This window comes from Flammeovirga agarivorans (genome assembly GCF_012641475.1).
Classification (GTDB): domain Bacteria; phylum Bacteroidota; class Bacteroidia; order Cytophagales; family Flammeovirgaceae; genus Flammeovirga; species Flammeovirga agarivorans.
In genome coordinates, this window is the sequence record NZ_JABAIL010000003.1 from 902,016 (window position 1) to 1,017,358 (window position 115,343).

Below are 115,343 nucleotides of genomic sequence, written 5' to 3' on the forward strand. Positions count from 1 at the left end.
TCTTTTACTGCCTGTAGTTGGTTTAATTGATTCAAGAAGAGCTCAAGACATTATGGATAATACATTGGATCAGATTTCCAATCATAATGCACAGAGCTTTATTTTAGATATTTCGGGTGTTGCAGTGGTGGATACAGCTGTTGCTAATCACTTAATTAAAATTACTAAGGCAACTCGTTTAATGGGGTGTGAATGTATTATTTCTGGTTTATCGCCAGCAGTAGCACAGACTATTGTTGAGTTGGGTATTGATGTTGGAACTATAAAAACGACATCAAACCTTAAAGCAGCCATTCAGATTGCATTCAATAAGTTGAATATGAAAATTGTAAAGCAATAATATGGATCAGTGGGTGAAATCTAGTATCCCTCTTCAAATGCATAGAGGTTGTATCATCGCTTCCTTTCAATTAGATCTGGATGAAAAAAACTTAAAGTTATTCCGGCAGGAACTGTTGAGCTCAATTGTTGAACATAATAACTTAAAAGGAATCATCTTCGATTTATCTGGATTGGAAATTATAGACCTTGTAGATTTTCAAGGGATTAAAAGCATTATTTCAATGATCAAATTAACTGGTTTTGAAACGGTTATTTCTGGCTTAAAACCTGCTGTAGTTTCATCATTGATTTTAATGGATGCAGATGTTGATGATCTCAATGCAGCACTTAATTTAGATGAAGCTTATGTTATCTTGGACAATATTAATCGTCTGAAATTATGACTATTAGTATCCAATCCGAAAATGACATACATTATGCACAACATGAGGTGATTAGCTTTGCTAAATCATTAGGCTTTGCTACTTTAGATTGTACCAAAATCTCTATCATTATTTCTGAGTTAGCACAAAATATTCTGAAATATGTGGGTAAAGGTTTTGTACGTTTTTCCAAAAGAAGAATGCTACATCGAGAAGGAATTCTTATTGAAGCTATTGACAAAGGAAAGGGTATATCCAATGTAAATGTGGCATTAAAAGACAGTTTTTCTACTGGCGGAACTCTTGGTCTAGGGCTTCCAGGAATTAAACGTATTGCAGATATTTTAGAAATAGAATCTTCAGAAGAAGACGGAACTCATATAAAAGTAACATATTGGATAAAGAAATAACTATAGAAGTGGGCGCCTACTCCCTTCCGATTGTTGGGGAAAAGGCAAATGGAGATTGTGTGTTCCATCATACCACTCCTGATTTTACTTTTTTATGTGTAATTGATGGCATTGGCCATGGTTATAGAGCTTCTGTTATATCAAAGAAACTTTGTGAGTATATAAAAACTCATCTCCAAAGAGATATTCAATCGTTAATTGCTAATGCCCACGAATATATGTTGGGAGAAGAAGGTGCTGTAATTGGTATTGGCATTATTGAAAATCAAGAACTTACTTATGGATCATTAGGCAATATCTCATGTAGAGTAATTAATGAAGAAGGCAACTCTACATTGTTAACTACAGATGGTCTATTGGGAGTAAGGAAACGAACGATTAAAATTGATAAAAAGACTTTATCCAAAGGAGATCTAATATTGATACATAGTGATGGTGTAAACGGAAGTTTATCTTATCAAGAAAATATAAATTACCATCTTTTTTCAAGTGAAATTCTATCGAAGAAAATCATTAAACAATGGGGATCCTTGTATGATGATGCCTCTGTGATTTGTGTAAAAGTGAAGTGATATGAAGAATAGTTTTGAAACAAAAATTATTGGCAAAGAGCGGGAAGTGATTCACTTGAGAAAAAAGGTGTATCAGATGTCTCGAATACTGGGAAATGACCATGTACATGCTGTAAAAATTGCAACAATTATCTCCTCTTACCTAAGATCTTTACTGAATAACCACGATTTACTTATGCTAAAGAGTAGTTATTCGATGAACAATAATCATGGTAGAGCTTTTCATATAGAAATTACAGATCCTTCTACTCCGATTACTACGATGCCTCCTCCTATTGATGTGCATTTCTTTAGAATTGCCATGAATTCAGGAAAGATTATTATGAACATCGTTCGAGAGTTTCCACTTGGGGCATTAAATAGCATAGCAGAAATTTTTAATGAGAAATCTAGAGATGAACTTTTAGATGAACTAAAAGTAAAAAATCAGGATCTAGAAATGTCTTATCATAACCTCAAAAAAGCAAAGGATGATAATGCAAGGATGGAAAGTGAACTATCTGTAGGACGTAATATTCAGATGAGCATGCTACCTAAGAATTTCTTGAAAAACGACTATGTCTCTTTATTCGCTGATCTAATTCCAGCTCGAGAAGTGGGTGGCGATTTTTATGATTTTCAGCTGATTAATGGCAATTATTTGTATATCGTTGTTGGTGATGTTTCTGATAAGGGAGTTCCTGCTGCTTTACTAATGGCGATGACTAAATCGTTATTAAAGAGTGCTGCCATAACCGAATTATCAACCGCTAAGATTATTACACATGTGAATAATCAGATAGTCTCGGAGAACAAAAATAATATGTTTGTTACGATTTTCTTAGGTATGTTGGATCTGAAAAGTGGTGAGTTAACATACACCAATGCAGGACATAATCCATCAATTGTTATTAAAGAAAATGGTATTACAAAATTAACAGAACGACATGGCCCTATTGTGGGTGCAATCAGAGGATTATCATATAAAGAGAAAACTATACAATTGTCTCCTAATGATGTTATCTTTGCATATACCGACGGGGTGACAGAAGCTAGAAATGGCCATAAAGAATTTTATACAGACGAAAAGCTCGATGAGTTTTGTAGAAATGTAGAGATTGATTCTGTAAAAGGATTAGTTGAAAAAACAATCGAGTCTGTACGAGAATTTGAAGATGGTCATGAACAAGCGGATGATATTACGGTAATGTGTGTGAAATATAAGGACACAATGCCTCCCACCTTCGAAAAGAGGATTGGAAAATCTTTAAACGATAAGATACTTATCACCAATGAACTGAATCAGTTTATTGAGCAAAATAATATACCTGAAATTGTTGGGCAAAAAGTCCAAATCATTTTAGATGAATTATTAAGTAATATGGTGAAATATGCCTTTGATAAAGTCAGGCAACCCGATATAAAAATTAAAATTATCCAGGAAGATAACCAGCTTAGGATAAAAATAAGTGACAATGGAATAGAGTTCAATCCATTTATACTGGAAACTCCAAATACTCAATTGCCACTTGAAGAAAGAGAACAAGGCGGACTTGGTGTTCATATCGTTAAGAGTTTAGCGAATGAATATGTTTATGAACGTTCTCAGGACAGAAACGAAATAACATTGATAAAAACATTTACAGACTGATGGATATTACTCAAGAAAAAATTAAAGATATGGAGGTGTTAACACCTCAAGGATTTATTGATGCAAGTAACTCCCCTATCCTTGAAGAAAAGATTGTAAAAATGATCAATGATGAAGGAAAGGATAAAATTATTCTGGATCTTAAAAACGTGTCGTATATGAGTAGCTCAGGTTTACGAGTATTTCTTTCGGCATCAAAAAATATGCAAGCCAAAGACGGTATCTTTAGAGTGTGTAATGCCAATGATGTTGTCTCTGAAATTCTTACAGTTTCAGGATTTGATATGATTGTTGATATTAGAAAAACAATTGAAGAAGCACTAGAAGGCTAAAAAATTACAGAAAAAAATAAAATCCTCATCAATACAAGTTATTCGTTTGTTTGATGAGGATTTTTTTATCTCCCTAATTATCGAATAAGATAATTGAAGAGTTTTCTTCCCTATTTTCTAAGTATATTTTATCGTCAAAGGTAGAGTCTATATCCATAAGCATTTGAACATCTGGCGTGATATAGTTTTCATTGATATCGAGAACTCTAGTATTAATAACATTGTAATAATAGATAGCGACTAAAGAGACCCAAAAAGCGATAACAGAATACATTGAAAGTATAAACTTCCGTTTTCGATTCATAAAGCAAGCTAAAGTTTAATGTTTGAGTTTGGTAAGGTAAAAGATAAAGTATTTTGAAGTATTAATCTACTATATGTTGCTAGTTAAAAGATAGTTCTTTCCTCTTTCATAACCCATTTCCATTAGTTTTTGCCACACAAAAAGGGTCATAAAACTATCAGACAACGAGTCATGCGCGTTGTCGATTAGAACTTTATCTTCAATTGACTGTAAATCACTAAAGTGATTAAATGCGGTGGCTAATCGTTGCCAGCGATAATCATTGTACTTATCATGCCATTCTTTTATCACTTCAGTAGAAAATACTTTCATGGCACAGTAAACCCCTTTTGCGTACGATAAATCGACGAAAGAAAGGTCAAAATCTGCATTATATAGAATGACATTTTTCCCTTCAACAATTTCATTGATCAGGTCTTGCATACCAAAGTCATAGATCGGTGCATCTTCTACCATTTCAGGTGTTATATGATTCACCTCCATGGCTTCTGGCCAAGATTTACGGTATTTTGGTTTGATATAAGTATTCAATAAAACCTCCTTTTGGTCATTAATAATACTTATCTGAAGGGCCTCATCGACACCTGCATCAAGCCCGGTGGTTTCAGTATCCAGCACCAAAAAGTCTGAAGTGATTTGTCTATCCATTTAAAAAAATAGCCTGATTGTATTAGATAATTACAACACAAGATATTAAAAAATGATGAAATGGAAAGGGAAATTATTCGAGAATCTTCTGAGTTTTAAGTTTCTTCTCTAGTTCTGCATTTTTTCCTTTAGTTCTTTCACCTCTTTATTGATCTCTATAACATATAAAGTGAGTTCTTCGATTTTTTGAAGTAGCTTAGTATTCATTTCTCCGAGTTGAATTCCATTTTCTGAAAATTTCCTCCATTCGTATTGTTAATACGATAATGTCACTACGAACTTGTTTACGGCATAAGTTTGTAACTTAGTTCAAAAAATAAAGTTGTCTGTTATTGAACTCAAATACTCATATTGGATAGTGCTAAATGACACTTCGAACATTGGAGGAGGTAGATGAAAATGAAAAGGGTGGTTTATGTTAAAATATTATTAATTATCAGAATAGTAATTAATATATCTATTTGAAGAATATTGAGTAATAGTAGTATCACTATCATATCTTTTTACTTCACGGAAAGTCCAATTACCAACAGAATCATATTTATAATTTGAAAACAAATATTTCAAATTATCTCCATTTATTATTTTAATTAAATCTGATTTGTTATAAATATAATGTAAAGAATCAATCCTATCTGAATCAATATATTTATTAACTCTAAGTTTTAATAATCCATTATTAATAATGTATTTAGAGATCATGTATAAACTATCTGAAGAATAATAACAAAAATTTAAATTATTGATATTGAACTTATTGGCAATAAAACCATTAAATTTCCCATTAACTTTATATCCATACATATAATTGCCATTTTCTGAAAATATTCCCTCCTCTGTTTGATCAAATTCATCATTAAGGTAAATGTCACAAGATGAAACTTGCTTATTTTTCATATAATGACTTATAGTAGTGAAACTATATTTTTTGTTTTTTGTAATGTTTACTTCTTTAATAAATTTAATATTACTACGTAAATTGGGGTCTATGTAATTATACTCTTCTTTTCTTGATCTAGAACACGAGAAAAAAAATAGTAAGATTATTAAAGTGATTTTTATATTCATTTCTTTATCAATTTAATTTTCTTTCAAATCTTGTTGTATCACCGTTAGTGTAACAAGTCTACTTACTCTATTCGTAGTGTTACGCGATAGTGTCATTACGAATTTGTTTATGGCCTAAGTTTGTAACTTATATCAAAAAATAAAGTTGTCTTGTTATTGAACCCAAAAATTCTTTTTGGTCATGATTTGTAATCTTGCTCTTTTGATATATCTACTCTATAATCTACTAAAGATTACAATTGAGCTATTATTCCTATTTGCAATACAATATCTTATCATAGTTGTTTTTGAAGTTCAGCTTGTTGTTGCTTTAATTGATAGAACAAATGTAGGTTTCTACATGTAAAATCTCCGCTGTGAAAATAATAACAAGAAGAGAGTGTATCTCATTATTTGTTGTTTGCTTTTTAGCATTGAGTTATAAGTCAAAGACTTAGTTAATTAGTAAGTTTGGAGTGACATTGTTTTTAATACTCTGAACAGTAGTATATAAATTCATTTATTGTTTTAAATCACAAATTGGTATCAAAACTCTTAAGAAAAAATTTTTCACATATTTCTCTTTAAACAAAATTTCAGAATATATATCTCCATCCATATCAATTATTTCTTGGTGGTAATCTTCTATTCTCATAAGGACCAATTTGAATTGTTTGGTCTCTAATTTCTGTATCATAATTTTATTATTTAACCTTATAATTGGATTAAAATCATCATAAAATTCACAGAAAGTACTTTCAATATAGTAACCATCCAAATAAATATATTTATCCATTAGTATATCTGAGTATGAATATTTCTTTAAATTATTAACACTATCAACTATACAAACTAAATTTGCTTCCCTCTTCTTATGAATGAATACTTTATATGGATTAATTAATTCAACTGTATCCACTGAATAATATTTTATGTTTTTTTGAGCAAAGCCATAAAAAGTACAACTCATGAAAATGATTAATAATATTATATTTTTCATATTATTCGTTCTTTTTTACTTTACCTACTTTAAGTCTGTTTACAACATTTCGGTCAACTGATATAAGACCATTAGTAGGAATAAAATATGCAGCTCTTCTCTCCGCATTAGATTTAACAACATCTGAATTAGTTCACTAAATGGTTTACCACTAAGAAGAGAGTGTATCTCATTTTTTTGATGTTTACTTTTTGTCATCTTGTTATAAATAAACTTATTTGATGAATAAGTTTATTTATAACATAAGTGTTTTACACTCGGAACAGTGAGGAGAACACACTTATTGATAATACTCTTTTATATTTTCCTTAATTTTATTTGATAGTTCTACCGGGTCAGAAAACAAATATTTTAAAGAATATCTTTTAGGTAGAATAAATAGAACACTTCTTTCATTGAATTGAATTTTATAAATGAATAAAAAGAAAGGAGACACATCACAAAAATCATTATACGAATATGTTTTCTTTAAAAATAACCTCTTAACCACAATACCTTTAGGTTTTAAATGAATCTCATAGAACTGAAAATTAACAAAATTCATTAAAAACAAACCTCCTACATAACAAGAAAGAAATATCACACCTTCAAGACTAGGATTCTTAATAGCAAAAAAAAATGGAATAACTAAAAAAAATGACATAATTAAAAAAATAATTTGGCTTAAAACCGAGCAATAACTTAAACTTAAATACTTCATAATCAATCAAATGTAATTCTATAACCTAATTCAATATTTATTTCTGGTACTATAACGAGCTCAACTTTAGTACCTGTAGTCCCTCCTACTGTTAAAGTAGTTTTATCAGCTTCATTCTCTACTTTACCAAAAGCTGCAATCCCAGCTCCAATATTGACGGGACCTTCTGCTTTAGTATCAGCAGTCACTATTCAGAACCTGAAGAAACTTCTATACCGTGTCCAACACTTCCTCCATGTGAAAGTTTTACTTTTCCATCTTTTAGAAGGTAATTTTTTTCTGACTTAAATTTGATGTCACACCTCTATTCGTAGTGTTAAACGATAGTGTCACTACGAATTTGTTTACGGCATAAGTTTGTAACTTAGTTCAAAAAATAAAGTTGTCTAGTTATTGAACTCAAAGGCTCTTTTTGTCCATGATTGAAATCTTGGTCTTTTTAATATACCTATTCTATAATCTACTAAAGATTCCAACTGAGGTAGCTCTCCCATTTGCAATAAACTCTCTTCTAACCGTTGTTTTTGAAGTTCAGCTTGTTGCTGTTTTAAATGATAGAAAGAGCGTAGGTTTCTACATGTAAAATCTCCGCTGTGAAAATAATAACAAGAAAAGAGTGTATCTCATTTTTAGTTGTTTGCTTTTTGACGTTTTGTTTTAAATTAAAGACTTAATCATTGGTAAGTGCGAAATAACACTGAGTTTAACATTCTGAACAGTGCAGAGTTTGTTCCAAATTTATAATCAAACTAGTGATTAACATTCTGACTAAAAGGGGAATTTAAAAAAACTGTATCTGCATATAATATATTAAATTCAGCATCATCCCTTTTTATTGTAATAAATGAATTATTTTTTTCCTTCAAAATATAGTCATTTTCTTTTAATTCATTGTAAAATTTCATACCACCATTGGTATTGTAAATTATTATTTCTTTTCGACTATCAAATACTATCTTCCGCAATATTGACCTATTAGGTATTGTTTCCTTACTCAAAACACGACCTTCAAAAGTTTCTTTATATCGTTTTATTGCAAGACTTTGATCAAAATTTTTATCATTTTCATTAAAAAAAATATGAAATATTATGAACAAACATATAATACCACTTAAAAAATAAGATATTCTATTCATTGTAAAATTGTGTAGTTCCAAATTTGTAAACTGCATATTAAAAGGAAGAGTAAACCTTTATTTTGGAGTGACACTGCATTTAACACTCAGAGCAGTGGATTTTTTTTAAAAAAACTTCTTTCACTAAATATAGTTAAAGGGTTTATTTACTAGCGCTTATCTTAATATAAGAAGTCAAATAAATAAATAATGATATAACACAATTTTTTTCTTCTTGTAAACTCAAAGTTTTATAAAAAAAAAAGAGTATTAATGTTATAAATAAGTACATGGGTAAAAACCCTTTAGGGAAAGAAAGATTCAAATAAAAACTATTAAAATTAATTACTTTAAAATTATTAAAAATAACTCCTTTTTTAATACCATTGAGAAATATCAACCTAAATAAATTTAAAAAAATTATAAAGACGCTGAGATAAAATATAACTGTTTCAGGTAAAAACATTATTATTCTATTGAATAGTATTATTATCAATATTGATATATATAATATTTCAAATTTGGATTTCATAGTTACATATAATTTGTTGATTTTGTTACCTTAGTATATAACGTTAATCTTTCATTAAACTGTGATTTCAATAAGACTTTTGATCCTGAAAAATCAATGATATTTTAATATAGTTTGCAGTAGCTTCTACTCCTCTTATTCCAATCAAAACACTTTGAATCATTGGTAGTAAAGCCCCTTTACCTACACAAAAATTAAATAAGAAGAGAGTGTATTTCATATTTTTGATGTTTGCTTTTTTGACGTCATGTTATAAGTCAAAGACTTAATCAATTAGTATATCCGTGTGACACAACGTTTAATACTCTGAACAGTGAGGGATTACAGTGAAGTTAGATCAAAAAAATAAACTTGTTGACTTTTGTTCAATTTCTAAACCTGTTAGATTGTGTTTTATTATTTCATCTTTAAGGTAATTGCTAATGAACATCTCAGTAAAATGGAAATAATCGTAATCAAATTTAGACGATAATTTGATCTTCTTTGGAAAAATGGCTAATTGACCATAAGAATCATGATAATACTTATCTGAGAGTATAAGTTCATTTGATTTGCTTATTAATTCTTTTTTATTAACAAAATAACATTCATCTATTGTATGAATTGAATTAAGAGACTTCAAATACCCCAGGTAGAATTCTGATTTCTCATATTCTATAGAATTCAACATTAAACCATAAATATCTTTAAAATTGATAATTACAAATTCCTCATGTGAACTTTTTATTTTTACTTTTTCTACTGAATGAGGTGATAAATTCATTTGTTTAAATGAATAATAACATCTATTTGATATTAATAATTTATTCTTTCTAAAATTTGAAGCCAATATAAAATCAGTTAATGGACATAGTTCATTAACTTCTATAGAGTTTATTTTTTCTAGTTTCCTTATTTTTTTAGGAATTTTTCTAAACTTATCTTGAATAGAATAATAATTCATAGTTTTATTCATTATATAAAGTTCTAAAAACTGAATTTAAATTTTGAAATGGTTCATCTGCAATATCTTTATCTAAAACTTCGGATTTAATAATGTTTTTTAGACGTTTTGCGGAATTTTCAAGAATATCATAATTGTATTGGTTATACCAATAATGACTTCCATGAATACCATAGCCACCATTATTCGTAAATCTTTCCAAAAGAATAGTAAAGCTATCATTATTATAACCCACAGATTTAGCAATTTGATATAACTCTTTAACATCATCAGGAGCATTAGAGTCTGCTCTTGTAATAGCTTCAACATTCAGATGATGCTCTTGATACCCATTATGATTACGTCCTTCGAGACCTCTTTCTCTCAAAGAGTAAGCCATTTCTGCTGAAACATCATCTAATTTTGCAGCCGTAGTCAAAAAACAATACTTCCACCAATAATCGACAACGCTTTTCCTCTTGTTAGCTCACCATCTTCAAACTTTTGAATAACTCGAAACACTCCTCCTTTCATATAAACTCCTCCAAGTTGTGCTACTTTATAAGCATACTCTTTATCAGTTATTGGACTATTTAAAAAATCTGCAATTGGATTCCCTTTATTACTTTTCCTGTTATATGTTTGTATCTTGACATTATTACTGCCATACATATTCTGCATTTCTTCAATGCTCATCCCGTACACATCTTTCCCATCAGGATCGATAAAATATATTGGATTATCTAATGCATAAGTAAATGGTGATATATTTAAATAGTTTTCTGCATGAGGATCAATAGTGAACCATCTTCCTAAGCTAGCTTCGTAATCAATAAATCCAACCTCCTCCTGTTATTCTTTCCTATTATAGTGAAACTTATTGATCAGACTTATCCTCCTTCTCAACCACCACCATATTCATACCAAATGGTGGCGATTATTCAGTAGATTCAATGACAATTTACCAAGTTTACTGGTTTATCATTTTTTAGTTCTTACATAAAAAAGTGCTTTGCATTTTATACAAAGCACTTTCAAATATTATTTCACTACCGATTGGTTCTGATGTAATTCAGCCAATACCTTTTCATTAAGTATATAAGGTATTGTATAAATTGGTTTATCTTCGGTCGTTTTAAAATTCGAGAACAACGTATACTGACTTTCTTTACGCTGAAGTAGAATTGGGTCAGTAATAGTATTATTTGTCATTAGTTCCTGATTCATAATCCAAGCATAAGGAGTAATTCCTGCTCTTTCTAAATCACTTTGTAGACTTTGTGCTTCTCGAATTGGAGTGGTTTCTGGTAACGTTACAAGAATCACCTTAGTCAATGATTTATTCTGGATCATCTTGTAAGGCGTCGATAACTTAGAAACATCAATATTACTATGTTTTACAACTTCATTATGGTAAGCACCAGTTGTATCAAGCAATAATAATGTATGTCCTGTTGGTGCAGTATCCATCACAACATATTGGCGTTTTGCACCCATTATTGCTTTAGAAAATGCATGAAAAACGGCTACTTCTTCAGTACATGGAGAGTTAAGGTCTTCTCGGATTAACTTTTTCTGTTCTTCCGTTTTACCCTCTCCTTTTTGAAGCATTACTTTTTCAATATAAGCCTCTGTTTCCACCTTTGGATCTATTCTTTCAACCGTTAAAGTATCAGGTAACTTATCGATTTGTGAAGTAAAGTCTGTGAGGTGTGCTGCAGGATCTGTAGTAGTGAGTAAGACCTTATGCCCTCTTTCTGCTAACATTAGAGCGATCGCACTTGCAGATACTGTTTTACCTACACCACCTTTACCCATAGTCATAATTAGTCCTTTCCCATCTTTTTCAAGATCGTTGATAAGTTCTTCTAAATGATGGTTTTCAAGATCAGTAGTTGTAATTGTATTACTCGAATTGGTAGCGATAGAAGCTCTTTTCTCTACAGAAAATACTGAACGTAATTTTTCCAAACCTAATACATTATAGGATAATAATGGAAAAGTAAAATGCGCTAACTTTTGTAAAGTAGGTGGTAACTGTGCGATCGAAGCGTTTGCTTTTTCTTGTAGCTGATTGGCAAAAGCATCGGTCGAAGCAACCGCCTCAAAAACACCATTGATATATAATAATTGATTTTCAAGTTGGAGTTCCATTAACTCTTCTGAGGTCCTATTGGCTTCTTTTAGTGAAGTCACTTCAGGTCTTGCAACTAGGATAAAGGTTGTTTGTTCTTTGTCCTTTAAAGTTTCTACAACTTGTTTATATCTTAAATGATTTGTTTTTAGAGAAGAAGATGGACCTATACAAGAAGCTCCTTCACTATGATCCAAGAAAGAACTCCAGGCTTCTGGTAATTCTAATAATCTTAATGTGTGCCCTGTTGGTGCGGTATCAAAAACGATATGATCATAGTTCTCAGGGTTAGCCTCACTTGAAATAAACCTTGTAAATTCATCGAACGAGGCAATTTCTACAGTACAAGCACCAGACAGTTGTTCACGTACTTTTGCTTTATACTCTGCTGTGGCAAGCATGCCCAATGAAGAAACTGCTCTATTTTTATATTCTTCACCTGCTGATTCAGGATCGATATTAATAGCAGAAAGTTGTTCTAATTCAGGGTGTTTTAGAATTCGTTCTCCTACATTCATTTCCAAAACATCTGAGAGATTAGATGCTGGATCTGTGCTAATCAATAAAACTTTTTTTCCTTCATCTGCTAACTTCACAGCGGTTGCTGATGCTAGAGATGTTTTCCCTACTCCACCTTTACCGGTAAAGAAAAGAAATTTTGTATATGAGTTCATATCGTATAAAATTTAATCAAAAAAGCCTGATACTATGTTGTTAGTTCAGGCTTTTTGATGGTTATTTTTCTGAAGTATAGTATTTTTTTCTAAACCAGAAAGCGAGGTTCACCAATCCAATAAGTGCTGGTACTTCTACTAATGGACCAATCACACCTGTAAACGCCTGACCTGAATTAATACCGAATACACCAATAGCTACAGCAATTGCCAATTCAAAGTTATTGCCTGTTGCAGTAAATGCAATAGAAACATCTTTTTGATAATCTGCACCAAAATATCTACCTAAATACATACTTACAACAAACATCAATGTAAAATAGATCACTAATGGAATCGCAATTCTTACTACGTCCATTGGTATCTCAACAATCATCTGACCTTTTAAGCTAAACATCAAGACAATAGTTGACAACAATGCTACTAATGTAATTGGTGAAATTCTTGGTACGAATTCGTTTTCATACCAATCTTTACCTTTTACTTTCACAAGGATTTTTCTGCTTAAGAAACCTGCTATAAATGGAATACCTAAGTATATAAATACAGATTCAGCAATTTGTCCCATCGTGATATCTACATCTAACCCTGTATAACCAAATAATGGAGGCAATACAGTAATAAAGATATAAGCATATACACTGTAGAATAAAACTTGGAAAATACTGTTAAGTGCAATTAAACCTGCAGCATATTCACTAGATCCATCAGCAAGGTCGTTCCAAACCACAACCATAGCGATACATCTAGCAAGACCAATCAGGATTAAACCTGTCATATATTCAGGATAATCATGAAGGAAAATAAGAGCCAAAGCAAACATTAATACCGGACCAACGATCCAGTTTAGTACTAATGAAAGAGATAAAACTTTTACGTTTTTAAATACCTTTCCCATTTCCTCATATTTCACTTTTGCAAGTGGAGGGTACATCATTAAGATAAGACCAACAGCCAGAGGAATGTTTGTCGTACCTACAGACATATCGTTAATACTATCTGCTACATTTGGAAAGAAGTAACCTACTCCTACCCCGATTGCCATTGCAAGGAAAATCCAAAGTGTTAAGTAAGTATCTAAAAAAGATAACTTCTTTGGTTGTTTTTGAGGACATAAAGGGTCCTGATCTAATACCTTTTCCATGTTATATATGAATTAAACAGTGTTCCTTAAACTAATGAAAATGCGTATAATAATTCTCTAGCTACTTGACGACATCTCTCATCATATTTTTCTTCTTGTTGAGGTGTTCCATCAAATGCTTTTGGATCTTCGAATGGTAATGATATCCTTTTTGCTCCTGGAATAACTGGGCAATTTTGATCTGCATGTGTACATGTCATTACAGCACCAAAATTTGATTGTGGGTTAAAAGGATGATCAAATGTTTTAGAAAAAGCAATAACTGCAGGTTGATTTTCATCAAACTTAATTGCATAAACAGGATTCTTCTCTTCAGATAATTTTATAATATCCAAACCAGCTCTTTCCAATGCATTACCAGCAGATGGGAACATTGCTGTAGCCTCAGTACCGCCAGAATATGCAAAAACATTTGTAATGCCATAATAATGAGCAGCCACCTGTGTCCATACTTGCGATAAATGACTTCTTCTAGAATTATGCGTACAGATTAAAATTAAGTTGGCTACTCCATTAGTTGCTAAACTTTCTTTTACATATTCTGTAATTACTTCTAATTGTGCTTTTCTTTCTTCTGAGATTTGATCAAATTCTTGAATTGCTGATGAAATGTAATCGTTGATTTTTGACATAATTAGTTGAGATATTTTTTAATTAACAACACTTTTTTGGAGATAATAAATCAGAAGTTGCTGCAAAGAAGCTCTTCACTTTTTCCCAAGTTTCTTCATCGACACAGTAACTGATGTTATTCCCAGAAATTGTCCCTCTAACCAATCCTACTCTTTTTAATTCAGACAAGTGTCTTGAAATTGTAGACTGTGCTAGCGGTAATTCATCCACCAAATCACTATTAATACATTGTGGTGAATTTGCCAGGTGCATCATAATACTTAATCTTGCCGGGTGTCCTAATACTTTTAGAATATCCGCCATTGAGGTAATTTCCTCTGAAAATCCTTGTGTTTTTGTTATTCCCATATCGCAATATTACGATATAGCGATGTGAAAGTAAAAATTATTTAAAATTATTTATGAAAAAAATAGATTAGAAAATAAAATAGCGTGGTGTTTTTCTGTCTATTTATAATAATTAGTTATGGAGTATTCGATTATTAATGAATCATCATTGAATTGATAGTCGTTTATACTATTACAATAATAGATAAATAATAAAATATTATAGATATGAAATTCTTAACATCAGAAAAATTAGTTATCTGCGGAGCTGCAGGAATGATCGGGTCAAATATGTTACAAACTGCAATGATGTTAAGGTTAACTCCTAATATTGTGCTTTATGATCCTTACATTAAAGGTTTAGAAGGGACTTATGAAGAAATGTTGCATTGTGGTTTTGATGGTTTCAATTTACAATATACAGACGATATTAGTGTTGCTTTTCGAGATGCTGATTATATAGTCTCTTCAGGAGGTGCTGCAAGAAAAGCAGGAATGACTAGAGAGGATTTATTAAAAGGCAATGCAGAAATCGCCGCAAAGTTAGGTCGTGATATTAGAAATTACGCACCTGATGTTAAACATGTAGTTGTTGTATTTAATCCAGCAGATATTACTGGTCTAGTGACGCTACTTTATTCTGGTTTACAACCTCATCAGGTAAGTACATTGGCGGCTTTAGATTCAACACGATTACGGTCAGAGTTAGCAAAGTATTTTAAATTGCCTTTGGATAAGGTGAAAAATACCAATACTTATGGCGGACATGGTGAGCAAATGGCTGTGTTTTCTTCTTCAACAACCATTGATAATTTACCATTAAATAAAATAATTGGTACTGATGTATTTCCAGAAGAGGATTGGCATGCTTTACAACAAAGAGTTATTCAGGGAGGAAAAAATATTATTGAGTTAAGAGGAAGATCTTCATTTCAAAGTCCAGCTTATTTATCCATTAAAATGATGGAAGCCATTATGGGTGGTGAAGCATTTCCTTGGCCAGTTGGAGCCTATTCTAATATTCTAGGCTACCAAAACATTATGATGGCAATGGATACTCAGTTGTCAAAAGAAGGTGTAAAAGTTCATTTGCCTAAAGGAATTAGTAATGAGTTGGAAGTGCTAAAAAGAAGTTACAAACATCTCTGTAGTTTGAGAGACGAAGTGATAAACATGGGTATTATTCCTCCAATAAATCAATGGAGTGAATTGAACCCACACATCTTATAGAAGCATAATCTAAATTAAAACAAAAGTCCACCTCATATGAAGTGGACTTTTCTCTATTCATTCAATTAATTTACATACTAGGGCAATAAGACCGTATCAATTATATGGATTACTCCATTTGAGGCCTCAACATTCGCCGTACTTACAGTCGCATTACCTATCATAACAGTATTGTTATCTGAGATACTTACTGTTAGTGTTGTTCCTGCTAGTGTAGTTACCATCTGACCATCAGAAAGGGCAGTTGATAATACTTTAGAAGATACAACATGGTGCTTTAAAACGTTTGCCAATTCTTCGGTAGTAAGTGTGGATACATCTACATTACTGAAAGCGTCATCAGTTGGTGCAAATACCGTATATTCCATATCACCATCCATATTAAAAGTTGAAGCTAAATCTGTCGCTTCTAATGCTCCTAATAAACTAGTAAAACTACCTGCTCTCATAGCAACATCATAAATAGTGTTTGGTAGAAGTACTTCATCGACCACGTGAATTACACCATTTGAAGCTACTAAATCAGCCTGTACAACATTGACTCTACCAACTTGTACACCCTCACTTTTGCTGATCTCTAGCTTAGTACCTGCTAAAGTAGTTACCATCTGACCATTTTCTAATGAACCTGAAAGGTTAGTATTTTCTACTACGTGATGTGCTAAAATTCTTGCGATATATTCTGTAGATAGACCCGTTAAGTCTACCATTTCGAAAGCATCATCTGTTGGAGCAAAAACTGTGTAATCAGTTGTTCCATCCATATCTACTAAAGAAGTTAGTTCAGTAGCATCCAAAGCACCTAATAGTGATGAAAAACTACCAGCTTCTTTAGCAAGGTCATAAATAGTTGTTGGTTTTAATACTCCATCAATTACGTGGATTACACCATTAATTGTTTTGATATCAGCTGCCGTTACATTTGCCTCATCAATCATTACACCTGATGCTGAAACAGCAACATTTAAATCTGTACTAATTAGTGTGGGCACTTCCATTCCATCTGATAATGATCTAGATAATGTTGTACCTTCTGCTACATGGTGCATTAATAATCTCTGAAGATCCATTTTTTCTACTTCAGATAATGAAACCTTTGCAGCAGTAAATGCATCGTTTGTTGGTGCAAATACTGTATAATCTGCATCAGCATTTGAGAAAGTAGCCACTAATTCTGCTTGTGATAAAGCAGATACTAAAGTTGTGAAACTAGGATTACTGATAGCCACCTGAGCGATAGTTAACGCTTCTGTAGTTACCATCACATCCGAGATAACATGGATTACACCATTACTTGCTTCTACATCAACAGCGGTAACTTGAGCACCACCAACAGTGACAACACCATCAGTGATATCGACTTCTAGCATTGTACCTGCTAGTGTTTCAACCATTTGTCCATCAGAAAGATCTGATGAAAAAACACTCCCTTGTACTACGTGGTGCTTCAAGAGCTTATCTAGAGCTTCATCTGATAAATCATCAAATGAAGAAATACCATTTTCAGCGGCAAGTAATTTATTAAATGCATCGTTAGTTGGAGCAAATACTGTGTAGTCTCCTCCTAAGTCTGCGAAAACTGACACTAACTGTGCATCTGTAAGTGCAGAAGTTAATGTAGAAAAATCATCAGTTGATGATGCTATTCCTGCAATAGTTTGTGCTTCTTCAACAGCAGGAAGATTTGTTGGATTGTCATTGTCGTCATCTGAACAAGACGTGAATAGACCGAACAGGCCTATTGTCAGCATGATTTTAAAAAGATTAATAGTTCTCATTCAATTACAGTTTTTATTGGTTGAAAATTCAGTCTGTTGAAGGATTTGTGAGATTTAATTGTTTAAACAATTTTTGTCTAAACCTAATTGAGGATGAGGGTTATATTAGAATAGTTATATTTTTGACTTTGAATTTAAATGTAATTTTGACATATAAACTTCTTAAAGTGAAAGTTGAAAAAAAATGAAAAAAAAATATTTTTGTTTATTCTTTTCGTTTCAATAGTTAAACAAAATGGTGTTTTTCGTTGATTTCTTAACATTTGGACCACCAACCATTTCAATATTTCCACTGTCTATTAATGATGTAAACCAGATATTATGAAAAAACACCTACTAAAAAATTATCTTTTTCTCATTATAGTATTATTTGGATCAGTCGGTTGTCAGGACAATGATGAGTTTCAAAAAGAACTTGTTCAGATATATGAAATAGAGACAGATCATATTATTGAAGAAGACACTACGGAGTACTTAGGATTAAATGCCTCGTTTAGTTATATAGATTTTGCTTATCTAAGAGTAGATATTAAACCTACGGATGAAGCTACTCAGCATTGGAATTCAACTTTTATTTATGATGATCTTACAGAATATGAATTTCATGGTCAATACAGTATTCCAAAGGATGCTTCTGGCGAATATGAAATAATTTTGTATTTATCAGATAAGAATGGATATCAGACCCAATTATCACAAACATTTCGTCTAGAGGAACATTAGACTATTTCGATTGGAATAAATGTTCCTAACAAATGCTTAGTTTGTACCCATGCTCTGATAACTTTATTATATTGTCCTTTCCAAAAAAATAAAAAAGAAGAATGGATTTAAAAAAATACATTAGAGACGTACAAGATTTTCCAAAACCAGGAATTGGTTTTAAAGATATTACAACTTTACTTATTGCTCCTGAGGCAGTAAAAGAAGCACTTCAACAGTTTGTAGCATTAGCTAAAGGCAAAGGGATTACTAAAGTAGTTTCAATGGAATCTAGAGGTTTCTTTTTTGGCCCAATGATCGCCAATGAAATTAACGCTGGATTTGTACCCGTTCGTAAACCGGGAAAACTTCCATACAAGACCGTTAAACAGGAGTATGCATTAGAATACGGGACAGACACTTTAGAAATGCATTTAGGAGCGATAGAAAAGGGAGATAAAGTCTTAATCCATGATGATGTATTAGCTACAGGAGGAACGGCAGAAGCAGTAGTTAAAATGGTGGAAAGCCAAGGAGCTGAAGTTGTCCAATTAGATTTTCTCATTGACCTAACCTTCCTCAACGGAAAAGATAAATTAAAAGGGCATCACATAAATGCTCTTATTGAATATTAAATAAAATAGGCTATCTTATAAGGTAGTCTATTTTTTTACTCTCTTAAATTCTATATGGCCAATTTATTTCTCTCAAGTACCGATACATCTCAGCTTAATACAGCAGCTTATTATATTGATCTTGGTTTTGAAATCATTAAAGAAAAGGATAGAATCTGGGCAGTTTCAAAAGAAGTTCAGATTGCTTTAAGCTCTATTCCTACAGATCGTAAAGGTATTTTATACTTTAATTCAGAAGCAATCGATTTGATTAAAAAGAACAATGTGTTCTATAATGAAAGTGAGAATGGAGAAATTACAGTGATGACTCCTGCTGGAATATTAATGACTATTGTAAATCAAGAACCACCCAAATTGATATCAGAGAAAACTAGTATACTTGGTAACTATATGGGTATTAGTATTGAAACTATCAATATGAATGCTTCTGTTGGGTTCTGGGAAAATTTAGGTTTTACGATAGGAATGGGAAATGTGGACCAAGGATGGGTAAGCATGACCAACAACAATGGAGATATTATTAGCTTAATGAAATACGGAATGTGTCCCCATCAATTCTTTAATCCATCAATGACATTTTTCAATGGTAAAGAAAAGAACCCCATCGTTATCAATAATATTCGAGAAAGCAATACTCCTATTGCTGAGGAAATCACTCATTTCAATGAGGAAGGTATTGTAGATAATATTGTACTTAAAGATCCATCAGGTGTAGGTTGTTTTGTCTTTAACGATTAAATATTTTATCTAAAAGGTGAGGTACCTCTAAGTGTTTATGTACATCACTTTTTAGGTAGTTTGAAGTAGTTCTTGGAGAAGCTACCATATTTAAACTGATACAGAAGAAACCTATTATTATAATTAACCCTATCCAAAAGGCTTTAAAGTGATTGATCATGATTAATAATGTTTTAAATACATAATCGAAATCTCCCCTCTTTCAGTTATACATATTTTGTTTATCGAGTTTATTAAAAAGATTATTAATAATTAATAGTTGCAACTTGCAACCTTAATTTATTAAAATTATAGCATCATTGGTGTATGATGCTATAATTTGGTTTAGAAGAAAAGTCTCAAAACCATCATGCGGATTTTATATTGAAGTACTTTATTTTTCTTCAACTGAGAAGCAAAAATAAGTAAGGCCGCAATACATGGAAGTGTAAATAAGTTGAGTAAAATTTGTTGCATTTAAAAAAATTAGGTTTTCAGTGTTAGAGTCCTGAGGCTCATTATCTAGATACTAATTTAGTATCCTGATTATAATAAATATATTTTGTCATAAAGCTTGAGATGCTTTTACGATAAATATCTTTATGTGCTTTGAAATGATTTTGCTGTTGTACAGTACAGTTTGCATTAATCGTTTCAAATTTACGATCTGCAATCATAGTACTTACTTCCAAATACTCTTGGCTATTTATTGCATATGCTTGCTTAGCATTCATCAATAAAGTATTAAAATTAGAAAAATCAGTATGGATGACGTTAAACTGATTGTTGTCTAATGAAAGAATACTTTTTAATTCTTCTGTTTCTTTCTCTGTGATCTCTTTCGCATTGATAGCTACCCTTTGCTCTCTCTCAAGAACATTTTCTCTTTTCTGTAAAAACAAGATAAGAAGTTGGTTTTTCTTGTCAAGGTCTGCTGATCCTAATGCAAGAAGATCCTTTTCATATTTTGTTCTCAAAGTAGAAATTTCTTGCTTTTGAACAGTTGTTAAGGTAGAGATTTGATTTAATTGATTTACATAAGAACTTACATCTTCAGCAACGCTCTGACCAAACACAGTTGTTAGTTGGAAACAAAAAGCTAGAGCGAAAGATAATACATAAGATTTCATAGGAGTATTTGATTAGTTTAATTATACAGTAATAGACTTGTTATTAAAAAATTTATTGAACACACTTTAATCGACTGAAACCAAAGTAGCTTATATCGATATATTCACATTTTTTCTTTAAATAATTATAGTAATACAAAATTACTAAAAATTTCTATTACTTGCAATTACACATAACAATATACACAGACTCATTTGTGGTCACATAACACTTTTGGTTAACGGATTAATTATAGGTTTCATAGATAAGACACCATTCAAAAAAAGATATAATCACCTTTAACGATATTTATTGTGATCCTAAAAAAACAAAAAGGCCCTCAAATTTCTTGAGAGCCTTATTACTTAGTTGATTATAATGTCTTTGTATCTATTTTTAATATCTACGTATTCTTTTCTTTGTTGAATATATTCTTCTGCTGATCTTGGTCTTGGATTCCAATTTGGGTCTGGAATCTCAGGATAGATCTCCGATGCATAGTCTTTTCCTTCATAAAAGTAGTCATCAAAAGTACAGCCTTCCATTTCAGAAAAGGGAGCTAAGAAAATATATCCGTCAAAGAAATCTTGCAATTTAAAGGAATCATGACAACTGCTATAAAAACTATGATCACTGAACTCTCCAACGGTTCCCGTAAGATCAAAGCCTACTGGTTTATAATTATTTTGCTTCATTAAAGCTTCAATTTTTCCATCGGCTGGAGATATTAATTTATAATCACTTGCTTCAGTTCCATAAAACCCTTGGTGTAGTAAGATAGTACAAATATCATCTTCTAAAAGATCATATAATCGATTCCCGAGGAATACACTTTGGCAGGGACAATCTTTCTTTAAGGTAACAGGCAACTTCTTATTGAGAAACTTGGTAAAAGCATGTGGTGTTCCCACTAATAATAATGCTTTTTCTTTAGGCTCCACAATTTCTCTTTTTACTAACTCATATCGGAAAGAATCAATTTCTCCTCTATAGAAAACATCTCCCATACATTCTTTGTCATCCATATTGAACTTAGTCCAATCGAAATGGTAACTTAAATTGACAATCCGAAATTTTCTCTGATCAGGCTGTAAGGTTTGATTGAATTCCCAAGCACTTTTATAAATATCTCTATAATCTTTATACGCCCAACCCACATTGTAGAAATACATCATTTCCTTAGCTAGTGCATCATGATATTCTGGAGCAGCAAGTAAAGAGTCCAATAGATCTTGAACTTCAAAAGCGCCAAACTCCATCCCTATCTGATAAATACCATTTTCATATAAGGTGGGAATCATATTTCTTACAAAATCAAGATTTTGTTTTATTCCATGATCTTCTCCTAATAAAACTATAGAATGGTCTTCAAATTTATCAATAACATAATCCTCTGGTGATGGGCTACTTTTAATCTCTTCTATAGGTTTATTTTTTATTGAGCAAGAAACGTTGATAATTAATGTTAGTAGTAGAATAGAACATCGTTTTAACATATCATTTTTAATTTAATTCCATATCAATATACAAATCCTATCTCTTTTAATACCAACTTTTTTGTTACTTATTGCCTTAACAAAATAAACTCTTAATAGTATTATAAATTATTAATAATTAGTACTATAATTTAAGATTTCCCAACTATAATTCTATTGAAAAGTATAGGATGATAAATATGATTTTACCAATATAATAATTGGGGTTTTTACTGAGTATTAAATGTTATATGACGTGATTTAAAATTAGGTGTATTAATAAAATTAAAATGTATTTACTTCTATTGTTACATTTGTGATAGATAAATTAAACACAATGAAGAATTCAAAAGAAGTAGAAAATACGTTTGGGCATCGCTTAAGAGTAAGAGTTTGCGGTATACTTATAGAGAACAATAAAATTCTCATGGCAGTTCACAAAGGGATTGGTCCTAGAGGAATTTTTTGGGCTCCTCCAGGTGGTGGACTAGAATATGGTGAAACAGTTCAGGATGCTCTGAAGCGAGAATTTTTAGAGGAAACTGGATTAGACATTACCATTAAAAAACATCTTTTTACTCATGAGTTCTTTGATTTGCCCTTACATGGTATAGAATTATTTTTTCTCGTTGAAAAAACGGGAGGTACTTTAAAATTGGGTTATGACCCTGAAATGGAGCAACAAGTACTTGAAAATATGGTTTTTATTGATTTTGATGAGCTCCAAGAAAAGCACCAAGATGAAAAGCATCATTTATTCCGTCATTGTAATTCGTTAAAAGACCTTATCAAAATGGAAGGATTTTACAGCAATTTGACAGAAAATTTGTAAACTTGTAAGTTAGAATCAAACAGGTATTAAGAACCTGTATAACTTCTAAAACAATAATGGCGAAAGTTAGCATTTTACAAAGTCAATTACTTGACATCACAATTAGTAGATTAAGTCAGCAACTTATTGAGAATCATGGAGATTTCTCAAATACAGTGATCATTGGACTTCAACAAGGCGGAATTATTCTTTCTGAGCGTATCAAAAAACGTATCATGGAGTTAGAGAATATTGAGGTGCCTTGTGGTCAGTTGGATATTACTTTCCATAGAGATGATTACCGTAGAAGAGAAAATATTCTTACACCTAGTAAGACGGAGATTCCTTTCTTAATTGAAAATATGAATGTAATCTTAATTGATGATGTGATTTTCACAGGACGTTCTATCCGATCAGCATTAGATGCAATGATGGCATTTGGTCGTCCTAAGAAAGTTGAGTTATTGTGTTTGATTGACCGTAAATACAGCAGAGATTTACCTATCGAACCTACTTACGTGGGTAAGGTAGTTAACTCAATTCAATCTCAATATATCACAGCAGAATGGAAAGAGGAAGGCCATGCGGAGGATACGCTTTGGCTTATTAATCAATAAATTATTTAACGGCTTTCGTTTTGATCGCCGTTTTTTTATGAGAAAAAATACTGATAGAATTTAAGATATAATGTTAAGTACGAAACACCTTCTCGGAATCAAAGACCTGACCAAAGAAGATTTGGAACTAATTTTTCAAACTGCTGATCAATTTAAAGAAGTAATCAACAGACCTATTAAGAAAGTTCCTTCGTTGAGAGATATTACTATTGCGAATATCTTTTTTGAAAACTCAACACGTACAAAATTATCATTTGAACTGGCTGAAAAGCGTTTATCTGCCGATGTTATCAATTTCTCATCGAGTGGAAGTTCAGTAAAAAAGGGTGAAACACTTCTAGATACTGTCAATAATATCCTATCAATGAAAGTGGATATTATAGTGATGCGTCACTCTAGCCCTGGTGCCCCTCACTTCTTATCTAAGCATATTGATGCCACAATCCTTAATGCAGGTGATGGTACTCATGAGCATCCTACTCAGGCTATTCTTGATACTTATTCAATTCGAGAAAGACTAGGAACAGTAGAAGGCAAAAAAGTGGTTATCGTTGGTGATATTCTACATTCTAGAGTGGCTTTATCTAATATCTTCGCTCTGCAAAAATTAGGTGCTGAAGTAATGGTCTGTGGACCTCATACTCTTATTCCTAAATATATTGACCAACTTGGAGTAAGAGTAGAACATGACCTAAGAAAAGCATTAGAATGGTGCGACGTTGCCAATATGCTGAGAATTCAGATGGAACGTCAATTGGTGAAAAACTTCCCTTCTATCCGCGAGTATTCGCAACACTTTGGTCTAAATAAAGAATTGTTGGATTCTCTAGACAAAGAAATCGTAGTAATGCATCCGGGTCCAATCAATAGAGGTGTAGAAATCACTTCAGATGTTGCTGATTGTGAAAACGCGATTATACTTGATCAAGTTGAAAATGGAGTAGCAACAAGAATGGCTGCACTATATCTATTAGCTGGAAAAAAATAGTAGCTAATAAAAAAATAATCTTAAGCGTAATCTAATTGAATTAGGTTACGCTTTTTTATTTCTTCAAAAAACATCACTTTAATTCTTAGATATTCATCAATTACAGAATTTATTTCTACTTTTACGCTTACTAAACAATTCTTCATTAGTGCGATTATAAAATTAACATTGCTATTACCTCTCATCTCTTCATGAGAAACTGAAAGATTACAATGTTTACCCGAACCAAAAATTACAAAATTGATTATCATGTCTAATAGTACTAAAACCGTTATTACCTGCGGTCTATTAACGGACGATGAACATTTTAGGTGTCAAATTGAGCAACTTTTTAATGAAACTGATATTCTTTCGCTTTTGGAAGTACATCAGTCACCATTAGAAGCAGATATGTCTAAAACAATTAAGACATTAGATGTATTATTTATTGATGTAGACCTCCCCTATATCTCTGGTTTTGATTGGTTTGAAAGCCTTCGAACAGAACAGTTATGCGTTTTCATTTCGGATGATGCAAGTCATGCTGTCAAAGCATTTGATTATAACTCTATCGATTTTTTTCTGAAACCTCTCACCATGAAAAAATTCTATAAGAGTGTTTTAAAAATTAGGGAACGATACAGAGCGACTTATTTTTCAAAATCACAAAGAAAGCAACGTACTTCTTTATTTATTCGAAGTGATAACCGTATCTATAAGATCAACTATGATGATATTCTATATATAGAATCCCAAAACAACTATATACAGATTGTGACACAAGACAATAAATATTCTACGTTGATGAAATTGAAAGATGTTCAGCAAGTTTTGCCAAAATCTGATTTCATCAAAATTCAGAAGTCTTTTATCATAAATATGAATTATGTTACTGCAATAGAAGGTAATTCTGTGATTATCAATAATGTACTTATCAACATTAGTAGATCATTAAAAAAAGATGTTATTGATTCTTTTACGCAGGGCCATTTAATGTAAATCGGTAACTATTGAAACTTTGAAAAACAGATTATTGCGCATTTCACCATCATGTAGATGCATCTCACCAAAATTAATTCAATAAAAAAGAGTGTTCAAAGATATTTGAGTCATCGAAAGCAAAGTATTACTCAAATTAAAATGTCAATATTATGAACACGCTATCAAGATTTATTATCGTATCTATTTTCTCTTTATTTGCTGTATCATGTGCATCCGAAGGCAATATCATTCCAGAATTAAATCCTGCAAACAATGCAAGCGATGCACCTGCTGCTTTGTTAGATGTGGAAGCTTTTTTACAAATCAATATGCAACCGGTTGAAGGTGGCTGTGAAGAGCCATTGTCGGTCAATCTTTTAAACTCAAACGGTTTAGATTTTATGACAACTGTAAGTCCAATTGATGGTGTTTATCACTTGTCTTACGATGAAGAATTATCGTATGGTCCTTACTCTGTAAAATTCTATCACCCTCAAACAGGGGAAGTAGTAGGTTCTACATCATTTTATATCACTAGTGAAGACCTTGACCAAGAGAATTATATTAAAGATTTCACTTATGACGCTTGCCCCCAATAGGCAGGAATAAGGAATGAAATTTGTATTCAAAAGAAAGAAGATTTAAACACATGAACTTATCACGCACCTACTTCATATCTATTCTCGGATATTTCATGGCCTTCTTTCTTTTGTATATTTTCGAAGACTATTTTTCTCTTCAATTTCAATGGTTAGGCCTAAAGCATTTTGTATTACTTGATTTTGCGTCTGCTTTGTTAAAGTGTGGACTCACAATCCTTGGTATGAAACTGTGCTTCTATTTTATTGAAATAAAGAAAATTACTTTAGGAATCGTCTCTATTCTCCTCTGCTTTATCATTATACTCTATCTCAATACGGAGCTTATGTGGTTCTTTAAATGGAACTATTATATTTCTTCCAATTTTAGATCAACGATCTCAGTAGAAGACTTTTCCGAAGTGTTTTTCCCTTTTGGTATTGGAGCAGGTATAGAAATAGTATTCGAGTATTTAAAACAACTAAAGATTAGGCAGGCCCTAATCCTTGAAAAGACAAAAGCTGAACTAAATTTCTTGAAAGGACAACTAAGCCCCCATTTTTTATTTAATACTATAAATACTATTTTTTGGTTGATTGTAAAAGATCCAAAAAATGCTCAGGATTTATTGCTAACATTAAGTGATATGTTAAGATATCAGCTCTATGAATGTGAACAGGACTTTGTTCCATTAAAGAAGGAAGTTGATTATCTTAATCATTTAATAAAGATTCAAAATTTCAGAAAGAGAGAAAATGTTAAGGTAGATGTTATCATCAATTTTGAAAACGATAACTATCAAATTCCACCTCTCTTATTTCTGCCTCTCGTTGAAAATGCTTTGAAATATGTTTCTCAAAGGGAAGATGAAGAGAATTTTATTTATGTCAATTTGCAACAAAATGGAAATTCTTGTGTCTTTAAAATAAGAAACTCCACAGATGATAGTGTAATACAGCTATCTGATGACAAAAAATATAGCGGAATTGGTCTCTCTAATATTAAAAAGCGTCTGAACTTATTGTACGGAGACAATTTTGAATTCTCTACTTATCAACTCAACAATATCTATCATGCCAGTGTCAAAATCTAACTTAAAATGCTTAATCATTGATGATGAAGAACTAGCTCGAGAAGGTCTAGCAAGTTATGTCGAACAAGTTCCTTTTTTAGATTTAAAAGGGACCGTGAGTTCAGCTATGAAAGCACAAGAAATCATTGATGAACAACAGATAGATTTATGTTTCTGTGATATTAACATGCCCTACTTATCGGGTATTGATTGGGTAAAGTCTTTGAATAACCCTCCAATGGTAGTATTTACTACAGCATATTCTGAATATGCAATTCAAAGCTATGAGGTAAATACTTTAGATTATTTACTTAAGCCCATATCGTTTGATCGATTCTACAAAAGTTGTATTAAAGCAAGAGACTCATTTTCCGCAAATGAAAAAGAGGATCATTTTCTTTTTATCAAAGTAGAACAACAAATCAAGAAAATTTGGTGTAAAGAGATTCAATATATAGAGTCCAAAAACAACTATATCAATATTGTCACTTCTGATAGTGAACACCTCACTCATCTTACTTTAAAAGAGATCCAAGATAAATTGCCTTCTACCTTTATAAAGGTTCAGAAATCGTTTATTGTAAATATGGATGCAGTAGAAGCCATTGAAGGAAATTGTGTTATTGTAAAAAATCAAATGATAAGTATGAGTCGTTCTCAGAAACAGGAAATTACTGATCAACTAACACAAGGGAATTTAATTATTAAAGGATTGAAGTAATGAGGTATTTCCTTTTTTCCATAGTGTCTCTTTTTCTTTTTTCATGTAACTATGGGAATGAAGAAACAATGTCTAATCGAGGCGGAGAAATTTTAGGGTATGAATTAAAAGATGATTCAGTCTATTTTATCCTAAAAGAATCTGAGATCATGAACTTTATTGATCTTAAAAATACCGATTTCTTTGAGACAGCTCATGCTCCAAACTTTCATGAAGACTCGTCTTATTTCCATAAGGCAAAGGATATCAAAATAAAGAAAGTAAATGTATTAGGTGCTTTCAATGATTATTCTTTAACAGATGAACTAATATTTAATGGAGATTATTGGGTTATTCCTAAAGCTAAAAACCATATTCAACCTGTAGGTGGAGACTTTTTATTTATTATCAATGAAAGGTATGCAGTCACTCTTCCTTTTTTCTTTGGTAAAAATATTCATACACCTAGATTTACAAACCCTCATAACTGGGATTTTTCCTTGTTGAGAATGTACCTTGTTTGGCAACTATATATTCTAGATTCAGAATATGAAATGGCATATCAACTTAAAGATGATTCAATTCAGTTTATTTTTGATCCAAATATCTATGCTTTAGTCAATGACGGTTATGGTATACAAGAAAATTACCATCCAGATATGATTGATTATGTAGAAGTTGCAGGGAGCTTTAATGCTTGGTCTCAATATTTTAAAATGAATAAAGTCGGAGATAAATACTATAAGTCTTTGGCTTTGAAAGATGTAAATACTTGGGGAGAATTTAAGTTTATTATAAATGGTAGAGTTTGGGTAAACCCTCCTTTCTATGCAAGTAATAAATTAGGACATTTTACGGGTACAAGAGAATATAATTTCACTTATAAAATCCCTAACATTGATAATATTCAAGGGTATACAATTCAAGGTAATGAAATTGTATTTTCTTGGCATTTAAACGATTCTGACCTACTGACTTTTTGGGAGCGAACTTATTCCAATCGATTTGAAATTAAGAATATGTACTTGTATGCTTCTTTTTTAGAAACGCCTGGTCAAAAAGTATTGATGGAAGATTTGGGAGATCGCCATTATGAAATCCGTTTTCCGCTTTCAGAAATACCTAAGAATAAGCAAATTCAATTTAATTATCATGCAAACGGGATGTTATTGCTTACTCCTCCCTATTATGCTTCTAATGTTGTACAAACGGATATATGGGATGATAATCAATGGGTGAACTTCGAATTTAGTTTATAAAAAATATGCAGTAAGCAAGCGCCTACTGCATATCTAGCATTGAATCTACATTTTAGAATATTTAATTATTTGTATCACAACTGTCCGTTATTTCAGGAGAACTTTTGAACTCTTGTTCCATCCTTCCCCAATTATTTTGATGATATAAAGCCCTTTTGATAAAGACTGAATATTCACCTCAGTATTATTTATCGAAGCATTGCCTAAATTGACTTCTTGGATCAATTTACCTTGGGCATCTAAAATATTTATACCTAATACATTTTGCTCCGAAGCAATATGAATTCGTTCTGTTGCCGGATTCGGGTAAACCTTTATCGCAGCCTCCAATTCACTCTCTAATGAGTTAATGGTATATCCTGAGATATTAATTTCTTTTGTTCCTTTCACTGTCGAGCCATCTTCAGTTGAAGTCGCAGTAACAATCACTTGACCATCGGTAATTGCAGTTACCAAGCCATTAGCATCAATAGTAGCTATATCTGTATTATCTACTGACCAAGTCACCGTTTGAACATCAGCGTTAATAGGGAATATTGAAGCTATCATTTGAGAAGTACCTCCTTTTTCAGTAATGTCATCTCCGCTTACCGTAATACTTACTACTGGAAAATAACATTCACTACAAGCATTAAAACATACGGTTGGTAATACGATGTCTGATGTTTCTACGGTAATACTTCTATTTTTTGTGTCCTCAACTTCACAGCCCGTATCTGTCATATCCTCAGTGTTCTCCCAATTTTGCCCTATAGTAAATTGGTATTCATAAGTCATACCTTGAAGTAGCTCTAACGTCACTTCCCAGATTCCATCACCATCTTCATCACTCATAGCATCAAAAGAATTTGGATCCCAATCATTGCTAGGCCAAGACCCTGCAATAAATACACCTTCGTCTGAAGGTTTTTCTTTTGAAAGGTTGACACTAAAAGTAACTTGAACCGTATTCACTGATGGTTCATTCTCACTTTCATCACAAGAGTTAAAAATTACTGTTGTTAAAGTAAGTTCTTCTTCCATTACAGCCACTGTCCTCTTTTTTGATTCACTCAAACATTCACCTTCAAAATCCTCTCCTTCTTCATTTGCCATAAAAGAATATTCATAGATAGCGTTTGCTCTAAGGTATACCGCTTTTGAAAAAATATTATTGCCAAGATCATTCATAATAATTGCATCATTAGACCATTCACCTTGAAGAGAAACTGCCTCTTTTGCTTCTAGATCGCTAACATCTACCATAAAAGAAACCTTTATCCATTCGGGTACTTCTGAAGTACATGAATTATACCTGACAGCGTCTAAAATAACGGCATCTTCTGTCTCATCTAAAGTGATATACCTATTATTGGTTCCTTCTTTTTCACAACCTGATTTCAGCATATCCTCAATATCTGACCAATCATCACCTAAAGTGAACTTATACTCATGGGTAGTATTTCCTTCTAAAGTGACAGTGACTTCCCAGATTCCATCCTCATCTTCGTCACTCATCATGGTGAAATTTTCAGGTTCCCATGAGTTCCAACTAGCAGCGATGTACATCCCTTTGGAAAGGTCTTCAAATTCTGATGCATCTACCTTGAATGTCACCTCTTTTTGCACTTTTTCCTTAGGTGTCGATGTACAAGAGTTAAAAGCTACAATTGGAATTGTCATCGTTGGTGTTTCTGAACCATCATTTACAATTTCAACATATCTATTTTTTACACCTTCACCTGCACATTCTTCACCTGAAAGGTCTTCGTCATTCCAATTACTTCCATTATTAAATCTATAGAATTGATCACCCGGAAGTAAATTTACGGTTGCCGTATAGATGCCATCTTCATTCTCATCAGACATTTCTATCCAATCTTTAGGTTCCCATTTTCCATTTAATTCAACAATAAAAACTTTTTCATCTACAAGTTCTTCGGAAGACATATCAACTTGGAAAGTAGTGCTTATATATACCAACTCTTCATTACATTTTCCAAATGCCACAGTAGGTACTACTAAATGATCTTCTAAAACCTCTACCGTTCTGTTTTTTCCTTCTGGGCAAATATCTCTAGCATCTTCCCAATTGCCATTGATAAAATTGTAACTGTGGGTAGAGTTTTTATCCAAGGCAACTTGAGTCTCCCAGACATTGTCCTCATCTAAGTCATAAAGTTTTATTTCATTGTGATTCCATGAGTTGTTCAACCCAGTCATGTAAACACCATCATCTCCTACTTCTTCTTCAGACATATCGACAGAAAAAGTAACCATTACTTGATCATCACATGCGCCAAATGTGGCAGTAGGTACTGAAATATCATCATTATAAATCTTGAGCTTTCTATTTTTTCCTTCTGAACAGTTTTCTCTAGCATCTTCCCAATTGCCATTGATAAAATTATAACTATGTTCAGAACCAATTTCTAAATATTGCTCTCTAGTATATATTTGGTCATTATCATCATCTACTAATTCTAGGTCATTATGATTCCATGATCCATATAAACCTGTCATAAAAACACCATCATCCCCAACAGTCTCATTGCTCATGTCCACACTAAACGTTACTTTAACGTATTTCGGTGTTGAACAAATATTGAATGTTTCTGTTGGTAAAATGACGGCATCAGTTGAATTAATAGATAGTTTTCGATTGTTGTTATCAGAGCAGCCGTTCCCTGTCATATCCTCTTCTAATTCCCAGTTTCCGATCACAAATTTATAATCGTGATTTCCTTCGGCTACATCTATTGTAATTTCATAAATATTAGTATTGCTTTCATTAGCTGTCATCTGTTGAAGTCCCCATCCTGAGAAGCCTCCTGCGATATAGACGTCTTTACCGTCCAAGCTTTCATTAGATACATCTACACTAAAAGTCACATCTGTAGAGAAAGCAGTAAAATTGATACATAATAAAAAAAGTAATAATTGATATTTCATTCCTTTAGTATTAAGAGTTAAAACAAGAGAAGTTAGAGGGAAGGTATTGGTTTCGAGTAGTTAGAGATATCCAATACCCTCCTTTTTTATTTTAGCAATAGTTTTATAAATTTTTCATTTTAGTCTGTGGACAAAAAGTTGTCGATCTTCTTTGCCTCTAAATGGTGTCCATCAGTCTAAGAGAAAATGATTTTATGCCTTTTTATTTCCATCATATACCATCGTACCAACACTTTGTGCAGGGATAGAAATAATATATGTTTCTTCAGAACCAGTAATTCTTAAATTGAATTTTTTCTGTGCATCAGAATTATTCATTAGTAAGACTACATATTTATTGTTCGGAGTAACAAAGGCAACATTCGGAAGATCTCCCATGTTATTCGATTTTATTCTAAAAGAACCTGACGGAATAAATTTTGAAGCATGACCAACAGTGTAATAAGCGACGTTTCTATCCACAGTATTACCATCAATTGTTAAAGCACCAAGGCACTCTGTACAACCTCCATCTGTATGCGGTTCTAAACTTGAGTTGGCTGCTAGGTTCCATTCCAATACCGTTTTACTCCAGTTTCTTGGAGCACCAATAAACATGTTTTCAAAATGCCACATTAAAGCACCTCCGAAGTCTTCATTTCCTCCAACCCATTGTTCTGTAAAGTAAATTCCTTTAGAAGGGTCCGCTGTCTTCACTGATGAAAGTGCTGAGATATCACCTCCATATAAATGGAAAGCGGAACCACTGATATATTGATTTGCTTCTGAGTTGATGATATTGATTGGGTAATCAGGTCTGTCTGCATTATGATCATATGTTATGATTTTAGTTTCTAAACCTGCTTCTTGGAATTTTGGTCCTAAATGACTTGCAATAAAATTGGCCATTTCATCTGATTCCATAAGTAAACTTGGAACATTACCCGGATGTAATGGTTCGTTTTGGATTGTAATAGCATCAATTGTAATACCTTCATTCTTATATGCCTCTAGGTATTTTACAAAATAGTCAGCATATACAGCATAATGTGATGCTAATAGTGACCCTCCTTTATATTCATTATTAGATTTCATCCATGTCGGAGGTGACCAAGGTGTCGCTAGAATCTTAATTGAAGGATTGATTGCTACAATTTCTTTAAGTACTGGAATAAGGTTTTCTTGATCTTTAGCTATAGTGAAATTGGATAGAGTTTCATCTTCCACTTCAGAGTAAGAAAAAGGAGCAACATCTAAATCAGATGCTCCAATACTTACTCTTAGATAATTCACACCAATTTGCCCATCTTCTCTTCCGAATAATTCCTCAAGTAAAGCCGATTTATTGGCTGCAGACATATTGTTGATATGTAAGGCACTTCCTCCTGTTAAGGTATACCCAAAACCATCCATTTCTTGGTAAACTTGATTCTGATCGATTCTTAATGTTTGAAACGAATCATCATACCCAGAAGCAACCATATCCTCTTGTAGACGGAGACCTTGATTTTTTTGACCTCTGACGTCTTCAGTAGAAGTAACATAAAGTTCGATATGATCTACTTCTACTACCGGAGGTGGAGGGACAGGTGTACCATTATTCTTTTCATCAGTACACCCATTATTCATCCAAGATGAACACAGCAAAAACACAACACCAAATAATGTATTCATTTTATTTTCTTTCATAATATCTTTGTTAAGGAGGGAAATGCTCCCCTCCAATAATTTTTTTATTGCGTTACAGAATAATTAGCTGTTCGATAATCATTTGAAATCTCGAGACTAATATTGTAAGTACCGTCAGTTGATATAAACTTGAAGTTGTTGATGTTTACAGACTCGTCCGCAAAAGCTTTGTTCGTGGCCGTACCTGTTGTAGCCGTTGCATCATCGGTAGATCCGGCAGCATCAGAAGCTCCAAATTCAACATCCCAAGGAGAATTAAATTTCGAATCGTTTCCTCCAGTTAATTCTACATTACTTAAGGTAAAAGTATACGGATGCTCATAGGTCATTTGTACCTCAATTCGATCATCCCATTCTAACCAGTGGAATAACTTAATATTATAGTATTGCCATGATAGAGATGGAGTACCAAAATCTAGTGTTAACTGATAAGCTTGGTCTCTTGCTACAGTAATTTCTCCTTCCCCTTCTTTTAATGAAGAACTATCGAATACATTATCTCCTGTAGGATCTTCGGTCGCACCAATTTCTCCTTGTAAAATATAGGATGTCCCAGACCCATCAGATGATGAATTTAAAGTATAAGTAAGTTCAGCCTGTAGAGCTAAATAAGATGGTGAAGTAAATGTGTTGCCATCTTTGTTGAATTCGATTGCTTCAGATCCATCTGAAGGCAATAAGAACAATGTTTCTGGTGCTACAAGTGGAGGTAATTCAGACTCTACTTTTTCAAATGAATAAGTATATGCTGTTCCTAAGAAATCTACAGAAACTATATAATCACCTACATTAGGGTTTTGTAAATCTTCTTTATCAAGTCCTTCATTATCAGCAAATGCCTCATAAATTAGATTTGTGGTTCCAGGTCTCTGTTTATACACTCTACCCCAATCTCCATCAATTCTCATAATAAAACTTCCTGATGCTTTTAAGTTTACAGTATCCTGAAATAATCCATTCCCCTGATACGTTAGCGGAACATCTCCACCCCATTCACCTTCAATAGGAGTTCCTACAATACTGAAGAAATTGATTTTTTCAGTGGCTACTGTATTTGTTTTAAAATCAGCTTTAATTATAAATACACCACTTTCTGTAGCAGTGATTTGTGAACCACATAATTTTAATTCCCCATTTTCCGTTCCGTAACGCAATGCTGGATCCTCAATACCACTCACAAATTGATATGTTTCATCTTTGATTAATGAAGTCACAGTTTCAAAATGTGTCATCTCTCCATTTCCATCCACAAATCCTTTCATTGGGATAGCATTTTCTTGATCTTCACCTACTTCAGTAGCTGTACCATATATAAATAATTGTTGTGGTAGCTCATTCTCAGAAAATCTTTTAATATTAATTTCCTGTGATGAAAAAGCGACTCTAGACAATGATGTTGCTTTCACTCCCCATTTAGTGTTTGCCATTTCATTCTTAGGGTAACAAGCCTGTGCCAATGCTAAGTCGATTTCTTTATGAGAAATACTAGCCGTTACACTTTTACCATTGTTATGTGATGCCACTTCAATTAAAGGATTATCATAAGAAGTGGCCGTATCTCTAACTAATACAACCGAATATGTAATGATATAATCCGCCGTATTTATTGAGGGTTCCCATTCAAAATCAAGGTTTTCATTAGGAAATACTTCATTCAGTTCAACAATTTCATCAGTAGAAGGAATGATGAGCTTTGGCTCGCTAAGGTCCCAATCACCTTCTGGTTGCATATTTGATTTTGTTGTACAACTTATTCCCCATAATCCAATGAGAAACAATACAATATATTTTATATTTCTTTTCATCTTTTTGGAAGTCTTGTCTCTTATAATGGATTTTGATCTAATGCAGGGTTCCTATCCAATTCTTGTTGAGGGATTGGTAATAAGATTTTAGCGTCAGTCATATCATAATTGACGGCTCTTCCTGTTCTCAAATCAATTTCAACAAGATTGTTCATAGTGGAAACAGCCTTATTCTGACGCACTAAATCATCCCAGCGGTGTCCTTCTTGGGCCAATTCCAACCTTCTCTCATTGAGAATTTTTTCTCTTAATTCCTCTTGTGATAAGCCCGAAAGGTTGGCGAGATTTACTCTTGCTCTGATTTTGTTTATCTCTACTATTGCTAAAGAAGTATTTCCTATTTCATTTAGTGCCTCTGCTTTAAGTAAAACTATATCTCCAAAGCGTAATAGATAAGGTCTATCGGTCGAAGCCCAACCCATTGCCTTTTTCCATTTGTATGAGAATGGGATGGTTGAGCCAGTAGCATTTCCCCAATATTCATCTACCCAATCAACACTTTCAAACAGTACAGAAGCTCCTTTTCTTACATTGTCACCTTCAGTGTCATAAGCGGCAATTAAGTTTTGAGATGGTGTCACAAACTTTCTCCAAGTATCTCCAGAAATTGAAGGCGGTAGTAACAATTGAGGACCAAAATTTCCTTCATCCGTACCTAAGTATTGTACTTCCAAAATGGATTCGTCATTGTTATAATGCTCTCCATCGAATAAATGATTATAATCAGACAAAAGCATGTAGCCGGCAGTAGAATTTTCTACTTTTTGAATAGCTTCTAACGCATTATCCCACTCCTTGTGTTGAGCATATACTTTTGCTAATAATGCATTGGCAGCTCCCGCTGTCGCTCTCGCTTTGTTCGTTGAGCCTCCAAGATCATTACCATTTTCATCTGTATAATAATCAGGTAATAGCGAAGCCGATAAATTTAAATCTGTAACAATCTGTGCATAAACTTCATCTACCGTATTTCTTGGTACTCTTACATCATTAGGGTCTGTAGATTTTGTAGGAGATAATATTAAAGGAACACCTCCATGCAATTTTACTAATGTGAAATAATGGTATGCTCTTAAAAATAAAGCTTCACCTTTGATTTGATCTTTTCGAACTTCCGATAATGCCGGATCTTCTATAAGTTCTATTTTTTCGATGACAGTATTTGCTTTTAAAATACCATTATAGATTTCAGACCAATTTCTAAATACTCTAGAGTTGATTGGTGTAATCGTTAACAAATCTGCTTCAAATACTTCTGGATTATCTCCTCCAGCATATGCATTATCAGATCTCACATCACTAAATACTACATGGTCCCACACATAATATTCTGATGATTGAAAAGTTTCATAAGCACCTACTAAAGCACTTTCCATCTGAGAAGCTTTACCATATGCGTTATCTGATGTCTCTTCTGAAATAGGTTGCAAGTCAAGGAATTTATCACAAGACATTGTTCCTAATGTTATAATCGCTCCCGCTATAATATTTTTATATTTCATACTTTGTAGATCAAAAAATTAGAAAGAAATGTTTGCTCCGAAAATGATACTTCTTGTTTGAGGGTAAGTACCATAATCTATTCCTAATACTGTATTTGAATTTCCGCCTTGATTTACCTCAGGATCATAGCCAGAGTAGTTGGTTAAAGTCCAAAGGTTTTCACCTGTTGCATACACTCTAAATGATCCCACTCTAATTTTTTCCAGAAGGTTTGAAGGAAGGTCATAACCGATTGTAAGTGCTTTTAGTCTTAAGTAAGAAGCATCTTCTACAAAACGGGTTGAGATTCTAGAGTTATCTGTATTACCTTGGCTTGATTTAGGAATATCAGTTACATCTCCCGGTCTTTTCCATCTTCTCAATACTGCAGTAGTTTGTGATTTAGCATCTGTCATTCCCTCAGTATCAATCCTTGTTGCATTTAGCATTTCATTCCCTTGAGACCCTTGAAAGAAGATGTTTAATGTAATTCCTTTCCAACTTAAGGTATTTGTAAAACCGTAAATAAAATCTGGGTTTGCGTTTCCTATGATTGTTCTATCATCAGGTGATGGTGAAAATGTAGACTCTCCATTACTTCCCATGTAATATGCATTACCTGTTTGTGGATCAACTCCTAAAAATTCATATCCATAAATTACCCCTAAAGATTGCCCTTCTTTAATTTGAATGGCCTCACCTCTACCAGCAATACTACCCGTATAAATTTCCTGTCCCACTAAATTCGTCACTTCATTTCGGTTAAATGAGATATTAAAGTTTGTCGACCATCTTACTTCTTTATCTACATTTATTGTATTTAAATTAAATTCGATACCCTTGTTCTCCAAGGCCCCAATGTTTTGGATAGCATTATCGTAACCTGTTGATCTTGGTAGTGGAGCATTTAATAATAAATCGCTTGTTCTTTTAATATAAGCATCTACGGTTAGCTCTATTCTATCTTGTACCAAGCCTACATCAAGACCAATATTGGTTTGTTCTGATTCTTCCCATTTCAACTTCTGGTTCTCAATTGATGCAGGGTAAGAACCTGGTTGAGTGGCACCACCAATAGGATAGTTAGCACCCGATCCAACTTTACCCATATAAGCATAAGTTCCAATATTATCGTTACCTACAATACCATACCCGGCTCTAAGTTTCAGATCTGAGATGATTTCTACACTTTCTAAAAATGCTTCTTCTGAAATTCTCCAACCAGCAGAGAACGAAGGGAATATACCCCACCTATTTTGTGGACCAAATGCACTAGACCCATCCATTCGTATATTGGCAGTTAATAGGTATTTGTTATTGAATGCATAGTTTACTCTACCAATAAAAGAGGAATTGGCTTTTTCTGCTTCTGTAGCTGTAGCTGCAGCAATCTCTGAACCTCCATTGGGTGTTGAAATTGCATCTGAAGCAAAATTTCTTCTTTCAATAGTACTGCTTTGCCAATGGTATTTTTGAACGACAGCACCTACTAATCCTTGAATTTTATGTTTACCTAATGTCTTGTCGTAGGATAATGTATTATCAAAAATATAATAAGAGTTGTTATTCTGACTTACTATCGATTGACCGTTTAATGCTCGCCCATAAGAAGTTCTATAAGGATCAAGAAAATAATCGTATTTATCTGTATTGTTATCAATACCAATATTAGTCTTGAACTTAAAATCTCTCAAAAAGCTTATTTCTGCATATAGGTTACCTAAGAAACGCTTATTATTGAATCCTCTTTGGGAACCATCGGTACTCGCAATAGGGTTTTCCCAGTCTTGAAAAGGATTCGAAGTAAATGTCCCATCATCATTGTAGATTCCAATAACCGCAGGTGTTGTAAGTGCTCCTAATAATACACCACCCTGATTTACAGCTTGATTATCCTTAACATCAACATCATTGTAATCTACATATGATAAGCGAGTTCCTAATTTTAACCAGTCATTTACTTCCTGATCGATATTCACTTTAAAGTTAGCTCTATTCATCTCAGAGCTTCTTACTGCACCTTGTGTCCCTGTAAAACCTCCCGAGATATAATAGTTTGTCTTATCAGATTTCCCTGAAATAGCCAATTGGTAATTTTGTGTATATCCTGTTTGGAATACTTCATTCTGCCAATCTGTATTATTCTGATAATTTTCCCAATCGGTATTATATCCCATCTCGGTCATTAAATCTCTGTATTGTTCGCCATTTAATACCTCTTGAGTTCTCCATACTTCATTAATACCACCATATATGTCTAATGATACTGTAGGCTTTGTTGAAGTACCTTTTTTAGTAGTAATCAATACAACACCATTCGCTCCTTGTGCTCCGTAAATAGCCGCAGCTGAGGCATCTTTTAATACCGAAATACTTTCTATATCAGAAGGACTTAATGATCTTGTATCTGCGGTTGGTACCCCATCAACAACGTACAAGGGTTCCGAACCCGCGTTGATAGAGTTCGTACCTCTAATCCGCATAGATATACCCTGAGAAGGTTTACCAGAAGAAGCCTGAACTTGTACACCGGCTACTTTACCTTGAATTAAAGATCCTACTTGAGTATTCAGTCTTGATTCTAAATCTTCACTACCTACTACACTCACTGATCCTGTAACGTCTTTCTTGTCTTGAGATCCATAACCAATCACGACTAATTCTTCTAGTTTGATCATGTCTTCTGCTAAAGAAATATCAATGGTCGATCTGGCACCAACAGTTACTTCTTCTGTCACCATACCCACATAGCTAAAAACTAAGATGTCAGAACTATTGTTAATCTCAATTTTATAATGTCCATCAAAATCCGATGTAGTACCAACAAGTGTGTTCTTTAATAAGATAGTCACTCCTGGAATCGGATCTCCAGATTGATCTGTTACAATCCCACTTATTGTTGATGTCTGTGCATATATATTTGTTGATAGAAGTAAAAGAAGGAATAGTAATGAAATACAACTCCGTTTTACAACAGAATCATAAAGAGTATTATGTCTAGTCATTATAGTACAAACTTAATGTCATATAAATAGATGCTCGAATAAAAATTGAAGGGTAATTATTTTTTCAGCTGGACCTTCAGCGAGCTAACAATACAAAGTTGGCAGTTTAAAAGTGTACTACCTACACATAGTAGTAAAAATGTAGATTCATATAGACACTATAAATCTAATATACAGATAGTTAACTAAATTAATAGCTATGAAAAATATAGATGATAAATAGGCTTAATTTTCTATATTTTTATTAAACTCTCCAATTTTCATAACATAATCGTCAAACTTTTCTCTATCTACAGAAGCCTTATTTTTGATCTTTACCCTATAGTTATAAATCGTCGTTACAGAGTTGCCTAACAACTTCGCAATCTTATTACTGTCGTTAATCCCTAACCTTACCAAGGCAAAAATTCTTAATTCGGTAGTTAAGCTATTTTTATTTTTAGTAACGATGGGCTGATCTTTATCAAGTAGTTTATTAAAAGACTCTACGAAGCTAGGGTAGATATGAAGGAAAGTTTCATCGAAGTTTTTATAGAATAGTTTCATTTCCATTTTACGGACATCACTATTCTTAATTTCAGTTAGTAATTCTCCATACTTTCTTTTAATCAACATCTTTTGGGTATGTAAACTTTGATGTTCAAGTTTGTCTATATAGTCACTACATATCTTTAAAAACTCTCCGATATAGACCTCTTTTACCATATTTGTAGTCGACAGATCAGTATGAAGTTGATTGAGCTGTTCATTCGCATCAACTAATTCTTTATTAGAATCTCTAAGCTTATTATTTGTAGTAATAGTAATATTCCTTGCCTCTCTAATGGATTTAACTTGTCGATAAATAAAGAACAAACCTATAACTAGAACTATAGTCATTATTGTAATAATAATGTTGAAGTGTTGTAATCTGCTTTTTTGTTCTCTCAACTGTACTTCATAGGATTTTGATATGACAGGAAGAATATTTGCGATTTGAATAGCCCTTAACTTTGAATTATAGAACAAAGCATCTTCATAGGAGATATTGATGTATTTGTAAGCTCTTTCAATATCGTTTTCATGATATAATAAAAAGGCCAATGTTGCTAATGAAGCATTATCTTTTACTGCAGCTTTTAAGTCTGATATTGCTGAAAGTATCAAATACTTTTTTTGAAAGTTTATTTTTTCTTCAATTTCATAAACTAAGGAACGTTCAAAAGCTACTGTTGCATATAATTTATGTCCCAATTCAGTCCTTGCTAATCTTTTCGAATTGATGGATAACGCTAATTGAAGATCTCTATTATCTAAAGCCCTCGTCTCTCTTATATGTAAAAACTCTTCAGAGTTTTCAGGAACATGCATTAATATAGAATCACAATAATTAGTATAAGCTTCTTTATAACCTTCTTTGATTTTTTTTGTCGGTGAATAAAAATACAATTGATTGTACAAGTCCTTACGAATCACATAATATTTATGTAACAGATGTGTAGACAGCTTTTTAGGATTTAATTTATCGAGTATTTCCGAAGACTCTTGATAAATACCCGCAATCACAAGTACCTGAGCAAGATTCAACTGACTTTCATGAATTAATTCGGGTTCGTTCAATTCTTGTGCAAATTTGATCGCTTCATAGGCGAAATGTAATGCTCCATAAAATTCAAAAACTAGATATTGATTATAAATTTCAGTGGCAAGAAAATACTTATTTCTTGTAGAAGTTGAGTCCGTTTCAAGAACTACTCTGAATTGATCTATCTTTCTATTCTTCTCTATGGAATAAGATTCTCTTTCAGCAATGGTCTGATCCAATAATGAATACAAAGAGTCTAATTGTACATCTTCAAGTGGTGCTGCAATAAAGTCGAAACTGATAAATAGGGATAGTAGTAGTAAAAAATTCCTTTTCATACGCTGGTAAGTTGAAAATCAAATGTCAAAAAATAAGTCGTAGTATTATGATATGCTTATAAAAGGCATTATAGTATCCTCTATTTTAATTAAATATTATGGAATTTGAAAATAATTGATAGAAGAACATTATACATTATGAAATAAACATTAGATCACAGTAATAATTACAATATTCTAAGAAAAGAAAAAAACACCTCAAAGGAAACCTAAGAGGTGTTCGTACTAAAATAGAAAAATTATTCTTACCTAAATTTATTCAGTGATCTTTAACTTCCTATAAAGAAGAGAGAGCAATCCTATTGCAGAAATAGATCCGATTAAAATCAACATTTTAACTTGCGGAAATATCATATTCATATCAGCATTAAAATGAAGTATCTTACGTAAAGCTTCAAGAAAATGCGTTAATGGAATTCCTTTAGAAATATTTTGTATCCATACTGGCATAGCATTTAAAGGCCATGTAAAACCAGATAGAATAAAACTTGGAGTGGAAATCACCATCAATACTTCTGTTGCCTTCAGTTGAGATGGTAAAATCCAGCTGACCAAGCCACCCAAACATGTTAGGGCAAACATAAATACAGCAGTTAATATCAATAAAACACCATAATCAGACGGCTCTGGTAATTTAAAGAGTGGGAACATCAATAATTGAAGTCCACCCCACAAAACCACACCGGTGATCCAATAAGGAAGTGCTTTACCGAAAAATATAGTGAAAGGGTTTTTCGTAATAGATGCAACTTTACCAAAAGTATTTTCCTCATGTTCTTTACTATAGCTAAGTGCCATTCCCAATAAGAAAACCTGTTGCATCACAGCACCTATAATACCTGGCCAAATAAAAGTCAGGTAATTCGATGTCGCATTAAAATATCTTGTATCATCTATAGCAAAGGCTTCCCATTGTTCTTTCGCCGTTGCTAATGGAATTCCCTGTTTGTTGAGTCCAACAATTTCGATTCCTGCATTGAGTGTTCCCAATACCGTACGAATACCGATATTTGCATAATTACCAGTAATCATATTCGCACCATTCACCTCAACTTGGATATGAGGGTGTCTCTTATAATTAATTGCACCTTCAAAACCCTGAGGAATACGAACTATCGCTTCGAAATTTGGTAGTTCATCTTTGATATCACTTTCTTTGATCGAAACATGATCTACACTCAAGTAATAATTTTCCTCTAAAGCATCTATCACTTTATGACTTAGAGGTGAATTATCTTGATCAATTACAGCAATACTTAAGTCTTTTACTGAAGCCTGTTGGTAGGTATACCCCACTAATAACCCAAAAAAGATAGGAGCTCCAAAAAAGACCATGACCAAAACATCATTGGAGAAGAATAATTTAAACTCTCTCTTTACTATCTGAGAAAAGGCTTTTAATTCTTTCATCATCCTTATTTTTTAGACATCACTAAAGTTGTATTTGTAAGCAATTGATCTGCTTTTTTCTTATCAACTGGAATCATTTTTAAGACATAAAGAGATTGATCCATCTCGTAATTAGGATTCATCGATTTCCTTGTAGCAAAAGACATTTCTTCTTGAATAGAAACAACTCTTCCTTTAAATTTTTCTTGGTTACCAAAAGCTGTTGCTACCTCTACTAATTCGTTGTTTTTATATTTTAGGACATCACTTTCATCCAATACAAAACGGAAAAATGTACTTTGGTCTGCATAACCTGAAAAGATATTATAACCTGGTAAAGCTAACTCTCCTTCCTGAAGTGAGATAGATGAAATTCGCATCGCCTTTGGCGCAATAATATAACGTTCGGATAAAGCTACATTTACTTCTTTTAAAGCTCCTTTCGCTCTTTCTAATTGCCCTAGTGCCATACGTTGCTTTTCATTTCTAACACCAGAAATGACTTCTTTTTTCTTAGCTGAAGTACCATCATATTTCGCTTTCGCCATTAAATATTTTGTTTTCACTTCATCATATTTCTGAGCAGAGATTAAAGAGTCCTCATACATTTCTTTTATTCTCTGGTAACTTTTCTCTGCAAATCTATATTGTTCTTCTGCTGCTGTGTAGGCAGCATCTACTTGATCTAATTGTTCCTTAGTTGCTCCATTAAAAGCCATTTGATATTGGGCTTTGGCTGCTTTTACTGCACCCAATGCTTGATCTAATTTTGCTTCAGCTTCTGGTAAATCAATAACCGCTAAGGTATCTCCAGATTTTACAATATCTCCTTCTTCAACATTAAGTTGTACAATTCTTCCAGGAACTTTTGATGCTACATAAACTGCTTTACGTTTTACTTTTCCTTTAAATTGATCGTTTTGAATAGGTTGAGCACAAGATGCTGCTAATAATAATAAGACGATATATGTAAGTTGTTTTTTCATTGCTCTATTTTTGAATGTGTTCTACGTTTAAAACTCCCATAGCATCTAATAATGCTATTGCAGATGTGCGTTGATCTGCTACAGATTGAATGTATTCTAATTGAAGTTTTTCATAATCTGAGATTTCCTCCAAAATGTCATTAACATCGGCTAGACCATTTTTTAATTCTTGTGATCGAATTTTCAACCCAGTCTCAGCTCCATCCAATTTTTGTTTTGCTACATCTACCATTTGAGTAGCAACTTCCCATTCCATTTTTTTCTTTTCAAAATCTAAAGAAACCAACTCCTCAGCATAAGCTTTCTTTTCTCTCATCGACGAGATGGCCAATTCCGATTTTTGCACTTCTCTTTTTCGTTGCAAACCATCAAAGATTTCCCACTGCATACCTACACCAACAAAAGGAATTGGATCTACACTTGTTAAACTAGAACCACCTTGCATAACATGAGCAAAAGCTTTTGCCTTAGGTAAGGCACTATACTGTTCAGCTTTATGTTTTCTTTCAAGTGCTTCAACAGAAAAGTCAATTGCTTTAATCTCTGCTCTATTACCTAAATTGATTTCGTTTTGATCAACCCACCATACTTCAAGTTGAGGTGATATTGTTATTAATTCTTCTTTCGATAAACCCGTTAATTGTTGTAATTTTTGAACTACTAGATTTCTACTTGCATTCAATTCTATTCTTTTGGCAACAATATCTTTTTCAGCAATTCTAATTTTATTCAGATCGTAGTCTGTAGCTAAACCAACTTCTTTCGCTTTTTCTGCAAATTGCTTTTGCTTGTCTAACCTTTTCTGACTCTCTTCTAGTACAACTAAAGATTGTGCTATCACAGCTAACTTATCGTAATATCCGACAGTTTCTGTAATGATTTCATTTTCATCCTTTTGCAGCATGGCTCTTTGACCATTGGCTTTCGCTTCTGCTGCTTTGGCATAATTTGGAGCCTGCAAACCTGAGAAGATGACCATTTCTACATAAGCATCATAAAACCATAAATTTTGATCTTTTAGGCTTAATGTTGGTTGATCAGGTACCTGCATTACCATATTACCAATGTTATTGTATATCCCTTCTATCATTGGAGTTCCAATACCAATCATAGTAGGTGGCAACCCAGAATTTGCCAAATTTGCTAACGATTGTTCTTTACTGTGTTCGATACCTGAGATAAGACTATTCTTTTCTGTAGACATATCTCTTGAGATATTAATATCATTCAGTAGGTAAGCATAGCCACCTTTTACCCCTACCTTTGGAATATAAGTGTATAAAGCTCTTTGCTTATCATATTCTGTTGATTTAATCTCGTTTTCTTTAATTTTAAGTAAGTGCGAATGATCCAGTGCTTTTTCTACAAGATCTTTTCTAGTCAACTCTTGAGCAAATGATTGTTGAACCAGTAAACTCAATAGCAAAGTTAAATAGGATAATAGTATTCTTTTATGTTTCATTATTTCTCCGATCTATATAAAAATAAATCTTAAATTTTACATGAATGAATGTTCATTCACAAATGTATTCTATTAATACGACATCCCCAATAGTATTGTTTCAAATAAGTTTAAATATTCTGAGATTTTTGATTAATTAAAATTAAAGAAATTTTCCTATTCTTGTAACTTGGATTAAAATCATACCATAAACATATATATAATGCCAGTAATTACGAACGATGCAATAGTTTTTGGTCTACTTATGGCCTCATTAGCATTCGTATTTTATACCTCATCTTTAAAGAATTCTTTTTGGTCAAAATTCTATAAAATATTCCCTCCCCTATTGATGTGTTACCTCATTCCTTCTTTGATGAGCACATTCAATTTAATCTCAGCTGATCATTCTAATTTATATACAATGGCTAAGAATTATCTTTTACCTGCCAGTTTGATATTAATGACGATCAGTGTTGATATGAAAGGCATAGTGAACTTAGGTTCTAAAAGTATCATTATGTTCTTATCTGGAACTGTTGGGATTATTTTAGGTGGACCACTAGCGATATTAATCGTATCTGTAATTTCCCCTGAAACTTTCAATGGAGTTGGATTTCAAGAAGCATGGAGAGGTCTTGCCACTCTAGCAGGTAGTTGGATTGGTGGAGGCGCCAACCAAGCAGCTATGTTGGAAATCTATCAATATGATCAATCTCTCTATTCTGGTATTGTCGCAGTTGATATTATCGTTGCTAATATCTGGATGGCCATTCTATTGATGGGTATTGGTAAAACCAAACAGATTGATAAATGGTTAAAAGCCGATGTAAGTGCTATTGAAGAATTAAAAGAGAAGATGACTGCTTTCCAAAAGAAAGTAAGTAAGGAGCCTACTCTAAAAGATTTAATGATTGTATTAGGAGTTGCTTTCGGTATCGTTGGTTTGTCACATTTGTTGGCTCAGCTATTAAGTGGGTATATTTCATCCATTGTGGAAGATCCAAGTACGAGTGTACTAAGTAGTAAATTTTTCTGGTTAGTATTACTTGCTACTACAATTGGTGTGATTTTGAGTTTTACAAAAGCACGAGATTTGGAAGGATACGGTGCTTCTAAATTTGGTAGTGTTTGTATTTACATATTAGTAGCTACCATTGGTATGAAGATGGATGTTACTAAAACTATGGATAACCCAGGTTTATTAGCAGTAGGTGGTGTTTGGATGGCCATTCATGTAATAATCATGATCATTACAGCAAAAATTATTAAAGCACCATTTTTCTTCTTGGCTGTAGGTAGTAAAGCAAATGTTGGTGGTGCAGCTTCAGCGCCAGTTATCGCTTCAGCATTTCACCCTTCATTGGCACCGGTTGGAGTACTATTAGCTGTATTAGGATATGCACTTGGTACTTATGGAGCCATGTTCTGTGCTTATCTAATGATGCTAGCAAGCCAGTAAATTAAAATTAAATGAATTCTCATATTGAACAAATACAAGATAACACTAACCATTTGGTTACATTTCTAGAAAATCTAGATTTATCTAATGAAAAACCAACTAAAGATCAAGAATGGAGTATTTTAGAAATCCTTGAACATATCTATATCACCGATAGAGGTATATATAATATGCTTTCTAAACCCACTGATTTGGTTGCCGAGTCTGATGAGATAGCGGGAAAGGGTAAGTTAGAGCATATTCTAATTAATAAAAGAGCCAATAAGGTGAAGTCTCCTGATTCATTTGTACCAAAAGGCATATACAAAGATGTAGACTCTTTTAAAAAGGAGTTTCTTGCTTTTAGAAATGCTATGGTAGATGATATCATAAATGAGAGGTTCCTTATTGATCAAAGGATACATAAACATTTTGTTTTAGGTGAAATGACGATATCTGATTGGATTTATTTTATCATTTATCATACAAATAGACATTTAGAACAGATAAAGGAAAGAATCTAAATGCTATAAATAGAAAAGTCTTAGAAGTGATATACCTCTAAGACTTTTTTATTTTAATTCTGAACGGTTTCATCAAAGAAGAAATCATCGTCTAAATTAGTTCGTATTTGAGGGGCTCCTATATTTCCAGTCTCTGATAATAGGATGGCAATTCTTCTGGTAGACTCAAACTCCCCAAAAATAATGATCATCAATACTGTAATAGGAACAGAAAGGATCATCCCAATTACTCCCCAAATAGTTCCCCAAAAAGCTAAAGCTATTAGTACCACTAAACTAGATACATTGAGAGAATTTCCCATCAGTTTTGGTTCAACAAAATTACCTACTATCAATTGAATCGCACCAACGGCAAGAAGTACTACCAAACCCAAGGTTGGTTCTGCTGTTTGAATAATGATAAAGAAAGCAGGAAATAAAGTCGCAATTAAAGAACCAATGGTAGGGATGTAATTTAATATGAAAATAATAGCAGCCCAGAAGAAGGGTGCATCAATTCCAACGAAAACAAGTACCAGATAACTTAATACACCTGTGATTAGACTTACAAATGTTTTCAGTGTTAGATAACTACTCACTAAGTTGCTCACTCTAGTAAGCAATTTCATTACTTGAACATAATCTGAATCTTTAGGATACATTGCTTTAAGTTTATCACCAAATCCACTCTCTTCTAACAGTAAGAAAACAATGTATAGAAGTATTGTAAATGCATTGCCAAATAAACCTGTCACAGAAGATAGTACTGTTCTTAGTAGACTTGTAAAATTGGTATCACCCACCATCTTATTTAATGAGTTGGTGATATTAATATCAAAAAGTGCATTTAGCTTATCTTCCATTAACTGTAAGTTACCGTCATAATGTGACATAGATTCTGAAAGATTTTGAATACTTACACTCATAATTTTAACCACAACAAATAAAATCCCAAAGATGGTAAGTGATGCCATGAGATTTTGTAGCCAAATAGGAAGTTTATGTTCTTTCAAACTAATCATTCCACTGATCATTGTTCTTACTTCCACTACAATTAAATAGAAAATTGCAGCAAGTATTAAGGGTACTAAAATACTTTTCAGGTAAATCAGACAAACAACAATAATTACTAATAATAAGGCCGTTGAAGCTGCCTTAGTCACTTTATGCATTTTATATCTTTTTTGATGTAATAACTATTTCTAAAAAAATGGAGTAACCTTAGTAAAAATACGAACAATCTCGAACAAAGCGATCGTTTTCGAACATTATTTACAATTATTTTATAATAACATATGATTATAATCAACTGATAATCAATGTTTTAAAAATTTATGGCATATTTATCGAATTATAGTTAGTGTGTCAAATTAATTACTATCTCACTTAACCTTACTCAAAAATGAAAACTGTAATCTCAACTGTACTAGTGTCATTAATCGTTTTATTATCATCATTTGCTGTACCTACTTCTTTAGAGGAAGCTCCTACTGAAGAAAAAATGTCATTGCTAATTAAGATGGTAAACAGTGCTGAAAATAATGATTGGGAAACACTCAACAAAGCAGCACAATACTCAATTAATTGGAATGCCGATTTAGAATTAGCTAAAGAATGGTTAGATGCATCCTTAAACATCAGTGATAATGCTGAAGCCTATGAGTTACTAGGTGATTATCACTTAAGAAAAGGTGAAATTACAAAAGCTTATGGCTACTATGCGAAAGCATTACAAAAAGGTATTTTCACTTTATCGAAAAAAGATATGCACAGAATCCAACGTAAAAATATGGTCTATGGCAGAGCTTTAAGATAATAAATCAACTGTTTGTGATAAGGTAGGAATAACATCCTACCTTTTTTTATTTCCTTTTTCTTCTCTTTTCACCGGGACAATTACATTCTTCCTTATGTGGGATACTATATTTAAAAGAAAAACCATAGACAGGTGTAATTCTATTTAAATTTCTTTCTGGTTTACCTTCACTTATAAGCTCTCCGTTGGCATCATAACTTGGCCCAGTGGCCGGTGCAAAGTAAAACTCAGTATTTCGCATAGCAAATGCTCCTATTCTAATTCTATCCGACACATACCAATACATATCTAATCGTAATCTTGATAAATCGACTAACCTTTGATCTGTAGCATCATCACCATTATTAATAAAGAACTCATAAGAAAACTCTGTTCGAAATTTTGGCTTACCAATATTAAAATCTTTCCCTAATAACAACCAAAAGCCAAACCTTCCGTAATTATCTCTCGTTCCAGGAGTGTCTACCTGTTTAAAAGGTGTAATATATTCATACTGTATCCTTTTCTGAAAATCTAGTAAACCATCACCAATCTGTCCATTATGTTGTAAGAATAATCGCCAATACCATACATTCCAATCAGGTTCAAAAACAGATCGTATGGAAGCACCTAAGTATAATTTTTCAGTTAGATGATGAGCATATCCGGTCATTATATGTGCTCTATTAATATTTAACCCATCTACGATATAGCTATCAAAAGCAGATGATCGAGTATTGACCTCAAAAAATAATGAATCAAGGTTATTTAATTGATAATCGAAGTTCCAATTGGTCCAATATGAAGTGTCTAAATTTTTCTTCTCTGTTTCCTGAGCGTAGGTAGTTATTGATAGAAAACAGATAGAAATGTAAAGAAAACAGTTAAATTTCATAAAAAAATATTCTAAATCCTTGAATTTCGTTAACAATAGAGCCTTATTAACAAATGCCTTGTAACTAATACTTAAAGGTAACCGATAAATTTAATGATTGCGATTTTCTATTATTCATTTTTGACTTTCGCAGATACTTAATAATTTACTAATCTTACGCATTCATGACGAAATCTCAAACTATAGGACCAACTACTGGCAAACAAAGGCTCGGAGTAATCGACGCATTACGTGGCTTTGCGATATTAGGAATCTTATTTGCAAACATATTGAGCTGGAGTTTGTTTAAGTTTAATCCTTTTACAACTCTTGAAACATTACCATATTTTGAAGAAAACAATATTTTATATAGCTTATTAAGTTTTTTTATTGATACTAAATTCTATAGTATCTTCTCAATTTTATTTGGAGTTGGTTTCTTTTTACAATACGACCGTCAGAGAGACAATCAAGAAGCATTCTTAAAAGTATACAAAAGACGTCTAAGATTTCTAATCTTATTCGGTTTTATCCATATGTTATTCTGGTCTGGTGATATCCTTATGCTTTACGGTATGATGGCATTTATCTTCATACAGTTCAGAAACATGTCTTCTGATAAAATATTAAAATGGTCTATCGGACTAATGTTCCTAGCACCATTAGCTATTGATGCAGTAGTTTATTTCATTGCCCCAGGTTGGATGTCTCCTGAAGAATCATTGGCAAAAAAGACTTATATAGATCAAGATCCTGCTTCTGTTGTTGCAGCATTCCAAAGTGGAAATGTTTTAACGGCATTCAAGCAAAATTTACATAACGTTATGTGGAGATGGTTCGATTTCTTACCATCTGGTAGACCGTTTAAAGTATTAGGCCTTTTCCTATTAGGTTTTTATTTACAGTCTAAAAACTTCTTCACAGTTACAGGGCGTTCTTGGAAAGTATTCTTCTCTTATGCAGCAATAGGAACTGTTTTGCATTTGATTGGATATCAAATTGGTGGCTCTATGGCACAATTCCCAAGTTCACTAAGTGATTTAGGATATAAAGCAGTAATGGTTGTTGGGCAGGTATTCCTTGCTTTATCTTATGCGTCATTATTATCCCTTATCTACCATACAAGTTTTGGTGAAAAGCTATTTATGCCATTAACTTCTGTAGGTAAGATGTCTTTCACCAATTACTTATCACATACATTTATTGGTATTGTCATTTTCTATGGCGTTGGTTTCGGTTTAGGTGGTCATCTTAACTTAGCTCCAATATTTGCCATTGCAGTATTAATATATGCATTCCAAGTAGCATATAGCTATGTTTGGTTGAAGTACTTTAAATTTGGACCATTAGAATGGGGATGGAAATGTCTTACTTATAAAAAGACTTTCCCTCTGAAGAATAGTACTTATGAAAAAATTAAAGCTGACCGTTTAGCAGCAGTGAAAAAATAAACACAACAAAAAAGGTTATGAAGTAATTTCATAACCTTTTTTGTTTTTCAAACTAGAATGGCAAATCTCCATCAATATCATCGCCTCCTACTGGTGGCGGTGGAGGTGGTGGTGTATTTGTTGTTTGCTGTGTTGGTGCAGCATACGCTTGTTGAGGAGCAGCTTGTGGCTGTGCAGCCGCAGCAGCTTGAATTCTCCAAGCTTCTAAGTTTGTAAAATATATAGTTTCTCCTCCCTTATCGAAAGGCCTACCTTTTAAATCAAATGTTACAGCAATATCATCTCCTTCATTAAATCCGTCTAATAAAGTACAACGATCTTGCGTTGCTTGAAATTTAATGTACTGAGGGTAACTTCCATCTTGGATTAACAGTACAAATTCTCTTTTCTTGAAACGATCTGATACTTGTTGAGTATCCATGATCTTTTCAACTTTTCCTACTACTTCGAAAGCCATCTTAAGTCTTTTTTTAGTTTGAATCACGAAGCTACAAAATTGATCAGAAAAATGTTGAATTTTTTATCATAATATTCAACATTTCCAGATAATTTAAGAACTTGCTAAAACAACACTAATCCCTATAAACACATGACTGATTTTTATACTATTTCAGATTTACTGACTGAAGAACAACTACTAATTCAGACTTCCACAAGAGAATTCATTCAAGCGAATGTCTCTCCCATTATTGAAGAATGTGCACAAAAAGCTACTTTTCCGAACCATTTGATTAAACAATTTGGAGAAATGGGCCTTTTAGGTCCTGCCATTTCAGACACATATGGAGGAGGTGGATTAGATTACATTTCATATGGACTCATCATGCAAGAAGTTGAAAGAGGTGATTCTGGACTGAGGTCTATGGCTTCTGTACAAAGCTCATTAGTGATGTATCCTATTGAGGCTTTTGGATCAGAAGAACAAAAAAATAAATGGCTACCTCGTTTAGCTAAAGGTGAGATCTTAGGGTGCTTTGGTTTAACGGAACCAAACCATGGATCTAACCCTGCAGGTATGGAAACAAAGCTCACTGAAAAAGATGGTGAATATATATTGAACGGAGCAAAAATGTGGATTACAAATTCTCCACAAGCAGATATTGCCATCGTCTGGGCTCGAGATGATAATAAAAGAGTAAAAGGTGTCATTGTGGAAAAAGGTATGGAAGGTTTTTCAGCTCCTGAGATTCACAATAAATGGTCTTTAAGAGCTAGTATCACAGGGGAATTGGTTTTTGAAGATGTTAAGATTCCGAAAGAAAATATTCTCCCATTAAAAGATGGATTAGGTGCACCGCTTATGTGTCTAGACAATGCAAGATATGGTATTGCATGGGGTGCTATTGGTGCGGCAATGGATTGTTATGAAACTGCCCTAAAATATTCATTAGAAAGAGAACAGTTTGATCGCCCAATTGCTGGATTTCAATTAACACAGAAGAAACTTTCCGAAATGTTAACAGAAATCACAAAAGCACAACTACTTGCCTTACGATTAGGCCAATTAAAAAACGCTGGAAAGGCTACCACTACACAAATATCTATGGCTAAGCGTAATAACGTAGAAATAGCATTAAAAATAGCCAGAGAATCAAGGCAAATTCTCGGTGGTATGGGTATCTCTGGTGAGTTTTCTATAATGAGACACATGATGAATTTAGAATCTGTTATCACATATGAGGGTACACATGACATACATTTATTAATTTTGGGAGCAGAAATTACAGGAATTCCTGCATTTAAATAAAACTTATGTCAGAGTATAGATATTTTGTGGTCAATAAACCTTACGGAGTATTGCCTCAGTTTTCAGATCATGATGGTAGAAAAACATTAAAAAGTTTAGGGAAATTTCCATCTGATGTCTACCCTGTTGGACGCTTAGATCTTGACAGCGAGGGCTTATTGATCATTACCAATGATAAAATGCTTAATCACAAATTATTAAACCCAAAATTTGAACACAATAAAACCTATTTGGTTCAAGTAGAAGGTGATATTACTGATGAAGCAATAAAAAAATTAGAAAAAGGAACTGAAATTTCAGTCAACAAAACAAAATATAAAACATTACCTGCCCGCTGTAAAAAGGTTGAAAAACCGGAAAATTTAGAGGAAAGAGATCCACCGGTTAGATTTAGAAAAAATATCCCTACTTCCTTTATCGAGCTGACAATTCATGAAGGTAAAAATAGACAGGTAAGAAAAATGACCGCTTCTGTAGGATTTCCTTGTTTAAGATTAATCCGCTTAGCTGTCGAAGACCTAAGGATTGTCAACTTACCAAGAGGTGGTGTTATTGAGCTTGACAAGGAGTTTATGTTGGAAAAACTCAAATTAAAGAAGGATACTGGTAGTGCACCTAGAACGAATCAAGCAAGACATAGAAAACCAAGTGGTGGTTCTAAACGACCAGGTTATGGCAGGCCTAAACCTAAACCAAAAGGTAGAAGATAATCTCAGATATTAACGAAAGCCCGATTGTTATTTTTTTAAATAATAATCGGGCTTTTTTGATAAGTATTAGAAGTGTGTTTAATGTTTTATTATTATAAATTATTTAACCTAAATAGATCCTAAACTATTTTTATATATTTATATCACAAAGCAAATTAATTGATTTTTAGCTATATAAATTCTAACTATGAAACAGTTCCTAACTATTATTTCAGTAGGCTTAGTATCTCTATTGATGATAAGTTGTGATCCTCAAACTGAAGAAAATATTGAACCACAGAAGATTGAGCCTATTTCAAAAGAAGGTGATACACCTATATCACTAAATGGCCTCATGCGTAAGAAGTCTAGATTTACTCAACCATCTTGGTGGTTTACTTTTGAAGAAAAAGGTTACCGTAACTTCTAAAGTAAAAAGAGCGATTTACTCAATGTAAATCGCTCTTTTGTTTAATGAAGAGGTTACTTCCTCTGGTCAATTTTATCATACCAACCTCCAAAAGCATATTGTATTGGGTTTGCCTCTTTCAAGAATTTAGTAGGAAAACCTAAATCAATTGCTGATTCTCCATCCAACAACTCAAGGTCTAACTGATCCAATTGCCAATCCAAACATTTGATATTGTCTATAATTTGATTCGTTTTTCTTGCTCCAATAATTGGAATAATGTTTTTATTCTGTGCTCTCAACCAATTTAAAGCTACTTGAGCAGGACTCTTCCCTAATTTATCTGCTATCTCAACTACTTTTTTAGCGATCGATAAATTTTTGGAATTATACTTTACACTTTTTTCCGTCAACCTACCATCCTTATCTATTTCTTTATTGTATTTACCTGATAACAATCCAGCTCCAAGAGGTGACCAAATAGTTGTTGTCATACCAAAATCATTGGCCATAGGTAATAATTCCCTTTCCACATCACGAGCAATTAAAGAATACTCTACTTGCAGTCCTGCAAAAGCTTCCCATCCTCTTAATTCTGCAATCGTATTTGCTTTTGCAACCACCCATGCAGGTGTATCTGATATTCCTATATAACATACTTTCCCCTGAGAGATTAAGTCATTCATTGCTCTTAATACTTCTTCTGGTTGTGTAGTAAAATCCCACATATGTAACCAAAGGATGTCAATATAATCAGTGTTTAAACGCTTGAGGGATGCTTCAACAGTTCTCATCATATTTCTTCGAGAGTTTCCTGTTCCATTTGGATGTGAGGAATCTTCGATGAGCGTATATTTAGTTGCAAGAACAAACTTATCTCTTTCCTGACCTACAAATTCACCGAGGTATTTCTCAGATGTTCCATTCGTATAAAAGTTGGCAGTATCAAAGAAATTACCACCGGCCTCTACAAAGTTATCAAACACTTCTTTGGATGTATTTCTATCCGAACCTGTTCCCCAATCTTCCCCAAAAGTCATGGTACCTAAACATAGTTCAGAAACTTTTAAACCTGTTTTACCAAATAATTTATAGCGCATATATCATTTTATTAATTGATTCTATATTAAAAATAAGAATTCCTGATCATTTACTATCAAATCATCATTATTAGTTCTTAAAATTTTTATTTTAACTAACCAATTAGTTAAATTAGCAATCAATTAACCAAATGGTGAAAAAAAATGGATAAAAAAGATAAAATTCTTGAAGTAGCGAGAGAAGTATTTCAAAAAAAAGGGAAGAGCGGAGCAAGGATGCAAGAAATTGCGGATAAAGCCGGTGTCAACAAAGCTTTGCTCCATTACTACTTTACGAATAAAGAAGGATTGTTTAAGGAAGTATTTACAGAGATGATTCGAAAAACATTATTGCCTTTAAAAATCAATCTTTTGAGTGGTGAGGACTTAGAAGTAAAAATTAAGAAGTTCGTTGCAGGATACATTGATATAATGAAAGAAAACCCCAATATGGTATCTTTTATTCTTGGCGAATTAAGAATGAATAAAATACCTATTGACCCACCTGAAGATATAAAAGAAAGTCTCAATGTATTGAGAGTTCAATTACGCGATGACGATCGATTTAAAACTATCGACCCTTTTCAAATCATGTCTATGATCATTGGTAGTTGTATTTTCCCATTTATTGGGAGGCCGATGTTAACTCGATTAGGCCTGGAAGATGAACAAACATATGAGCAGTTTTTAGAAGACAGAAAAGAAATATTACCTGATATAATTTTAGATGGAATAAGAAATAGATAATCCAATGAGATCAAAAAATAAACTCCTCCTCCCCTTGCTTATTCTATATGGATGTTGGCATACTGCAGACGCACAAACCATCATTACATTTGAACAGGCTGAAAAAGAAGCTGTAGAAAAGCACCCCATTACAACTCAAAGAGAAATGTATGAAAGGATGCATCAAGCAGGCATAGAAAGTATCAGTAAAGACAAATTACCCAAGTTCAATTTACAGGGTAAACTTGGATACTTCTCAGATGTCATCTCTCCTTCTGACCCTAATTCTCCAGCTGCCGTAGTTTTTCCGGAAATTCCACATACTCAATGGTCTGCTTATGCCTCTGTAGATTATAACCTTTATGATGGAGGTATAAAAAAGAAAAAGATTGCAGATAAGGAAGCAGAATATGGTGTTCAAATGCAAGAGAACACTGTAAGTCAATTCAAGATCAAAGAATCTGTTTCTCAAGTGTATTTTGCGGCGTTAAGTTACCAAGAACAAGAAATACTAATAAAGGATGGTATTATTAAAGAGATCGAAAACCGCATCAAAGAAATGGAAGCTTTGCAAAGCGGTGGGGCGGCCTTACCTAATAGTACTGATGCTCTTAAAGTTGAGTACCATAAGGCAAAGCAGAAACTACTCTCTGTTCAGGCTCAAAAAGATGGAGCTTTAAGAGTATTATCTATTTGGTTAGAAAGGGAAAGTGAATGGAAAGAGATTGAATTAACAAGACCAGAGATATTAAATGAAAATTCTAATGAAATTCTTAGGCCTGAACTAACAATGTTCTCTCTACAAGCACAGAGAATGGATGCAACTAGCGATCTTCTTCACTCTCAGAGAATGCCTAAAGTTGGTCTTTTTGCACTTGGAGGATATGGAACACCTAACCCCTATAACTTTTTTGAGGTAGATGGAGATGTATTCTATCAAGTGGGATTTAAAGTACAATGGTCTCCTTTTGATTACGGTAAAAACAAAAAGGAAAGACAAGTTACTCAGATACAAAAAGAAGTGATTAATGCTGAATTAGAATCATTCAATAAAAATATAAATATTCAGGTTTCACAAATTCAAGCAAGAATTAATCAGCTAGAAACTATGATCACTGAAGATCATGAGATCATAAAAATTCAAGAAAATAGAGCAAAAAGGACGAAAGGTGCATTAGAAAATGGTGCAGCCACTTCTTCTCAATATGTTACAAATTTGAATGAATTAACGGATGCCAAGTTAAACCTCTCAAATCATGAATTGGAGTTATTACAAACTCGTTATCATTTAGCCATGACAAAAGGACTCCTTTAAACCGAAAGAATAAAACAATGAAAAATATAGATAAAAATACAAACCTACTATCGAAAACCATTCTTGGTTTAGCCTGCTTATTTTCTTTATCAGCATGTAACTCTAATGATGAGAAGTCAGATGCCTATGGAAATTTTGAAGCAGTTGAGGTCGTAGTATCTGCTCAAGAAAATGGACAATTAAAATCATTTGAGGTCAATGAAGGACAGAAGATAAAAATTGAACAGCAAATTGGGTTAATCGATACGGTATTACTCCATCTACAAAAAGAAGAAATGTTAGCTCAAATTAATAGCTTAGGAGATAGAGTGATGAGTTATCATGAACAAATCGAAGTATATAAAGCCCAGAAGGAAAAGTTAACTAACGATAAAGATCGATTAGAAAAACTATTCGCAAATGAAGCCGCTACTCAACAACAATTAGATGATGTTAATGCAGCTTTAGCCATTAATGAAAAGCAGCTAACAGCAACCAAAAGAAAGATCCAGGATTCTAATAGAGCTACGCTTAGCCAATATGAGCCTCTCAGTAAAAAAGTAGACTTGATTAATGAAAGAATTAAAAGATGTACGATTTCCTCTCCAATATCAGGTACTGTCTTACAAAAATATGTAGAAAATGGTGAAATGACTGGTACTGGAAGACCGCTATTCAAGGTAGCAGACCTTGATATCATTAAAGTCAAAGCCTACGCAAGTGCTACCCAACTTCAGAAGATTAAAACCGGACAAAAAGTGACTGTTTTAACAGATGGACAAGAAGGTAATATGAACCAAACGCAAGGTGTTGTCGAATGGATTTCTGATAAAGCTGAATTTACGCCCAAAACAATACAGACGAGAGAAGAAAGGGTAAGTCTTGTATATGCTTTTAAAGTCCGAGTTGATAATAAGGATGGAAAATTTAGAATAGGAATGCCAGCTGAAATCAACTTCTAAATAAGATCGTTATGAATGCTGTAGAAGTAAAAAATCTTAAGAAGTCATACGGTGATGTCGAAGCTTTAAAAGGTATTTCATTTGATGTGAAAGAAAATGAAATATTTGGTCTAATTGGTCCTGATGGTGCTGGGAAAACCACACTAATTAGAATATTAGCCTCACTGCTTATTGCTGATAGTGGAACTGTATCTGTAATTGGAAAAGACCCTGATAAAGACTATGCCTATATCCGTAATCATATTGGCTATATGCCAGGTAAATTTTCCTTATATGAAGACTTATCAATCAAGGAGAATTTAGAATTCTTTGCCACAATGTTCGGTACAACAATAGCAAAGTCTTACGACCTGATAAAGGATATCTATCAACAAATTGAACCCTTTAATGATAGAAAAGCAGGTGCTCTTTCTGGGGGGATGAAGCAAAAATTAGCATTAAGTGCAGCACTTATTCATTATCCTAAGATTTTATTTCTTGATGAACCTACAACAGGTGTAGATCCTGTATCAAGAAAGGAGTTTTGGCAAATCATAAAAGGTCTCCATCAACATAATATTACTATTGTTGTTTCAACTCCATATATGGATGAAGCTGACTTGTGTGATCGAGTAGCCTTGATGGATAATGGCAAAATATTAGGAATAGACACCCCTCAAAATGTAGCGGAATCTTTTGATAAAATACTTTATGCTATAGAAGTAAAAGGAAGTAATTACCAACTTCTAAAAGCACTAAGAAAATTTCCCAATATGGAAAGTGTTTTTCCTTTTGGGGAGAAACTCCATTATACCGATAAACGAGAGGGTGATTATACGACAGAACTTACTCATTACCTTACGGAAAATCAATTTGAGGAGGTCGATGTCAAAATTATCAAATCGAATACAGAAGATGTCTTTATTCGATTAATGAATAAAAAAGATAAGTAAGATGGAAGCAGAAAAAATTATTGAGACCAAAGATTTAACGAAAAAATTTGGAGATTTTGCTGCTGTCAATAAGATCTCTTTTGATGTAAAAAAAGGAGAAATTTTTGGTTTCCTTGGCGCCAATGGAGCTGGTAAAAGTACAGCAATGAAAATGCTTACAGGTCTTTTGACACCTACTTCCGGAGATGCACAAGTTGCTGGGCTTAATCTTTATACTCAGCAAGAAGAGATTAAGAAAGTTATCGGCTATATGAGTCAAAAATTCTCCTTGTACGATGATCTTTCTTTACAGGAAAACATCCGCTTTTTTGGTGGTATTTATGGCTTACCTCCAAAGGTATTACAAGAGAGAGGAGACCAAATGATCGACCGATTGAAATTGACTGATGTAAAAAATAAGTTGCTGAGAGAAGTTCCATTGGGATGGAAACAAAAAATTGCTTTTTCTGTAGCTACACTTCACCAACCAAAAATTGTATTCTTGGATGAACCAACCGGTGGAGTTGATCCCATTACAAGAAGACAATTCTGGGAAATGATCTATGAAGCAAGTGATAATGGAACCACCGTTTTTGTTACCACCCATTATATGGATGAAGCAGAATATTGTGACCGTATCTCCATCATGGTACAAGGTAGAATCGAAGGATACGGATCTACCAAAGAGTTAAAATCTGAATTTAAGTCTCAGAATATGGACGAAGTCTTTATCAAATTAGCTCGAGGAGAAAATTATAAGCTCAAATCGTAAGGACATGAATAGATTAAAAGGGATTATAAAAAAAGAGTTCTTTCACATCTTTAGAGATAAAAGAACTTTACTAATACTCTTTGGAATTCCAATTGTCCAAATTGTGTTATTTGGTTTTGCCATATCAACTGAAATCAAGCAAGTGAAAATTGCTGTATTAGATATGGCTAAAGACGAGCATAGTCAAAAAATCACTGAAAAAGTGTTATCTACTCCATATTTTGTATTGGATAAGTACCTAAACGATACTAAAGAAATTGATGAGACTTTTAAAGAAGGAAAGATCAAAGCCACTTTAGTATTTCCTCCAAAATTCAGTGAAGAATTGGAGAGGACAAATCAGGCCAATGTTCAAATTATTGCTGATGCCTCAGATCCAAACACCGGAACTCAAATAGGCAGTTTTTTACAACTTCAAGTTCAGGAGTATTTAATCACCAATGAATTTTCAAAAGGAGGGATAAAAATTCCTGCATTAATTAATGCGGAAGTTGAAATGAGGTACAATAAAGAATTGAAGTCCGCTTATATGTTTGTTCCAGGTCTCATCACTATCATATTAATGCTGGTTTGTACGATGATGACTTCAATTGCCATCACAAGAGAAATAGAAACAGGAACAATGGAAGTATTATTAGCCTCGCCAATGCATCCGGCTATTATATTATTAGGTAAAGTACTCCCTTATCTCCTATTATCTTTTGCTAATGCCTCTTTAATACTCGGATTAGGTAAATTTATCTTTTATGTACCTATTGTAGGTAATCCACTATTATTAGCTGCAGAAATTGGTCTTTATTGTTTGGTAGTATTGGCATTAGGAATTTTTATTTCGACAGTAGCTAGAACACAACAATTGGCATTAATGATTTCATTATTTGCTTTATTTCTTCCAACAATGCTTCTATCTGGATTTATTTTTCCAGTAGAAAATATGCCTTTGCCTCTTCAAATTATTTCAAGAATAGTTCCTGCTACTTATTTCAATATCATCATAAAAGCTATCATGCTAAAAGGAGCGAGTTTTTCTATCATTTGGAAAGAAACAGTCATTCTTATAGGCATCTTTATCGTTCTGATGGGAGTAAGTACCAAACGTTTTAAGATAAGATTAGAATAATGATTTATCCATTAAGATGAATTACAAAATCAAAAAATAAGAAAATGGGTGGATTAAAATTTTTACTCGAAAAAGAATTTAAACAGATCTTCAGAGATAAAGGCATGCTTCCTTTAATCTTTATGATGCCAATTCTACAGTTGTGTGTTTTATCTTTTGCTGCAACTTTTGATGTGAAGAACATTAATATTGAGATTGCAGATTTAGATAACAGTGTACTATCCCAGCAACTGATAGGTAAATATGAGGCATCAAAATACTTTAATCTTATTTCCTTTAGGCACTCTACAGACAATTTAGGAGAAGGTCTACAGGAAGGTGAAGTTGGTATATACCTTGAAATCCCTAAAGATTTTGAGAAAGATATCGTCAATGAAATACCCACTAGCATTGCTATCAAAGTAGATGCTATTGATGGTATGACTGCAGGTGTTTCTGTATCCTATGCTCAAACAATTATCCAAGACTTTAGAGAAGAAATTGGAGAACGTTATGGCATTAAAGAAACTGCTATTGCAAAAGGTCAACTTCCTTTACAATTCAATATATCCAACCAAAATTGGTACAATAAAACCTTGAATTACAAATTCTATATGGTGCCAGGTTTATTGGTGCTTTTGGTGAGTATGATTGGGATGTTTCTTACATCAATGAATATTGTAAAAGAAAAAGAAATTGGAACAATAGAACAGTTAAATGTAACTCCAATATCCAAGGCTGAATTTATACTAGGTAAACTCACTCCTTTTTGGCTTATTGGTATGTTTGTGCTCACAATTGGACTATTAGTGGCAAAACTATTCTTTAGTGTCCCTATGGTAGGTTCTTTAGTTATTGTATACAGTTTTGCCATTATCTATCTGTTTGTTGTTTTAGGTCTTGGGCTGTTTATTTCAACTTTAGCAGACACACAGCAACAAGCAATGTTTATTGCTTGGTTTTTCATGATCATCTTTGTTTTACTTAGTGGTCTATTTACTCCTATCGAAAACATGCCTGATTGGGCACAAAAAATTACTCTTTTGAACCCTGTAAGATATTTTATTGAGGTAATGAGAGGAGTTTTATTAAAAGGTGCTACATGGAGTGATGTAAAAAATAATTTCTTAGTCATTGGTGTCTATGCAATGATAATCAATCTAATGGCAATTTTTGCTTATCGTAAAACCAACTAATTCACACAAAGAAATAGTCATAACAACCATTTTAAAGGGTTTTATGACTATTTTTTTGTAATGTTGCATGCAATAAATAAAGTTATTAAAGATGACAACAGACTTTTTAGATTTACTTAAAATGACAATCCCTGCGGGGGCTGTACTATATGGAGCATATTTTATTGTAAAGATGTTTTTACAAAAGGAATATGATAGCCTATCTATAAAATATAAGGGTAATCAACTAGAACAAACATTGCCATTGAGATTACAAGCCTTTGAGCGTTTGGCTTTATTTCTTGAAAGGATCTCATACAGAGAACTTTTAGATAGAGTTGATTATTCAGTAATGGACGTTGTAACGTTACAACATGCCTTAGTATTAACCATAAAAGAAGAATTCAATCATAACTTATCTCAACAGATCTATGTATCCAATGAACTTTGGGAAATGATTAGAGGAGCTAAGGAAGAAGAAATTTCATTTATCAACCAAGTTGCAAAGTCTTTGGGGGATAAATCGACAGGTTTTGATTTAGCGAAAACCTTACTAGAACAAAGCTTACAACAAGAAAGTTCTCCTGTTGATGTGGCATTGACTCAATTAAAATCTGAGGTAAGTCACTTATTCTAAGAAATTTACACTCATTAATTAGCATTACGTTTTGTTAAATGAATTCTTTAAACTCATAACGTGATTTCAATGTATATTTGTGTCAACAAAAAAAGACAAATCACTCATTTATTAATGAGTTAAAGATATATAAGATTAAGAGTAATAGTTAGTTTTTGGGTTATGAAAAAGAGTTAGAAGTTTCTTCTAGCTCTTTTTTTTGTAATAACGACTCTTGTTTACCACCGTTAACGAAAAGGGTGTAACGAGAAAAAACAAATGACGTTTAAATTGATATAAGTCAAGAAAATACAATCGGTTTTACACCGGTTTAAAAATATAGAAAGAAAGAGTAATAGTTAGTTTTTGGGTTATGAAAAGAGCTTCTGGTTTCTGGAGGCTCCTTTTTTTTTACCCTAAATTTATTACTGCAAAACATTAAATTCCATTAACCAAAACTCCTAAACCTTAACAACTTCATTTGCGTTTTTTAAGGTATATCAATTAAGAAATTACAATCAGTTTTTACACTGATTTCAAAATATAGAAAGAAAGAGTAATAGTTAGTTTTTGGGTTATGAAAAAGAGCTTCTGGTTTCCAGAGGCTCTTTTTTTATACCCTACTTTACACCCTAAAAAACATTAAATCCCATTAACCAAAACTCCTAAACCTTAACAACTTCATTTGCGTTTTTTAAGATATAACAATTAAGAAATTACAATCAGTTTTACACTGATTTCAAAATATAGAAAGAAAGAGTAATAGTTAGTTTTTGGGTTATGAAAAAGAGCTTCTGGTTTCCAGAGGCTCTTTTTTTATAGCCAAAAATCATATGTGAATAATAATTCATTTATTAAACTCTATTAACTCTCTCACTGAAACTAAGGTAAATTCACAACGTTAATATGTATATAAGATAGACAAAATCAATCAGTTAAACCTGATTTAAAAATATAAAAGAAAAGAGTAATAGTTAGTTTTTGGGTTATGATAAAAGAGTTGGAAGTTTCTTCTGACTCTTTTTTTGTCTTGTACATTTTAAGTGAATATTTATTCACTTAATGATTTTGATTATCAGCATGTTAAGGGGAGATGAAAAAAACGTTAGAAATTGTATTTATTCCTTTTTTAATTGCCTTTTCCCGTAAAGTTTTTACTAAATTGCGGCTAAATAAGATATGCCAAGTAATTATTTAATTCGATTACTTAATTTTTAAACTATCACTTGTAACCTTATGTCAGCTGAACAAGCTATCACAGAATACAGACCATTATTATATGCTGTAGCGTACAGAATCCTCGGTGTTGCAAGCGATGCCGAAGACATGGTGCAAGAAACCTTCTTAAAAATCATGAGAGTTGATCTCTCAAAGATTGAAGATATTAAGAACTATCTGATCAGAACAATTACAAATACTTGTTTAAATCATTTAGAAGCACTGAAAAGAAAAAAGGAACACCTAGTTGACAATTGGTCTAACATTACTAATAACTTTCACTTCGATCCTATAGAAAATTGGTCTAATGATAAAGCTACTGAATTATCAGAAGGACTTAAGAATATGATGAAGAAATTAAATGATGCTGAATTGGGAGTATACCTTCTTAAGGAAGCATTTAATTTAAACTATAATGAGATCACTGAAATCGCTAAAAAGAAAGCCGATCATTGTAGACAATTATTTCATCGATCAAAACTGAAACTAGAAGAAGGAAAGGATAAGTTCAATGTTGACCCAGAAAAGCATTTTCAACTTTTCAAAAAATTCCAACAAGCCAATAAAGATGGTGAGGTTGGAAGCCTAGTTGACTTCATTTTTGGCAATAAAAAGTCGGAATCGATAAAAAAAGGAAAAAAATATCGTTAATAAGTATAAGCGAGGAAAAACGGTAACTACAACACTTTTGCATCACATAAAACTTATTAACATATCAATAAATATAGACATTATATTCAATATTAGAGGATTACAGAATTATTATTATGTAATCCTCTTTTTTTTCTGAATAATATACTGACTTAAAGGTATTTAGTACACTTTTATTTTTTATGAATTTGCTCAAAATTGCCGTCAAATAATGATAAATATCATTCCTTAAAATCAACATCTAATGTAGGTTTGCAATGTAGATTTTTAGAACGACTTAGAACATAAGACTCTCACACATCTACACTTCGATTTTTTAGAAGAATTATTTATTAATTTAATATTTTATAATAAAATTATGGCAATTAAAGTAGGTATCAACGGGTTTGGCCGTATCGGACGTTTCGTATTTCGTGCTTCTGTAGAAAGAGAAGATATTGAAGTAGTAGGTATTAACGACCTTATTGATGTTGAGTACATGGCTTACATGTTAAAATATGATTCAACTCACGGACGTTTTAACGGTACTGTTGAAATCGTTGACGGTAACTTAGTTGTTAACGGTAAAACTGTACGTGTTACTGCTGAGCGTAACCCAGAAGATTTAAAGTGGGACGCAGTAGGCGCTGAGGTTGTAGTTGAATCAACTGGTTTATTCTTAACTGACGAAACTGCTCGTAAGCACATCACTGCAGGTGCTAAGAAAGTAGTTATGTCTGCTCCTTCTAAAGACGCAACTCCAATGTTCGTTATGGGTGTAAACAACAAAGAATATGCTGGTCAAGATATCGTTTCTAACGCTTCTTGTACTACTAACTGTTTAGCTCCTATCGCTAAAGTTCTTAACGACAAGTGGGGTATCAAAGACGGTTTAATGACTACAGTTCACGCTACAACTGCTACACAAAAGACAGTTGACGGTCCTTCAATGAAAGACTGGAGAGGTGGACGTGGTGCTGGTCAAAACATCATCCCTTCTTCTACTGGTGCAGCTAAAGCAGTAGGTAAAGTTATTCCTGAATTAAACGGAAAACTTACTGGTATGGCATTCCGTGTTCCAACTCCAGATGTTTCTGTAGTTGACTTAACAGTAAACTTAGAAAAAGCTGCTACTTACGAAGAAATCTGTGCTGCTATGAAAGAAGCATCAGAAGGTGAATTAGCAGGTGTTCTTGGTTACACTGAGGATATGGTTGTTTCTAACGACTTCATCGGTGAAACTCAAACTTCAGTATTTGATGCTAACGCTGGTATCGCTCTTACTGATACTTTCGTTAAAGTTGTATCTTGGTATGACAACGAAATCGGATACTCTAACAAAGTTCTTGACCTTGTTGCTCACATCTACAATGCTTAATTTGTAGAGAGACACAAGTCTTAATATTAAAGGGGAAATCTTCGGGTTTCCCCTTTTTTTTATCAAAAATATTCTCCAAACTTGTGTTTCAATTTTTTAATGACCTATGAGATACTTTTTTCACTTACTCTTATTTTTTGTCTCTACTCATTCATTCGCACAAGAATGTGATGATCAAATCAAGAAGAAACACTGGAACTACAGAGTTAATCTTAGTACATTTATAGCAATAAAAGAAGGTGTAGATATTAACCCGAAATACATATACTACGATTTCATGGACCTTCCTATTGGTGTTCCTTTTAACTACTTAGATTACATCAATATTAAAGGATATAAATATGTTGACATCGATAAAAACAAACTATTAGAACCTGCCTTCCATTCATATCAGGAAATGCGTTCTAAAGCACTTCGAGATGGCATCAATATAAATATTCGTTCTTCCTATAGAAATAAGAGTACACAGGAATATGTTTTTCATAAACATGGGCCAAAGGTTGCAGAAAATCCAGGATATTCTGAACACCATTTGCTTACTACAATGGATATTCATTATTGTGGAGAAAATACTAAATTGTTCTTATGGATGTTGAAGTATGGTGCTGATTATGGATGGATTCCTACTTACTTTTTCCGTACAGGATCATACATAAGAAAAGAATCATGGCATTGGAGATACGTTGGAGCTGACGCCGCTTACTGGTTTAGGTGCACTTGGAACTACCAATACCAATCTGAAATCAATAGGTTACAAGCCGTCTTTGGACACATATAGCTTACACAAATTTCACTTTAGCTACTTTGCCCAATAAGACGCACTTTGAGTGGTGACAGCCTTTTTACTTTCTTCATTTTTATCGCTAAGAATATTAGGCTTTGTTATTCCTCTCAAAATTTTCAAATCATAAATTTCATAAACGGAGTTTTGGTAAATGATTTCACCTTGAACTGATAAGGTAGGTAAGTGAATGATGATTAGCCCTGAACGGTTTCTACTTAAATAAGGAATTAGTTTTTTAAATGATGATGAATTTTCTCTTAACCTAGATAATCCTACAAATAAATAATCGCCTATATGATCCATACCTCTCACAAAACCTCCTAATTCTAATAAAACCTGTTTCTTACCATTACTTAATTCAATATGAGATAGATATCCTTTCGCACTTTCTAATACAATCATTTGATTCTTAATCAACCTCGGGGAATGAGGCATTGAAAGGGTATTGTTAACCACCTCATTTGTATCAACATCTAAAATACTCCCATGATTGATAAGTTGATCTCTCCAACTCTGAAAAGTATTTCCATTATTAAAACATGTGACATATTTTGGTTTCCCATTTTCTAATGCCATTCCATTAAGGTGGCATCTATCTTCTGAAACTAATTCAGTTATAAACTTGGGCTTCCAATATTCCTCAAAACTAAATTCTTCAGAAAGTTTCATTACACAAGAGAATAAAGTATTAATTCCATAAATACCATCATCACCAAATTCGATATCATGGATATCCAAAAAGTTGGTTTTGTATGATACCCGTGGCAGATACATAGCATCATACTGATTTGTTTTCTTCGGATAATGTTTTGCCAATTCTTTCGAATTAGAAAAAATCATCACTTCATCTTTACATGCCAGAGCAATTTTTGATGCATCATGATTTAAACCAATACCCATCGGCTTATCAAATGTACGCGGTAGTTGATGTATTACCGTTCCATTTTCTGAAGAAAGATAGATTAGTTTGCCTGCTTGATACGTTGAGAGGGCAATTGTACAACCCAACTTATGAAGTAACTCGGGTACTTGTGGAGAGTAATGACATGCAAAAGGTTTCATATTGTATATATTAAAATGATCCCCTACCATAAAATATTATGATAGGGAATAATATATCGGTCCTTATTTCAATTTAGTTTTTGATGACTTTTTGTACAATTGGATACTTTTGATTATCACAATACAAGTACAATAAATATATACCACGCTCTCCAGGTATTTTAATAAATCCTTTATTGGTATTGTAAAAAATTGCGTTGCTTCTGCTTTGCCCATCAATGGTATAAACATTTATAACAAGTTTATTTACAGTTTTAGGTAATTGTATATTGACTTTTTCTTTTGTTGGAATAGGAAAAACATTGATATGAACTTCTGATATATTTTCAGCTGCTGCTACAGTATCATTACACTCCAAACTGTCAAGTATAGTTATATTGTAGGTATGTATAACACTATCACATCCAGATTCATAATAAAGAGTATCTGAAAAAATGCCAGATGTTGTGATACTTAGGTTACCTAACTGAAAGGGTTCACATTCTTCTAATTTTATGGTATCCATTTGTATCGAGGATGTAATAACTGCATTCAACTGATAAATTGTATTGCATTCATTGAATGTGGTATCAAAATATACTCCTGAATGTTCTATTACCTGATTTCTCCATTCAAAAGAACTACATGTTGTTTGAGACTCATATTTATAGATCTCACATTTTTCAGCACAATCTTCTTTTATGGAAAAGTTGACTATTGTTATCAAGCTGTCATACCCTTCAGTACTTTGTGTGATATATTGGTAATCTCCTGTTGCTGCAATTGTATCTCCTTGATACACATAATAATCACAACTACTGATATACATATTTTCAACTATTGGAGAACAAGATTTTGTATTTGTTACCACCTCATACTTTAAATTAAAGTCAATCTCATTATTTCTCTCGAAAAAGAATACATCGCCTTTATTCACTTGAAGGTTCACTATTTTTTCATCCGCATTACAAGTAGTTGCAACAATAGAGCTTCTACAGTTGTCATCATAAATTATGAAATCTGCACCCATTTGAGAAGTAGAAATCATCATGTCTCCATCTTTATCTGCTTCTAGTTTCACCAATTCAACGATGTTTGTCATTTGTAGTTCTGTTTCTGGGTTAAGTACAACCGCTTCGTCACATTCAGTTGGTGCAAAGACTAGAGAAAAAATATAATCTTTTCTAATGTATTGATCAGACATATGGATTAAGATACTTTCTCCTTCTTCCATGTTGTAGACAATTTGACTCTGTAGATGGGAGAAATCATCATTTGATGTAAGCATTGTATTACAATCTGTATAGATCTCTATTTTAGTATCCTCATAGGTTAAGTTAACTGTTGACAAGGATAATTCTCCTTTTTCAGATGCTTCATAACGATACCAACTACTCCCCGTTTCTGTATTAACTTTGAAAAAACCATCTACTATATCTATTGGGGTATTACAATCTGCCGATTGCATAGTATTGATTCTATTAGATTTGACAAAACATCTTTCAGTGAACGTAACTTCGAAAAAGAAATCTTCTCCTACATCCTCATTATTCATACGGAATAATACTTGGTCGCCTTTTGATAATGTTGATTCAATGTATGTCCCTCCGTCACCACATTTATCTATAGATTTCTCAATAATCAGGTCACAATTATCATAAAATTCGATAATAACTTCTTCTTCCGATAAGTCACAAGTTGAAACTTTCAATATCCCACTCTCCTGAGCTGTATAAGTATAGTAGGAGTATTCATCATCAACACTCACTTTATAATAATTACCTTCTTGTACTGCTACTGCATTTGCACAATTTTGACCTGAGGGTTCCTCTTTATAAATCATTAAATCTAATGATACAATACTGTCACAACCCAAAGTATTTTCTAAAGTAAACATGTAATGCCCAGTCTCAGTCAACTTAATATTATCGTCAAATAAATACTCATCAATCGCTTCTACCCTTTCATGATAAATGTTTTGAGGTAAACCCATTATTCCGAGGTGGTAACTTTCCTCATAAATATCTTGGGGTGCATAAGTAATTAAAGAGTCTGCAAAATATGTTGCACCACAGTCAAGGTTTCTATACTCCCATGATTGTACTTGATCTAAAGTAAAACGATTGATAATATCTTTATTGTAGGCACCTATTAAGATTTCGTTCTCTGTTAATTCTATTCTTGCTACAGGAGATGCTGTACTATCATGTTCATAAACCAATGCCTGATGATATTTCCAAGTTGAATTAGATTTATGAAATAAATGAACATCCGGGAAATGTGCTTTTTTACCATTCATCAGGTAGTGATCTTCTGTTTTCGAACTTATCAATGCATAATCACCCTTGATTTGAACATAATACCCATAATTATTTTGTGGGCTATCCTCTTCAGGTAACACAAATTCCCATTCTTTCTCCCATTGATGGTTTTCCTTCAGATGATATAAGGAGACTTCACCTTTTTCATTGGTTAATGAGTTCAATGAAAGAATCATTTGGTTATTATCTATCTCTGCTCGATAGATTTTACCAGAAGGAGGAATTATTTTTTGAACTTCAGACCAAACGCCATTTGAATAATGATATACTAATACATCATTAGATACAAGCGTAATTTGATCTTCTGAGATGCCAATTTCAGTTGTTCTAGTATTTAGTTCTAATGTCTTTTCAAGCTCCCATAAAGTAGTTGCAATATTATACCTGTAGATGTAAGTATATTTCTCTCCACCAATTACAGATACATCTCCATCTACCTGAACAGTTCTACCAAAATAGCTACTATATTTTTGGTTTGTAGGACAAATAATGGACTGATGGAATGTCAGGGTATTATCATTATTCCTTTTATAGATAAATACAGCTCCGCGATGAGCAAAATATTCAGAATTTGAAGGAAAATACACACTCGGTGCTCCCACAATAACATATTCATCACTCATAGCTATAGCTCTACCAAACTGATTGACATCGTCTTTATAATGTGGAGCATATATTTTCTCTTGAAAAACCCATTGATCTTCTTTTTTAATATAGGTAGAAATTGAACCTACTTGTACATAATTCACTGATAATGAATCAAAATCATCTAACGGTTCACTTACAATCATTAATTGCTCATCAGCTACAATATCGTAGGAAAACCTAGTCTTAGAACTGTAATTTTTTGACATATAATTACTCGATCTAATCGGATGCTTTTGATCAAAATGGCCAAAACCGTTTGTTTTACCAGAATAACGTTGAGGAAAACTTTCTACTTTTAATAGAGATTGCTCTATTTGCTTTGTATCTGATGTCTGTTCACAGTTTTCATTTGTAATTGACACAAAATAATCACCAGGAACTTCAGGTATAAAATATTGTTTAGTTTCTCCGTCTAATTTTATTTGTCCATTATGTAATGACCTGTACCATTGGTAGGTAGCATTTTCTTGCTCTGCCATAAGGTAATCATCAAACTCTTTAACATCTGCAGTTATAGAGCCAATATGAAGCTCTAAGCCCACTATACTATCTTCTCCTGATAAGGATACTAGAGTATCGATATAGTTACCTGATTTAGAATAATTTTTACCATTAAAATCGAATGAATTACATGTACTTATTTGAATTAGGGTATCAATTGCACAACCTACTAAACCATCTAAACTAGGTGTAAGTTGGTCGATATCATAATAATACAATTCAAAATCTCCTGTTCCTGCTAATAGTAACTCATCTTGTCCATCACCGTCTAAATCTGCAAAAGTCAGTGCTTCTCTTCTGATATCTTTCTCATAAGATAGCTGAAAGGGATCAATAATTTCAGCACCAAAAGTTGGATTACAGCTACTTCCTTGATTTTCATAGAAAACAGTATTCTTAGACCAAGTACCGACAAAAATATCTAGGTCTCCATCTCTATCAATATCATTAAAGACAATATTACCCTCCCAATTAGAATTTAAGTGGTCTCCTACCTGAAGACCAAGATCATTTTTTACAGGTTCCAAAAAAGAAGGGTTTTTCTTATCCCCAACATTCTCATAAAAAAAGAAATCTCCATAATAATCTACAGATACAATATCATAGTCTCCATCATTATCTAAATCAATAATATCGGTAGAATTAGTCGAATATTCGAATGGGTTATTAGCTGGATTTTCAAAACCAAAGGGACTCTTTACAGGTGTTTTAAAATCGGGGTTTTCTTTATCACCAACATTTTCATAATAATACACATCTCCATATTCATATACTGAACATAGTAAGTCGTAATCTCCATCATCGTCTAGATCAACAAAAGATGTCTCCAATGCTGGATTATCAAATGGCTTTTGAAAATTAAAAGGCTCCCATTGAGCATCCTCTTTTGTAAAAATTGGATTACTTCGGTCTCCTTTGTTCTCATAAAATAATAATCCCTTATGATTTCCTAAAAATAAATCAAAATCTCCATCCCCATCAATATCTACTAAATCAGGTTTTAAAAATGTAGAACTCCCAATAGCTATCGCCTGAAAACCTTGCCACTCATGAAAAGGAACTGGCTTATGAAACATAGTCTTTTCAATATTTTGAGCAAAAGAATATTGTCCCATAAATGCGGATATACTCAATATACCCAATGTATATTTTAATTTCTTTTGGCCTTGCCTAGTCAACTGATTTAATTCATTTTGTAAAGATTTAATCTTTTGAAAACGATATCTTGTTGAATGAAGTAGATGAGACAATTGTTCTTTCTTTCTCCTGATCTTCCTTATAAGTCGCGAATGAGTTATAGAATATTTCATAGTTACAGATTTTATAAAAAGTGACTGCAACTAGTAGATTATTTCAAATATTCTTATTGCAAAAGGCGTTACAAACCATTACAAAAGTGAAATAGAAGCATTACATTCTATTAATAGAATAGATGAAAATATGGGCTAACAATACAAAAATGAACGATTCTCACAAGCAACCAACTCCCAAGTGAAATATTGACATGGATTTCTGTTAGTAGCTTTATTTGAATGATAAAAAGAGAAGTTGTTTTATAACATGATGATCGTTCTTGTACTTATTCTATATAATGTTGAAAGTTATTTGCAAAAACATAGAACTACAGTAGTTGATTATAATGAGCAATTAAAGGTGAATATTCATTCAAATAGTTGAAATATGAAATCAAGTAACCAAATTATAAAAGGTATAGTCATAAAAAAATCGTTTTCTTATATAACTCAGATAAAATATAAAATGCTTGTCATTTAGAATTTTAGAAGTCTATATTTTTTGAAACAACCTGTTGATAATACAGGCCTACTATGACCATAATTACCATGTACAATAAGTTATTTATTACAATTGCTATTTTAGTGCTTTCAGTATTTTGTATTTCTTGTTCAACTGAATTTCATAATGAGGGATTCACTCAAGAACTATCACAAGATATTCATATTGACCATAGAGATATCTATGCTCAATTCGAATCCGTACTAACGGTTAATTATATAGAAGTTGCCATCAAAAAAATTGAACATTTTTGTTTTAAAGATATACGTAAAGACTTTATGGAAGAAACAGCCGAGATGTTTGAAGGATATGTTGTTTCTTATGATAAACAACCAATATCCGAAATAGATTAATTATCAATTCCTAATTATATATTCAATCATAGTTCATAATCAGTCAATACTGTATCAATTGAAGTAATTATATACTCAATGAAGTACAGTAAAAAAACTAAGGGGTTTTCTCATACAGAGATTACCCTTTTTTTATAAGCTGTTTTTTTTAAAAACTTCAAACTTTTTTTTAAAGAGCTCCCCCTCACGATTGGCGTTTATTAATCCTGTACTCAGCAACGAAGCTGTTACAAAAAATAATAAACACAATGAAAAATAATTTACTTATCGGATTAAGCGTAGTTTCTTTAGCAATGGGTGCTGTTTCATGTAACCCTCAGGAAAATTTATCCACTTCAACAACCTCAGAACAAAATAATACAGTTCCATCCACCTCAGGTATTCAAGCAGAATTCACATTCGAGAATAGTAATAAAAGAACAGTTGGTGATACTCGTACTGATGATGTTACTATCGATAATAGTCATATTAATGTATATGCATCTCAAAATGGTAAGATTCCTTCGGGCTATTATTATGATGCCAATACTCAAACTTTAATGAATGTTCCTTATGGTATGGATCAATTTTATGCTGATTATGATGCTGTTATTCCTGCAGATCATACGCCTGAACTAGGTATGGGAATTGATTCTCATATTCTTTCAGAAAATACTGCTCAAGCCGCATTAGATTATGTTCGTGATTCAAGAGAGCCAATAGTTAACTTTTTGTCAGCAACACAAACTCAAGATGTTAACAGTACAACTCAGTTAGATCCATTTGTCATGATGCCTCAAAACGGAAGAATTTCTTTTGGTATTCACCTTGACGCACCTTCAGAATTCTGGAGACTTGATGCTGAGTTTGTTGTTTACAATAAGAATGGTGAACAAATTGGTAAAGTAGAAGGTATTCCAGAAGATGAAGTAGGTGGTGAAGATAGATACAATCTAGGTTTTGATTATACTGACTTACAAGCAGTTTCAGGTGCATATACTTACTTAAAGATTAAAGTGATTGAATTAAATTCAAATGGAGAAAGAGTAAACGGCCCTAATGATAAACAATGGATTCTAGATGGATCAATTGATGGAGCTTATTCAATTGCTAATGGTATTGCAAAAGGGTACGCTATTAATATTGATGAGAAATTTACTCCAACTATTACTGACTTAAATGCAGAGTTTCAATTTGTACAATTGGTCATTGACGATGAAGAAGTAAATCTTGATTAAAAAATTTAGAGGGTGTGTAATTCAATTTATGCACCCTTTTCATTTAAATCATAAAATACTATATGTCAACACTTTAAAATGACATAAGAATCATATTAGAATTGAGATATAATTTCAAAATCATAATTCTAAAATCTGTAGACATTTTTCATATAAATTAAACACAATTACTATCGTTTATGATTGAAGTTTTACGGCAAATAATTACGCCGTAGAATTAATTTAATCATCAAAATTGACCTACTAAATAGGGCAAACAAATTTATTATGAAAAAACAAATTCTAGTATCACTAGGCGTTGCTTCTTTAGCAATCGCTGCTACATCTTGTAACCCACAAGAAAATTTATCAACAAATACCTCAGAAGAAGTAGCCGTCACACCTCGCGTTAGTGAATTACCTGCAGAAGTAATTTTCTCAGAAAGTAATTTAAGAACTAACGGACAAGAAACTGACGATGTAACTATCAATAATAGTAATATTGAAGTAGTGATTTCTCAAGGCGGTACAGCTGTAAAAGGTGCTGCATTCGATCCTGAAGCAAGCGTTATTAATAATGTACCTTACGGTTTAGTTGATTTCTATGCACAATATGATGCAGTAATCCCTGCAGACCACGAGATCGCTTACGGAAAAGTAATTCATAACTCAGAACTAAAAGAAGATAATGCTCATGCAGTTCTTGATTATATGAGAGAACTAAGAGAGCCAGTGGTTCAATTTGAATCAGAAATACAATCTCATGATGTTAACTCATCTACTATCTTAGATCCATTTGTATTAATGCCACACAATGGTAGAATGGCAGTAGGTATCAGCTTTGATGCTCCATCATCTTACTGGAAATTAGCAGCTGAAATCGTTGTTTTCAATAAAAACGGTGTTCAAATTGCTAAAGTAGATGGTCTTCCTGTAGAACAACACTCTCCAAACAACGAGTATTCTATTGGTTTCGACTTTACTGACCTTCAAGCAGAAACAGGTGCTTATATTCACATTAAAATTGAGGCAAATGAGTACAACTCTCAAGGTGAAAGAGTATTTGGTCCAGAAGATAAGAAGTGGATTTTAGATGGTAAAGTTGATGAAAGATTACAATTAGAAAATGGTCTTTCTAAAGGTCTTGCTATCGACATCAGCCGTGATTTCACTCCAACAATCACTAATGTTGCAACTCAGTTCCAGTTCATTCAGTTAGTTATCGAAGATGAAGTAGTTGAGTTAAACTAGATCATTAAGAAACACACATCACAGAGTCAGTATATATAATATGCTGGCTCTTTTTTTATACTCAAAATCTTTTTGGATTGATTATATAATTGAAGAAAAAGAATCCTCATTATCAGTAAGTAGTATAAAAATAGTTTAATAAATATAAGATAGTTATTATATATATATCGATAGCTATATGATACACATTCGCTTCTAAAATACTCCGTTAAGGTATAATGAAGTCAGGAAACAGATATTATAATTTCTGACACTACTTAAAGTAATATACAAAAAATACAAATTATGAAAAATCATTTACTAGTTGTTTTAGGTGCAGCATCATTAGCTTTCGGTGCAACATCATGTAACCCTCAAGAAACATTATCCACTTCATCTAATCAAGAAAATGTAGCTGTTGCTCCAAGATTAGAATCATTACCTGCTGACTTTATCTTTTCAGGTTCTAATGCTAGAACTGGTATTGAAACTGATGACGTTACTATAGATGAATCTAATATTGTTGTTAAGGCTGTTCAAGACGGTACTGTAGTAGAAGGATGTACTTATAGCTTCCAAGAAAAAGCAATTAAGTCTGTACCTTATGGTTTCGTTGATTTCTCTGCTAGCTATGCAGCGGTTATCCCTGCTGGTCACCAAATCGCTACAGGTACAGCTATCCACAATTCTCAATTAAAAGAAGATAATGCACATGCTGTTCTTGATTATATGAGAGAATTAAGAGAGCCTGTAGTTAACTTTGAATCTGCTACACAATCACAAGACATTAACTCTGCTGCAGTATTAGAGCCATTCGTAATGATGCCTCAAAACGGTAGAATGGCTATCGGTATCAGCTTTGATGCTCCTTCTTCTTACTGGAGATTGGCTGCTGAACTTACTGTGTTTGATAAAAATGGTAAGCAAATCGCAAAAGTGGACGGTATCCCTGTAGAGCAGCACTCTCCTAACAATGAGTACTCTATCGGTTTTGACTTCACTGATACACAAGCTGTAACTGGTGCTTACGTTCACATTAAAATCGAAGCGAACGAGTACAACTCTCAAGGAGAAAGAGTATTCGGTCCTCAAGACAAAAAATGGATCTTAGATGGTGCTGTAGATGATACTTACAAATTAGAAAACGGTATCTCTAAAGGTATCGCTATCGACATCAGCCGTGACTTCACTCCTACTTTCACTGACGTTTCTTCGGAATTCCAATTCGTTCAGTTAGTAATCGACGATGAAGTTGTTGAGTTAGACTAAGTTAGTCCTTATTATAAAAAAGAATTTCTTTATAAATAGGCGACTAAACCCGAGTATGTTTAGTCGCTATTTTTTATTGAACTCCTAAGCCAGCCTATTTTATAGGTTGGCTTTTTTTATTTAGATTGAAAATATAAGTAGAGTTTTTCATAAAATATCTAGTAAATATAAGAAAGATATTTTTTGAATAATGACAACTATTTTTTACACATATAAATAGAATATACCCCGTTAAATAATCATGTATCAAGAAAATAAAAGATACAAAAATAACAAAATTCAATAGAAAATAGTACAATAATGAGAAATCAACTTTTAGCAGTATTAGGAGCTGCTTCATTCGCATTCGGGGTATCTTCATGTAACCCTCAAGAAACATTATCCACTTCATCTAATCAAGAAAATGTAGCTGTTGCTCCAAGATTAGAATCATTACCTGCTGACTTTATCTTTTCAGGTTCTAATGCTAGAACTGGTATTGAAACTGATGACGTTACTATAGATGAATCTAATATTGTTGTTAAGGCTGTTCAAGACGGTACTGTAGTAGAAGGATGTACTTATAGCTTCCAAGAAAAAGCAATTAAGTCTGTACCTTATGGTTTCGTTGATTTCTCTGCTAGCTATGCAGCGGTTATCCCTGCTGGTCACCAAATCGCTACAGGTACAGCTATCCACAATTCTCAATTAAAAGAAGATAATGCACATGCTGTTCTTGATTATATGAGAGAATTAAGAGAGCCTGTAGTTAACTTTGAATCTGCTACACAATCACAAGACATTAACTCTGCTGCAGTATTAGAGCCATTCGTAATGATGCCTCAAAACGGTAGAATGGCTATCGGTATCAGCTTTGATGCTCCTTCTTCTTACTGGAGATTGGCTGCTGAACTTACTGTGTTTGATAAAAATGGTAAGCAAATCGCAAAAGTGGACGGTATCCCTGTAGAGCAGCACTCTCCTAACAATGAGTACTCTATCGGTTTTGACTTCACTGATACACAAGCTGTAACTGGTGCTTACGTTCACATTAAAATCGAAGCGAACGAGTACAACTCTCAAGGAGAAAGAGTATTCGGTCCTCAAGACAAAAAATGGATCTTAGATGGTGCTGTAGATGATACTTACAAATTAGAAAACGGTATCTCTAAAGGTATCGCTATCGACATCAGCCGTGACTTCACTCCTACTTTCACTGACGTTTCTTCGGAATTCCAATTCGTTCAGTTAGTGATCGACGATGAAGTTGTTGAGTTAGACTAAGTAATAAACTTGATATTAGTTGAAGAGTAGTGACAAATTATAATGAAAGAGTTTTGAGTCGCTATTTTTCATTGAACATAGAAGCCATTCCATAAATATTTGGAATGGCTTTCTTTTTTATGGTTAGTGGCTTTTACTGAGAAATACATGAGTATTCTCCTCTATATTTAAATGATTTTCTTCAACAATCTTTGTTTGTTTTATTTCATCACTTTTAAATGGGACTAATAAAATAATGATCATTAATAATCCTACGATTGAAGCGATGATCACTCCAAACATTTTTTCATTCTCACTCATTTTATGTTAGTTAAGTTCGTTCATTTAGATTTACACACACTCTGAATATACATTTCTTATGAAGTAAGGATGCTTTTTATTCAGATATATAATTTACTCTTGCAATAACTGAAGAGTATTAAAATTATTTTAAGTATTTGTATTACCATTTATAGGTGATTTGCATCAACAAAAAAAAGGAAGCAATGCCTCCTTTCTTTTAAATATTATATTAATTACTACCTTGTTTATTATCCTACTCACTTATATCTAATGTTTTAAAATGTCACCTTGGTTCGTCAGAAAAAATTAAAAAAGTTACATCATCTTTAAATTGGACTTCCTTATCTTCCAATAAAGTCTCTATATCTCTTCTATTTATTTTATTAGGGAATGATAGTTTTTCTTTGACTCCATCTGTACTTAAGCCTACAATATTCTGGTAAGTTGCTTCATATATTTCTGTATGTTCATGCAACCATTCTTTATATGAGTTAGATAAATGGTAACAGATATAATCAGGTCTATTATTATAATCATAATACTGAAGTTGATGATCAATCATTACATAACCATCCCCTGCCACCAATACCCATACTTTTTTTTGTTTTTTATCTACTAACATCAATAATATAGTACTTGCCAATTCACTATATTCTAATAATAAAGATTGTTGTATTCTCTTTAATTGAATAAAAAAGGAATGCGTGATATGTAACCCTAATGAAGAAAGGGAATAGCTATCTAATAAATCAACCCCCAATAAATCTGTTTGGTTAGGGATACCCAAAGATATCTTCTTTAAGATCTTGGAAAATAAGGTGGATGCGAAGTATGCTTCTTTTCCTGAAGAACATCCATCCATAACAGCTAACAAAACAATATCTTCATTAAGGTGCTTATAGAAATAGGCGTCTTCGTTATGGTTAGCATGTGATGTTCCTTTTTTATAATAAACCTTCATATTATTTTTATTTATATAAGGGTTTTTTATTCCTTTTTCCCCTATTAGTAATGAAAGAATATTTTAAAATTGATTTTATTACACTAGATTTAATTAAAACGAAATGGATATTAAAATGAATAAACAAGAAATCTCTCAACTACTTAATCAGCTTGATTTACACCAAGCCAAAGACCAACTTTATCCATTGGTTTATAATAATCTGCATGATATTGCTGAAAAGCTATTTAGAAGAGAAAGAAGCGACCATACACTACAACCTACATTATTAGTAAATGAAGCCTACATGAATCTTGTCGATCAAGATCATATCAATTGGCAAGGAAAATCACATTTTTTTGCTGTAGGTGCTCAAGCTATCCGTAGAATTTTAGCACAACACGCTAGAACAAAAAATGCAATAAAGAGAGGCGGTGGTGCCCATGCTTTAGAACTAGAAGAAGGAATTGCTTTTACTCCTGAAAAAGAGGGAATGATCCTTGACATTCATGAAGGTTTAGAACAACTAGAAAAAGTACATGCCCGCCAAGCACAGGTGGTAGAACTTAAATTCTTTGGTGGTTTTAAAATGCAAGAAATTGCAGATGAATTAGGCGTTTCTATTAAAACGGTTGAAGTCGATTGGAAAATTGCTAAGGCTTGGCTAAAGAAGTTTATGAAGAGTGATATTTGATTTGAATACTTATTAATGGATAAAAATTTACATGAACAAGCTTCTGACATTCTAGCAAAAGTAATTGATCTTCCTAAAGAAGAAGCTTTACAATTGATTACAGAACAATGTAAAGGAAATACTTTATTAGAGCAGGAAGTACTTTCTCTATATCAGGAATTCACGGTTATTCCTCACCAAAAAAAGGAAAATAAAAAAAGTCAACAAAGGGTTGTTGTACCAGTAAAATCTTTATTAGAAAAAACAGAGATTTTAACACGAGTGAGCAACTTTGCATTATCCAAAAAAAATGGCCGCTTATTATTAATTATCACTGTTTTAATAGCACTTTCAATTTTAGGTGTTTTTATCCGAAAAGGGGTTTATAATAGCATTTTCTCCAATGTTTTAGAAGATAGAACAGCATTATTAAATGCCAATGCAACAATATTATATGACTGGATAAATAATGAAAAAGAGAAAATTGATTTGTACGCCTCATCCAAAGCGATTAGAGAAGTTGCACTTCAATTGGATAGTATTGGACATTTAAATATCCCAGAAAAACAAAAAGACAAATTACTTCTTCCGTTATCTGTTAGACTAAAAGAAATTGCTAGGGTTCTCAAGGTTGAAGACTTCGGTATAATTGATAAGAATACCCCTAAAATCATTTTAAATACATTCAGTTCAACAGACTCTTCATTGTCATTTATCAATAAAACTCAACTTACCAAAGAGTTCTATGATTATCATTTAAGGTTAAAAAAGGGTGAAACGATATTTTTTAAGCCCATTCATAATGATGATATTTTATACAATGGTGAGTCCATCTACCAATATTCAGATTGTGGTGTAGTGGCACCAATTTATGGTAACAATGGCGAAATTATTTCCTTTTTATACTATGCTACTTGGGCGCAAAATGAATTTTCTAATCTATTTAAGCCCAGTCAATACGGGGCTTCATCACAGCTTTATGCTATAGATGAAAAAGGAAGAATGATTTCCGAAAGTAGGTTTACAAAAGAAATTAGCCAAGTGTTATCCTTAGATACCTTAGAGACAATTACTAGTATCTACTATATATATGTACAAAACCCAGGAGTAAATCTTATGCAAGGTGAAGTTCCAAAAGACAATAAGAATAATTGGAATTTCACTGCCCCTCTTCTAGCAATAAGTGATTACTTGGAAAATAAATCACAGCCTTCCACTGGTCAGATTAATCATGTATACAAAGATTACCGAGGTGTAGAAGTAATAGGAGCATATATGTGGTTAAATGATTTAGGAATAGGTCTTATTTCAGAAATTGATGAAAAGGATGCTATGGAGTTTCTTTCTAAAATAGATCTACTCTTTGGGGTACTTTATGCTATTATTATCATTCTCTTATTTCTCCTATATCACTCGAATATCACTATAATTAAATACAATAAGAAGATTATAGAATTGGGTAAGCTAGGGCAATACCATATTATTGACAAAATTGGTGAAGGTGGTTTTGGAGAAGTCTATAAAGCAGAACACCAACTATTAAAGATGCCTGTTGCAATAAAAGTTCTTAAAAAAGAATTAGCTACCGAAGAAGCTATACAACGTTTTGAAAAGGAAGTAAAAATCACCTCTTCATTAAAACATCCAAACACAATTAAGGTCTATGATTTTGGTACATCTCCAGAAGGAAACTTCTATTATGTTATGGAGTTTATTGATGGTATTACTTTAACAAAAGCCTTAGAAATTCATCAACCATTCCCAATTTCTCGCTTAATATATGTCTTAAAAGAAGTTTGTTATAGTCTTAGAGAAGCACATCAGCATCATCTTGTACATAGGGACATAAAACCGATGAATATCCTACTTACACAACAAGGAGGAGCTGTAGATCAGGTAAAATTATTAGATTTTGGACTTGTTAAGGATTTAGAGAAGGAAGAACAAACACAATTGCATAAAATTGGGGGAACACCCATGTATATGGCACCAGAGAGGTTAAGAGATCCCTATAATAATGACACAAGGGTTGATATTTATTCTCTTGGTGCTTTAGGCTTATATATGCTTAGTGGCAAGTTTTTAGTAGAACTGATTTCTCAGAAAGTCATGTCTGGAGAAGATACGATTCAAGGAAATTTTAGAGATAAGTTGATTGATCGAACGGATGTACCAAAACAACTAAAGGAACTCCTTTTATCGTGTATTCGTTTTGATCCCGAGAAAAGGATTCAATCTGTTGAAGAAATGATTGACATTCTTGAGGAATTAGCTATTAACTACCCTTGGCATAAAGAAGAAGCCGAAAAATGGTGGAAAAAATATGATGTTTATTAATCAATCAAAATAACTATTATAACCCATGAGTATTGACAAAGCATATAATGTTTGGGCCAAACAATATGACACCAACAAAAATAGAACGCGAGATTTAGATCAAAAATCAACCATTGAAACATTATCAAGATTCCCTTTCTCCAATGTATTAGAATTGGGATGTGGTACAGGTAAGAATACGGCATGGCTAATCAAAAAAGCAGATTCCATTGTTGGTTTTGATTTTTCAGAGGAGATGTTGAAAGTTGCAAAAAGCAAGGTACAATCTGACCATGTTAGATTTCAACAAGCTGATTTAAATAATGACTGGGAAATTGATAACAACGCTGTTGACCTGATCACCTCTAGCCTTACGCTTGAACACATCAAAAATTTAGACCATATTTTCCATCAAGCAAGTAAGAAGCTGATCGACAATGGCTACTTTTTTATTAGTGAACTACACCCTTTCAAACAGTACGTAGGTACTAAAGCTAGATATGAAACGGAAGAAGGTATACAAGAATTAGAAGTTTACATCCATCATATTTCTGAGTTTATTACTAACGCAGAAAGTTATGGATTTAAAATGGTAGAATTAAAAGAGTGGTTCGATGGAGAAACTGAGAATGAAATTCCTCGATTAGTTTCATTTGTTTTTATAAAAACCCCTACTTCTTAATTACTGAAAAACAAGTTCAAAATTAGCCGATTCAAAATGTTGGTTGAGTTCTTTATGAACATCATCTTTTACTTGTCTCATTTGATCAAGAAAGACCATCTCCTGATCTAATTGCACATAGGCTACTACAAAAAAGTTAGTCCCCAATTTTGTAATAAATAGATCATGGTCTTGATATAAATCCGGTAAAGTGTCCGAGATAATTGTTTCAATTTTTTCTCGATACTCCTTATGTTGAACTACTCCTCCGCCTAGTTCAATAGCTGCATCTCTGATAATTTGAAAAGGCGTATTTATCATTGATAAACACATAAGTAAGACAATAATAGAATCTCCGATATACAGTAAAAAGCTAAATGGACTATCAGTAGCAATCATTGAAAATATGATAAGTGCTAAACCAGAAAAAACAGATAGCAGGGCATCAATTTTCAATGATTGCAACTCAACATTTAGAATATCACTACTCCCATTCACTTTTTTATTCTGGAGATAAATAAAAAGCATCATCCCTACAGAAAGAGTTGTCATTGATAAAATATAGATAAGGATTGAAGAAGTATCGATAATATCAATCGATGCCCCATTCAAGTAATCGATAATCTTTATTGAATTCTGAAACAAGGCAGAGACTATAATCCCCAAAATAAGTATGCCTTTAAATAGAATAAAAAAGGCTTCATAAGCATAACTCCCAAATGGGAAAGTTGCTGTTTTTCTATGTTTTGCTTTTGAAATAAACTCTGCAAGGACTGTCACCAAACAAGCAATAAAGGAAAAGTTTCCATCCAACAACAAGGCTTCAGAAGAAGTGATGCTATATGCAATCCATCCACCAATGGCCATTAATAAATTAACAATTGCTCCTATTCTAAGAGTTTTAACTTCTACAGATTGATTTTGTTGGAATGAATTCATTGTTTAGTTATTTCTTTGAGAAGGGAAATTATACTACAGATTCCCTATTTCAAACATAAATATATACAGATGTCGCAATCATTTAATTGAAATAGTTATTTCATTAGTTTCTCATCTATTCTTTATGAATATATTTTCTAAATGTTGACGGAGAGCATTCCTTTATTTGTTTAAAAGTCCGATTAAATTGGCTCAAACTTTCAAAACCAACTTCATAACAGATCTCACTTATCGATAAATCAGAATGTTTAATTAGATGACAGGCTTGTTCTATTCTAAATTGATGTAGATAATGAATAAAACTTATTCCCTTGACATGCTTAAACCAACGACAAAAAGAGGTTTTCGTCATATTAACGATTGAAGCTATTTCATCAATTCTAATCGTTGATGAATACTTTTGAAATATATACTGATGAATTTTATCTAATCGGTCATTCCCTTGTAGATTGATGTCTCTACTTAACATATAAGGAATAGCTTCACTTTCAGCAGACTTTAAATGATGTAAGATAAGCACAAGATCAGTAAGCCTAAGATAACTCTCTTTCTTAACCAACAACTGGGAGAAAAGTGGAGAGATACTCTGGTAAATATTCAGAAAGGAAATACCACTTCCCTTTGAAATAAATGAAGTTAATAGTTGATTGAGTTCTGGTATACTCTTAAAATGTTCTTGATTAAAATGGACTACAATGGCTTCTACTTCAATAACCTCCTTAGAAGAAACCCATTGATGAGGTACGTCGGGTTCAATCAAAACCACATCACCTTCTTCAAAAGTCGTTACAGCATCTCCTATAAATCGTAATCCCTGCCCTTTTTTAATTAAGGTCAATTCTATTTCTGGATGATAATGCCAATAGGGTACAAAAGAATCCTGTTGAATATGATATACCCCAATAGAAGCATCATTTTGTTGTAAGTACTCTCTTTTTGCTCTCATATCAGACAATATTATCAATTATAATCCATAAATAAATTATTTAATGATAATATATGCATAGTTATTGAAAATTACTACATAGCATTCATCCTCTACCTAAAGTACTTTTGAAGTACTAAATAAATAAAGTCTGATATGAAAAAAGTAATAGCACCTATTGCCATAATCTTAGGTTTAAATGCATGTAGTGAGATGGAAGAAACAAAAAACAATTTCAATAAAGTACAATTTGGTGATGCACAACCAAAAGGTTGGATATACGAGCAAATGCACCATGATTTAACGGATGGTTTTGTGGGGCATTTAGATGAAATGGTTCCCGATCTTATTATCGAAGATGATATCTATGGTAAAGACCGACTGACAAAAAAAGTGAAATCTAAAGATGTAGGTGCTGTAAATAGTGAAGGTGAATGGAATGTGCAGTTTCTATGGTGGAATTCAGAAACTCAATCTAATTGGTGGGATGGTTTTATCAGACATGCCTTACTCACTAAAGATAAAAAATCAATTAACAAGGTCATCAACTATGTTGAAGGTAAGCTAGCCACTCAAGATCCTGATGGATATATCGGTGTATATGCTGATGACCTACGTTATGACCATACTACTGAAAATGGTGAATTATGGGCACAAGCCTCTTTATTTAGAGGTTTATTAGCTTATTATGAAGCAACAGATGATCAAAAAGTTTTGGATGCTATTATCAAGGCCGTAGATGTAACTATGAAAGCGTACCCCATTGGTAATTCTACGCCATTTAAAACAGATAAACCTTTTGCAGGTGTAGGCCATGGTTTAACTTTTACAGATATCTGTGTTCAATTATTTGATATCACAGGTGACCAAAAGTATCTCGACTTTGCAAAATTTTTATTCGATGATTATAATCTTCATCAAATGGCGGAAGAGGACATTCTACTCAAAAACTTGAGTGATAAAAATTATCAATTCGAAGGGCATGGTGTACATACCTACGAACATTTGAGAAGTTTAGCTCTACTGGCTTTTACGACTCAAGAAGAAAAGTATAAACAAGGATATCAGCAATATTTAGAAAAGTTAGCGACGGTAACCTCGATTAGTGGTGGTCCAATTGGAGACGAATGGGTTTTTGGCAGACATGCCAATGCAGACAGTACTGGTTATGAATACTGCTCCCTCCAAGAACTTCTAGACAGCTATGCCTTAATTAAAGCATATGATCATAATGGTCGTTGGGGAGATAAAATGGAGTGGTTATTATTTAATGCTGCTCAAGGAGCTAGACATCCGGAGCATTCGTCTATTGCTTATTGCAAAAGCGACAACTCCTATTCTATGTGTGGACACATTAATGCGAAGGAAGATCAACACTCTAAAGAAAATAGATATAAGTATTCACCAGTTCATAAAGACATTGCGGTATGTTGTGCCCCAAATGCTGGTAGAATCTATCCTTACTATATCCAAAATATGTATTCCACCCAAGGTAATGTTCTTGCGGTTGATTTATATGGTCCAAGTCAGTTCACAACCCAAGTAAATAATGAAGATGTTGTCATAAAACAAATTACTGAATACCCTGCCAGTGATAAAATTCATCTACATGTGAATGGAAGTTCTGATTTTACTCTTTCATTAAGAGTACCTACATGGGCAAAACATTTTACTATTAATGGTCAATCACAAAAAGTCGATGAAAGTGGTTATGTCAATATCCAAAAAGACGCTGGTGATCAGGTTTATGAGATTTCAATGGGCTTTGAAGCGGAGATTTCAAATGATAAACAACAAGGAAATTATGTTTCCTACGGTCCATTATTATTTGCCTTACCGTTTGAAGGTAAAGCTGAAGTAGTGAAAACTTGGACTACGGAGAAATTCATTGATGAAAAGGTTGCCTATACTAATGATGCAAAAACAACTCTTGAATTGGTAAAAAATTCTAAAATTGAAGTGATCAAAAAAGAGAATGAGGAAGATCCTTTTAAAAGCATTCAACTAAAAGTAAATTTCACTGATAAAAACGGAAATACTGTTAACGAATTTATGTTGCCACTAGGAGCAACTGTCTTAAGAAAATCTGTTTTTTAATTTTCCCCAACCATTATCATTATCATCAACTGAACTCGCACATTATGCAACTAAAAAAAGTAATAAGCAGTGTCTTATTAGGTAGTGTACTATTTTCATGTGGCAACCCTAAGAAAGGGATGGAAGATGTACAGCCTCCAAATATTATTTACATCATGTCCGATGACCATGCCTATCAAGCCATCAGTGCCTATGACTCTACATTAATCCATACTCCTAACATTGATAGAATTGCTAATGAAGGTATGCGGTTTGATCAAGCTTATGTTACAAATTCGATTTGTTCTCCAAGTAGAGCTGTAACATTGACTGGTAAAATGAGCCATCTTAACTCGGTTAAAGATAATCTCGACATTTTTGATACCACACAGGTTACTTTACCTATGTATTTAAAGAAGGCGGGTTACGAGACTGCAATTATAGGAAAATGGCATTTAAAATCTACTCCTCAAGGTTTTGATCATTGGGAGGTATTACCCGACCAAGGTGATTACTACCAACCTGATTTTAGAACACCTAAAGGTATGATCCAAGAAGAAGGCTATGTTACTGATATCATCACTGACAAAGCCATCGATTACCTTGAAAAGAAAAAAGGAAAAGACGAACCCTTTATGTTAATGGTTCACCACAAAGCCCCTCATAGAGAATGGATGGCTGCAATGGAACATTTAAATGCATTTCATGATGAAAAAATCAAAGAGCCTACCACTCTTTTTGATACTTATGAAGGAAGAGGAACAGCTGCAAAAGAAGCAGAAATGCGCATTTCTAATCATATGGGACTTACCAATGACAATAAAATCTCTCCAGACGTAAGAGACAAAACGAACCACTCTCCTTTTATGGGATGGTACGATTGGGCTTATAATAAAAACATCGATCGTATGACCGATGAGGAGAAAGAAAAATGGGAAGAAGTCTATGGCCCAATTAATAAAAACTTCCAAAAGATAAATCCCAAAGGCAAGAACCTTACGAGATGGAAATATCAACGCTATATGCAAGATTACCTTGGTACCCTTCTTAGTGTAGATGATAATATCGGACGTCTGTTAGACTATTTAGATGAGACAGGGTTATCAGAGAATACTATTGTAGTTTATACTTCAGATCAGGGTTTCTACTTAGGAGAACATGGTTGGTTTGATAAAAGATTTATGTATGAACAATCTTTTAGAACTCCTCTTATGATTAGATGGCCAGAACACATACAAGCGGGTGCTGTAAATAAGGAATTAGTTCAAAATATTGACTATGCACCTACTTTTCTAGAAGCTGCAGGGGTTGATATTCCAGAAGAGATGCAAGGAGAATCATTACTTCCTTTATTTGAAGATAAAACAGATAAATGGAGAGATGCTTTGTATTACCATTATTATGAATATCCAGGTATTCATGGTGTAAAAAGACATTATGGTATAAAAACCAAGCGTTACAAACTTATTCATTTCTATTATGATGTTGATGAATGGGAACTGTATGATCTAGATCAAGATCCTAATGAAATGAACAATGTGTATAATAGTCCTAAGTATGCTTCGGTTAAGATGTCCTTACATAAAAAGTTAGATCAGTTAAGAGAAGAATATTTAGATTCAGATGCTTTAACTCAACAAATGCTGAAAGCCGATTTAGAAAGGCTCAGAAAACTTGAAGAAAAAAAATAATTATAATCCCTACTGTTTTTAGAATAGTAGGGTTTTTATTTGATCAATTGTTCTAGATTTGTATTGTATTTATCTAAAATAATAATGGATCAGTTAGAAATAAAATTACTCCTTTCGGCTTTCACAATTGTTTCTGGTTTGATTATTCAAAGTATTACCTCGAAATACCTAAAGAAAATTACGGAAACGAAAGGCTTCTCAGAACATCGAAAAATATATGTAACAAACTTCTTCGGGTTATTGTATTTTATCCTTGGATTTATTCTAATGCTATTTATCTGGGATGTATCCTTAAAAGGGTTATCTGTATTTGTCACCTCTATATTTACAATCTTTGCTGTTGCGTTTGTTGCTCAATGGTCAATGCTTAGTAATATTACAGCATCATTGGTCTTGTTTTTTGCCTATCCATTCAAAATTGGAGATTATATTAGAATTCAAGATGGGGGTGAAAACTCTATCGAAGGTGAGATTGTCAATATCACATTATTCAATATCCGTATTAAAGATGCCGATAATGTATATACATCCTACCCTAATAACTTGGCCATTCAAAAGCCGATAAAGAAAATGAAAAAGCCTTCAAAAAAGAAAGCTGTTATTCCCACAGAAGAGAATAAGACTGACGAAGAGTCTATTTAAAATATAGCAAACCGGTAAGCCAACACTTACCGGTTTTTTTATCAACTAATTATTACGATAAATCGGTTGATAACTACAACGTAGACCTCCGCCGAAATAATTGGCTTTTCTAAACGAAGTTTCATACACCTTAATCCCCAACTTTCGTACTCTATTGCTGACCTCTGGGAAAGCATCTGACAGAATAACAGTATGTGGGTCTACTACCATACCATTAGTAGCCATTCTTTGAGCTTGCTGAGGAGAAACTTCCACCCATTTATACGACTTAAGTGATTCAGGTAAAGAATCAATATTTTCAAAATCATCATAACAGATAATTCCTTGGTGATCGTTGATCAACATCATAGCACAGTCTAAGTGTAGCACATGCTTTTTCAACTTTATTGCATGTACTGTGTAATCACGTCCTAGTTCCTTTCTAAGCCATTCGATACCTTTCTCATTGGAAGCATTCCCTGATATACCTACATATACTTCTCTTCCATTGACAAACACATCCCCACCTTCTAAATAAGCGTTATCCTTATGGTATCCTGCTTTTAAAGGTGGCATATTTACTATATTACCATCATATTTTTTGGCAAGATCTAGAAGAATTCTTCTATAGTTGCCTGTTTCTTGTCTTCTTGATTCCGTATTCATATTGGCAACAATCATTTTATCACCTATAGTAATGATTGGATCTCTAGAGTAATTTTGAGTGGTCGTCATTGTTTCAAATTCAATAACTTCTGGACGTCTCACTTTTATACCTAATGATTTTACTAGTTCCACAAACTTTTCTTGTTCATCGAAATATTCCTGATCATCTTTTGGGTAAACATCTTCTATATTTTTATTCTCAAACTTTTTCATGTACTGAAAAGCACTATCAGATATATATGGAAAATGATTTCTTAGTGAAATATCAATCGCAGGTAATTGTAACGTTCCTGGTACCCATCTACCTATTACAACTTCTTTTAATTCTCCCCACTCATAGTTGTTTTGAATGGTATTTGACTTAAAGGATCTGTCTTTTAATTCTTCAGCTAAAATATTAAATGCCATTAATCCAACAGCAAAGAATAAGAACGCATAGATATACTTAGTCATTTTCTTCATAATACTTAGATCTTTTGATGTTCATTAGTAGAAGGGAAAATAAAGTGAAAACCCCTATTCCATCTGAATATTTTTTTGGACTAATCTTTCTAATCATTGAGCCGATATTCCCAACGCTTAACCGAAATGAGGCCGACATTTGTACTATAAGATTTACTAAAGACATTACTCTTTCTAACACTATGAAGATCCATAAAGAAATAACAATACATGCTAATGCTGATAAAGTTTGGTCCGTTTTCGCAGATGACTTTCATAATGTAGGCAATTGGCTTACTCAGATTTCAGCCTCAAAAGCGTTAGAGCATCAAGCAATAACAGATGCACCTGTAAGTGGAAGAATTTGTGACATTACTTCTAAGCCTAATGGACCTCAGGCTATAGAAAAAATCACCTATTACAATGCCAATAACTATCATTTTGAGTTTGATGTTACATTCAATAATACTCCAAGTGCGTTGCCCGTAGTAAAAAATCATGTGAAGGTAAAAATTGATATTATTGACTTGAATACTTCTCGACTAACATGGGATAGTGATATTACTTTAAAGTTTTTAGGGAAATTAATTTCGCCATTAGTTAAAGTTGGTATATCAAAATCGTTTGATGAGCTATTGGATGACTTCCAATATTTTGTTGAAAATGACACTCCTCATCCTAGAAAGTTAGTCCAACTTGAGAAAAATAAACTTAGCGCTTAAACTATACAATTATGATCGTCAATAGAGAACATTTTGATATTGGAGGAAAGGTTATCTTAGAAAAAGTGGCATTTCGTCCCCCTTTCAAAATTAGTACAGATATGGTAAATGAAGCTTGTTTTCTTCATATTATCAAAGGAACCTCAAAATTATTTCTTCCCGAAAAAAACATAGATTTAAATGACTCTGATAGTCTATTTTTAAAATGCAGTACTTATATGAATGCTTGGCAAGAAAAAAAGGAAGATCAAGTCAATGAAGCATTGTTAGTACACATTTATCCTGAAATATTAGATAAAATATTTGATCAGCAGCTCCCTTCTTTTCTAAAGGGTAAGGAAGGTGTAAAACACTCTTCAGCAGAAAAGATAAAGATTTCTATTATGATTGAGAATTACATAGAAAGTCTTCTCTTTTATTTTAATCAACCTTCTATAGTGACAGAGGAACTTGTAGAAATTAAGGTAAAAGAATTGCTTCTTCTATTAGTAAATTCTCACTATTCTGACAACCTAGAAGGGATCTTCAGTAATCTTTTCACCCCAAATGAATACAAATTTAAAGAATTAATAGATACACATCTTTTTGAAGATTTAAGCATTCAAGATTATGCAGACATTGCTGGCATGAGCTTATCTACCTTTAAAAGGCGTTTTCAAATGATATATAAGATAAGTCCAAAAAAATATATTAATAACAGGAGGCTAGAAAAAGCAAAACAGCTTCTGCTAAATACTGAAGATAGAATCTCTGACATCGCTTATGATTGCGGTTTTAACGATGTAGGATACTTTTCAAAGACATTCAATTCGCATTTTAATTGCAGTCCCAGTTTTTATAGGAAAACTGAAGTACAAGCAGCATTCAATTAAGATAAAAAACAACGAGTAGTAATTATATACATCTTTCACAGCTTCTGAGAAAGATGTTTTTTTGCTTTATAAAAAATAAAAGCTACCAATATGAAAGGTGAAGATCCTCTACATATTAATAGCTTTTTCTGTAATTCATCGATTGATGGTATAAATATATGAATTACAATACTTTAATTATATTATTATTTAAAGATATTAAATCAATTTTTCATCACAAGAATATTTTTTTGAGTAAACCTACATAAATAAAAATAGGACTATTTCCTTTCGAAAACAGCCCTATCATGTTGTTTTTATGGTTATGAATATACTTTAATACATTTCAATTACATTCCTTCTGTAAGTGCTTTTACAAATTTGTTCTCAGGGTAAAATTCCTTTAAGATTACTTTAATCACAGTATATACTGGGATAGCTGCAATTAAACCAACCACTCCGAAAAGAATACCAAAGACCATAATCACTAAGAAAATTTCTAATGGATGTGAGTTGACACTTTTTGAGAAAATAATTGGTTGTGAGAAGTTATTATCTATAAATTGAACTCCGAAATATCCAATAAACACTTTCACTAATTCCGGTAGAATTCCTGTCTTAAATTCCATATCTAAGTGTTCTGACATGGCTAATATTGCCATAATGATGATACTGATTGCAGGACCTACATAAGGAATAATATTTAATACAGCACAGATAAATGCAATTACTGCGGCATTCTTCACACCTATAATTAATAATGTAACCATATACATTACAAATAATAAGAAGCACTGAATAGCTAAGCCAATAAAATACCTTGAAAGAAGCGTTTTAATTTTCATCAATGAACTTTTAAAACCAGTTCTCGAATCTTGTGGTACGAAGGAAGTAAAAAAGGTGATAATGCTATCACTTTCTTTAATTAAGAAGAAACTAATAAATATGGTTGAGAATAATCCCATACTAAAAGAACCAACTCCTTGTAAGATTCCATTAAATATTTGAGGAGAGTTTTTAAGTTTTTTCATAATTTCCTCACCAAGATGTAAACCTGATAAGTCAATACCATATTCTTTTAATGCCACATTAATTTGGTTGAATGTAGACATGATATTTTGTTCAAAACTATCTAATTCCACCAATTTCAAATTTCTTGCTTCTTGAGTTATTAATGGGATAAATGAACTTAGAAAACCTAAAATTAATATTAAGAATAACGTGATTGTTGCGAACATCGCTAACGTATTAGACATGTTCAGTTTTTTCTTAAAGAATGATTTTACTGGGTGAGCAATCAATGCGATTACTGCTGATGTGAATACATAAATAAGTACTGATTGTAATAAATAGACCATATAAAGCCCTATTCCAATAAATACCAATTTTTTTAAAGCATCTAATAAGCCTTTGGATATATCTTTATAATTAAAGGAATTTTCCATATTGTACTAAATAAAAATTAAGAGCTACGAAAAAATATCATTTGATAATTGTTCTTTTAAGAAACGACTTTTCTTCTTTTAATTCTTTCAGTATCTGTCTTTTCGATTATACATATCGCTTCTGATTGATGTACTATTTTAAGTTTTATAGAATTTCTTAAATCTTGAATTAGGATATAAAAAAAAATTATTTTATTTTTGACCTATCAGTCAAATATTAGACTTTAACTTAATTACTCATGATCAACAAACGTATTTTAACTTTATTATCCATCTTATCTTTTTTCCTACTATCTGTAAGTTCTTTTGCTCAAGAGGCAAAGATTTATGAGAAGTATGGTGTAACTGTAGAAACACTTCAACCAGGTTTATCGGAAGGTGATCAAGCTTTTTTATTTAAAGGAAAGGATCAAGACGGTAAGACTTACCAACTGAAAGAGGCATTAAAAAAAGGACCAGTAGTCGTTAACTTCTTTAGAGGTAGTTGGTGTCCATACTGCACAAAGCATCTAATGAATGTACAAGATTCTTTAGGAATGATTGAAGCTGCAGGTGCTACTTTTGTTGCTGTAACTCCTGAAAATCAGGAACGATTTGCAAAACTAGTAGAAAAGAAAGGGTTAACCTTTGAAATGGTTGAAGACAGTAAACTAGACATCATGAATGGCTTTAAAGTCACTTTTGATGTAAATCAAGGATATCAAGATATGCTAAAAAAATATGAAAATGATTTAACCGTTACCAATAGTATTAAAAGAGCATCACTACCAGTGCCTGCTACATATATTATTGCACAAGACGGAACCATTATCAAGAGGCATTATGACCCTAACTATACTGAGCGAATGAGTGTAAAAGATATTCTTTCTACACTACAGGCTCAATAGTAAAAAATTTATCAGTTAAGTATTAGTCAGTTGTAATACTCTCATTAGTTATCAATTCGGGACAAAAACATTGATAAAAATTACATTTTGAGAGTTGAATACCCTAGAGGCCTTGCTTCTAGGGTATTCCTTTTTTAGATGGCTCCTAGCTTTGGATTATATATCACCAAATCTATGTGATAAAAAGAGCCATGATTAAATTGTTGATGCTTATAATTAACAATGAATTTACACCCATTATTCACTCCTGTAAAAGTTCCATCTTCTCCTCTAGCTTCTCTACTTAGTTTCACATGAAAGTAATGTTTCAAAGAAGTGACAAATTTCTGTACTTCAGATTTAGTGAGAAGTTTAGGCGTCCCGGATTTTTCAGGTACAAATGATAAACTATAAATTACACCCTCATCATTTTTACCTGAAATCAGGTGGCCGTATTGCCCTCCAAATGATAAATTTGTATCAGAAACCTTATTAGACGGTAGTGCTTGTCCAATAACGTATCCTTTAAAATTAATTTGGGCATACAGTGACGATGAACATAATAATAGCAGTACAATTATTAATGATCGTAACATAATATGATAATAAAGTAGTTGGAAACATGTTATTGGGGAAGGCTACATTAGTAGACAAACATGTTTTGATTGTTATTCTTATCTAGCTGATAACATACTGATTGGTGTTGTGTAAGACACTTCTCCATTCGTATTGACCATCTTTAAACGATAAGTACCATGCTGTTCTGGAAGATCCACAGAATACTTGTGTTTGAAGTTAGACAAAGGATATGCCTCTACTTCTTCTACGTTTTCCCATTCAGTCACAGTGTTAGCTGCTTGTAGAACAAAAACCGAAATTGAGGATTCAGGAAGTGTTTCCCATCTTAATTCCCCTTTCTCATTCTTTAGATTAATCACTCCATTGTCATTACTCAATAAAGTGGTATTAGTAGTGTCGATTCGATGCATTGCATCATTACCAATGGCTGTTGCAAATAAAAACAACATCATTGAAAGTGATAATAGTGATCGTAACATTTATCGTAATATTAATATGTAAAAAATTGTCTCGGCTGAGACTTAGGTTTCTCTATTTAGTGCAGTACTTTCTTTAGAAAAAACAAAAATGATTCCACTTTGAAATAAAATTTGAATAAAACAATAGAGACGCACTAAAATCACTTTATCAAAAATTGGATAAAAACAGGATCCTCTTGACACAATGTAATACAATAAAACCCCAAGAACTGATCTTTTAAAATCAATTATTGGGGTTAATACTGGAAATATAGTCCCGAGAATAAATCGAATTTCTATTCGTCCTCAGGAGATAACATTTTATATACAAATCCTGCTACGATTGCTCCTAAAATTGGTGCTACCCAAAACAGCCATAGTTGAGCAATAGCCCAATCACCAACAAATACAGCTTGTGATAAACTTCTTGCAGGGTTTACAGATGTATTAGTTATAGGGATACTTATAAGATGGATAAGTGTTAAGCCCAATCCAATAGCAAGACCTCCAAGATATTTTGGAGCTTTTGAGTGTGTCGCTCCCATGATTATGATCAAGAACATAAATGTCATCACAAACTCTGTGATAAATGCTGAAATCATACTATAACCTTCGGGAGAATGAGCACCATATCCATTTGCTGCGAAACCTCCTATGTCAGAATTATTTCCTGTATAAATAAAATACAGGACTGCTGCTCCAAATATTGCTCCCAAGCATTGAGCTACTATATAAGGAAGAATCTCTTTGGCAGAAAAACGTCCCCCTGCCCACAAACCAAGAGTTACCGCAGGGTTTAAATGACAACCTGAAATATGACCAATAGCATAGGCCATCGTCAGAACCGTTAATCCGAAAGCAAGTGCAACACCTAAAAAGCCAATGCCAACATTGGGAATACCTGCAGCAAATATGGCTGCACCACATCCTCCAATAACAAGCCAAGAAGTGCCAATAAATTCAGCAATTAATTTATTTTGCATAGTTGTAGTATTTAATAAATTAGTTTTTGGTAAAAAGAATTATGCAAATCAATTAAACATAAGTTTAATATCAAACATTTAATCAAGGGTTTTTATATTTCTTAATATAACTGTTATTCTTTTAACTTTCAGCAAAAGCTTCTTTGAAGGTATTATTTGATACTATTTATACACTAATTATGTTGAAATTACATTTCACTACATCAAATCTACATTTCACTACATTCCATTTTATATACAAGATTTTTCACTGTAGCATTGTAATATCAAAATAACAAAGAGCTAGTGTCAAATTAATTTTTTATGAAATCTATACTTCAAATATCATTATTATTATTATCTACTTTTTCTTTTGCTCAAGTGAAACAGATTAAGGTTCCCAATTCGGATTCTGTAATTGTTATTAATATCACTGAAATTCAAGAGGAAGCGAGAAGAGTTGCTGAAAAGGCGGCAAGAATTGCTGCTGAGCAACAAAAAGAAGAAATGGAATTGATCTTCAAGAATTTCTCTGGAGATTTTGACTTTGAGTCTTTAGAAGATTTAAATATTGAAATTGATCAAGAAGAAATTGAACGTTCTATAAGAGAAGCCGAAGCACAAGTAAGAATGCAAGAAGCAGAAATACGAAGAGCACTCAGTGAAGTTCATAAAGAAAGAAAATACCAAGAGTCTACTATTATTACCAATTTCTCTGTCTCACATGAAGGTGAGATCAAACTTAATGAAGAAGAAGACAATATCATTTCTATTTCTGAAGGCGGTAAGTTTGTTGTAAAAAAGAGAACGTTTGGAAACACTCGAAAATTAGTAATTATTCCTAACCAAGACGGTTCTTTATCTTATAAGTATTATGAAGGGAATCAATTAATTCCTTTTGATCCTGACGGTAAAAATTGGCTAAAAGATATTCTACCTGAGGTCATTAACAGTAGCAGTATTGCAGCAGAAGATCGTCTGAATAGACAACTTAAAGAAGGAGGTATATCACAAGCTTTAAAATATATTGGTGACTTATCAAGTGATCATACAAAAGTTGTATTTTACAAGCTTCTTGTAAATAATAAAAAAGTCAACCAAGCAAAATTGGATGAGATTACAACACATCTTTCAAAAAATGTAAGCAGTAGTTATAATCTTGCAGATTATTATTCTTCATCTCTCATCACATATTACAATAAAAAAGGACTGGATTATTACTTTGATGGGATAAAAAGTATTTCGTCTTCTTACGATAAGAGCAAGTGTTTAAAAGATATTATTGATCAGAAAGAAGTATCAAAACAATTTTCAAATAAAGAGTGGGACTTATTTTGTGATGTTGTAAAAGACATATCAAGTGGTTACGATAAGAGTAAGACGATTATTTATATGTTTGAGAATTCAGAGTCTGAAATATCAGCAGACAGATATACTTCATTATTACATAGCATTAGCAGTAGTTACGATAAAAGACAGACGATTCAGGCTGCATTTGAATCTCTAAATCATAGGCTAACGGATGCTCAAAGAGATGCTATTATCTCTGAGGTAAGATATATGAGCAGTAGTAGCGACAAATCTGGAACTTTATTGGATATTGTGGACTATTGGAATGATTTATCTAGAGAAAATAAACTTTCATTTTTTAAGTCGGCTGCCACAGTTAGTTCAAGTTACGATTTAAGAAAGGTATTGGAAGCTACAATTGATGAAGCTGCACTTAGAGATGATGAAGTAATTAAAGCGTTTTATTTATGTGCAACAAAGATTTCTAGTAGTTATGATCTAAGATCTACATTAACGGTTTCTTTGGATAGTGATGGCTTTATTACAGATCATATATCTCCTTTACTATTGGCTTCTCAACATATTTCCTCTTCTTATGATTTAAGAAGTGTTTTGGAAGAAGCAGCCCAATATGTTAGTATCACTGATGCTCAACTGTATTATGAAACCGCTCAAAAGATAAGCAGTAGTTATGATTTAAGGTCTGTTCTTGAAGAAGCAATTTCACAAGATCGTTTCAGCTATGATCAACTTCCTTTCTTTTTAGAAGCAGCAAAAAAGATTACATCCTCATATGATTTATCATCAACTTTAGAAGAAGCTGCTCCATTAGTGGTTGCTTCAAAAAATGAAGATTATAAAAATAAATACATTGAAGTAGCTAAGAAAATATCTAGCACCTCTGAACGTAATGCAGTGTTGGGGGCACTTTTTGAATAATGAATTACCTTAAAGAACTAATCTATCTATTACTCGGAAGCAGTCTTTACCTTTACTTCTTTTATGCACCTCTTCCTGAAGTTACTGAATTTGTATATGCTCCTAGGAATATCATATTATTTATCACTTGCATTTTAGCAATGGTACTTAATAGTTGGAGTTTTGAATTTTGGATGAAGAAGAAAAGTATCTCTAGGCAAACAGCCTTTAGAGGGATAGGGTTATTTATTGTGGCTATCCCATATACTCTCTTTTGGAATTATCTGTTAAAGTCAGAATTAGAAAGTGAATTTGTATTTGACCTTACCATCAAAACAGGTATCTTATTGACTACCTATTCTGTGGCAATATTAATCATGGAATATGTCACCCTGGCTTACCAAGACTTTTCAGAACAGAAAGTTAAAGTGATTAAAGGGAAAAGGAAAGCTGCAGAATTAAGGTTAGAGGCATTGAAAAATCAGTTGAGCCCTCATTACCTATTCAATAGTCTTAATACAGTCGCTTATTTAGTTATTGATAATGCAGCACAAGCGGACAAATATATTCGTAGTATTGCCCAAACGTATCAATATGTAATGCGCTATGCTCATGAACAACTTATTTCACTTCACGATGAACTTGAGGTAGTTCATGCCTTCGCTTTCCAATTACATACTCGACATGGTCAAGGAATTAAGATTAACATTGATCCACAACTGATGAATCATAAAGGTTTTGTTCCTCCTTTGTCTATTCAAATGCTGGTTGAAAATGCGGTAAAACATAATGTTCTTTCTGATGATCATCCAGTAGAAATTAGTATCACATTAGACAAAAAGGATGACTCATTGATTATTCAAAATAATATAACAAGATCTCCGAATAAAAGAGGAGCCTCCACAAAGGTGGGTATTGAAAATATCCATGAGAGATACGCTCTGATGAGTAACAAGAAAATTGAAATTAAGAAAACAGCTGATTATTTTAATGTTCGACTTCCTCTATTAACTGCCTAGAATATGAACTATCTATGGAAAAATAAATCTACTGTTTACAGTATCTTTTATCCAATTATTGGAGGAAGTATTACTTATCTATTATTGCTTATGGCATTTAATAGAGTCAATGAGCTTTCTGAAAGTATCTTTAAAGCTGAATGGATTATCTGTATCTTTTTTGCCTATTTGTGGAATACATCTGTGGTTCTTTTATCTAAATATATCGGTAAAGAAATCAAGATACTATCAAATATATCTGAGCAGATATTTTACCACGTTCTAGGTGTAATCTTAGGTAGTAGTTTAGTATTAGCCATTATTATTTCAGCCTATTTTTACTATCTGATTGATTATTCAAACTTTAGTAGTTTTAGTACTGAAATGTATGTCTTTCAAGGGTTATTTCTTTTCCAAACTATATTGTATGAATGTACTTGGTGGGGAAACCGATTAATAGAGTTAAGAAACGAGGAATTTAGCAAACAAGAGATTCAACGTACTGAATTTATCTCTAAGGAGATGCGCCTATTTGCAGAAGATGCTAATCTTCCCTTGCTCTATGAAACCTTAGAAACAATTATTGGATTAGCCTATAAGGATCCAGATGAGGCAGAACTTTATGCTGAAAGACTTGCAAAAGTTTATCGTAATACGATACAAAGTAGAAAAGAGGAATTTATCTCTCTAAAAGAAGCCTTTTCCATTACAGAAGAAGTTGGCAAATTATTACAGCAATCAAGGTCAGGTGGTATGAAGACATCTTTTTCTTTAAACGATAAAGAAGCAGAACTTCTTTTCCCTCCTATTATTCTTCCTCGATTACTTGTGAGTATCGCAACAGATTATATCGCCACTCCCATCCAACCGTTAGAATTAAATTTCTATGTTGAAAATGATGCTCTCGTAGTGGTTGCACATAGTTGTAATGAAAAGATTGAAAATCCTGATAGTTTAACTGAAGTCATTAAATCGTTAGAAGAAACACTAAGAATTTATACTAAAACTCCAATTCAAAGAATAAAAAAGGGTAACCAATATTTAATTAAACTTCCTGCATTTGAAGCGGATCATGAAAGCTGGAAAAGTGACCCCAATGCAAGTGTTCAACCTGGTGACCAATCCCTTTTTAAATCCATCTAATCTATGAAAGCATTAATTATTGAAGACGAAAAACCTGCACAAGGAAAACTACTAAGGCAACTCAACAAAACTCCTTATGATATCGAAGTAGTAAAATATATTGATAATGTAAGTTCTTCTGTAAAATGGCTATCTCAACATCAAAGCGATATTGATTTAATTTTTATGGATATCCACCTGACTGATGGTATTGCATTTGACATTCTTAAGGAAGTACAAGTGGTGAAACCCATCATTTTTACTACAGCCTATGATGAGTATGCATTAGATGCGTTCAAGGCCAATAGTATCGACTATTTACTAAAGCCCGTAGATTTTGAAGCATTGACTAAAGCGATTCAAAAACTTGAGGTGCTTCAAATGCAAAATATTTCTGAGACTAAATCTCAATTGGATAATTTATTAGAAAGTTATAATCAGAAATATAAAGAACGCTTTATGGTTCGTGTAGGTGATGCCATAAAAAGTATAACAGTTGACCAAATCATCGCTTTTGTAGCAGACGGAAGACATACATTTATTTATACTCAAGATAACAGAAGGTATGTTGTCGACTTTAAAATGGAAGAATTGACAGATATCTTAGATCCAGAAAAATTTTTCCGAACCAATAGAAGTTTTATTGTTCAAAAAGCACACATCAAAACAGTTGAAAAATATACAAATAGTCGCTTATTGCTTCATTTAGTCCTTGAACTTCCTAAAGAAGTCATTGTAGGTAGGGAAAAGGTTAAAGATTTTAAAAACTGGTTTGATAATTAACAACACTAGCTAAAAGGTTGGTGAACGGTATTACTTTTAGTAATTTATAAAAAGCATGTATACATACCATACATGCTTTTTGTGTATTACAGACGGTATAACCCCTTCATGAAAAATAAGAAGACTCAATCCAATAGATATATTGAGATAGCTCAAGTGTTTATAAAGTATGGTTTCCAAGCTTGGTTCACTAACTCTCACTTAAGTTATTTAGTATCAAATAAAATCATAGATAAAAATTCAGAAATCAATACTTCTCCACCTGAGGTTCGACTTAGAATGGCGTTGGAAGAACTTGGTCCTACATTTATCAAATTAGGGCAGATGTTAAGCAGCAGAGCAGACTTACTCCCCACACAATACATTACTGAATTAAAAAAACTTCAAGATGAAGTACATGAGGAGGAACAGTTAGATGTACATCAACTTCTTGAAGACGAATTCCACCAACCAGCAAACGAAATCTTTGATGAAATCGATGAGAAACCTCTTGGAATCGCATCAATTGCACAAACATATAGAGTAAAAAAAGGCGAGAAATACTATGTTATTAAAGTACGAAAACCTTCTGCTGATAGAACGGTTAATGAAGACCTCAAAATCATTCGAAACCTGATTCAAATTCTTAGTAGGTCCATTAAACAGGTGGCACAATTTGAACCTGTCCGCTTATTCGATGAGTTTGAACTATCTTTGAAAAATGAGTTGAACTATTCCATTGAAAAGCGTAATCAACTTTTATTTCTGAAATATTTCAAAAAATCTGATACCACTACTGCTCCTAGAATTCTTGAGGAGTATTCTACTTCTAAAATCCTCTGTATGGAATTTTCTGAGGGAGTTAAATTCAATGATTTTCTCAAAAATGCTACCGAAAAGGATAGGATTAAAGTAAGTAAAAATCTTGTTTCATCTTACTTTCAACAAATCATTGAGTTTGGTTTCTTTCATGCAGATGCTCATGCCGGAAATCTATTTGTTACAGATGACCTCAAACTTTCATTTATAGACTTTGGTGCTGTAGGAAGACTATTAAAAAAGGATACTGTTTTAATAGGAGATTTCCTTGAGGCCTTCCTCGCACAGGAAACAGAAAGAGTTATCAATGCTATTCAGAGAATTTCTATATCCAACGAGATAACAAGGGAAAATAGAAAAAATTTAGAGTATCAAATCAACGAGATCTTTACCTACATGGATCAAGGTGTTGATGATATTCCTTGGATAGAAGTTGTCGATAAGTTAACGAAGTTACTGTTTACTTATAAGATCACATTACCCAATTATTTTGTCACTCTAGGTAAGTCTTTGGCTTTGACATTAGGTACTGCTTTGGAAATTAACCCTAAAATGAATCTCCTTGATGAAATCAAACCTTACATCATCAAATATCAACTCAATTTCTTCTCTTTAGAAAATCAGAAAAAGCTATTAATGGATTTTTTCTTTTGGTTGAGAGACATCAAAACGATTCCTAAAGATATTAAGGATTTACTCAAGATGGCCAAAAAGGGGAAAATAGATATCAATATCAGTTTAGATGATGCTGTTCCACTTCTCAATACTATCAGAAATGGAATAAACAAATTGACTATCGGTATTATCATCGGTTGTATACTGATTGCATCCTCTACGATCGCCTCAGGAGATGGAAACTCATTGATTCAGAAGTTTGCCTTGTTTGGATATCTCTTGGCTGGTGGCTTAGGTCTTATCTTAGCTATAGATATTTTAAGAGATCTTTTTAAAAGAGATAGTAAGTAAAGTTTTTGCATCAAAAAAGCCTAGGTTACTCCTCCTAGGCTTTTTTGTAATCATTTTAATATTGGATACTAAACAGTATTGAAAAGTTTAAATACCATTTCTTTGTTTTGCTTACTAACCGGTACTTCATAATGCTCATCCAATGTCACAGCATTATTTGAAAAACCTGTGATACATTTTTTGTTCACTACAAAACTTCTGTGAACCCTTATAAATTGATCTTGTGGCAACTTTTCTATTATCTTTTTCAATACAATTGCATACATAAACTTCTCCGTTTTTGTATGAAAATAAGTATAGTTACTCTGTGCTTCTAGATAAATAATATCTTCCACCATAACCTTTTGAAACGCATTGTCTTTTTTCAGAAATAAGTATTCCTGAACAGCCTCTTCATTCGGCTCACTATCTTCCTCTAAAGTCTGTTGATTAAAATTTGATAGTGCAAGATCAATCGACATGCTAATTTCTCTATCATTGAATGGTTTTAATAGATACGCACTAGGACACACAACTTTGGCTTGTTCAAAAGTCACTTGATCGGCATGTGAGGTTAAGAACAAGAAAGGCAACTTTAATTTTTCATTGACCTTTTTGGCTAAATCTATTCCAGATTTATCTCCTTTTAAGGTAATGTCAATAATTAAAAAGTCGATTTTAGTAGTAAGTAGAACCTTGATAGCTTCATCGAAACTATCAGCAGTGTGGGTTTTGTATTTCCCTGATTTCTGTAGTCTAATTTGTAGGTCTTGAGCTAGTAAAATCTCATCTTCTACAATTAAAATATTTATCTGATGCATGTTATTAAGTAAGAGGAACTAACAAAATACATGTTGTCCCGTTATCTGTTTGATATGTTAATGTACCATCTAGTTGTTTTACTAAAGAGTTGACTAAGTTTAACCCAAAAGATGTACTTGTTGATGTAGTGTTTTCCATCCCTACACCATTATCTATAACTTTTAAGACTAGTTGATCTTCCTCCTCTTGAAGAGAAATCAAAAGTCTTGGATTTTCTATCCCATCAAATGCGTACTTCATTGCATTTGTTACTAATTCATTGATCACCAACCCAAGTGGAATTGCTCTATCAATATGAATTGCGATTCTACCTATTTCAAATTTTGTCTCTACCTCATTATTAAAGCTATACATCAAATTCAAGACTAATTCTTTAATGTAAGAATCAATTTCGATCTCAGTATGAACATCTTTTTGATATAGTTTTTGATGAATAAGAGACATTGCCTCTACCCTAAATCTTCCTGAATCAATAGCCTTAACTGCTGGGTGATCACCTAACTGACTACTCTGAAGGTTAAGAAGGCTGGAGATCATCTGAAGGTTATTTTTTACTCTATGATTTAATTCTTTAAGTAAAAGTGCCTTCTCTTCTTCTCTTAGAGCAATCTGTTCTTTTTGATGTAGTAGTAGAACGTTTGTTTTCTTTCTTTTCTGTGCTGTGATGTAGATGATAATCACTAGAATGAAAAATAGAAGCGCAAGACTAAAAGAAAAAATGGAAAAATAAGTTCTAAAAGTTGCTTTTTGATCTAATAGCTCCATCTCAAGAGCTACTTTATCCATTTCATAATTATGCTTCGCTCGTTCTATTTTCTGTATTGATTCCTTGTTTAATAAGCTGTCTTTGTATGTGACAAACTCCTTCTCATAAAGTAATGCTTTTTTGTAGTCACCCTCCTCCTCATAAAATATGGAAAGAGCTTCTGTTATATCTCTAATTTGTTCCTTTAATTGTTGTTCCGTCGCAGATTTATAAGCACTTTTTAAAAGTTTCTCTGCATACTCTTTTTTACCTGATTTTGCTTCAATTACAGCAAGGTCGGTAAGGTAAAAGCAAATGGAATACGCATCATTAAAAGGTGTCAGTAGATCTATAGCTTTAGTAAGGTTCACCTTCGCTTCTTTATATTGAAATTGTGATTTCTGAACCATACCCAGGTTACCAATAATATAACCTTCTATTAAATCGTATTCTGTTTTGTTAGTTATTTCGTTTTTGTATTTTTTATGTTCGTCTTTTGCCAATTGAAAATACTTTTGAGCACTATCTAACTGATTATTTAATCGATAAACCTCCCCTAAATTTAAATCCGTCTTAATAAGTAAAAGCCATTCTTCTTCTTTCAAAAAATATGGCTTCGTTTTTTTTATATATTTAATCGACTCATCGTATTCTTGATTAATGGCATAACTCGTTCCCAATTCACCATAAATCATATTTATCAATGATTCGTTTTTCTGTTGATTAGCAATTGAAAGAATCTCAAAGTTTTGTTGAATTGCTTCATCAAACTCTCCTAAAACCCTTAAAATACTTGCTTTTTCCTGTAGTAAAGACAGTTTCCAATTGATATCATCAATATTTTCAATCAATGAATCCAAAAGTTGAATCCCCTTTCTATTGTTCAGTTCAACTGCTCTTTTTTGAATCTTGCTATACTCTAAACTATCATTCGTACTTAAAGAATATAAGGGACCAATAAATACGAATGATAGTAAGAAACATAGTAATAAATGTTTTGTCATATTCTACTAACTAGTTCCTGATGTGATTTTTCCAAATGGATCAATGATACAGTAATACTTTTTGTTATCCACTTTGATAGAAAAGACCGCATAATAAGAGAATAATAAAGGCTTATCAGTAGATGCAAGCTTCATTGTTGATGCAGTTACTTTACCATCATTGTCCGATTTCACATAATAACATCCATTTGGTGCTACAACATGATCATTAGCTTTGTTGAAATACTTTGCCCAAGCGATTTCGTCAAAGATGTCTGCTTTTCTTTTAGTCATGTTTTGAATTTGTAAAAACAATAACTCCGCTTTTAGTTTCGTTTTTGCTTTTTTGTCAAATTCTACGGTAAAAGTTTCACCCGATTGGATCTCGAAGATTCCAGATAGATCTGTTTTTACAAACTGATCAATTACAATAGGTTCAACAGGAGTTCCTGGCTGCTTATACATGTCTGTCAAATACTCATTGATATTCTTAACATGTAACGACAATTTGATCTCTTTAGCTACTAGAGATCCATTTTCTAAACTAGTTTTTTCAGACATAGGAATTAGATGTCAGTTTTTAAAGGTTTTAAAAAAATTTAGAGTTAAATCTGTCCATTTTTTAGCTGAAAAACAATCTTTTATCCATTTACTAAAAAAATAATACCATTCACTCAATTCGGATTTCGGTGTAAGAAATTTGTTACTTACTTGCCTTCGCAACAAAACGCAAAGCAATGTGTAATAGAATAAATATCAACGCTTTCTTTAATGACTCTCTTCCAAATCTAGACCAACCTATTACTTCTAATGCAGGTGATGTTATTATTAGTGGTAATTGTATAGAAAGTGAGTTCAAATACACAACTGTTCCTCAAGGATTAGAAATTTGGTTATTATCCAATACTAATATGAGTGTTACAGATGCTTTAATTGACAAATTAAAAAAACAAGAAGATATAAAGCACTTGGGTTATAAAAGAGACGATCACTTTTACCCGTATTTGCCAATAATTTATCAATCAGGAGAAACTATCCCTGACCTCGTACTTAAAGCATTTCCCAAGGGAATTATAAACCAGGTAGGTTGTGCACATATTGAGGGAGTATATAAAGATTTACCCCTCTCTCAATTGTGGTTCCACCTACGCTCGTATAAAAAGAAATCTCAAAATATTAGGTGCTTTTGGACTGCCAACTTTATGACTGATTCTATTCATTACCCCGAATTAATTGTTAACTAAAATTTTAACTAATACTTAATAGCAAACTTTTAATACAAAATCGATCCCGATTTACTAACTAAAAAGAACCCTTCAACTGATGGGTTCTTTTTTTTTATTTTTTTTAATCAACAGGTAGGGTAATGTTAAATACGTTTGTATAATAAATGTAACAAAGCAAACAAGATATTTTAATTCTACTTATACAATTTATTTAACGCGACATATTATCATTAACAGACAAATTTTTATTAACCCTAGATCAGATAACCCACACAATATTTACTTATTACGGTTTAAATTACTAGCTCAATTAACATCTTATGATAGTATAAGGTATAGTAAGGTCATTCCAAATTGGAATGGCCTTTTGTATTTTCAATAAGTGAATGAATATTTCTACAATAATAATTTATTTGTAAATTTGTGTTCAATTTATGCCATAATTATGAAACCACTCATCAAATTACTTTCAGCTGCAGCACCTAATGTTGTTGTGAATATTGCGTATAAGAAAATATTAAAACCTCAAGTTTTCAAACTTAGGCCACATGAGGTAGAAATTATTCAACAAGCAGAAGAAAAAAGTATCACTTATAAAGGCTTTGAAGTAAAAACTTATAAATGGGGTTCTGGAAAAGATAAATTACTAATGGTGCATGGCTGGGAAGGTCAAGCTGGTAATTTCTCTGATTTAATTCAGATGCTAAAAGACTATGATGTCACCATTTATTCTTTTGATGCTCCATCTCACGGCTACAGTTCTCAAGGTCCAACAACCATGTTTGAGTTTAGTGACCTTGTGAAATATATGTTAGAAACATACGACATCAAGAAAGTTATTAGCCACTCTTTTGGTAGTGTTGGTACTACTCATTGTCTTGCGAATTATCCTTTTATAATGGATAAATATGTGATGATGACCACACCTGATCGATTTATGGAAAGAATTGATGATGTTGCAGAAATGGTAGGCATGACAAATAAGGTAAAACATAGACTTTTAAATCGTCTTGAAACTGAATTTAATGTTGCTGCCAATGAACAAAATGTATCTGATTTTATTCAGAAAACGAATATTAAAGAAGGGATGATCTTCCAGGATATAAATGATAAAATTGTACGTTTAAGTCAATCGGAATCAGTGGCAAAAGCATGGGGTAAAAACTGCCAATTAATTAAGATTGAAGGAACTGGCCACTTTAGAATTCTAAGGACAGAAACTGTATTACAACAAGTCATCGATTTTCTAGACTTCGACAAAAATTAATCGATAAAGCTTCTTCTTTCCACACAATAAATAATAGTGTTTTTCGTGAATTAAGTATAGTTTTATGATTGATAAATCAAACTATAAATTAAATAAACACATACACTATTACCATGAAGAAATTAGTATTAGCCATCAATGTATTCTTTATTACATTGACGGCTTTTTCTCAAAACCCATTATGGTTACGCTACCCTTCCATCTCTCCTGATGGAACAAAGATCGCCTTTCAATACCAAGGTGATATCTATGTAGTACCAACCGATGGAGGAACAGCCCAACCCATTACCTCTCATGTTGCTCAAGAAACTTCACCAAGTTGGAGTCCTGATAGTAAACAAATTGCCTTTGCTTCTGACAGACATGGTAATTTTGATTTATTTATCACCAGTGCACAAGGCGGGCCAGCTAAAAGGTTAACGTATAACTCGGAAAAAGAAATACCTTCCTCTTTTACTCCTGATGGGAAAAATATTCTCTTTTCTGCCCAAATTCTTGATACAAAGGAAAGTGCACAGTTCCCCTATGCTCGACTTCCTGAATTATATAGTGTTAGTATTAATGGAGGTAGACCAAAACAAGTACTGACTGTTTCTGCTGTTCACGCTGCATACAACCAAGAACAGTCTATACTTTTATATCAAGATATCAAAGGGTATGAGGATAATTGGAGAAAACATCATACTAGTGCTGTAACAAGAGATATTTGGATTTATGATACCACCTCAAAAAAGCATAAGCAAGTATCATCTTTTAAAGGAGAAGATCAATATCCTGTCTTCTATAATCAAGATAAAAGTATCGCTTATGTCAGTGAAGAAACAGGCACACTCAATGTTTGGTCTATGAGTGTCGATGGTACTGAGAAAAAACAACTTACTACCTTTGAAAAACACCCTGTACGGTTCTTGACCGCTTCAAATAATGATACATTCTGTTTTGGTTGGGATGGCGAAATTTATTCAATGACTAAAGATAGCTCACCAAGAAAAGTTGACATCTCTATTATAAATGACCAAAGACAGAACAATGTTACGTTTGAACAGAAATCTAGTGGTGGACATGGTATTTCAGTCTCTCCTAATGGAAAAGAAATCGCATTTATCTTAAGAGGAGATGTTTTTGTTACTTCCACAGATTATTCTACCACAGTTCAAATTACTAATACTCCGGAACAAGAAAGGAGTGTGAGCTTCTCTCCTGATGGAAGATCTTTAGTTTATGCAGGTGAGAGAGACGGAAGTTGGAACTTATACACTGCAAAACTTTCGAACGAAGAAGAAAATTACTTTATCAATGCCACTGCTATCAAGGAAGAAGTATTAACCAATCAACCTCAAGAAGAATTTCAACCCAAATGGTCTCCAAAGGGTGATGAAGTAGCATACTTAGAGGAACGAACAACGGTGAAAGTAATTAATATTGAATCGAAAGCTAGTAGAACAGTTCTAGATGGAAAATTCAATTACTCTTATTCTGATGGCGATCAATCTTTTGACTGGTCACCTGATGGAAAATGGATTGCCGTCCAATACTCTCCTAATGTTTGGACATCTACAGATATTGGATTAGTAGATGCTTCAGGAGAAAAAGAGGTCATCAACTTAACACAAAGTGGGTACAATTCTGCAAACCCAAGGTTTGCAATGGAAGGTAAAGTTATTCTTTTTGCAAATGATAAATATGGTTTTAGATCACATGGTAGCTGGGGGTCTGAAGATGATGTATATGCTCTTTTCTTAACTAAAGATGCTTATGATGAGTTTCAACTTTCAGAAGAAGAATATACTTTGATGACGGAGGCTAAGGAAGAAAAAGAAAAGAAAGAGCAAGAAGAAAAAGAGGATAAAAAATCAAAGAAAAAGAACAAAGACTCAGATACAGAAAAAGAAGAAACCCTTTCAATTGATTTTGAAAATCTAAACGATCGTATTCAACGTTTAACTATAAACTCCTCTTTCCTATCTGACTATTTGATTACCAAAGATGGAGGTAAACTATACTATATGAGTCGTTTTGAAGGTGGGTTTGATCTTTGGATGAAAGATATCCGAAAGCAGGAAACAAAATTAATACTTAAGCTTAATGGTGGAGGTGGAAACCTTCAGTTTGATGAAGAACAAAAAAACATCTTCTTTGAAACAGGCGGTCAGTTTGCAAAAATGGATATCGCCTCTGACACAAAGAAAAATATATCATATAAGGCTGAATATTATTTAGATAAAGCTGCAGAGAGAGAATATCTTTTTGAACATGTATGGAGACAAGTAGAAAAGAAATTTTATGACCCTGAATTACATGGTGTAGATTGGGAATTCTACAAGGCTGAATACTCGAAGTTTTTACCTTATATCACAAATAATTATGCTTTTTCAGAAATGTTAAGTGAGATGCTTGGTGAATTAAATGCATCACATACAGGTTGTAGATATTATTCGAGTTCTAAAAATGCAGATCATACAGCTACGCTAGGTGTTTTCTATGATCCTGAATACTCAGAAGATGGTTTAAAAATCACAGAAATTATTGAACAATCTCCTCTAACTCTTATTGAAGATGAGATACGAGAAGGCATGATCATACAATCCATTGATGGTCAAAAAATAGTTGCAGGAAACGACTACTATAGTCTATTAAATCATAAAGCAGGAAAAAATACTAAATTGGAAATCTATGACCCGTCAGAAAGTAAAAGCAAAACGGTTGTAGTGAAACCAATTTCAAAATGGGCGGAAAATGATTTGTTATACAAACGATGGGTAAAAGCTAGAGAAAAAGAAACTTCTGAATCATCTAATGGTAAGATTGGCTATGTTCATGTGAGAGGAATGGACAGTCATAGTTTTAGAACAGTTTACTCTGAAGCTTTAGGAAAGAATTACACTAAAGAATCTCTAATTGTTGATACAAGATTCAACGGTGGAGGTTGGTTACATGATGATTTGGCTACTTTCTTAAGTGGAAATGTGTATTGTACTTTCGCTCCAAGAGGTCAGAAGTTTGGTACAGAACCAATGAATAAATGGTCGAAACCATCAGCAGTATTATGTTCTGAAGGAAATTACTCTGATGCTCATGCCTTCCCTTATGCCTACAAGACATTGAAAATAGGTAAGTTGATTGGTATGCCTGTTCCGGGTACTATGACTGCAGTTTGGTGGGAACGCTTACAAGATCCTTCTTTAGTTTTTGGTATTCCACAAGTTGGTGTTCAAGATATGAATGGAAAGTATCTTGAGAATCAACAAATAGAGCCTGATTTTAAGGTACAACAAGATAAAGATATAGTTGTTGAAGGTGTTGATCAGCAATTAAGAAAAGCAGTTGAGGTTTTACAGAATAAATAATTAAATCTCAATCTAAAATGAAAACAAGAAGCCTAGGAAAATATTCTAGGCTTCTTGTTTTCATTTTTTATACAACAAAGCGATAAACAACTCCGGTCATTAGAAATTTGCTATAATCTGAGACACCGTATTCTCCACGAATCCAAATTCTTTTATTTAACTGAAACTGCCCTCCAAATTGAAAAGTCCATTTCTTTAATAGGTCTTTTTTAATATGATAATCTACTGTACTATTTAATACAGATCCACTACCTACTTCAGTCCCTAACTCATCATTAATCACCTTAGCAATTCCTTGAACTACTAATTGCTGACCAGAACTTAATCCATCGTACCAATCTTTTAGTTGCTGATCAACTCCCGGTAAAGCATCATTTATTGTTATACTACCTGCATTACCATTGTGATTTGTAAAATTTCGTCCCATGATCCCAGCGTAAAAAGTTACAAAACGATCTTTCTTAAGGTTAAACTTTTTACCAAAGCGGAAAGAGGTAACATATATACCAATATCTTCTTTTAATAAATCTGTCCGTGTAGCATTGTAATTACCATCAATAGAAATAAAGTAGTCTTTATATCCATAATTAAAGGTTGCCCCTGCCCCATAAGCAATTGCATCAAAAACTACAGTTGATCCGAAATAAGGGAATTTACCATCACCAAAATCAGGTTGTAAACCTACTTCAGTACTCCCTTTTACTTGGGAAAACATTCCATAGACATTCAAAAAAGGTAATGCAAATAAGTCTGCTCGTAAGTTTAATGAGTTAGATGTGGCTTTTACTTTATCAAAACCTAAAGTCTTTTCATTTAGGTATTTTGATAGATCTGTTCCATTAATACCCATTCCGAATTCTGAAATTCCGAGGTATATTTCGTTATATACATAAGATACATTTACCCCTGCAGAATAAGGGAAATCTATTCCCATATCCTGGACCTGTTGTCCAAAAATTGGGAATATATACGGGTATTTTTTCTTCTCATTTTCTGTTTCAGTAATTTCTTGTGCTAATGTAGTATTGAGAAAAAATAGTAAAATAAAAGACGATAAAAGGTATTTCATCAGGAATGTTGATAATAATAAACTAATAGTAAGTCAATATTAGTTCTATATTAAACAAGTAACAAACCATGAAACATATTATTGTTTATCATCAAACATATAAACCTATGATAACCAAATATGTAAAAACTATAAAACTGATGTTAGATAATGATTCATTAACATCAGTTAGAGTCTATTAGTATAATACTATTTTATTTAAGATTTTATTTGTAATCGAATACTACAAAGAAAGAAACTGCCAAGTTTCTACTATACGTCTACTTCTATACAATCCTATCTACCTTTTTATAATTTATTACAACCTTTAATTGAAGAATTATTTTCAATCAAGGACTGTTACATATATGCATACTTAAAGCAGAAAGAACAACTAATAAAGATCATACATAGAAGTTTGATATTTTTGATACAAACTTTACCCGTTTGGCCTGTTCTTTTTTTGAACAGGCCTTTTTATTATTCTACAATTATTTTCTCAGTGGTTGTTTCTCTTCCTCCTTTAACTTCTACAATTAACATCCCTGTACCATAATTCATGGGTATACTTGTAAAATTGGAAGAGATAAATTTATGGAAATAAGTTTTACCAACAGCATCATAAATACTAACCTCAAATTCATCATAATTAGTCACAATATTTAGATCTTCTTGATAAGCAACTGGATTTGGATAAACAGTTACTTCAGAAGTGGCTTCACTCATTTTAATACCTACAGGGCCAAATATTTCAGACTGTTGATCAAGGTCTATCTGATTTAATCTATAATATACTACACCTTGAACAGATGGGACATTTTCATCTAAGAATGAATACTTTAATGTAGTATTAGAATTTCCAGCTGCTTCTACACTACCTATCATATCCCAATTTCTATTATCAGTAGAGCGTTGAATATCAAAGTGACTTGAGTTCTGTTCTGATGCCGTTGCCCACTCCAAGACAACATTTTTACCTTGTTTTGTTCCAGTAAAAGAAATTAGTTCAACAGGAAGGTCATCATCAGAATAACAACCTACTGGAGGGCTCATATAACTTTTACCATTGATAATAATGTTTAGGCCATCAGATGCTATACAAAGTGCATCATCTCCATGTGTTATAATTTCTACATCATGTAAATTGGAGGTACCTGAAAACGAAATACTACTGCCTGCATGTATTTCGATATAACACCATTGCATAGTAATCCCTGCAATATTTAAGACACTATTATTAGTGACCAAAATTCTTTCACTAGTCATAGAACCTGTAATGGTAGTATCCTTGTCTACAACTATAGAAAAATCGTCTTGAACTTTAGCTCTAAAATTTGATACTTCTGATTCTTGTTGGTTGGTCGCACAACCTGAAAGTATTGCAAGGAATACTAAAAATGTTAGTAGTTTTTTCATCTAGTAGAATATATAGTTATTAAAATCCTACTATTTAAACGTAGTTAAAATATAGTCACATCGTTGCATTAACTATTATAAAAGAATAAATAATTTCATTATATAAAAGATGTTATAAATATAGTTTTATATTCAACTACTATAGAAAATAAAAAACAAAAAGAGCCAAGATTTAAACTTCTTGGCTCTCTTAATTATATTAATTCTTGACTATTCGTTGATGTAGGATAATGCAGTTTCAAAATCATATTCCATAACGCTTTCCCTCGCTTTGGTCAACTT

106 protein-coding genes (2 of these 106 cut by a window edge) are annotated in these 115,343 nt (G+C 32.7%); 58 read left to right on the forward strand and 48 right to left on the reverse strand.

The window, feature by feature from the left end; all coding sequences use genetic code 11:
• The 6 genes from HGP29_RS12305 to HGP29_RS12330 form a co-directional block, all read left to right on the forward strand.
• Positions 1-340, forward strand: partial view of a protoglobin domain-containing protein gene (locus HGP29_RS12305; RefSeq protein ID WP_168882705.1) — the end only. It extends 548 nt beyond the left edge of the window; 340 of the gene's 888 nt are visible here — the last part of the coding sequence; its start codon lies off the left edge, out of view; it ends in the stop codon at positions 338-340.
• Between the two features lies 1 nt (position 341).
• Positions 342-725 (forward strand): STAS domain-containing protein, encoded by a 384-nt coding sequence (locus HGP29_RS12310; protein ID WP_168882706.1) that lies wholly within the window; start codon positions 342-344, stop codon positions 723-725.
• Complete coding sequence (locus HGP29_RS12315) at positions 722-1,114, forward strand: ATP-binding protein (RefSeq protein WP_168882707.1); 393 nt, start codon at positions 722-724, stop codon at positions 1,112-1,114. Before HGP29_RS12310 ends, HGP29_RS12315 begins: the two co-directional genes overlap by 4 nt.
• The gene (locus HGP29_RS12320; protein WP_168882708.1) at positions 1,099-1,686 is read left to right on the forward strand and encodes a SpoIIE family protein phosphatase; all 588 of its coding nucleotides are present in this window, start codon (positions 1,099-1,101) and stop codon (positions 1,684-1,686) included. The genes HGP29_RS12315 and HGP29_RS12320 overlap by 16 nt, the downstream gene beginning before the upstream one ends.
• 76 nt (positions 1,687-1,762) lie before the next feature.
• A complete protein-coding gene (locus tag HGP29_RS12325) occupies positions 1,763-3,316 on the forward strand; it encodes an ATP-binding SpoIIE family protein phosphatase (protein WP_168882709.1) in 1,554 nt (517 codons plus the stop codon).
• The gene (locus HGP29_RS12330; protein WP_168882710.1) at positions 3,316-3,648 is read left to right on the forward strand and encodes an STAS domain-containing protein; all 333 of its coding nucleotides are present in this window, start codon (positions 3,316-3,318) and stop codon (positions 3,646-3,648) included. The genes HGP29_RS12325 and HGP29_RS12330 overlap by 1 nt, the downstream gene beginning before the upstream one ends.
• A 73-nt stretch (positions 3,649-3,721) precedes the next feature.
• Here the strand turns inward: HGP29_RS12330 and HGP29_RS12335 are convergent, their stop codons facing one another.
• From HGP29_RS12335 to HGP29_RS12400, 14 genes are all read right to left on the reverse strand, one after another.
• Complete coding sequence (locus HGP29_RS12335; protein WP_168882711.1) at positions 3,722-3,952, reverse strand: hypothetical protein; 231 nt, start codon at positions 3,950-3,952, stop codon at positions 3,722-3,724.
• Between the two features lie 69 nt (positions 3,953-4,021).
• Positions 4,022-4,600, reverse strand: coding sequence for a 3'-5' exonuclease (locus HGP29_RS12340; protein WP_168882712.1), 579 nt, complete (start codon positions 4,598-4,600; stop codon positions 4,022-4,024).
• Between the two features lie 429 nt (positions 4,601-5,029).
• Entirely contained in the window at positions 5,030-5,497 is a 468-nt protein-coding gene (locus HGP29_RS12345) for a hypothetical protein (protein ID WP_168882713.1), read from the reverse strand.
• A gap of 670 nt (positions 5,498-6,167) precedes the next feature.
• The gene (locus HGP29_RS12350) at positions 6,168-6,647 is read right to left on the reverse strand and encodes a hypothetical protein (protein ID WP_168882714.1); all 480 of its coding nucleotides are present in this window, start codon (positions 6,645-6,647) and stop codon (positions 6,168-6,170) included.
• A gap of 280 nt (positions 6,648-6,927) precedes the next feature.
• Positions 6,928-7,347, reverse strand: coding sequence for a hypothetical protein (locus HGP29_RS12355; RefSeq protein ID WP_168882715.1), 420 nt, complete (start codon positions 7,345-7,347; stop codon positions 6,928-6,930).
• A 2-nt stretch (positions 7,348-7,349) separates the two neighbouring features.
• Positions 7,350-7,535 (reverse strand): hypothetical protein, encoded by a 186-nt coding sequence (locus tag HGP29_RS12360; protein ID WP_168882716.1) that lies wholly within the window; start codon positions 7,533-7,535, stop codon positions 7,350-7,352.
• Positions 7,536-8,096: 561 nt separating this feature from the next.
• On the reverse strand, positions 8,097-8,483 hold the full coding sequence (locus HGP29_RS12365) for a hypothetical protein (RefSeq protein WP_168882717.1): 387 nt from the start codon (positions 8,481-8,483) through the stop codon (positions 8,097-8,099).
• Between the two features lie 848 nt (positions 8,484-9,331).
• Positions 9,332-9,949: a hypothetical protein gene (locus tag HGP29_RS12370; protein ID WP_168882718.1), complete on the reverse strand. Its 618-nt coding sequence runs from the start codon at positions 9,947-9,949 to the stop codon at positions 9,332-9,334.
• Positions 9,942-10,355, reverse strand: a complete 414-nt coding sequence (locus tag HGP29_RS12375; protein WP_168882719.1) for a hypothetical protein — start codon at positions 10,353-10,355, stop codon at positions 9,942-9,944. Before HGP29_RS12375 ends, HGP29_RS12370 begins: the two co-directional genes overlap by 8 nt.
• Positions 10,352-10,612: a hypothetical protein gene (locus HGP29_RS12380; RefSeq protein ID WP_168882720.1), complete on the reverse strand. Its 261-nt coding sequence runs from the start codon at positions 10,610-10,612 to the stop codon at positions 10,352-10,354. Before HGP29_RS12380 ends, HGP29_RS12375 begins: the two co-directional genes overlap by 4 nt.
• Before the next feature lie 345 nt (positions 10,613-10,957).
• Positions 10,958-12,724 (reverse strand): arsenical pump-driving ATPase, encoded by a 1,767-nt coding sequence (arsA, locus tag HGP29_RS12385; RefSeq protein ID WP_168882721.1) that lies wholly within the window; start codon positions 12,722-12,724, stop codon positions 10,958-10,960.
• Between the two features lie 61 nt (positions 12,725-12,785).
• Positions 12,786-13,868, reverse strand: coding sequence for an ACR3 family arsenite efflux transporter (gene arsB / locus HGP29_RS12390; RefSeq protein WP_168882722.1), 1,083 nt, complete (start codon positions 13,866-13,868; stop codon positions 12,786-12,788).
• Positions 13,869-13,894: 26 nt separating this feature from the next.
• A complete protein-coding gene (locus HGP29_RS12395; RefSeq protein WP_168882723.1) occupies positions 13,895-14,500 on the reverse strand; it encodes a low molecular weight phosphatase family protein in 606 nt (201 codons plus the stop codon).
• Between the two features lie 22 nt (positions 14,501-14,522).
• Positions 14,523-14,849: an ArsR/SmtB family transcription factor gene (locus tag HGP29_RS12400; protein ID WP_168882724.1), complete on the reverse strand. Its 327-nt coding sequence runs from the start codon at positions 14,847-14,849 to the stop codon at positions 14,523-14,525.
• A 207-nt stretch (positions 14,850-15,056) separates the two neighbouring features.
• On the opposite strand from HGP29_RS12400, the gene HGP29_RS12405 reads away from it, so the two are divergent.
• A complete protein-coding gene (locus HGP29_RS12405; RefSeq protein ID WP_168882725.1) occupies positions 15,057-16,058 on the forward strand; it encodes a malate dehydrogenase in 1,002 nt (333 codons plus the stop codon).
• 77 nt (positions 16,059-16,135) lie between these two features.
• On the opposite strand, the gene HGP29_RS12410 is transcribed toward HGP29_RS12405, so the two are convergent.
• A complete protein-coding gene (locus HGP29_RS12410) occupies positions 16,136-17,836 on the reverse strand; it encodes a fasciclin domain-containing protein (protein WP_168882726.1) in 1,701 nt (566 codons plus the stop codon).
• Positions 17,837-18,157: 321 nt separating this feature from the next.
• On the opposite strand from HGP29_RS12410, the gene HGP29_RS12415 reads away from it, so the two are divergent.
• The 3 genes from HGP29_RS12415 (at position 18,158) to HGP29_RS12425 (ending at position 19,911) form a co-directional block, all read left to right on the forward strand.
• A complete protein-coding gene (locus HGP29_RS12415) occupies positions 18,158-18,559 on the forward strand; it encodes a DUF4625 domain-containing protein (RefSeq protein ID WP_168882727.1) in 402 nt (133 codons plus the stop codon).
• Positions 18,560-18,660: 101 nt separating this feature from the next.
• On the forward strand, positions 18,661-19,173 hold the full coding sequence (locus HGP29_RS12420) for an adenine phosphoribosyltransferase (RefSeq protein WP_168882728.1): 513 nt from the start codon (positions 18,661-18,663) through the stop codon (positions 19,171-19,173).
• 54 nt (positions 19,174-19,227) lie between these two features.
• Entirely contained in the window at positions 19,228-19,911 is a 684-nt protein-coding gene (locus HGP29_RS12425) for a hypothetical protein (protein ID WP_168882729.1), read from the forward strand.
• Here the strand turns inward: HGP29_RS12425 and HGP29_RS12430 are convergent.
• The 3 genes from HGP29_RS12430 to HGP29_RS12440 form a co-directional block, all read right to left on the reverse strand.
• A complete protein-coding gene (locus HGP29_RS12430) occupies positions 19,901-20,071 on the reverse strand; it encodes a hypothetical protein (protein ID WP_168882730.1) in 171 nt (56 codons plus the stop codon). The two genes, HGP29_RS12425 and HGP29_RS12430, sit on opposite strands and share 11 nt — an antisense overlap.
• 337 nt (positions 20,072-20,408) lie before the next feature.
• On the reverse strand, positions 20,409-21,020 hold the full coding sequence (locus tag HGP29_RS12435; RefSeq protein ID WP_168882731.1) for an RIO1 family regulatory kinase/ATPase: 612 nt from the start codon (positions 21,018-21,020) through the stop codon (positions 20,409-20,411).
• Between the two features lie 345 nt (positions 21,021-21,365).
• Positions 21,366-22,496, reverse strand: coding sequence for a hypothetical protein (locus tag HGP29_RS12440; RefSeq protein ID WP_168882732.1), 1,131 nt, complete (start codon positions 22,494-22,496; stop codon positions 21,366-21,368).
• A 316-nt stretch (positions 22,497-22,812) separates the two neighbouring features.
• On the opposite strand from HGP29_RS12440, the gene HGP29_RS12445 reads away from it, so the two are divergent.
• The 8 genes from HGP29_RS12445 to HGP29_RS12480 all read left to right on the forward strand — a co-directional run bounded on the left by HGP29_RS12445 (position 22,813) and on the right by HGP29_RS12480 (position 29,461).
• Complete coding sequence (locus tag HGP29_RS12445) at positions 22,813-23,307, forward strand: NUDIX domain-containing protein (RefSeq protein ID WP_168882733.1); 495 nt, start codon at positions 22,813-22,815, stop codon at positions 23,305-23,307.
• Positions 23,308-23,363: 56 nt separating this feature from the next.
• Positions 23,364-23,903, forward strand: a complete 540-nt coding sequence (gene pyrR, locus HGP29_RS12450; RefSeq protein WP_168882734.1) for a bifunctional pyr operon transcriptional regulator/uracil phosphoribosyltransferase PyrR — start codon at positions 23,364-23,366, stop codon at positions 23,901-23,903.
• A 70-nt stretch (positions 23,904-23,973) separates the two neighbouring features.
• On the forward strand, positions 23,974-24,891 hold the full coding sequence (locus HGP29_RS12455) for an aspartate carbamoyltransferase catalytic subunit (protein WP_168882735.1): 918 nt from the start codon (positions 23,974-23,976) through the stop codon (positions 24,889-24,891).
• Between the two features lie 249 nt (positions 24,892-25,140).
• Positions 25,141-25,869, forward strand: a complete 729-nt coding sequence (locus HGP29_RS12460) for a LytR/AlgR family response regulator transcription factor (RefSeq protein ID WP_168882736.1) — start codon at positions 25,141-25,143, stop codon at positions 25,867-25,869.
• A 152-nt stretch (positions 25,870-26,021) separates the two neighbouring features.
• Positions 26,022-26,450 carry a hypothetical protein gene (locus HGP29_RS12465; RefSeq protein WP_168882737.1) on the forward strand — a complete coding sequence of 143 codons (429 nt, stop codon included), beginning with the start codon at positions 26,022-26,024 and terminating at the stop codon, positions 26,448-26,450.
• Positions 26,451-26,674: 224 nt separating this feature from the next.
• The gene (locus HGP29_RS12470; protein ID WP_211093280.1) at positions 26,675-27,523 is read left to right on the forward strand and encodes a sensor histidine kinase; all 849 of its coding nucleotides are present in this window, start codon (positions 26,675-26,677) and stop codon (positions 27,521-27,523) included.
• Positions 27,504-28,223, forward strand: a complete 720-nt coding sequence (locus tag HGP29_RS12475; protein WP_168882739.1) for a LytR/AlgR family response regulator transcription factor — start codon at positions 27,504-27,506, stop codon at positions 28,221-28,223. The genes HGP29_RS12470 and HGP29_RS12475 overlap by 20 nt, the downstream gene beginning before the upstream one ends.
• A gap of 68 nt (positions 28,224-28,291) precedes the next feature.
• The gene (locus HGP29_RS12480) at positions 28,292-29,461 is read left to right on the forward strand and encodes a hypothetical protein (RefSeq protein WP_168882740.1); all 1,170 of its coding nucleotides are present in this window, start codon (positions 28,292-28,294) and stop codon (positions 29,459-29,461) included.
• A gap of 87 nt (positions 29,462-29,548) precedes the next feature.
• Here HGP29_RS12480 and HGP29_RS12485 read toward each other — a convergent pair whose 3' ends face one another.
• The 9 genes from HGP29_RS12485 to HGP29_RS12525 form a co-directional block, all read right to left on the reverse strand.
• A complete protein-coding gene (locus HGP29_RS12485; RefSeq protein WP_168882741.1) occupies positions 29,549-32,392 on the reverse strand; it encodes a carbohydrate-binding module family 20 domain-containing protein in 2,844 nt (947 codons plus the stop codon).
• 192 nt (positions 32,393-32,584) lie between these two features.
• On the reverse strand, positions 32,585-34,060 hold the full coding sequence (locus HGP29_RS12490) for a glycoside hydrolase family 30 protein (RefSeq protein WP_211093281.1): 1,476 nt from the start codon (positions 34,058-34,060) through the stop codon (positions 32,585-32,587).
• Positions 34,061-34,104: 44 nt separating this feature from the next.
• Positions 34,105-35,865: a hypothetical protein gene (locus HGP29_RS12495; RefSeq protein WP_168882742.1), complete on the reverse strand. Its 1,761-nt coding sequence runs from the start codon at positions 35,863-35,865 to the stop codon at positions 34,105-34,107.
• A 20-nt stretch (positions 35,866-35,885) separates the two neighbouring features.
• Positions 35,886-37,367, reverse strand: a complete 1,482-nt coding sequence (locus HGP29_RS12500) for a RagB/SusD family nutrient uptake outer membrane protein (RefSeq protein WP_168882743.1) — start codon at positions 37,365-37,367, stop codon at positions 35,886-35,888.
• 18 nt (positions 37,368-37,385) lie between these two features.
• Complete coding sequence (locus HGP29_RS12505; RefSeq protein ID WP_168882744.1) at positions 37,386-40,352, reverse strand: SusC/RagA family TonB-linked outer membrane protein; 2,967 nt, start codon at positions 40,350-40,352, stop codon at positions 37,386-37,388.
• Positions 40,353-40,577: 225 nt separating this feature from the next.
• Positions 40,578-42,254, reverse strand: coding sequence for a DUF6377 domain-containing protein (locus tag HGP29_RS12510; RefSeq protein WP_168882745.1), 1,677 nt, complete (start codon positions 42,252-42,254; stop codon positions 40,578-40,580).
• 255 nt (positions 42,255-42,509) lie between these two features.
• Positions 42,510-43,664 (reverse strand): ABC transporter permease, encoded by a 1,155-nt coding sequence (locus HGP29_RS12515; RefSeq protein ID WP_211093282.1) that lies wholly within the window; start codon positions 43,662-43,664, stop codon positions 42,510-42,512.
• 5 nt (positions 43,665-43,669) lie between these two features.
• A complete protein-coding gene (locus tag HGP29_RS12520; RefSeq protein ID WP_168882747.1) occupies positions 43,670-44,629 on the reverse strand; it encodes an HlyD family secretion protein in 960 nt (319 codons plus the stop codon).
• 4 nt (positions 44,630-44,633) lie between these two features.
• Entirely contained in the window at positions 44,634-46,091 is a 1,458-nt protein-coding gene (locus HGP29_RS12525) for a TolC family protein (RefSeq protein WP_168882748.1), read from the reverse strand.
• 244 nt (positions 46,092-46,335) lie between these two features.
• Here HGP29_RS12525 and HGP29_RS12530 point away from each other — a divergent pair, with 244 nt between their 5' ends.
• Together HGP29_RS12530 and HGP29_RS12535 are read left to right on the forward strand one after the other, a co-directional pair.
• Positions 46,336-47,532 carry a DUF819 family protein gene (locus HGP29_RS12530; protein ID WP_317169944.1) on the forward strand — a complete coding sequence of 399 codons (1,197 nt, stop codon included), beginning with the start codon at positions 46,336-46,338 and terminating at the stop codon, positions 47,530-47,532.
• 11 nt (positions 47,533-47,543) lie between these two features.
• Positions 47,544-48,035 (forward strand): DinB family protein, encoded by a 492-nt coding sequence (locus HGP29_RS12535; RefSeq protein ID WP_168882750.1) that lies wholly within the window; start codon positions 47,544-47,546, stop codon positions 48,033-48,035.
• Between the two features lie 53 nt (positions 48,036-48,088).
• Here HGP29_RS12535 and HGP29_RS12540 read toward each other — a convergent pair whose 3' ends face one another.
• The gene (locus tag HGP29_RS12540; RefSeq protein WP_168882751.1) at positions 48,089-49,186 is read right to left on the reverse strand and encodes an AI-2E family transporter; all 1,098 of its coding nucleotides are present in this window, start codon (positions 49,184-49,186) and stop codon (positions 48,089-48,091) included.
• 230 nt (positions 49,187-49,416) lie between these two features.
• On the opposite strand from HGP29_RS12540, the gene HGP29_RS12545 reads away from it, so the two are divergent.
• A complete protein-coding gene (locus HGP29_RS12545) occupies positions 49,417-49,830 on the forward strand; it encodes a hypothetical protein (protein WP_168882752.1) in 414 nt (137 codons plus the stop codon).
• Positions 49,831-49,876: 46 nt separating this feature from the next.
• Here HGP29_RS12545 and HGP29_RS12550 read toward each other — a convergent pair whose 3' ends face one another.
• On the reverse strand, positions 49,877-50,704 hold the full coding sequence (locus tag HGP29_RS12550; protein WP_168882753.1) for a hypothetical protein: 828 nt from the start codon (positions 50,702-50,704) through the stop codon (positions 49,877-49,879).
• Positions 50,705-50,868: 164 nt separating this feature from the next.
• Between HGP29_RS12550 and HGP29_RS12555 the strand changes: the two genes are divergently transcribed.
• Complete coding sequence (locus tag HGP29_RS12555) at positions 50,869-52,134, forward strand: DUF418 domain-containing protein (RefSeq protein WP_168882754.1); 1,266 nt, start codon at positions 50,869-50,871, stop codon at positions 52,132-52,134.
• A 52-nt stretch (positions 52,135-52,186) separates the two neighbouring features.
• Here HGP29_RS12555 and HGP29_RS12560 read toward each other — a convergent pair whose 3' ends face one another.
• On the reverse strand, positions 52,187-52,591 hold the full coding sequence (locus tag HGP29_RS12560) for a DUF3127 domain-containing protein (RefSeq protein ID WP_168882755.1): 405 nt from the start codon (positions 52,589-52,591) through the stop codon (positions 52,187-52,189).
• 132 nt (positions 52,592-52,723) lie between these two features.
• On the opposite strand from HGP29_RS12560, the gene HGP29_RS12565 reads away from it, so the two are divergent.
• The 3 genes from HGP29_RS12565 to HGP29_RS12575 all read left to right on the forward strand — a co-directional run bounded on the left by HGP29_RS12565 (position 52,724) and on the right by HGP29_RS12575 (position 55,000).
• Entirely contained in the window at positions 52,724-53,881 is a 1,158-nt protein-coding gene (locus HGP29_RS12565; RefSeq protein WP_168882756.1) for an acyl-CoA dehydrogenase family protein, read from the forward strand.
• A gap of 5 nt (positions 53,882-53,886) precedes the next feature.
• Positions 53,887-54,591 (forward strand): pseudouridine synthase, encoded by a 705-nt coding sequence (locus tag HGP29_RS12570; RefSeq protein WP_168882757.1) that lies wholly within the window; start codon positions 53,887-53,889, stop codon positions 54,589-54,591.
• 187 nt (positions 54,592-54,778) lie between these two features.
• Complete coding sequence (locus HGP29_RS12575; RefSeq protein ID WP_168882758.1) at positions 54,779-55,000, forward strand: hypothetical protein; 222 nt, start codon at positions 54,779-54,781, stop codon at positions 54,998-55,000.
• A gap of 53 nt (positions 55,001-55,053) precedes the next feature.
• On the opposite strand, the gene HGP29_RS12580 is transcribed toward HGP29_RS12575, so the two are convergent.
• Positions 55,054-56,079, reverse strand: coding sequence for an aldo/keto reductase (locus tag HGP29_RS12580; protein ID WP_168882759.1), 1,026 nt, complete (start codon positions 56,077-56,079; stop codon positions 55,054-55,056).
• A 144-nt stretch (positions 56,080-56,223) separates the two neighbouring features.
• On the opposite strand from HGP29_RS12580, the gene HGP29_RS12585 reads away from it, so the two are divergent.
• The 11 genes from HGP29_RS12585 to HGP29_RS12635 all read left to right on the forward strand — a co-directional run bounded on the left by HGP29_RS12585 (position 56,224) and on the right by HGP29_RS12635 (position 67,617).
• Positions 56,224-56,805 (forward strand): TetR/AcrR family transcriptional regulator, encoded by a 582-nt coding sequence (locus HGP29_RS12585; protein WP_168882760.1) that lies wholly within the window; start codon positions 56,224-56,226, stop codon positions 56,803-56,805.
• Positions 56,806-56,809: 4 nt separating this feature from the next.
• A complete protein-coding gene (locus HGP29_RS12590; RefSeq protein WP_168882761.1) occupies positions 56,810-58,099 on the forward strand; it encodes a TolC family protein in 1,290 nt (429 codons plus the stop codon).
• Between the two features lie 17 nt (positions 58,100-58,116).
• A complete protein-coding gene (locus HGP29_RS12595; protein WP_168882762.1) occupies positions 58,117-59,040 on the forward strand; it encodes an HlyD family secretion protein in 924 nt (307 codons plus the stop codon).
• A gap of 11 nt (positions 59,041-59,051) precedes the next feature.
• Positions 59,052-59,972 carry an ABC transporter ATP-binding protein gene (locus HGP29_RS12600; RefSeq protein WP_168882763.1) on the forward strand — a complete coding sequence of 307 codons (921 nt, stop codon included), beginning with the start codon at positions 59,052-59,054 and terminating at the stop codon, positions 59,970-59,972.
• Between the two features lies 1 nt (position 59,973).
• On the forward strand, positions 59,974-60,723 hold the full coding sequence (locus HGP29_RS12605; RefSeq protein ID WP_168882764.1) for an ABC transporter ATP-binding protein: 750 nt from the start codon (positions 59,974-59,976) through the stop codon (positions 60,721-60,723).
• A 4-nt stretch (positions 60,724-60,727) separates the two neighbouring features.
• Positions 60,728-61,843, forward strand: a complete 1,116-nt coding sequence (locus tag HGP29_RS12610; protein ID WP_168882765.1) for an ABC transporter permease — start codon at positions 60,728-60,730, stop codon at positions 61,841-61,843.
• A 44-nt stretch (positions 61,844-61,887) separates the two neighbouring features.
• On the forward strand, positions 61,888-63,018 hold the full coding sequence (locus HGP29_RS12615) for an ABC transporter permease (RefSeq protein WP_168882766.1): 1,131 nt from the start codon (positions 61,888-61,890) through the stop codon (positions 63,016-63,018).
• 91 nt (positions 63,019-63,109) lie between these two features.
• Positions 63,110-63,634, forward strand: a complete 525-nt coding sequence (locus HGP29_RS12620; protein WP_168882767.1) for a DUF7935 family protein — start codon at positions 63,110-63,112, stop codon at positions 63,632-63,634.
• A 1,215-nt stretch (positions 63,635-64,849) separates the two neighbouring features.
• Entirely contained in the window at positions 64,850-65,482 is a 633-nt protein-coding gene (locus tag HGP29_RS12625) for a sigma-70 family RNA polymerase sigma factor (protein WP_168882768.1), read from the forward strand.
• A 355-nt stretch (positions 65,483-65,837) separates the two neighbouring features.
• Positions 65,838-66,839, forward strand: coding sequence for a type I glyceraldehyde-3-phosphate dehydrogenase (gene gap, locus HGP29_RS12630; protein ID WP_281616402.1), 1,002 nt, complete (start codon positions 65,838-65,840; stop codon positions 66,837-66,839).
• A gap of 106 nt (positions 66,840-66,945) precedes the next feature.
• Positions 66,946-67,617 (forward strand): M15 family metallopeptidase, encoded by a 672-nt coding sequence (locus tag HGP29_RS12635; RefSeq protein ID WP_168882770.1) that lies wholly within the window; start codon positions 66,946-66,948, stop codon positions 67,615-67,617.
• Between the two features lie 21 nt (positions 67,618-67,638).
• On the opposite strand, the gene HGP29_RS12640 is transcribed toward HGP29_RS12635, so the two are convergent.
• Positions 67,639-68,685, reverse strand: coding sequence for a TIGR03032 family protein (locus tag HGP29_RS12640; RefSeq protein WP_168882771.1), 1,047 nt, complete (start codon positions 68,683-68,685; stop codon positions 67,639-67,641).
• A gap of 73 nt (positions 68,686-68,758) precedes the next feature.
• Positions 68,759-73,444, reverse strand: a complete 4,686-nt coding sequence (locus HGP29_RS12645) for a T9SS type A sorting domain-containing protein (RefSeq protein ID WP_168882772.1) — start codon at positions 73,442-73,444, stop codon at positions 68,759-68,761.
• 516 nt (positions 73,445-73,960) lie between these two features.
• On the opposite strand from HGP29_RS12645, the gene HGP29_RS12650 reads away from it, so the two are divergent.
• The 5 genes from HGP29_RS12650 to HGP29_RS12670 all read left to right on the forward strand — a co-directional run bounded on the left by HGP29_RS12650 (position 73,961) and on the right by HGP29_RS12670 (position 79,239).
• Positions 73,961-74,281 carry a hypothetical protein gene (locus HGP29_RS12650; protein ID WP_211093283.1) on the forward strand — a complete coding sequence of 107 codons (321 nt, stop codon included), beginning with the start codon at positions 73,961-73,963 and terminating at the stop codon, positions 74,279-74,281.
• A gap of 248 nt (positions 74,282-74,529) precedes the next feature.
• Positions 74,530-75,498, forward strand: coding sequence for a hypothetical protein (locus tag HGP29_RS12655; RefSeq protein ID WP_168882774.1), 969 nt, complete (start codon positions 74,530-74,532; stop codon positions 75,496-75,498).
• Positions 75,499-75,765: 267 nt separating this feature from the next.
• Entirely contained in the window at positions 75,766-76,728 is a 963-nt protein-coding gene (locus HGP29_RS12660; protein WP_168882775.1) for a hypothetical protein, read from the forward strand.
• Between the two features lie 285 nt (positions 76,729-77,013).
• Positions 77,014-77,976 (forward strand): hypothetical protein, encoded by a 963-nt coding sequence (locus HGP29_RS12665; protein WP_168882776.1) that lies wholly within the window; start codon positions 77,014-77,016, stop codon positions 77,974-77,976.
• A gap of 300 nt (positions 77,977-78,276) precedes the next feature.
• Complete coding sequence (locus HGP29_RS12670) at positions 78,277-79,239, forward strand: hypothetical protein (RefSeq protein WP_168882777.1); 963 nt, start codon at positions 78,277-78,279, stop codon at positions 79,237-79,239.
• Positions 79,240-79,362: 123 nt separating this feature from the next.
• Here HGP29_RS12670 and HGP29_RS12675 read toward each other — a convergent pair whose 3' ends face one another.
• Complete coding sequence (locus tag HGP29_RS12675) at positions 79,363-79,539, reverse strand: hypothetical protein (RefSeq protein ID WP_168882778.1); 177 nt, start codon at positions 79,537-79,539, stop codon at positions 79,363-79,365.
• A gap of 265 nt (positions 79,540-79,804) precedes the next feature.
• A complete protein-coding gene (locus tag HGP29_RS12680; protein ID WP_168882779.1) occupies positions 79,805-80,482 on the reverse strand; it encodes a protein phosphatase 2C domain-containing protein in 678 nt (225 codons plus the stop codon).
• Positions 80,483-80,597: 115 nt separating this feature from the next.
• Between HGP29_RS12680 and HGP29_RS12685 the strand changes: the two genes are divergently transcribed.
• From HGP29_RS12685 to HGP29_RS12695, 3 genes are read left to right on the forward strand one after another with little or no spacing between them, the layout of a single operon-like run.
• Complete coding sequence (locus HGP29_RS12685) at positions 80,598-81,155, forward strand: sigma-70 family RNA polymerase sigma factor (protein ID WP_168882780.1); 558 nt, start codon at positions 80,598-80,600, stop codon at positions 81,153-81,155.
• A 15-nt stretch (positions 81,156-81,170) separates the two neighbouring features.
• Entirely contained in the window at positions 81,171-83,471 is a 2,301-nt protein-coding gene (locus tag HGP29_RS12690) for a serine/threonine protein kinase (protein WP_168882781.1), read from the forward strand.
• A 25-nt stretch (positions 83,472-83,496) separates the two neighbouring features.
• On the forward strand, positions 83,497-84,132 hold the full coding sequence (locus HGP29_RS12695; protein ID WP_168882782.1) for a class I SAM-dependent DNA methyltransferase: 636 nt from the start codon (positions 83,497-83,499) through the stop codon (positions 84,130-84,132).
• Here HGP29_RS12695 and HGP29_RS12700 read toward each other — a convergent pair whose 3' ends face one another.
• Positions 84,133-85,050 (reverse strand): cation transporter, encoded by a 918-nt coding sequence (locus tag HGP29_RS12700; protein ID WP_168882783.1) that lies wholly within the window; start codon positions 85,048-85,050, stop codon positions 84,133-84,135. It lies immediately after the preceding gene.
• Positions 85,051-85,165: 115 nt separating this feature from the next.
• A complete protein-coding gene (locus HGP29_RS12705; protein WP_168882784.1) occupies positions 85,166-85,996 on the reverse strand; it encodes an AraC family transcriptional regulator in 831 nt (276 codons plus the stop codon).
• Positions 85,997-86,131: 135 nt separating this feature from the next.
• On the opposite strand from HGP29_RS12705, the gene HGP29_RS12710 reads away from it, so the two are divergent.
• The 3 genes from HGP29_RS12710 to HGP29_RS12720 all read left to right on the forward strand — a co-directional run bounded on the left by HGP29_RS12710 (position 86,132) and on the right by HGP29_RS12720 (position 90,384).
• Positions 86,132-88,072 (forward strand): beta-L-arabinofuranosidase domain-containing protein, encoded by a 1,941-nt coding sequence (locus HGP29_RS12710; protein WP_168882785.1) that lies wholly within the window; start codon positions 86,132-86,134, stop codon positions 88,070-88,072.
• A gap of 44 nt (positions 88,073-88,116) precedes the next feature.
• On the forward strand, positions 88,117-89,742 hold the full coding sequence (locus HGP29_RS12715) for a sulfatase family protein (RefSeq protein ID WP_168882786.1): 1,626 nt from the start codon (positions 88,117-88,119) through the stop codon (positions 89,740-89,742).
• Between the two features lie 84 nt (positions 89,743-89,826).
• Positions 89,827-90,384 carry a mechanosensitive ion channel domain-containing protein gene (locus HGP29_RS12720; protein ID WP_168882787.1) on the forward strand — a complete coding sequence of 186 codons (558 nt, stop codon included), beginning with the start codon at positions 89,827-89,829 and terminating at the stop codon, positions 90,382-90,384.
• A 45-nt stretch (positions 90,385-90,429) separates the two neighbouring features.
• Here the strand turns inward: HGP29_RS12720 and HGP29_RS12725 are convergent, their stop codons facing one another.
• Positions 90,430-91,491, reverse strand: a complete 1,062-nt coding sequence (locus HGP29_RS12725; protein WP_168882788.1) for an arginine deiminase family protein — start codon at positions 91,489-91,491, stop codon at positions 90,430-90,432.
• Between the two features lie 182 nt (positions 91,492-91,673).
• On the opposite strand from HGP29_RS12725, the gene HGP29_RS12730 reads away from it, so the two are divergent.
• Both HGP29_RS12730 and HGP29_RS12735 read left to right on the forward strand, forming a co-directional pair.
• Positions 91,674-92,192 carry an SRPBCC family protein gene (locus tag HGP29_RS12730; protein ID WP_168882789.1) on the forward strand — a complete coding sequence of 173 codons (519 nt, stop codon included), beginning with the start codon at positions 91,674-91,676 and terminating at the stop codon, positions 92,190-92,192.
• An 11-nt stretch (positions 92,193-92,203) separates the two neighbouring features.
• Positions 92,204-93,064: a helix-turn-helix domain-containing protein gene (locus HGP29_RS12735; RefSeq protein WP_168882790.1), complete on the forward strand. Its 861-nt coding sequence runs from the start codon at positions 92,204-92,206 to the stop codon at positions 93,062-93,064.
• A gap of 329 nt (positions 93,065-93,393) precedes the next feature.
• Here HGP29_RS12735 and HGP29_RS12740 read toward each other — a convergent pair whose 3' ends face one another.
• Positions 93,394-94,488, reverse strand: coding sequence for an AI-2E family transporter (locus HGP29_RS12740; RefSeq protein WP_168882791.1), 1,095 nt, complete (start codon positions 94,486-94,488; stop codon positions 93,394-93,396).
• A gap of 239 nt (positions 94,489-94,727) precedes the next feature.
• On the opposite strand from HGP29_RS12740, the gene HGP29_RS12745 reads away from it, so the two are divergent.
• Positions 94,728-95,375: a peroxiredoxin family protein gene (locus tag HGP29_RS12745; RefSeq protein WP_168882792.1), complete on the forward strand. Its 648-nt coding sequence runs from the start codon at positions 94,728-94,730 to the stop codon at positions 95,373-95,375.
• A 134-nt stretch (positions 95,376-95,509) separates the two neighbouring features.
• On the opposite strand, the gene HGP29_RS12750 is transcribed toward HGP29_RS12745, so the two are convergent.
• From HGP29_RS12750 to aqpZ, 3 genes are all read right to left on the reverse strand, one after another.
• A complete protein-coding gene (locus HGP29_RS12750; protein WP_168882793.1) occupies positions 95,510-95,950 on the reverse strand; it encodes a hypothetical protein in 441 nt (146 codons plus the stop codon).
• Between the two features lie 78 nt (positions 95,951-96,028).
• On the reverse strand, positions 96,029-96,412 hold the full coding sequence (locus HGP29_RS12755) for a hypothetical protein (protein ID WP_168882794.1): 384 nt from the start codon (positions 96,410-96,412) through the stop codon (positions 96,029-96,031).
• Between the two features lie 275 nt (positions 96,413-96,687).
• On the reverse strand, positions 96,688-97,374 hold the full coding sequence (aqpZ, locus tag HGP29_RS12760; RefSeq protein ID WP_168882795.1) for an aquaporin Z: 687 nt from the start codon (positions 97,372-97,374) through the stop codon (positions 96,688-96,690).
• Positions 97,375-97,677: 303 nt separating this feature from the next.
• On the opposite strand from aqpZ, the gene HGP29_RS12765 reads away from it, so the two are divergent.
• The 5 genes from HGP29_RS12765 (at position 97,678) to HGP29_RS12785 (ending at position 104,228) form a co-directional block, all read left to right on the forward strand.
• Positions 97,678-99,582 carry a hypothetical protein gene (locus HGP29_RS12765; RefSeq protein ID WP_168882796.1) on the forward strand — a complete coding sequence of 635 codons (1,905 nt, stop codon included), beginning with the start codon at positions 97,678-97,680 and terminating at the stop codon, positions 99,580-99,582.
• The gene (locus HGP29_RS12770) at positions 99,582-100,580 is read left to right on the forward strand and encodes a sensor histidine kinase (protein WP_168882797.1); all 999 of its coding nucleotides are present in this window, start codon (positions 99,582-99,584) and stop codon (positions 100,578-100,580) included. Before HGP29_RS12765 ends, HGP29_RS12770 begins: the two co-directional genes overlap by 1 nt.
• 3 nt (positions 100,581-100,583) lie before the next feature.
• Positions 100,584-101,702 carry a histidine kinase gene (locus tag HGP29_RS12775; RefSeq protein WP_168882798.1) on the forward strand — a complete coding sequence of 373 codons (1,119 nt, stop codon included), beginning with the start codon at positions 100,584-100,586 and terminating at the stop codon, positions 101,700-101,702.
• Positions 101,703-101,705: 3 nt separating this feature from the next.
• Positions 101,706-102,464, forward strand: a complete 759-nt coding sequence (locus tag HGP29_RS12780) for a LytR/AlgR family response regulator transcription factor (protein ID WP_168882799.1) — start codon at positions 101,706-101,708, stop codon at positions 102,462-102,464.
• Between the two features lie 108 nt (positions 102,465-102,572).
• Positions 102,573-104,228, forward strand: a complete 1,656-nt coding sequence (locus HGP29_RS12785; protein ID WP_168882800.1) for an ABC1 kinase family protein — start codon at positions 102,573-102,575, stop codon at positions 104,226-104,228.
• 68 nt (positions 104,229-104,296) lie between these two features.
• Here the strand turns inward: HGP29_RS12785 and HGP29_RS12790 are convergent, their stop codons facing one another.
• Genes HGP29_RS12790 through HGP29_RS12800 form a run of 3 tightly spaced genes read right to left on the reverse strand, consistent with a single transcriptional unit; the run spans position 104,297 to position 107,318 of the window.
• Entirely contained in the window at positions 104,297-105,028 is a 732-nt protein-coding gene (locus HGP29_RS12790) for a LytR/AlgR family response regulator transcription factor (RefSeq protein WP_168882801.1), read from the reverse strand.
• Positions 105,029-105,032: 4 nt separating this feature from the next.
• Positions 105,033-106,778, reverse strand: coding sequence for a tetratricopeptide repeat-containing sensor histidine kinase (locus HGP29_RS12795; RefSeq protein WP_168882802.1), 1,746 nt, complete (start codon positions 106,776-106,778; stop codon positions 105,033-105,035).
• 6 nt (positions 106,779-106,784) lie between these two features.
• A complete protein-coding gene (locus tag HGP29_RS12800; protein ID WP_168882803.1) occupies positions 106,785-107,318 on the reverse strand; it encodes a hypothetical protein in 534 nt (177 codons plus the stop codon).
• Positions 107,319-107,494: 176 nt separating this feature from the next.
• On the opposite strand from HGP29_RS12800, the gene HGP29_RS12805 reads away from it, so the two are divergent.
• The 3 genes from HGP29_RS12805 to HGP29_RS12815 all read left to right on the forward strand — a co-directional run bounded on the left by HGP29_RS12805 (position 107,495) and on the right by HGP29_RS12815 (position 112,597).
• Positions 107,495-108,001 carry a hypothetical protein gene (locus HGP29_RS12805; RefSeq protein ID WP_168882804.1) on the forward strand — a complete coding sequence of 169 codons (507 nt, stop codon included), beginning with the start codon at positions 107,495-107,497 and terminating at the stop codon, positions 107,999-108,001.
• Positions 108,002-108,428: 427 nt separating this feature from the next.
• Positions 108,429-109,250: an alpha/beta fold hydrolase gene (locus HGP29_RS12810; protein ID WP_168882805.1), complete on the forward strand. Its 822-nt coding sequence runs from the start codon at positions 108,429-108,431 to the stop codon at positions 109,248-109,250.
• 113 nt (positions 109,251-109,363) lie between these two features.
• Positions 109,364-112,597, forward strand: coding sequence for a S41 family peptidase (locus HGP29_RS12815; RefSeq protein ID WP_168882806.1), 3,234 nt, complete (start codon positions 109,364-109,366; stop codon positions 112,595-112,597).
• Positions 112,598-112,664: 67 nt separating this feature from the next.
• On the opposite strand, the gene HGP29_RS12820 is transcribed toward HGP29_RS12815, so the two are convergent.
• From HGP29_RS12820 to HGP29_RS12830, 3 genes are all read right to left on the reverse strand, one after another.
• Positions 112,665-113,666, reverse strand: coding sequence for a hypothetical protein (locus HGP29_RS12820; RefSeq protein WP_168882807.1), 1,002 nt, complete (start codon positions 113,664-113,666; stop codon positions 112,665-112,667).
• Positions 113,667-114,125: 459 nt separating this feature from the next.
• Complete coding sequence (locus HGP29_RS12825; protein ID WP_168882808.1) at positions 114,126-115,061, reverse strand: T9SS type A sorting domain-containing protein; 936 nt, start codon at positions 115,059-115,061, stop codon at positions 114,126-114,128.
• A gap of 210 nt (positions 115,062-115,271) precedes the next feature.
• Positions 115,272-115,343 carry the final stretch of a hybrid sensor histidine kinase/response regulator gene (locus HGP29_RS12830; RefSeq protein WP_168882809.1) on the reverse strand. It continues 3,282 nt past the right edge of the window, so 72 of the gene's 3,354 nt are visible here — the last part of the coding sequence; its start codon lies beyond the right edge, outside the window; it ends in the stop codon at positions 115,272-115,274.

Coding starts and splice junctions, on each gene's coding strand:
- HGP29_RS12310 (WP_168882706.1), top strand. CDS start 342: ATGGATCAGTGGGTGAAATCTAGTATCCCTCTTCAAATGCATAGAGGT.
- HGP29_RS12315 (WP_168882707.1), top strand. CDS start 722: ATGACTATTAGTATCCAATCCGAAAATGACATACATTATGCACAACAT.
- HGP29_RS12325 (WP_168882709.1), top strand. CDS start 1,763: ATGTCTCGAATACTGGGAAATGACCATGTACATGCTGTAAAAATTGCA.
- HGP29_RS12330 (WP_168882710.1), top strand. CDS start 3,316: ATGGATATTACTCAAGAAAAAATTAAAGATATGGAGGTGTTAACACCT.
- HGP29_RS12335 (WP_168882711.1), bottom strand. CDS start 3,952: ATGAATCGAAAACGGAAGTTTATACTTTCAATGTATTCTGTTATCGCT.
- HGP29_RS12340 (WP_168882712.1), bottom strand. CDS start 4,600: ATGGATAGACAAATCACTTCAGACTTTTTGGTGCTGGATACTGAAACC.
- HGP29_RS12345 (WP_168882713.1), bottom strand. CDS start 5,497: ATGAAAAATAAGCAAGTTTCATCTTGTGACATTTACCTTAATGATGAA.
- HGP29_RS12350 (WP_168882714.1), bottom strand. CDS start 6,647: ATGAAAAATATAATATTATTAATCATTTTCATGAGTTGTACTTTTTAT.
- HGP29_RS12355 (WP_168882715.1), bottom strand. CDS start 7,347: ATGAAGTATTTAAGTTTAAGTTATTGCTCGGTTTTAAGCCAAATTATT.
- HGP29_RS12365 (WP_168882717.1), bottom strand. CDS start 8,483: ATGAATAGAATATCTTATTTTTTAAGTGGTATTATATGTTTGTTCATA.
- HGP29_RS12370 (WP_168882718.1), bottom strand. CDS start 9,949: ATGAATAAAACTATGAATTATTATTCTATTCAAGATAAGTTTAGAAAA.
- HGP29_RS12380 (WP_168882720.1), bottom strand. CDS start 10,612: ATGAGCATTGAAGAAATGCAGAATATGTATGGCAGTAATAATGTCAAG.
- arsA (WP_168882721.1), bottom strand. CDS start 12,724: ATGAACTCATATACAAAATTTCTTTTCTTTACCGGTAAAGGTGGAGTA.
- arsB (WP_168882722.1), bottom strand. CDS start 13,868: ATGGAAAAGGTATTAGATCAGGACCCTTTATGTCCTCAAAAACAACCA.
- HGP29_RS12395 (WP_168882723.1), bottom strand. CDS start 14,500: ATGTCAAAAATCAACGATTACATTTCATCAGCAATTCAAGAATTTGAT.
- HGP29_RS12400 (WP_168882724.1), bottom strand. CDS start 14,849: ATGGGAATAACAAAAACACAAGGATTTTCAGAGGAAATTACCTCAATG.
- HGP29_RS12405 (WP_168882725.1), top strand. CDS start 15,057: ATGAAATTCTTAACATCAGAAAAATTAGTTATCTGCGGAGCTGCAGGA.
- HGP29_RS12410 (WP_168882726.1), bottom strand. CDS start 17,836: ATGAGAACTATTAATCTTTTTAAAATCATGCTGACAATAGGCCTGTTC.
- HGP29_RS12415 (WP_168882727.1), top strand. CDS start 18,158: ATGAAAAAACACCTACTAAAAAATTATCTTTTTCTCATTATAGTATTA.
- HGP29_RS12420 (WP_168882728.1), top strand. CDS start 18,661: ATGGATTTAAAAAAATACATTAGAGACGTACAAGATTTTCCAAAACCA.
- HGP29_RS12425 (WP_168882729.1), top strand. CDS start 19,228: ATGGCCAATTTATTTCTCTCAAGTACCGATACATCTCAGCTTAATACA.
- HGP29_RS12430 (WP_168882730.1), bottom strand. CDS start 20,071: ATGATCAATCACTTTAAAGCCTTTTGGATAGGGTTAATTATAATAATA.
- HGP29_RS12435 (WP_168882731.1), bottom strand. CDS start 21,020: ATGAAATCTTATGTATTATCTTTCGCTCTAGCTTTTTGTTTCCAACTA.
- HGP29_RS12440 (WP_168882732.1), bottom strand. CDS start 22,496: ATGTTAAAACGATGTTCTATTCTACTACTAACATTAATTATCAACGTT.
- HGP29_RS12445 (WP_168882733.1), top strand. CDS start 22,813: ATGAAGAATTCAAAAGAAGTAGAAAATACGTTTGGGCATCGCTTAAGA.
- pyrR (WP_168882734.1), top strand. CDS start 23,364: ATGGCGAAAGTTAGCATTTTACAAAGTCAATTACTTGACATCACAATT.
- HGP29_RS12455 (WP_168882735.1), top strand. CDS start 23,974: ATGTTAAGTACGAAACACCTTCTCGGAATCAAAGACCTGACCAAAGAA.
- HGP29_RS12460 (WP_168882736.1), top strand. CDS start 25,141: ATGTCTAATAGTACTAAAACCGTTATTACCTGCGGTCTATTAACGGAC.
- HGP29_RS12465 (WP_168882737.1), top strand. CDS start 26,022: ATGAACACGCTATCAAGATTTATTATCGTATCTATTTTCTCTTTATTT.
- HGP29_RS12470 (WP_211093280.1), top strand. CDS start 26,675: ATGAAACTGTGCTTCTATTTTATTGAAATAAAGAAAATTACTTTAGGA.
- HGP29_RS12475 (WP_168882739.1), top strand. CDS start 27,504: ATGCCAGTGTCAAAATCTAACTTAAAATGCTTAATCATTGATGATGAA.
- HGP29_RS12480 (WP_168882740.1), top strand. CDS start 28,292: ATGTCTAATCGAGGCGGAGAAATTTTAGGGTATGAATTAAAAGATGAT.
- HGP29_RS12485 (WP_168882741.1), bottom strand. CDS start 32,392: ATGAAATATCAATTATTACTTTTTTTATTATGTATCAATTTTACTGCT.
- HGP29_RS12490 (WP_211093281.1), bottom strand. CDS start 34,060: ATGAAAGAAAATAAAATGAATACATTATTTGGTGTTGTGTTTTTGCTG.
- HGP29_RS12495 (WP_168882742.1), bottom strand. CDS start 35,865: ATGAAAAGAAATATAAAATATATTGTATTGTTTCTCATTGGATTATGG.
- HGP29_RS12500 (WP_168882743.1), bottom strand. CDS start 37,367: ATGAAATATAAAAATATTATAGCGGGAGCGATTATAACATTAGGAACA.
- HGP29_RS12505 (WP_168882744.1), bottom strand. CDS start 40,352: ATGACTAGACATAATACTCTTTATGATTCTGTTGTAAAACGGAGTTGT.
- HGP29_RS12510 (WP_168882745.1), bottom strand. CDS start 42,254: ATGAAAAGGAATTTTTTACTACTACTATCCCTATTTATCAGTTTCGAC.
- HGP29_RS12515 (WP_211093282.1), bottom strand. CDS start 43,664: ATGAAAGAATTAAAAGCCTTTTCTCAGATAGTAAAGAGAGAGTTTAAA.
- HGP29_RS12520 (WP_168882747.1), bottom strand. CDS start 44,629: ATGAAAAAACAACTTACATATATCGTCTTATTATTATTAGCAGCATCT.
- HGP29_RS12525 (WP_168882748.1), bottom strand. CDS start 46,091: ATGAAACATAAAAGAATACTATTATCCTATTTAACTTTGCTATTGAGT.
- HGP29_RS12530 (WP_317169944.1), top strand. CDS start 46,336: ATGGCCTCATTAGCATTCGTATTTTATACCTCATCTTTAAAGAATTCT.
- HGP29_RS12535 (WP_168882750.1), top strand. CDS start 47,544: ATGAATTCTCATATTGAACAAATACAAGATAACACTAACCATTTGGTT.
- HGP29_RS12540 (WP_168882751.1), bottom strand. CDS start 49,186: ATGCATAAAGTGACTAAGGCAGCTTCAACGGCCTTATTATTAGTAATT.
- HGP29_RS12545 (WP_168882752.1), top strand. CDS start 49,417: ATGAAAACTGTAATCTCAACTGTACTAGTGTCATTAATCGTTTTATTA.
- HGP29_RS12550 (WP_168882753.1), bottom strand. CDS start 50,704: ATGAAATTTAACTGTTTTCTTTACATTTCTATCTGTTTTCTATCAATA.
- HGP29_RS12555 (WP_168882754.1), top strand. CDS start 50,869: ATGACGAAATCTCAAACTATAGGACCAACTACTGGCAAACAAAGGCTC.
- HGP29_RS12560 (WP_168882755.1), bottom strand. CDS start 52,591: ATGGCTTTCGAAGTAGTAGGAAAAGTTGAAAAGATCATGGATACTCAA.
- HGP29_RS12565 (WP_168882756.1), top strand. CDS start 52,724: ATGACTGATTTTTATACTATTTCAGATTTACTGACTGAAGAACAACTA.
- HGP29_RS12570 (WP_168882757.1), top strand. CDS start 53,887: ATGTCAGAGTATAGATATTTTGTGGTCAATAAACCTTACGGAGTATTG.
- HGP29_RS12575 (WP_168882758.1), top strand. CDS start 54,779: ATGAAACAGTTCCTAACTATTATTTCAGTAGGCTTAGTATCTCTATTG.
- HGP29_RS12580 (WP_168882759.1), bottom strand. CDS start 56,079: ATGCGCTATAAATTATTTGGTAAAACAGGTTTAAAAGTTTCTGAACTA.
- HGP29_RS12585 (WP_168882760.1), top strand. CDS start 56,224: ATGGATAAAAAAGATAAAATTCTTGAAGTAGCGAGAGAAGTATTTCAA.
- HGP29_RS12590 (WP_168882761.1), top strand. CDS start 56,810: ATGAGATCAAAAAATAAACTCCTCCTCCCCTTGCTTATTCTATATGGA.
- HGP29_RS12595 (WP_168882762.1), top strand. CDS start 58,117: ATGAAAAATATAGATAAAAATACAAACCTACTATCGAAAACCATTCTT.
- HGP29_RS12600 (WP_168882763.1), top strand. CDS start 59,052: ATGAATGCTGTAGAAGTAAAAAATCTTAAGAAGTCATACGGTGATGTC.
- HGP29_RS12605 (WP_168882764.1), top strand. CDS start 59,974: ATGGAAGCAGAAAAAATTATTGAGACCAAAGATTTAACGAAAAAATTT.
- HGP29_RS12610 (WP_168882765.1), top strand. CDS start 60,728: ATGAATAGATTAAAAGGGATTATAAAAAAAGAGTTCTTTCACATCTTT.
- HGP29_RS12615 (WP_168882766.1), top strand. CDS start 61,888: ATGGGTGGATTAAAATTTTTACTCGAAAAAGAATTTAAACAGATCTTC.
- HGP29_RS12620 (WP_168882767.1), top strand. CDS start 63,110: ATGACAACAGACTTTTTAGATTTACTTAAAATGACAATCCCTGCGGGG.
- HGP29_RS12625 (WP_168882768.1), top strand. CDS start 64,850: ATGTCAGCTGAACAAGCTATCACAGAATACAGACCATTATTATATGCT.
- HGP29_RS12635 (WP_168882770.1), top strand. CDS start 66,946: ATGAGATACTTTTTTCACTTACTCTTATTTTTTGTCTCTACTCATTCA.
- HGP29_RS12640 (WP_168882771.1), bottom strand. CDS start 68,685: ATGAAACCTTTTGCATGTCATTACTCTCCACAAGTACCCGAGTTACTT.
- HGP29_RS12645 (WP_168882772.1), bottom strand. CDS start 73,444: ATGAAATATTCTATAACTCATTCGCGACTTATAAGGAAGATCAGGAGA.
- HGP29_RS12650 (WP_211093283.1), top strand. CDS start 73,961: ATGACCATAATTACCATGTACAATAAGTTATTTATTACAATTGCTATT.
- HGP29_RS12655 (WP_168882774.1), top strand. CDS start 74,530: ATGAAAAATAATTTACTTATCGGATTAAGCGTAGTTTCTTTAGCAATG.
- HGP29_RS12660 (WP_168882775.1), top strand. CDS start 75,766: ATGAAAAAACAAATTCTAGTATCACTAGGCGTTGCTTCTTTAGCAATC.
- HGP29_RS12665 (WP_168882776.1), top strand. CDS start 77,014: ATGAAAAATCATTTACTAGTTGTTTTAGGTGCAGCATCATTAGCTTTC.
- HGP29_RS12670 (WP_168882777.1), top strand. CDS start 78,277: ATGAGAAATCAACTTTTAGCAGTATTAGGAGCTGCTTCATTCGCATTC.
- HGP29_RS12675 (WP_168882778.1), bottom strand. CDS start 79,539: ATGAGTGAGAATGAAAAAATGTTTGGAGTGATCATCGCTTCAATCGTA.
- HGP29_RS12680 (WP_168882779.1), bottom strand. CDS start 80,482: ATGAAGGTTTATTATAAAAAAGGAACATCACATGCTAACCATAACGAA.
- HGP29_RS12685 (WP_168882780.1), top strand. CDS start 80,598: ATGAATAAACAAGAAATCTCTCAACTACTTAATCAGCTTGATTTACAC.
- HGP29_RS12690 (WP_168882781.1), top strand. CDS start 81,171: ATGGATAAAAATTTACATGAACAAGCTTCTGACATTCTAGCAAAAGTA.
- HGP29_RS12695 (WP_168882782.1), top strand. CDS start 83,497: ATGAGTATTGACAAAGCATATAATGTTTGGGCCAAACAATATGACACC.
- HGP29_RS12700 (WP_168882783.1), bottom strand. CDS start 85,050: ATGAATTCATTCCAACAAAATCAATCTGTAGAAGTTAAAACTCTTAGA.
- HGP29_RS12705 (WP_168882784.1), bottom strand. CDS start 85,996: ATGAGAGCAAAAAGAGAGTACTTACAACAAAATGATGCTTCTATTGGG.
- HGP29_RS12710 (WP_168882785.1), top strand. CDS start 86,132: ATGAAAAAAGTAATAGCACCTATTGCCATAATCTTAGGTTTAAATGCA.
- HGP29_RS12715 (WP_168882786.1), top strand. CDS start 88,117: ATGCAACTAAAAAAAGTAATAAGCAGTGTCTTATTAGGTAGTGTACTA.
- HGP29_RS12720 (WP_168882787.1), top strand. CDS start 89,827: ATGGATCAGTTAGAAATAAAATTACTCCTTTCGGCTTTCACAATTGTT.
- HGP29_RS12725 (WP_168882788.1), bottom strand. CDS start 91,491: ATGAAGAAAATGACTAAGTATATCTATGCGTTCTTATTCTTTGCTGTT.
- HGP29_RS12730 (WP_168882789.1), top strand. CDS start 91,674: ATGAAGATCCATAAAGAAATAACAATACATGCTAATGCTGATAAAGTT.
- HGP29_RS12735 (WP_168882790.1), top strand. CDS start 92,204: ATGATCGTCAATAGAGAACATTTTGATATTGGAGGAAAGGTTATCTTA.
- HGP29_RS12740 (WP_168882791.1), bottom strand. CDS start 94,488: ATGGAAAATTCCTTTAATTATAAAGATATATCCAAAGGCTTATTAGAT.
- HGP29_RS12745 (WP_168882792.1), top strand. CDS start 94,728: ATGATCAACAAACGTATTTTAACTTTATTATCCATCTTATCTTTTTTC.
- HGP29_RS12750 (WP_168882793.1), bottom strand. CDS start 95,950: ATGTTACGATCATTAATAATTGTACTGCTATTATTATGTTCATCGTCA.
- HGP29_RS12755 (WP_168882794.1), bottom strand. CDS start 96,412: ATGTTACGATCACTATTATCACTTTCAATGATGTTGTTTTTATTTGCA.
- aqpZ (WP_168882795.1), bottom strand. CDS start 97,374: ATGCAAAATAAATTAATTGCTGAATTTATTGGCACTTCTTGGCTTGTT.
- HGP29_RS12765 (WP_168882796.1), top strand. CDS start 97,678: ATGAAATCTATACTTCAAATATCATTATTATTATTATCTACTTTTTCT.
- HGP29_RS12770 (WP_168882797.1), top strand. CDS start 99,582: ATGAATTACCTTAAAGAACTAATCTATCTATTACTCGGAAGCAGTCTT.
- HGP29_RS12775 (WP_168882798.1), top strand. CDS start 100,584: ATGAACTATCTATGGAAAAATAAATCTACTGTTTACAGTATCTTTTAT.
- HGP29_RS12780 (WP_168882799.1), top strand. CDS start 101,706: ATGAAAGCATTAATTATTGAAGACGAAAAACCTGCACAAGGAAAACTA.
- HGP29_RS12785 (WP_168882800.1), top strand. CDS start 102,573: ATGAAAAATAAGAAGACTCAATCCAATAGATATATTGAGATAGCTCAA.
- HGP29_RS12790 (WP_168882801.1), bottom strand. CDS start 105,028: ATGCATCAGATAAATATTTTAATTGTAGAAGATGAGATTTTACTAGCT.
- HGP29_RS12795 (WP_168882802.1), bottom strand. CDS start 106,778: ATGACAAAACATTTATTACTATGTTTCTTACTATCATTCGTATTTATT.
- HGP29_RS12800 (WP_168882803.1), bottom strand. CDS start 107,318: ATGTCTGAAAAAACTAGTTTAGAAAATGGATCTCTAGTAGCTAAAGAG.
- HGP29_RS12805 (WP_168882804.1), top strand. CDS start 107,495: ATGTGTAATAGAATAAATATCAACGCTTTCTTTAATGACTCTCTTCCA.
- HGP29_RS12810 (WP_168882805.1), top strand. CDS start 108,429: ATGAAACCACTCATCAAATTACTTTCAGCTGCAGCACCTAATGTTGTT.
- HGP29_RS12815 (WP_168882806.1), top strand. CDS start 109,364: ATGAAGAAATTAGTATTAGCCATCAATGTATTCTTTATTACATTGACG.
- HGP29_RS12820 (WP_168882807.1), bottom strand. CDS start 113,666: ATGAAATACCTTTTATCGTCTTTTATTTTACTATTTTTTCTCAATACT.
- HGP29_RS12825 (WP_168882808.1), bottom strand. CDS start 115,061: ATGAAAAAACTACTAACATTTTTAGTATTCCTTGCAATACTTTCAGGT.